Source organism: Cupriavidus sp. FW216-B1 (assembly GCF_058789195.1).
Map to the genome: position 1 here is coordinate 10,276 of NZ_JBYTEL010000009.1, position 115,343 is coordinate 125,618.

At 69.9% G+C, this 115,343-nt stretch carries 88 protein-coding genes, 1 tRNA gene and 1 pseudogene (1 of these 90 running past the window's edge); 67 read left to right on the forward strand and 23 right to left on the reverse strand.

All coding sequences use genetic code 11. The annotated features are described in order from the left end of the window. A pseudogene (locus AC3WXD_RS19395) lies at window positions 1-1,006 on the reverse strand (D-2-hydroxyacid dehydrogenase family protein); the annotation flags it as partial. 657 nt (window positions 1,007-1,663) lie between these two features. On the opposite strand from AC3WXD_RS19395, the gene AC3WXD_RS19400 reads away from it, so the two are divergent. Further along, complete coding sequence (locus tag AC3WXD_RS19400) at window positions 1,664-3,520, forward strand: phosphoenolpyruvate carboxykinase (GTP) (protein ID WP_492324475.1); 1,857 nt, start codon at window positions 1,664-1,666, stop codon at window positions 3,518-3,520. Between the two features lie 48 nt (window positions 3,521-3,568). Here the strand turns inward: AC3WXD_RS19400 and AC3WXD_RS19405 are convergent, their stop codons facing one another. Together AC3WXD_RS19405 and AC3WXD_RS19410 are read right to left on the reverse strand one after the other, a co-directional pair. Continuing rightward, window positions 3,569-4,231: a response regulator gene (locus AC3WXD_RS19405; protein ID WP_020206273.1), complete on the reverse strand. Its 663-nt coding sequence runs from the start codon at window positions 4,229-4,231 to the stop codon at window positions 3,569-3,571. After that, window positions 4,228-5,628 carry a cache domain-containing protein gene (locus AC3WXD_RS19410; RefSeq protein ID WP_492324476.1) on the reverse strand — a complete coding sequence of 467 codons (1,401 nt, stop codon included), beginning with the start codon at window positions 5,626-5,628 and terminating at the stop codon, window positions 4,228-4,230. Before AC3WXD_RS19410 ends, AC3WXD_RS19405 begins: the two co-directional genes overlap by 4 nt. A 454-nt stretch (window positions 5,629-6,082) precedes the next feature. Here AC3WXD_RS19410 and AC3WXD_RS19415 point away from each other — a divergent pair, with 454 nt between their 5' ends. From AC3WXD_RS19415 to AC3WXD_RS19425, 3 genes are all read left to right on the forward strand, one after another. Next, window positions 6,083-8,155 (forward strand): carbon starvation CstA family protein, encoded by a 2,073-nt coding sequence (locus tag AC3WXD_RS19415; RefSeq protein WP_020206271.1) that lies wholly within the window; start codon window positions 6,083-6,085, stop codon window positions 8,153-8,155. Between the two features lie 40 nt (window positions 8,156-8,195). After that, window positions 8,196-8,390, forward strand: coding sequence for a YbdD/YjiX family protein (locus tag AC3WXD_RS19420; RefSeq protein ID WP_020206270.1), 195 nt, complete (start codon window positions 8,196-8,198; stop codon window positions 8,388-8,390). A gap of 218 nt (window positions 8,391-8,608) precedes the next feature. Beyond that, window positions 8,609-9,046 (forward strand): hypothetical protein, encoded by a 438-nt coding sequence (locus AC3WXD_RS19425; protein WP_059410947.1) that lies wholly within the window; start codon window positions 8,609-8,611, stop codon window positions 9,044-9,046. A 345-nt stretch (window positions 9,047-9,391) separates the two neighbouring features. On the opposite strand, the gene AC3WXD_RS19430 is transcribed toward AC3WXD_RS19425, so the two are convergent. Beyond that, a complete protein-coding gene (locus tag AC3WXD_RS19430; protein WP_020206581.1) occupies window positions 9,392-9,652 on the reverse strand; it encodes a hypothetical protein in 261 nt (86 codons plus the stop codon). 192 nt (window positions 9,653-9,844) lie between these two features. Between AC3WXD_RS19430 and AC3WXD_RS19435 the strand changes: the two genes are divergently transcribed. Further along, window positions 9,845-10,750, forward strand: coding sequence for a LysR family transcriptional regulator (locus tag AC3WXD_RS19435; protein WP_454732401.1), 906 nt, complete (start codon window positions 9,845-9,847; stop codon window positions 10,748-10,750). A gap of 117 nt (window positions 10,751-10,867) precedes the next feature. Here the strand turns inward: AC3WXD_RS19435 and AC3WXD_RS19440 are convergent, their stop codons facing one another. From AC3WXD_RS19440 to AC3WXD_RS19455, 4 genes are all read right to left on the reverse strand, one after another. Beyond that, entirely contained in the window at window positions 10,868-13,555 is a 2,688-nt protein-coding gene (locus AC3WXD_RS19440) for a DNA topoisomerase III (protein WP_059410946.1), read from the reverse strand. Between the two features lie 154 nt (window positions 13,556-13,709). Next, a complete protein-coding gene (locus AC3WXD_RS19445) occupies window positions 13,710-14,114 on the reverse strand; it encodes a thioredoxin family protein (protein ID WP_020206584.1) in 405 nt (134 codons plus the stop codon). Window positions 14,115-14,191: 77 nt separating this feature from the next. After that, window positions 14,192-15,280, reverse strand: a complete 1,089-nt coding sequence (gene dprA / locus AC3WXD_RS19450) for a DNA-processing protein DprA (protein WP_492324477.1) — start codon at window positions 15,278-15,280, stop codon at window positions 14,192-14,194. Beyond that, window positions 15,277-16,458, reverse strand: a complete 1,182-nt coding sequence (locus tag AC3WXD_RS19455; protein WP_492324478.1) for a LysM peptidoglycan-binding domain-containing protein — start codon at window positions 16,456-16,458, stop codon at window positions 15,277-15,279. Before AC3WXD_RS19455 ends, dprA begins: the two co-directional genes overlap by 4 nt. Window positions 16,459-16,618: 160 nt before the next feature. On the opposite strand from AC3WXD_RS19455, the gene def reads away from it, so the two are divergent. The 10 genes from def (at window position 16,619) to AC3WXD_RS19505 (ending at window position 28,299) form a co-directional block, all read left to right on the forward strand. Continuing rightward, the gene (gene def, locus AC3WXD_RS19460; RefSeq protein WP_029044370.1) at window positions 16,619-17,125 is read left to right on the forward strand and encodes a peptide deformylase; all 507 of its coding nucleotides are present in this window, start codon (window positions 16,619-16,621) and stop codon (window positions 17,123-17,125) included. Between the two features lie 109 nt (window positions 17,126-17,234). Next, the gene (gene fmt / locus AC3WXD_RS19465; RefSeq protein ID WP_492324479.1) at window positions 17,235-18,263 is read left to right on the forward strand and encodes a methionyl-tRNA formyltransferase; all 1,029 of its coding nucleotides are present in this window, start codon (window positions 17,235-17,237) and stop codon (window positions 18,261-18,263) included. A gap of 421 nt (window positions 18,264-18,684) precedes the next feature. Beyond that, the gene (gene htpX / locus AC3WXD_RS19470; protein ID WP_454732398.1) at window positions 18,685-19,545 is read left to right on the forward strand and encodes a zinc metalloprotease HtpX; all 861 of its coding nucleotides are present in this window, start codon (window positions 18,685-18,687) and stop codon (window positions 19,543-19,545) included. A gap of 278 nt (window positions 19,546-19,823) precedes the next feature. Further along, window positions 19,824-21,185 carry a 16S rRNA (cytosine(967)-C(5))-methyltransferase RsmB gene (gene rsmB / locus AC3WXD_RS19475; protein ID WP_059410943.1) on the forward strand — a complete coding sequence of 454 codons (1,362 nt, stop codon included), beginning with the start codon at window positions 19,824-19,826 and terminating at the stop codon, window positions 21,183-21,185. A 151-nt stretch (window positions 21,186-21,336) separates the two neighbouring features. Continuing rightward, window positions 21,337-22,086, forward strand: a complete 750-nt coding sequence (locus AC3WXD_RS19480; protein ID WP_492324480.1) for a DUF4390 domain-containing protein — start codon at window positions 21,337-21,339, stop codon at window positions 22,084-22,086. After that, window positions 22,083-24,572, forward strand: coding sequence for a sensor histidine kinase (locus AC3WXD_RS19485; protein ID WP_492324481.1), 2,490 nt, complete (start codon window positions 22,083-22,085; stop codon window positions 24,570-24,572). The genes AC3WXD_RS19480 and AC3WXD_RS19485 overlap by 4 nt, the downstream gene beginning before the upstream one ends. Before the next feature lie 55 nt (window positions 24,573-24,627). Further along, a complete protein-coding gene (locus AC3WXD_RS19490; protein WP_059410940.1) occupies window positions 24,628-25,335 on the forward strand; it encodes a response regulator in 708 nt (235 codons plus the stop codon). 59 nt (window positions 25,336-25,394) lie between these two features. Continuing rightward, window positions 25,395-25,470, forward strand: a tRNA-Phe gene (locus tag AC3WXD_RS19495). 195 nt (window positions 25,471-25,665) lie between these two features. Continuing rightward, window positions 25,666-26,670 (forward strand): virulence RhuM family protein/type II toxin-antitoxin system death-on-curing family toxin, encoded by a 1,005-nt coding sequence (locus AC3WXD_RS19500; RefSeq protein WP_231586387.1) that lies wholly within the window; start codon window positions 25,666-25,668, stop codon window positions 26,668-26,670. Between the two features lie 345 nt (window positions 26,671-27,015). Further along, entirely contained in the window at window positions 27,016-28,299 is a 1,284-nt protein-coding gene (locus tag AC3WXD_RS19505) for a sensor domain-containing diguanylate cyclase (RefSeq protein ID WP_492324482.1), read from the forward strand. Between the two features lie 234 nt (window positions 28,300-28,533). On the opposite strand, the gene AC3WXD_RS19510 is transcribed toward AC3WXD_RS19505, so the two are convergent. Then, entirely contained in the window at window positions 28,534-30,270 is a 1,737-nt protein-coding gene (locus AC3WXD_RS19510; RefSeq protein WP_454732379.1) for a carbohydrate porin, read from the reverse strand. A gap of 489 nt (window positions 30,271-30,759) precedes the next feature. Here AC3WXD_RS19510 and AC3WXD_RS19515 point away from each other — a divergent pair, with 489 nt between their 5' ends. Next, window positions 30,760-31,893, forward strand: a complete 1,134-nt coding sequence (locus AC3WXD_RS19515) for a TRAP transporter substrate-binding protein (protein WP_029043066.1) — start codon at window positions 30,760-30,762, stop codon at window positions 31,891-31,893. Between the two features lie 91 nt (window positions 31,894-31,984). Beyond that, window positions 31,985-32,875, forward strand: coding sequence for an EamA family transporter RarD (gene rarD, locus AC3WXD_RS19520; RefSeq protein ID WP_492324483.1), 891 nt, complete (start codon window positions 31,985-31,987; stop codon window positions 32,873-32,875). A gap of 286 nt (window positions 32,876-33,161) precedes the next feature. Here rarD and AC3WXD_RS19525 read toward each other — a convergent pair whose 3' ends face one another. Further along, complete coding sequence (locus AC3WXD_RS19525; protein WP_492324484.1) at window positions 33,162-34,133, reverse strand: DUF2272 domain-containing protein; 972 nt, start codon at window positions 34,131-34,133, stop codon at window positions 33,162-33,164. A 244-nt stretch (window positions 34,134-34,377) separates the two neighbouring features. After that, window positions 34,378-34,656, reverse strand: coding sequence for an HU family DNA-binding protein (locus AC3WXD_RS19530; protein ID WP_017227089.1), 279 nt, complete (start codon window positions 34,654-34,656; stop codon window positions 34,378-34,380). Between the two features lie 1,294 nt (window positions 34,657-35,950). Between AC3WXD_RS19530 and AC3WXD_RS19535 the strand changes: the two genes are divergently transcribed. Then, window positions 35,951-36,508 (forward strand): SET domain-containing protein, encoded by a 558-nt coding sequence (locus AC3WXD_RS19535; protein ID WP_081651275.1) that lies wholly within the window; start codon window positions 35,951-35,953, stop codon window positions 36,506-36,508. A gap of 27 nt (window positions 36,509-36,535) precedes the next feature. Here the strand turns inward: AC3WXD_RS19535 and AC3WXD_RS19540 are convergent, their stop codons facing one another. The 4 genes from AC3WXD_RS19540 to phhA form a co-directional block, all read right to left on the reverse strand. Beyond that, window positions 36,536-38,149 carry a sensor histidine kinase gene (locus tag AC3WXD_RS19540; RefSeq protein WP_020200492.1) on the reverse strand — a complete coding sequence of 538 codons (1,614 nt, stop codon included), beginning with the start codon at window positions 38,147-38,149 and terminating at the stop codon, window positions 36,536-36,538. Window positions 38,150-38,200: 51 nt separating this feature from the next. After that, window positions 38,201-38,905: a response regulator transcription factor gene (locus tag AC3WXD_RS19545; RefSeq protein WP_020200491.1), complete on the reverse strand. Its 705-nt coding sequence runs from the start codon at window positions 38,903-38,905 to the stop codon at window positions 38,201-38,203. 159 nt (window positions 38,906-39,064) lie between these two features. Further along, on the reverse strand, window positions 39,065-39,382 hold the full coding sequence (locus AC3WXD_RS19550; RefSeq protein ID WP_043364969.1) for a 4a-hydroxytetrahydrobiopterin dehydratase: 318 nt from the start codon (window positions 39,380-39,382) through the stop codon (window positions 39,065-39,067). A gap of 147 nt (window positions 39,383-39,529) precedes the next feature. Then, window positions 39,530-40,474: a phenylalanine 4-monooxygenase gene (phhA, locus tag AC3WXD_RS19555; RefSeq protein WP_020200489.1), complete on the reverse strand. Its 945-nt coding sequence runs from the start codon at window positions 40,472-40,474 to the stop codon at window positions 39,530-39,532. 203 nt (window positions 40,475-40,677) lie between these two features. Here phhA and AC3WXD_RS19560 point away from each other — a divergent pair, with 203 nt between their 5' ends. The 7 genes from AC3WXD_RS19560 (at window position 40,678) to AC3WXD_RS19590 (ending at window position 53,450) form a co-directional block, all read left to right on the forward strand. After that, window positions 40,678-41,151 carry an Lrp/AsnC family transcriptional regulator gene (locus AC3WXD_RS19560; protein ID WP_020200488.1) on the forward strand — a complete coding sequence of 158 codons (474 nt, stop codon included), beginning with the start codon at window positions 40,678-40,680 and terminating at the stop codon, window positions 41,149-41,151. A 118-nt stretch (window positions 41,152-41,269) separates the two neighbouring features. Next, complete coding sequence (locus AC3WXD_RS19565) at window positions 41,270-47,305, forward strand: alpha-2-macroglobulin family protein (protein WP_492324485.1); 6,036 nt, start codon at window positions 41,270-41,272, stop codon at window positions 47,303-47,305. Beyond that, complete coding sequence (locus AC3WXD_RS19570; protein ID WP_020423607.1) at window positions 47,302-48,003, forward strand: lysoplasmalogenase; 702 nt, start codon at window positions 47,302-47,304, stop codon at window positions 48,001-48,003. The genes AC3WXD_RS19565 and AC3WXD_RS19570 overlap by 4 nt, the downstream gene beginning before the upstream one ends. Next, on the forward strand, window positions 48,000-50,216 hold the full coding sequence (gene pbpC / locus AC3WXD_RS19575) for a penicillin-binding protein 1C (RefSeq protein WP_492324486.1): 2,217 nt from the start codon (window positions 48,000-48,002) through the stop codon (window positions 50,214-50,216). Before AC3WXD_RS19570 ends, pbpC begins: the two co-directional genes overlap by 4 nt. Before the next feature lie 161 nt (window positions 50,217-50,377). Beyond that, window positions 50,378-51,382 carry an aldo/keto reductase gene (locus tag AC3WXD_RS19580; protein ID WP_492324487.1) on the forward strand — a complete coding sequence of 335 codons (1,005 nt, stop codon included), beginning with the start codon at window positions 50,378-50,380 and terminating at the stop codon, window positions 51,380-51,382. Window positions 51,383-51,452: 70 nt separating this feature from the next. After that, window positions 51,453-52,433, forward strand: coding sequence for a delta(1)-pyrroline-2-carboxylate reductase family protein (locus AC3WXD_RS19585; RefSeq protein WP_020200483.1), 981 nt, complete (start codon window positions 51,453-51,455; stop codon window positions 52,431-52,433). 288 nt (window positions 52,434-52,721) lie between these two features. After that, window positions 52,722-53,450 carry an OmpW/AlkL family protein gene (locus tag AC3WXD_RS19590; protein WP_020200482.1) on the forward strand — a complete coding sequence of 243 codons (729 nt, stop codon included), beginning with the start codon at window positions 52,722-52,724 and terminating at the stop codon, window positions 53,448-53,450. Window positions 53,451-53,535: 85 nt separating this feature from the next. Here the strand turns inward: AC3WXD_RS19590 and AC3WXD_RS19595 are convergent, their stop codons facing one another. Further along, a complete protein-coding gene (locus AC3WXD_RS19595; protein ID WP_059410931.1) occupies window positions 53,536-53,730 on the reverse strand; it encodes a heavy-metal-associated domain-containing protein in 195 nt (64 codons plus the stop codon). A gap of 262 nt (window positions 53,731-53,992) precedes the next feature. Between AC3WXD_RS19595 and AC3WXD_RS19600 the strand changes: the two genes are divergently transcribed. The 15 genes from AC3WXD_RS19600 to AC3WXD_RS19670 all read left to right on the forward strand — a co-directional run bounded on the left by AC3WXD_RS19600 (window position 53,993) and on the right by AC3WXD_RS19670 (window position 72,387). Beyond that, entirely contained in the window at window positions 53,993-56,440 is a 2,448-nt protein-coding gene (locus AC3WXD_RS19600; protein WP_492324488.1) for a heavy metal translocating P-type ATPase, read from the forward strand. After that, window positions 56,437-56,943 (forward strand): Cu(I)-responsive transcriptional regulator, encoded by a 507-nt coding sequence (gene cueR, locus AC3WXD_RS19605; RefSeq protein ID WP_492324489.1) that lies wholly within the window; start codon window positions 56,437-56,439, stop codon window positions 56,941-56,943. Before AC3WXD_RS19600 ends, cueR begins: the two co-directional genes overlap by 4 nt. A 65-nt stretch (window positions 56,944-57,008) precedes the next feature. Further along, entirely contained in the window at window positions 57,009-57,995 is a 987-nt protein-coding gene (locus AC3WXD_RS19610) for an alpha/beta hydrolase (RefSeq protein ID WP_492324490.1), read from the forward strand. A gap of 117 nt (window positions 57,996-58,112) precedes the next feature. Then, window positions 58,113-59,825 carry a GMC family oxidoreductase gene (locus tag AC3WXD_RS19615; RefSeq protein WP_492324491.1) on the forward strand — a complete coding sequence of 571 codons (1,713 nt, stop codon included), beginning with the start codon at window positions 58,113-58,115 and terminating at the stop codon, window positions 59,823-59,825. 381 nt (window positions 59,826-60,206) lie between these two features. Beyond that, a complete protein-coding gene (locus AC3WXD_RS19620; protein ID WP_020200476.1) occupies window positions 60,207-60,983 on the forward strand; it encodes an ABC transporter ATP-binding protein in 777 nt (258 codons plus the stop codon). 9 nt (window positions 60,984-60,992) lie between these two features. Then, window positions 60,993-61,730, forward strand: coding sequence for an ABC transporter ATP-binding protein (locus AC3WXD_RS19625; RefSeq protein ID WP_020200475.1), 738 nt, complete (start codon window positions 60,993-60,995; stop codon window positions 61,728-61,730). 91 nt (window positions 61,731-61,821) lie between these two features. Further along, complete coding sequence (locus tag AC3WXD_RS19630) at window positions 61,822-63,030, forward strand: ABC transporter substrate-binding protein (RefSeq protein WP_020200474.1); 1,209 nt, start codon at window positions 61,822-61,824, stop codon at window positions 63,028-63,030. A 132-nt stretch (window positions 63,031-63,162) separates the two neighbouring features. After that, complete coding sequence (locus AC3WXD_RS19635) at window positions 63,163-64,047, forward strand: branched-chain amino acid ABC transporter permease (RefSeq protein ID WP_020200473.1); 885 nt, start codon at window positions 63,163-63,165, stop codon at window positions 64,045-64,047. Next, window positions 64,047-65,081 carry a branched-chain amino acid ABC transporter permease gene (locus AC3WXD_RS19640; RefSeq protein ID WP_059410927.1) on the forward strand — a complete coding sequence of 345 codons (1,035 nt, stop codon included), beginning with the start codon at window positions 64,047-64,049 and terminating at the stop codon, window positions 65,079-65,081. The genes AC3WXD_RS19635 and AC3WXD_RS19640 overlap by 1 nt, the downstream gene beginning before the upstream one ends. A gap of 396 nt (window positions 65,082-65,477) precedes the next feature. Continuing rightward, window positions 65,478-66,035, forward strand: coding sequence for a hypothetical protein (locus tag AC3WXD_RS19645; protein ID WP_492324492.1), 558 nt, complete (start codon window positions 65,478-65,480; stop codon window positions 66,033-66,035). Between the two features lie 111 nt (window positions 66,036-66,146). After that, complete coding sequence (locus AC3WXD_RS19650; protein WP_020200470.1) at window positions 66,147-66,905, forward strand: sulfite exporter TauE/SafE family protein; 759 nt, start codon at window positions 66,147-66,149, stop codon at window positions 66,903-66,905. 420 nt (window positions 66,906-67,325) lie between these two features. Continuing rightward, entirely contained in the window at window positions 67,326-68,477 is a 1,152-nt protein-coding gene (locus AC3WXD_RS19655) for an ABC transporter substrate-binding protein (protein ID WP_492324493.1), read from the forward strand. A gap of 212 nt (window positions 68,478-68,689) precedes the next feature. Then, a complete protein-coding gene (locus AC3WXD_RS19660; protein WP_492324494.1) occupies window positions 68,690-69,742 on the forward strand; it encodes a branched-chain amino acid ABC transporter permease in 1,053 nt (350 codons plus the stop codon). A 10-nt stretch (window positions 69,743-69,752) separates the two neighbouring features. After that, window positions 69,753-71,633: a branched-chain amino acid ABC transporter ATP-binding protein/permease gene (locus tag AC3WXD_RS19665; protein ID WP_492324495.1), complete on the forward strand. Its 1,881-nt coding sequence runs from the start codon at window positions 69,753-69,755 to the stop codon at window positions 71,631-71,633. Window positions 71,634-71,643: 10 nt separating this feature from the next. Then, the gene (locus AC3WXD_RS19670; RefSeq protein ID WP_020200466.1) at window positions 71,644-72,387 is read left to right on the forward strand and encodes an ABC transporter ATP-binding protein; all 744 of its coding nucleotides are present in this window, start codon (window positions 71,644-71,646) and stop codon (window positions 72,385-72,387) included. A gap of 91 nt (window positions 72,388-72,478) precedes the next feature. Here the strand turns inward: AC3WXD_RS19670 and AC3WXD_RS19675 are convergent, their stop codons facing one another. Next, window positions 72,479-72,892 (reverse strand): hypothetical protein, encoded by a 414-nt coding sequence (locus tag AC3WXD_RS19675; RefSeq protein ID WP_492324496.1) that lies wholly within the window; start codon window positions 72,890-72,892, stop codon window positions 72,479-72,481. A 1,135-nt stretch (window positions 72,893-74,027) separates the two neighbouring features. On the opposite strand from AC3WXD_RS19675, the gene AC3WXD_RS19680 reads away from it, so the two are divergent. From AC3WXD_RS19680 to AC3WXD_RS19810, 27 genes are all read left to right on the forward strand, one after another. Further along, window positions 74,028-74,417, forward strand: a complete 390-nt coding sequence (locus tag AC3WXD_RS19680) for a hypothetical protein (RefSeq protein WP_492324497.1) — start codon at window positions 74,028-74,030, stop codon at window positions 74,415-74,417. 4 nt (window positions 74,418-74,421) lie between these two features. Next, window positions 74,422-74,700: an N-formylglutamate amidohydrolase gene (locus tag AC3WXD_RS19685; RefSeq protein WP_492324558.1), complete on the forward strand. Its 279-nt coding sequence runs from the start codon at window positions 74,422-74,424 to the stop codon at window positions 74,698-74,700. A 206-nt stretch (window positions 74,701-74,906) separates the two neighbouring features. Further along, window positions 74,907-76,847 carry a tRNA uridine-5-carboxymethylaminomethyl(34) synthesis enzyme MnmG gene (gene mnmG / locus AC3WXD_RS19690; RefSeq protein WP_492324498.1) on the forward strand — a complete coding sequence of 647 codons (1,941 nt, stop codon included), beginning with the start codon at window positions 74,907-74,909 and terminating at the stop codon, window positions 76,845-76,847. Beyond that, window positions 76,848-77,555, forward strand: coding sequence for a 16S rRNA (guanine(527)-N(7))-methyltransferase RsmG (rsmG, locus tag AC3WXD_RS19695; RefSeq protein ID WP_492324499.1), 708 nt, complete (start codon window positions 76,848-76,850; stop codon window positions 77,553-77,555). It begins immediately after the preceding gene. 68 nt (window positions 77,556-77,623) lie between these two features. After that, the gene (locus tag AC3WXD_RS19700; RefSeq protein ID WP_020200462.1) at window positions 77,624-78,397 is read left to right on the forward strand and encodes a ParA family protein; all 774 of its coding nucleotides are present in this window, start codon (window positions 77,624-77,626) and stop codon (window positions 78,395-78,397) included. Window positions 78,398-78,501: 104 nt separating this feature from the next. After that, complete coding sequence (locus tag AC3WXD_RS19705) at window positions 78,502-79,404, forward strand: ParB/RepB/Spo0J family partition protein (RefSeq protein ID WP_020200461.1); 903 nt, start codon at window positions 78,502-78,504, stop codon at window positions 79,402-79,404. A gap of 336 nt (window positions 79,405-79,740) precedes the next feature. After that, the gene (locus AC3WXD_RS19710; protein WP_059410917.1) at window positions 79,741-80,274 is read left to right on the forward strand and encodes an ATP synthase subunit I; all 534 of its coding nucleotides are present in this window, start codon (window positions 79,741-79,743) and stop codon (window positions 80,272-80,274) included. A gap of 266 nt (window positions 80,275-80,540) precedes the next feature. Beyond that, window positions 80,541-81,404, forward strand: a complete 864-nt coding sequence (gene atpB / locus AC3WXD_RS19715) for a F0F1 ATP synthase subunit A (protein ID WP_029043061.1) — start codon at window positions 80,541-80,543, stop codon at window positions 81,402-81,404. Window positions 81,405-81,467: 63 nt separating this feature from the next. Continuing rightward, complete coding sequence (atpE, locus tag AC3WXD_RS19720) at window positions 81,468-81,734, forward strand: F0F1 ATP synthase subunit C (RefSeq protein ID WP_006157246.1); 267 nt, start codon at window positions 81,468-81,470, stop codon at window positions 81,732-81,734. 100 nt (window positions 81,735-81,834) lie between these two features. Then, window positions 81,835-82,305, forward strand: coding sequence for a F0F1 ATP synthase subunit B (locus AC3WXD_RS19725; RefSeq protein WP_020200458.1), 471 nt, complete (start codon window positions 81,835-81,837; stop codon window positions 82,303-82,305). 2 nt (window positions 82,306-82,307) lie between these two features. Continuing rightward, a complete protein-coding gene (locus AC3WXD_RS19730) occupies window positions 82,308-82,847 on the forward strand; it encodes a F0F1 ATP synthase subunit delta (protein WP_020200457.1) in 540 nt (179 codons plus the stop codon). 50 nt (window positions 82,848-82,897) lie between these two features. Then, window positions 82,898-84,439, forward strand: a complete 1,542-nt coding sequence (atpA, locus tag AC3WXD_RS19735) for a F0F1 ATP synthase subunit alpha (protein WP_020200456.1) — start codon at window positions 82,898-82,900, stop codon at window positions 84,437-84,439. Window positions 84,440-84,515: 76 nt separating this feature from the next. Further along, entirely contained in the window at window positions 84,516-85,391 is an 876-nt protein-coding gene (gene atpG / locus AC3WXD_RS19740) for a F0F1 ATP synthase subunit gamma (protein WP_020200455.1), read from the forward strand. 33 nt (window positions 85,392-85,424) lie between these two features. Continuing rightward, window positions 85,425-86,828, forward strand: coding sequence for a F0F1 ATP synthase subunit beta (atpD, locus tag AC3WXD_RS19745; protein WP_029043060.1), 1,404 nt, complete (start codon window positions 85,425-85,427; stop codon window positions 86,826-86,828). A 138-nt stretch (window positions 86,829-86,966) separates the two neighbouring features. Beyond that, complete coding sequence (locus AC3WXD_RS19750) at window positions 86,967-87,383, forward strand: F0F1 ATP synthase subunit epsilon (RefSeq protein WP_020200453.1); 417 nt, start codon at window positions 86,967-86,969, stop codon at window positions 87,381-87,383. Window positions 87,384-88,360: 977 nt separating this feature from the next. Further along, window positions 88,361-89,173, forward strand: coding sequence for an RsiV family protein (locus AC3WXD_RS19755; protein WP_492324500.1), 813 nt, complete (start codon window positions 88,361-88,363; stop codon window positions 89,171-89,173). A 5-nt stretch (window positions 89,174-89,178) separates the two neighbouring features. After that, complete coding sequence (locus AC3WXD_RS19760) at window positions 89,179-89,598, forward strand: CoA-binding protein (RefSeq protein WP_043364957.1); 420 nt, start codon at window positions 89,179-89,181, stop codon at window positions 89,596-89,598. Window positions 89,599-89,755: 157 nt separating this feature from the next. Beyond that, window positions 89,756-90,712, forward strand: coding sequence for an alpha/beta hydrolase (locus tag AC3WXD_RS19765; protein WP_020200450.1), 957 nt, complete (start codon window positions 89,756-89,758; stop codon window positions 90,710-90,712). A gap of 95 nt (window positions 90,713-90,807) precedes the next feature. Next, on the forward strand, window positions 90,808-91,905 hold the full coding sequence (hemE, locus tag AC3WXD_RS19770; RefSeq protein WP_059410914.1) for a uroporphyrinogen decarboxylase: 1,098 nt from the start codon (window positions 90,808-90,810) through the stop codon (window positions 91,903-91,905). A 625-nt stretch (window positions 91,906-92,530) separates the two neighbouring features. Continuing rightward, window positions 92,531-94,801 carry a primosomal protein N' gene (locus AC3WXD_RS19775; RefSeq protein ID WP_492324559.1) on the forward strand — a complete coding sequence of 757 codons (2,271 nt, stop codon included), beginning with the start codon at window positions 92,531-92,533 and terminating at the stop codon, window positions 94,799-94,801. A 174-nt stretch (window positions 94,802-94,975) separates the two neighbouring features. Then, a complete protein-coding gene (gene putA, locus AC3WXD_RS19780) occupies window positions 94,976-98,977 on the forward strand; it encodes a trifunctional transcriptional regulator/proline dehydrogenase/L-glutamate gamma-semialdehyde dehydrogenase (RefSeq protein ID WP_492324501.1) in 4,002 nt (1,333 codons plus the stop codon). A gap of 138 nt (window positions 98,978-99,115) precedes the next feature. Beyond that, the gene (locus AC3WXD_RS19785) at window positions 99,116-100,267 is read left to right on the forward strand and encodes a branched-chain amino acid ABC transporter substrate-binding protein (RefSeq protein WP_020200446.1); all 1,152 of its coding nucleotides are present in this window, start codon (window positions 99,116-99,118) and stop codon (window positions 100,265-100,267) included. Window positions 100,268-100,461: 194 nt separating this feature from the next. Beyond that, window positions 100,462-102,213 carry an Hsp70 family protein gene (locus AC3WXD_RS19790; RefSeq protein WP_020200445.1) on the forward strand — a complete coding sequence of 584 codons (1,752 nt, stop codon included), beginning with the start codon at window positions 100,462-100,464 and terminating at the stop codon, window positions 102,211-102,213. A gap of 80 nt (window positions 102,214-102,293) precedes the next feature. After that, window positions 102,294-104,180: a J domain-containing protein gene (locus tag AC3WXD_RS19795; protein WP_492324502.1), complete on the forward strand. Its 1,887-nt coding sequence runs from the start codon at window positions 102,294-102,296 to the stop codon at window positions 104,178-104,180. A gap of 147 nt (window positions 104,181-104,327) precedes the next feature. Then, on the forward strand, window positions 104,328-106,241 hold the full coding sequence (locus AC3WXD_RS19800; protein WP_492324560.1) for a tetratricopeptide repeat protein: 1,914 nt from the start codon (window positions 104,328-104,330) through the stop codon (window positions 106,239-106,241). A 138-nt stretch (window positions 106,242-106,379) separates the two neighbouring features. After that, window positions 106,380-107,603: a cation:proton antiporter gene (locus tag AC3WXD_RS19805; protein WP_454732360.1), complete on the forward strand. Its 1,224-nt coding sequence runs from the start codon at window positions 106,380-106,382 to the stop codon at window positions 107,601-107,603. Next, complete coding sequence (locus AC3WXD_RS19810; RefSeq protein WP_020200440.1) at window positions 107,603-108,718, forward strand: YbdK family carboxylate-amine ligase; 1,116 nt, start codon at window positions 107,603-107,605, stop codon at window positions 108,716-108,718. The genes AC3WXD_RS19805 and AC3WXD_RS19810 overlap by 1 nt, the downstream gene beginning before the upstream one ends. A 74-nt stretch (window positions 108,719-108,792) precedes the next feature. Here the strand turns inward: AC3WXD_RS19810 and AC3WXD_RS19815 are convergent, their stop codons facing one another. The 6 genes from AC3WXD_RS19815 to gcvH all read right to left on the reverse strand — a co-directional run. Further along, window positions 108,793-109,530, reverse strand: a complete 738-nt coding sequence (locus AC3WXD_RS19815) for an MBL fold metallo-hydrolase (protein WP_492324503.1) — start codon at window positions 109,528-109,530, stop codon at window positions 108,793-108,795. A 76-nt stretch (window positions 109,531-109,606) separates the two neighbouring features. Beyond that, complete coding sequence (locus tag AC3WXD_RS19820) at window positions 109,607-109,930, reverse strand: EthD family reductase (RefSeq protein WP_020200438.1); 324 nt, start codon at window positions 109,928-109,930, stop codon at window positions 109,607-109,609. Between the two features lie 101 nt (window positions 109,931-110,031). Then, window positions 110,032-111,408, reverse strand: a complete 1,377-nt coding sequence (locus AC3WXD_RS19825) for an L-serine ammonia-lyase (RefSeq protein ID WP_020200437.1) — start codon at window positions 111,406-111,408, stop codon at window positions 110,032-110,034. Window positions 111,409-111,445: 37 nt separating this feature from the next. Further along, window positions 111,446-111,988, reverse strand: coding sequence for a DUF421 domain-containing protein (locus AC3WXD_RS19830; RefSeq protein WP_059410907.1), 543 nt, complete (start codon window positions 111,986-111,988; stop codon window positions 111,446-111,448). Window positions 111,989-112,096: 108 nt separating this feature from the next. After that, the gene (gene gcvP / locus AC3WXD_RS19835) at window positions 112,097-115,021 is read right to left on the reverse strand and encodes an aminomethyl-transferring glycine dehydrogenase (RefSeq protein WP_492324504.1); all 2,925 of its coding nucleotides are present in this window, start codon (window positions 115,019-115,021) and stop codon (window positions 112,097-112,099) included. A 120-nt stretch (window positions 115,022-115,141) separates the two neighbouring features. After that, on the reverse strand, window positions 115,142-115,343 hold the 3' portion of the coding sequence (gene gcvH, locus AC3WXD_RS19840; protein ID WP_020200434.1) for a glycine cleavage system protein GcvH. It continues 179 nt past the right edge of the window; only the last 202 of its 381 coding nucleotides appear in the window; the start codon falls outside the window, past its right edge; the stop codon is at window positions 115,142-115,144.

Here is a 115,343-nt window from a genome sequence, read left to right on the forward strand (position 1 = left end):
ACAGCGCGTGCTTGAGTGTCTTGGGGTTGGCGATGCTGTCGTGCTGGCCGGCCACCACGTCGAGGATGTTCTGGAAGGCGATGCGGAAATACAGCTCGTAGCTCTCGCGCTCCACGTAGCCCAGGTGCGGCGTGCAGATGCAGTTTTCCATGCGCAGCAGCGCGTGGCCCTGCAGGATCGGCTCGGACTCGAACACGTCGACCGCCGCCATGCCGGGGCGGCCGCGGTTGAGCGCGGTCAGCAGGGCGTTTTCCTCGACCAGCTCGGCGCGGCTGGTGTTGACGAACAGCGCGGTCGGCTTCATGCGGGTCAGATCGGCCAGCTTGACCAGCCCGCGGGTCTCGTCGTTCAGGCGCAGGTGCAGCGACAGCACGTCGCTGTCGGCGAACAGTTGCTCCTGCGACCCGGCGACGGCCAGGCCATCCTCGCGCGCGCTTTTCTGCGAGTTCTCGCGGCCCCACACCAGCACGTTCATGCCGAACGCGCGGCCGTAGCCGGCCAGCAGCTTGCCGATCTTGCCGTAGCCCCAGATGCCCAGGGTCTGCCCGCGCAGCACCTGGCCCAGGCCGAAGTTGGGCGGCATGGTGGTGGACTTGAGCCCGGACTGCTGCCAGGCGCCGTGCTTGAGGCTGGCCACGTACTGGGGAATGCGGCGCTGGGCCGCCATGATCAGCGCCCAGGTGAGCTCGGCCGGCGCCACCGGCGAGCCGGCGCCTTCGAGCACCGCCACGCCGCGCTCGGTGCACGCCTCGATGTCGATGTGCCCGCCGGCGCGCCCGGTCTGGCTGATGATCTTGAGCTTGGGCAGCTTCTCCAGCAGCTGGCGGGTGATGCGCGAGCGCTCGCGGATCAGCACCACGGCCTCCACGTCCGACAGCCGCGCCGCGAGCTGGCCGACGCCCTTGACGGTGTTGTTGAACACCTTGACGTCATGCCCGTCGAGCAGGCTGAAGCAGGACAGCTTGCGAACCGCATCCTGGTAATCGTCGAGTACGGCAATCTTCATCGGCAACTCTATTTTGGCAATGGCTAAGGTGCGCGCGCCCACAGACCGGCGCGCGCATCCACGGTATGGTTTTAGCACCTGCGGCGCGCCGCCGCAGCCGCCCCGGCGTACGGCGCAGCCACTTTGGCGAGCGGCAAATGTGCGCTGCCGGACAGTCCGGCGGCGCGCCGCGGCAAGGCGCCGGCATTGCTGCGGAGCAAAAAACAGCAGCGCGGTGCAATGGTATCCTTGCCGGCTCCGATGCAGTGTGCGGATTGCCGGTCGAGCCCTGCCCCCGCCTTCCGGACCCCGCCGGACAAAGCCTGCCGCGGGCAAAGCGCAACTGTAGCGCAGCCGCGGGGCCTGCCGCGACCTTTCGCGGCCTTTTCCGCGGCCCGGACGGCCGTGGAGTTGTAACGGGATGTGACGGGTGCCGGCGCGCCGCCGATGCCGGCAATGCCGCCGCGGCGCGGAACCCGCGCCCGGACGCGGCGGTCTGCCCTGCATGGGCTGCCGCCGGCCATGTGGCATGGAAGGCGCGAGGAACGCGGAAGACACAGAGGGCGCCGCAAAGAGCGCGAGGAGCGCGGAAGGCGCGGAAGGCGCGAGAGACGCGGAAGGCGCGCAGGCGGGGCCCGGGCTTTGCAAAGAATTCTTTTTTGCCTTGGAGCAAGCTGTATGAACCACCCCACCATGCAGGGCACGCCCGCACTCAACGTCCCGGCCTGGATCCGGCACCAGAAGCTGATCGCCTGGGTCGCCGAGATCGCCGCGCTGACCAAACCCGACCACATCCACTGGTGCGACGGCTCGCAGGAGGAATACGACCGCCTGTGCGAGCAGATGGTCGCCGCCGGCACCATGAAGCGCCTGAACCCCGCCAGGCGCAAGAATTCCTTCCTGGCGCTGTCCGACCCGTCGGACGTGGCGCGCGTGGAGGACCGCACCTTCATCTGCTCGCAGAAGCAGGAAGACGCCGGCGCCACCAACAACTGGACCGCCCCGGCCGAGATGCGCCAGACGCTGGGCGGCCTGTTCGACGGCTGCATGCGCGGGCGCACGCTGTACGTGGTGCCGTTCTCGATGGGCCCGCTGGGCTCGCCGATCGCCCACATCGGCGTGGAGCTGTCTGATTCGCCCTACGTGGTCGCCAACATGCGCATCATGACCCGCATGGGCCGCGCCGTGTACGACGTGCTCGGCGCCGACGGCGCGTTCGTGCCGTGCGTGCACAGCGTGGGCAAGCCGCTGGCCGCCGGCGAGAAGGACGTGCCGTGGCCCTGCAACGCCACCAAGTACATCGTCCATTTCCCGGAAACGCGCGAGATCTGGTCCTATGGCTCGGGCTACGGCGGCAACGCGCTGCTGGGCAAGAAGTGCTTCGCGCTGCGGATCGCCTCGACGATGGGCCGCGACGAAGGCTGGCTGGCCGAGCACATGCTGATCCTCGGCGTGACCTCGCCCGAGGGCAAGAAGTACCACGTCGCGGCGGCGTTCCCGTCGGCCTGCGGCAAGACCAACTTCGCCATGCTGATCCCGCCCAAGGGCTTCGAGGGCTGGAAGGTCACCACCATCGGCGACGACATCGCCTGGATCAAGCCGGGCCAGGACGGCCGCCTGTACGCCATCAACCCGGAAGCCGGCTACTTCGGCGTGGCCCCGGGCACGAGCGAGAAGACCAACTACAACGCGATGGCGACGCTCAAGGAAAACGTCATCTTCACCAACGTGGCGCTGACCGACGACGGCGACGTGTGGTGGGAAGGCATGAGCAAGGAAGCGCCGGCTCACCTGATCGACTGGCAGGGCAAGGACTGGACCCCGGAGATCGCCAGGGCCACCGGCGCCAAGGCGGCGCACCCGAACGCGCGCTTCACCGCGCCGGCCGTGCAGTGCCCGTCGATCGACGAGAACTGGGACAACCCCGCCGGCGTGGCCATCGACGCCTTCATCTTCGGCGGCCGCCGCTCGACCACGGTGCCGCTCGTGACCGAGGCGCGCAACTGGACCGAGGGCGTCTACATGGCCGCCACGATGGGCTCGGAAACCACCGCCGCGGCCGCCGGCCAGCAGGGCGTGGTGCGCCGCGACCCGTTCGCCATGCTGCCGTTCTGCGGCTACAACATGAGCGACTACTTCGGCCACTGGCTGGCGCTGGGCAAGAAGCTCGAGGCCGCCGGCGCCCGCCTGCCGAAGATCTACTGCGTGAACTGGTTCCGCAAGGACGCCGACGGCAACTTCGTGTGGCCGGGCTTCGGCGAGAACATGCGCGTGCTGTCGTGGATGATCGACCGCGTGGAAGGGCGCGGCCAGGGCGCCGAGCACGTGTTCGGCACCTCGCCGCGCTACGGCGACCTGAACTGGAACGGCCTCGCCTTCAGCGAGGCGCAGTTCGAGCAGGTCACGTCGATCGACCATGCCGCGTGGCAGCAGGAGCTGGCGCTGCACGACGCGCTGTTCACGCAACTGCGGCACCACCTGCCGCAGGCGCTGATCGAGGCCAAGGAGGCGCTGGCCAAGCGCCTCGCGGCCTGAGCGACGCAAACGGCAACATGAGCCGGCGGCCGGCACCGCGCCGGTCGTCTACGCCGGGTTGCCGCCGCCGGCGTCGAGCTGCTCCACCGCGTACTTGACCAGCTCGGCGCGGCCTTCGATGCCGAGCTTGCGGCGCAGGTTCAGGCGGTGCGTCTCGATGGTGCGCACCGACACGCCGAGCGCGGCGGCGATGTCCTTGTTGGCCTGCCCGCGGCCGATGCAGTTGAGGATGTCGCGCTCGCGCGGCGTGAGCGCGTCGAGCGGCCCGGCGGACGGCGACTCCTCGGCCATGCGGCGGGCGATGCGGGCGCTGTAGAAGACGCGCCCGGCCAGCACCGCGCCGATGGCCGCCATCAGCTCGTCGGCCGGCGCGTCCTTGAGCACGTAGCCGCGCGCGCCGGCGCGGATGGCCTGGCGCACGTATTCGAGGTTGTCGTGCATCGACACCATCAGCACGGCGATTTCCGGGTAGTCGTCGTGCAGCGCGGCGGCCAGCGCGATGCCGCCCATGCCGCGCATGCCGATGTCGGTGATGACCAGTTCGGGCATCTGCTCGGGTCCGGCCTGCGCCAGCCAGGCCAGCGCGGCCTCGCCGTCGTCGGCCTCGCCGACCACGGTCAGCTCGGGCTGCAGGCCGAGCCGCATGCGCATGCCGTCGCGCACCAGCGCGTGATCGTCGATCAGCAGGATGCGGGCGGGGGCTTGGCTCATGATGCGGTCTTTCCTGGTACGTCCCGGGGTGGCGGGGCCGAGCGTACCACCGGCACGGCGGCGCGCAAACGGGTGGCGCCCGCGCGGGACTCGATCTCGAACTCCCCGCCCAGCGCGGCCACGCGCTCGCCGAGGTTGCGCAGGCCGATGCCGCGCTTGGGGTCGTGCTGCATGCGCGCCACGTCGAAGCCAGCGCCGTCGTCCTGCACCGTGAGGCGAGTGGCGTCGGCGTCGAAGTCCAGCGCCAGCGCCACGTGGCGCGCGTGCGCATGGCGCTCCACATTGGTCAGCGCTTCCTGGGCGATGCGGAACAGCGCGGTGGCCTGCTCGTCGGGCAGCTCGCGCGGCTTGCCGGTGCGCGTGACGGCAATGCGCAGGCCGCTGCCGTCCTGCATCTCGCGCGCGAGGTGCTCCAGCGCGGCATAGAGGCCGAGGTCGTCGAGCAGGGCCGGGCGCAGGTTGCGCGCCACGCGCCGCACTTCGTTGAACACGGTGTCCAGGCGCCCGAGCGCCGTGCCGAGCACGGGCGCCACGGTGGCGCCGTCGCCGGGCGCCAGCCGCAGGCGGTTGGCGGCGGTTTCCAGCAGCAGCTTGACCGACACCAGCAGCTGGCTGATGCCGTCGTGCAGCTCGCGCGACAGCCGCGCGCGCTCGTCTTCCTGCGACTGCACCACGCGCTGCGCGAGCTGGCGCAGCTTGGCGTCGGCCTCGCGGTGCTCGCTCACGTTGAGGGCCAGCCCGCTGGCGGCCACCAGCAGGATGCTGATGCCGGCGATCACGCCGATCCACGCCATCGTTTCGCGGATGTCGGTCTCGGCGCGCGCGTCGAGCTGGCGCAGCGTGCGCTCGACGTCATCCAGGTAGATGCCGGTGCCGAGCATCCAGTTCCACTGCGGCACCCCGACCACGTAGCCGAGCTTGGGCGCCATCTGCTGCGAGGACGGCTTCTTCCACATGTAGCGCACCGAGCCGCCGCCGGCGCGCGCGGCGGCGATCAGCTGCTGGATGGTGGGCTCGCCCTTGGGGTCGCGCAGGCTCCACAGGTCCTGCCCGACCAGCTCGGGCTGGCGCGGGTGCATCAGGTTGCGGCCCTGCATGTCGTAGAGGAAGAAATAGCCGTCGGGGCCGTAGTCCAGGCGCGCCAGCGCCTGCATGGCGGCGTCGCGCGTGACGGCGTCGTTGCGGCCCGAGCGCACCATCGGCGCGATCGCGCTCTGCGCCAGCTCGACGTAGTGGCGCAGCTCGGTTTCCTTGCTCTGCAGGTAGGCGGCCTCGACCAGCGCGCGCTCGTGGCGGGCCAGCTCGGTGGCCTGGTAGCGCACCGCCAGCGCGATGCCGAACATGGCGACGGCCAGCGGCGCGACGGCCAGCAGGAGGATCTTCTGACGGAGTTTCATCGGTGCCGGGGCAATGCTTGGGAGGTGCCTGGACGGCCTCGCGGCCATGTACCGGGGTAAACACGGATGCCGCGCAAGCGGCATCCGGCCGTGGATCTGCGTAGTACCACGCAGCCCCGCTGCGTAGTTCCGCGCTTGTGCCGCCAGTAACGGGTGTCAATACTACACGCCGGACGCGCGACGGCTGCCCCCAGCCCCCACGCATGCGTCCTGCGCAGCGGGTGCGGCGGGCGATCGGAGGATCTGCCGGCGGCATCGCCCGCCTGCGACGACCAGATCCGGAGCTTGCGAGACTTGCCGGGCGCCGACGAAAAACCTGGCAGGAGACAACCGCGCCATCCATCGTCAGCCCGCCGTCCCCGGCGTGCCGTCCACCCGGACGCCTCAGCCGCGCCATGCATGCCGGGCCTGCCGCCGCCGGCATTCCTACAAATGGTCTGAGGAGACCCTCATCATGAATCGCATCGGGCAACACCTGGTGTGGCTGGCCGTCGCCGTGCTCGGCGCCTTCGCCTTCGCCACCGTTGCACTGTCTCGCGGCGAAGCCGTCAGTGCCCTGTGGATCGTGGTCGCCGCGATCTGCATCTACCTGATCGCCTACCGCTACTACAGCAAGTTCATCGCCGACAAGGTCATGCAGCTCGACCCGCGGCGCATGACGCCGGCCTGGCGCCACAACGACGGCCTGGACTACGTGCCGACCAACAAGGCGGTGCTGTTCGGCCACCATTTCGCCGCCATCGCCGGCGCCGGCCCGCTGGTCGGCCCGGTGCTGGCCGCGCAGATGGGCTACATGCCCGGCATGCTGTGGATCCTGGCCGGCGTGGTGTTCGCCGGCGCGGTGCAGGACTTCATGGTGCTGTTCATCTCCACGCGCCGCGACGGCCGCTCGCTGGGCGACCTGATCAAGTCCGAGATGGGCACGGTGCCCGGCATGATCGCGCTGTTCGGCTGCTTCATGATCATGATCATCATCCTGGCGGTGCTGGCGCTGATCGTGGTGAAGGCGCTGGCGGGCTCGCCGTGGGGCACCTTCACCGTGGGCGTGACGATTCCCATCGCCGTCTTCATGGGCCTGTACACGCGCTACATCCGCCCGGGCCGCATCGGCGAGGTGTCGGTGATCGGCTTCGTGCTGCTGATGCTGGCCATCATCGGCGGCCAGTACGTGCATGAAAGCGCCGTGCTCGCGCCGCTGTTCACCTACGACGGCAAGGCGCTGACGTGGATGCTGATCGTCTACGGCTTCATCGCCGCGGTGCTGCCGGTGTGGCTGCTGCTGGCGCCGCGCGACTACCTCTCGACCTTCCTCAAGATCGGCACCATCATCGCGCTGGCCATCGGCATCCTGATCGTGGCGCCGGAGCTGAAGATGCCGGCGTTCACGCAGTTCGCGCAGGGCGGCGGGCCGGTGTGGTCGGGCAACCTGTTCCCGTTCCTGTTCATCACCATCGCCTGCGGCTCGGTGTCGGGCTTCCACGCGCTGATCTCCTCGGGCACCACGCCCAAGCTGCTGGAGAACGAGTCGCACATGCGCTTCATCGGCTACGGCGCGATGCTGGCCGAGTCCTTCGTCGCCATCATGGCGCTGGTGGCCGCCTCGGTGATCGAGCCGGGCGTGTACTTCGCCATGAACAGCCCGGCGGCCGTGATCGGCACCTCGCCGGAAGCGGTGGCGTCGGTGGTGTCGAGCTGGGGCTTCGTCATCACGCCGGACGTGCTGATCCAGACCGCCAAGGACGTCGGCGAGAACTCCATCATCTCGCGCGCCGGCGGCGCGCCCACGCTGGCCGTGGGCATCGCCCACATCCTGCACCAGGTGGTGGGCGGCCAGGCCATGATGGCCTTCTGGTATCACTTCGCCATCCTGTTCGAGGCGCTGTTCATCCTGACCGCGGTGGACGCCGGCACGCGCGCCGGGCGCTTCATGCTGCAGGACCTGCTGGGCAGCTTCGTGCCGGCCTTCCGCCGCACCGACTCGCTGCCGGCCAACCTGATCGCCACCGCGCTGTGCGTGGCGGCGTGGGGCTACTTCCTGTACCAGGGCGTGGTCGATCCGCTCGGCGGCATCAACACGCTGTGGCCGCTGTTCGGCATCTCCAACCAGATGCTGGCCGCGGTGGCGCTGGTGCTGGGCACCTGCGTGCTGGTCAAGATGAAGCGCGGCCAGTACGCCTGGGTCACGCTGGTGCCGACCGTGTGGCTGCTGATCTGCACGCTGACCGCCGGCTGGCAGAAGCTGTTCGACGCCGATCCCAAGGTCAGCTTCCTGACCCACGCCGGCAAGTTCAGCGACGCCATCGCCGCGGGCAAGGTGCTGGCGCCGGCCAAGTCGATGGAGCAGATGCACCGCATCGTGTTCAACGACTACCTCGACGCCGGGCTGTGCGCGCTGTTCATGTTCGTGGTGCTGTCGATCGTGTTCTACGGCTTCAAGACCGCGCTGGCTGCGCGCGCCGCGAGCCGCCCGACCGACCGCGAGACGCCGTTCGAGCCGCTGCCGGCTTCCGCCTCGGCGCAGCACTGAGTACGCCGGCACCGCCCGCGCACCGCAAAGGAGAATCGCCATGCTCGAACAACTCGGCACCGTGGGCCGCTACCTGGGCCAGTCGCTGCGCCTGATGGTGGGGCTGCCGGACTACCAGACCTATGTGGCGCACATGGAAAGCATCCACCCGGACCGCGCGCCCATGAGCTACGAGGAATTCTTCCGCGAGCGCCAGGAAGCGCGCTACGGCGGGGGGCAGGGCAAGTGCTGCTGAAGTGCTGCTGAAGCGCCGCATCGTGCCCGCCGGGGCGGGCGGTGCGGGCCGGCCGAAGTGATGCCTGAGGAGGGCCGCCGCGAGGCGGCCCTTTTGCCTTTCTGCAGCGGTTACAGGGCCTTACACGTGGTTACAGCAAGCGCGGGGCGACCTCTCTACACTTGCGGCAAAGCAGACCGGAACCGGTCAAGAAAACGATCAACTCAAGGAAGAAGAACATGTCTCGGCACACCGTTCGTCATTTCACCCTGGCCATCGCCCTGGCGGCATCCGCGCTGCCGGTATTCGCGGGCGATATGAACAATGCCCTCGGCGGCGCGCTCGGCGGCGTGGCCGGCGCGGCCGTGGGCGGCGCGGTCGGCGGCTCGACCGGCGCGGTGATCGGCGGCGCGGTCGGCGGCGGCGCCGGCGGCGCGGTCACCTCCAACCGCCGCGAGCGCACCGGCGCCATCATCGGCGGCGCGCTGGGCGGCGGCGCCGGCACCGCGGCCGGCAACGCGATGGGCGGGCGCACCGGCGGCCTGCTGGGCGCGGCCGTGGGCGGCGGCGCCGGCGCGGCGCTGGGCGGCAACGTGTCGCGCAGCAACTCCTACGACGACGAGCGCGGCCGCGGCGGCTACAAGCGCAAGCACAACAAGCGCCATCACCACGACTGAGCGGCGGCGCGGCGGCGACAGGACGAAAAACGGGCCCCGATGGGGCCCGTTTTTTCATGGCGTGATCATGGTGCGGAAGCGTCCGATGCCGGGCGCGGAAAAAACCGCCGGCAGGCGACCGCGCGAAGGCTATCATTCATCACTTGGAGGCGGCGCGGCGGCCATTGCGGAACCCGAAAGCAAACATGCCCGTACCGGCGCGGTACGGGCATGTTTACGGGAGAGGCGAGAGAGGCGGGGCCGGCGCGCTGCTGCGCGCCAACCCCGCCGGCCTGTGGAGACCAGCCGGGAACGACAACCGCCGCGGATGCCGCCAGACGCGGCACCGCCGGCGGGCAACCAGCCTCAGATGCCGTCGGTGAAGCTGTCGAACTTGCCGGCCTTGGCACCGTCGGTGAACGGGTCGAACTTGCCGAGCTTGGCGCCATCGGTGAACGGATCGACCTTGCCGACGCGGGCGCCGTCGGTAAAGCTGTCGAACTTGCCGGCCTTGGCGCCGTCGGTGAACGTATCGAACTTGCCGCTCTTGGCAAAGGCGGGGGCGGCCGAGAGAGCGGCGGCAAGCGCGGCGGCGGCAGCAAGCAGGGCGTAGCGTTGGGTTTTCATGACGATTCCTTTCCACAGGCAGGACGCCAAAGCCTCTTTCAGCAGCTTCGCTGCAATGCGGCATCCAATGACTCGATATTAGGCATTTCCCTCATATGAATAAATATCGTTGCGGGCAATGATTAGTTCTAGTTTTCACAATAAATATCCCACTATCCGTAAGAGTTCGCGGGCAAGACTGGAGACTATCTCATGGACCGGCTGCAATCGATGCGCGTCTTTTCCAAAGTGGTCGAGCTGGGCAGTTTTGCTCGTGCAGCGCAGCAACTGGAAATGTCCAATGCGGTGGTGACGCGCTACGTGGCCGACCTGGAAAGCCACCTGGGCACGCGGCTGCTCAACCGCACCACGCGCAGCCTGTCGCTGACCGATGCCGGCGAGACCTATCTCCAGCGCTGCCAGCAGATCCTCGAGGACGTGGAAGAAGCCGAGTCGGTGGTGACGGCGCGCAGCCAGTCGCTGTCCGGCACGCTGCGGCTGGTGACGCCGGTGATGTTCGGCCTGCACCTGCTGCCCGCGGCGATGATGCGTTTCCAGACCATGTACCCGGAGGTGGTGTTCGACGTGCAGCTCTCGGACCGCATCGTCGACATCGTGGAAGAGGGCCGCGACGTGGGCGTGGTGCTGTCGGACCTGGGACTGGGCTCGCACCTGGTGGCGCGGCCGATGCTGTCGGCGGAGATCATCCTGTGCGCGTCGCCGGCCTACCTGCGCCAGCACCCGCCGCTGCGCCACGCGCACGAGCTGACCAACCACCGCTGCATCGCGATGCGGATTCCCACGGTGGAGCACGAGTGGACGCTGTCGGGCCCGGAGGGCGAGGTGACGGTGCCGATCCGGCCCGGCCTGCTGTGCAGCAACGCCGAGCTGGCGCACCAGGCGGCGCTGGCCGACATGGGCGTGGCGATGCTGTCGTCGTACCTGGCGCGGCCCAATATCGAATCGGGGCGGCTGACCCACATCCTGCCGCAGTACCAGTTGCCGCGGCGCGACATCAGCGTGGTCTACCCGAGCCGCAAGTTCCTGCCGACCAAGGTGCGCGCGTTCATCGATTTCCTGCTCGAGGAGGGCATCGAGCGCAGCAAGGAACAGGGCTAGGGCTGACGACAAGGACCGACAACAGGGCTGGCGCCGGCGTGAAGGCGGACCCGGGCGGGCGGCGCGCCGCCGCGCCGCCTGGTCCGCCTGTCGCCGGTCAGCCTGCCGCCGGCGCGCTTACTCCTCGGCGTCGGCCGTAGCCTCGTCGCCGGCACGCGACTTGCCGGTGGCGCGCTTGGCCGCCGGCGCCTTGGCGGCGGCCTTCTTGGCGGCGGGCGCCTTCTTGGCCGGCACCTTGGCGGCCGGCTTGGCGGTCTTCTCCGCGGCCTGCGCCTCGTCGTCGCCGGCGCGCGCGGCCGCGCTCTTCGCGGCGGCGCCCTTGGCGGCCGGCTTGGCCCCGGCCTTGGGCTCGCGCGCCTCGAACTCGAAGCCGATCTTGCCGTCCGGCTGCTTGACCAGGAAGGCCTTGAAGTTGCGCCCGGTGCGCGAGGACTTGAAGCCGGTCAGCAGGTCGGTGCGGCCGGCGCCGAGCAGCTTGCCGATCTGCTCGCGCGAGATCTCCTGCTGCAGGATGATCTTGCCGGTGGTGAAATCGCAGGTCTTCGGGCTGGCCACGGCGTTCTCGCACACGTACTTCATGCCGTGCTCGTACACCGCGCCGGCGCACTTGGGACAGGCGCCGACCGATTCCTGGCCGCTGAAGTCGATCGGCTCGCCGTCGTTGTCGTCGTCGTTCTGTCCGAAGTCGAACTCCATCTTGTAGTGGCCTTCGTCGTCCTTGGACAGCTTGAGGATGGCGGCGAACGGGCGGCCCATCTTGCTGCGGAAACCCTGCAGCGGACCGATCTCCTTCTTGAGCAGCAGCTCTTCCACCTCGTCGATCTCGAACTGGCGCCCGCCCGGGATCTTGCTGATCGAGAAGTCGCACGCGGTGCAGGCAAAGCGGCGGTAGTTCTCCTTGACCTTGCTGCCGCACTGCGGGCACGGCGTGTGCAGCGTGGCGTAGTCGCCCGGGATGGTGTCGCTGTCGTATTCCTTGGCGCGCTTGACGATCTGCTGGGTCATCTGCGCGATCTCGCGCATGAACTCGTCGCGCTTGAGGCCGCCGCGCTCGATCTGCGACAGCTTGTGCTCCCACTCGCCGGTCAGCTCGGCCTGCGTGAGTTCCTGCACGCCCAGGCCGCGCAGCAGCGTCATGAGCTGGAAGGCCTTGGCGGTCGGGATCAGCTCGCGGCCTTCGCGCACCAGGTATTTTTCGGCCAGCAGGCCTTCGATGATGGCCGCGCGCGTGGCCGGCGTGCCCAGGCCCTTGCCGGCCATCGCCTCGCGCAGCGCGTCGTCGTCCACCAGCTTGCCGGCGCCTTCCATCGCGGACAGCAGCGTGGCTTCGTTGTAGCGCGCGGGCGGCTTGGTGGTCAGGCCGACGCTGTCGACCTTGTCGACCTTGACGCGCTCGTCCTTGGCCACCGCCACCAGGTTGGCCTCGGCGCCCTGGGCTTCGCGCCCGTAGACCACCAGCCAGCCCGGGTTGACCAGCACCTTGCCTTCGGTCTTGAAGTGATGGCCGGCGACCTCGGTCACGCGCGTCGTGACCAGGAACTCGGCCGCCGGGAAGAACACCGCCAGGAAGCGGCGCACCACCAGGTCGTACAGCTTCTGCTCGGGCTCCGACAGGTTCTTCGGCGCCTGCAGCGTGGGGATGATGGCGAAGTGGTCGCTGATCTTGCTGTTGTCGAAGATCTTCTTGTTAGGCTTGATCCAGCCGCTGGCCAGCACCTTCTTGGCGTGCGGCAGGTAGTTCGGCGAGCTCTCGGCGAGCATGTCCATGGTCTGCTTGACCGTGTCCATGTAGTCCTCGGGCAGCGCGCGCGCGTCGGTACGCGGATAGGTCAGCACCTTGTGCTTCTCGTACAGCGCCTGCGCCAGGCCGAGCGTGTTCTTGGCCGAGAAGCCGAAGCGCGAGTTGGCCTCGCGCTGCAGCGTGGTCAGGTCGAACAGCGCCGGCGACTGCTGCGTGGAGGGCTTGGATTCCTCGGTGACGGTGCCGGTCTTGTCGCGGCAGGCCGCGACGATACTCTTGGCCTCGGCCTCGCTCCACAGGCGCGAGTCGCGCGCCTCGGGATCGAACTCGTTCTTCTTGAACTTGGGATCGAACCAGCGGCCTTCGTACAGGCCCGCGGCGGCGATGAACTCGGCGCGCACTTCCCAGTAGTCGCGCGGCACGAACTTCTTGATCTTCTCCTCGCGCTCCACCACGATCGACAGCGTCGGCGTCTGCACGCGGCCCACGGTGGTCAGGAAGAAGCCGCCGCCCTTGCTGTTGAAGGCGGTCATGGCGCGCGTGCCGTTGATGCCGACCAGCCAGTCGGCCTCCGAGCGGCAGCGCGCGGCGTCGGCCAGCGGCAGCATGTCGGCGTCGTCGCGCAGGCGGGCGAAGCCGTCGCGGATGGCCTGCGGCGTCATCGACTGCAGCCACAGGCGCTGCACCGGCTGGCGGGCCTTGGCCTGCTGCTGGATCAGGCGGAAGATCAGCTCGCCCTCGCGCCCCGCGTCGCAGGCGTTGACCAGCGCGGTGACGTCCTTGCGCTTGATCAGGCGGTTGAGCACCTTGAGCCGGGACTCGGTCTTGGCGATCGGGCGCAGGTCGAAGTGCGGCGGGATCACCGGCAGGTTGGCGAAGCTCCACTTGCCGCGCTTGACCTCGTATTCGTCCGGGGCGGCGATTTCCACCAGGTGGCCGACGGCCGACGAAAGCACGTAATCGTCACTCTCGAAGTATTCGTCATGCTTGGTAAAGCCCCCGAGGGCACGGGCTATATCGGCCGCAACCGATGGCTTTTCCGCGATGATGAGGGCTTTTGACATGGATCGGTCCTTGCTGGCCGCTCGTCGGCGAGCCTGCGAATTGTTGCCACTGAAGGCTCTGCACTATATGTAAACAGCGAGCCGGGGGCTTTGAGGCGCCAATAATAAGCGCGGTTCCGACGGCGGTGCAAGCCGGCCACCGCCGCCGGCGCCTTCAAACGGTGCCGCCCCCGCCCCGCAGCCATGCCAGCACGTCCGGGATTTCGGCGCCCGCCGGCAGCGTCATGGCCGCGCCACGCGCCAGCATACGCTCGAGCACCTCGATGTGCGGCAGCAGCGTGCCGTAGAACTGCGGCGCGCCGCCGGCCGCCGGCTGCACCAGCACGGTCGGGAAATTCTCGATGTCGAGGTCGCCCAGCCGGTCGGCATGGGTCTCGATGTCGATCCAGACGAAGCAGTCGTCCGGGAAACGCGCCGCCAGCGCCTGCAGCGCCTCCAGGTAGTCCCGGCAGGTGCCGCACCAGGCAGCGCACAGGCAGGCCACCAGGCGGCCCTGCGCACGCGCTGCCAGCGCCTGGGCGAGCTCGCCCGCATTGTGCTCCGGAAAGTAAACGGTCATGGCAGCCTAAACATGAGCCTTTTCAGGCACGGGAATCGCTTGATTGTAGCGGTCGGCGGAAAAAGCGTGCGCCACGCTCAGCCCAGCCGCCGGTAGACATTGCCGGGCAGGCGCTCCGCCGCCCCCTCCAGTTCCAGCGCCAGCAGCGCGGCCGCCACCTGCTCGGGCGGCAGCGCGGCGCGCGCGCACAGGGTGTCGAACGCGACCGGGCCGTGGGTGAGCGCCGCGCCGCGGGCGGCCATGCCGAGCTCCTCCAGCACGTCCTGCGCGGTCTCCACCAGCTTGGCGCCCTGCCGGATCAGCAGGTGGCAGCCCTTGGACAGCGGCGCGTGGATCGAGCCGGGCATGGCGTAGACCTCGCGGCCGAGCTCGGCGGCCAGCCGCGCGGTGATCAGCGAGCCCGAGCGCGCCGCCGCCTCCACCACCAGCACGCCGCGCGCCAGCGCCGCGATGATGCGGTTGCGCTGCGGGAAATGCTGGCTGCGCGGCGCGGTGCCGAGCGGGAATTCGCTGACGATGGCGCCGGCGCCGGCGATGCGGTGCGCCAGCGCGCGGTGGCGCGCGGGATAGACCACGTCGACGCCGGTGCCGATCACCGCCACGGTGCCGCCCGGGCCGGCCAGCGCGCCGTCATGGGCGGCGCCGTCGATGCCCAGCGCCAGGCCCGACACCACCGCCAGCCCGGCCCCCGACAGCGCGCCGGCGAAGCGCCGCGCGTCCTCCGCGCCCTGCACGGTGGCGTTGCGCGCGCCCACCATCGCCACGGCGGCGCGGGCCAGCAGGTCGAGCCGGCCCTTGACGTACAGCAGCGGGGGCGGATCGGCCAGGTCGAGCAGCGCGCGCGGGTAGGCCGCGTCGGCCAGCGTGAGCACGTGGTTGCCGGGTTCGGCCGCCCATGCCGCGGTGCGCCCGGCCAGCGCCAGCGTGGCGGCGTCCGGCGGCGCCAGCAGCGCGCGGACATGGCGGGCGGGCACGACCCGCGACAGGGTGGCGGCATCGAGCGCGAACAGCTGCTGCGGCAGCCCGAACGCGGCCAGCAACTGCCGCACGGCGGCCTTGCCGAGGCCGGGGACGCGCGTGAGCCGCAGCCAGGCCGCGATCTCGGCGGCGTCCGCCGTGGTGGCCGCCGCCGTCGAGGCCGCGCCCGCTGCCGTGCGTGCCGTCAACGCGGGGACGTGATGCGGTCGCCCACCTCGATCGAGTTCGAGGCATCGGTGACCAGGGCGTAGGCCACGCCCGGAAACACCCGGAACACGAAGGCCAGCCCGTAGCGCTCGTCGGGCAGCTGGACCTTGCGGTTGCCGTCGGTGGCGTCGCGCACCACCTGTCCGGCGCGCGACAGCGCCACCACGTGGCCGGGCTCCAGGCCCGCGGCGCCGCCGAGGTTGAGCACGATCACCTGCTTGGCGCCGCCGAACTGCACGCCGCCGTAGACCGCCGCGATGCGGCCGTCGACCAGCATGTCGGGCGCGTGCGGGATGTAGCGCACCGGCTCGCGCGCGGGCTGGGGCATCAGCAGCGTGCCGGTGCCCATTTCCTGCTGCGCCTGCGTGACCTGCACCGTGGTGACGGCCTCGAAGCCTTCGGGCGGGCGCGACACGCGCACGTTGCCCTGGTATTCGGCCTCGAACGCCAGCACGCGGCCGCTGGCCGGGTCGCGGATCGGCTTGACCGGCTTGAAGGCCTGCCAGTCGCTGCCGACCACGGCCTCGGGCGGGGAGATGCCGCGCACGTAGGCGGTGTCGCCCATGCCGAGGTAGACGCGCGGCTCGGGCAGGGCAATGATGCGCGCGGAGGTGGCCAGCGTGCCTTCGTCCACCACCTGCGGGCGGATCAGGAAGGGCTCGATATCCTTGGCGGGAATGCTGGCGATGGCGCCGTCGGGCCCGCCCTCGCCGCGCACCGCGGGCGTGAGGCGGACCGTGTCGCCGTCGGCGGGCGTGGTGGAGAGCCAGGCACGGCCGTCGCGCTGAATCAGGTACAGCACCTGGCCCGGGTAGATCAGGTGCGGGTTGCGGATCTGCTGCCGGTTCATGCCCCACAGCTCGGGCCAGCGCCACGGCTGGCGCAGGAAGCGCCCGGAGATGCCCCACAGCGTGTCGCCGCCGCGCACCACGTACTGGGAAGGCGCGTCCGCGGCCAGGTCGGCGGCGGGAATGCCCTGCTGCGCGGTGGCCTGGGCCTGCGCCTGCTGGGCCGGCGTGACCGGAGTGATCGCGCGCCCGGTGGCCTGCGCCGCCGCGCCCGCGGCGGCAGTGATGCCAGCCGCACACAACATCCAACGGGCAAACGCGTACTGCCTGCGGCGGGGCGCCGCCTGGTGTTCTTTGGTAAGATCGCGCATTTTCTCGAACCGGCTGGCAGAACAGCCGGATTGACCCTGGAGAGCGTGCCTGCTGCGGCGCGCCTTGAATTTTTGTACTTGCGCCCCGATTCTGCATGTAAACACCCGTCGCCGCAACGCGGGCCACATGTGTGAGCAGTGGGCGTTGCGCCCCAGCATCATGGCCAAACTCGACATCCTGACCTACCCCGATCCCCGCCTGCATATCGTGGCAAAACCGGTTGCCGCGGTGGACGACCGCATTCGCCAGCTGGTGCAGGACATGGCCGAGACCATGTACGAAGCGCCCGGCATCGGCCTGGCCGCGACCCAGGTCAACGTGCACGAGCAGGTGGTGGTGATCGACATCTCCGAGACCCGCGACGAGCTGCGCGTGTTCATCAACCCGGAAATCGTCTGGGCCAGCGACAACCGCAAGGTGTGGGAAGAGGGCTGCCTGTCGGTGCCCGAGGTCTACGACCGCGTGGAGCGCCCGGACCGCGTGCGCGTGCGCGCGCTCAACGAGAAGGGCGAGACCTTCGAGCTGGACGCGGACGAGCTGCTGGCGGTGTGCATCCAGCACGAGATGGACCACCTCAAGGGCAAGGTGTTCGTGGAATACCTGTCGCCGCTCAAGATCCAGCGCATCAAGTCCAAGCTGCACAAGCGCGAGCGCGCGCGCATGTAGCTCGCATGCAGCGCCGGCACCGCGTGCCGCTCTGCTATCGTATTGCCTTCCCCATGATTCCCCCGCCGGCCGCTGATGCGGCCGGCGCCGCTTTACGCCGGAGCGCTCCATGACAGACGTGTCCCAACCCGCCAGCCCGTGCGCGGCGCTGCGCGTCGCCTTCGCCGGCACGCCCGAGTTCGCCCGCGTGGCGCTGGCCGCCATCCACGAGGCCGGCTTCCCGGTGGTGGCCGTGCTCAGCCAGCCGGACCGCCCGGCCGGGCGCGGCCTGCAACTGCAGGCCGGCCCGGTCAAGCAGTACGCGCTGGAGCAGGGTCTCGCGCCGGTGCTGCAGCCGCGCTCCCTGCGCCGCCACGGCAAGTACCCGGAAGAAGCCGGCGCCGCCGTCGACACGCTCGCGCGGATCGCGCCGGACGTGATGGTGGTGGCCGCCTACGGCCTGATCCTGCCGGCCGAGGTGCTGGCGCTGCCGCGCCTGGGCTGCCTCAACATCCACGGCTCGCTGCTGCCGCGCTGGCGCGGCGCGGCGCCGATCCACCGCGCCATCGAGGCCGGCGACGCCGAGACCGGCATCACGCTGATGCAGATGGACGAAGGCCTGGATACCGGCGCCATGCTGACCCGCGCAGCGGTGCCCATCGGCCCGCGCGACACCACCGCCACGCTGCACGACACGCTGGCCGCGCTGGGCGGGCGCATGGTGGTGGACGCGCTGCGCCGGCTGGCCGCGGGCGAGCGCCTGCCGGCCACGCCGCAGCCGGCCGCGGGCGTCACCTACGCCGAGAAGATCGGCAAGGACGAAGCTCCGCTGGACCTGCGCCGCGCGGCCACCGCGCTGGCCGCGCAGGTGCGCGCGTTCAATCCCTTCCCGGGCGCCACGCTGCAGGTCGGCCCGACCGTCATCAAGTGCTGGCAGGCCGAGGCGCTGCCGGGCCAGGCCACCGATCATGCCGGCCACGAGCCGGGCACGGTGCTGGCCGCCGATGCCGCCGGCGTGGTGATCGCCTGCGGCGACGGCGCGCTGCGCGTGACCGAGCTGCAGAAGCCGGGCGGGCGCCGCCTGCCGGCCCAGGCGTTCCTGCAGGGCATGCCGCTGCCGCCGGGCACGCGCTGCGCCTTGCCCGAAGCCGGCGCATGATGCCGCCGATGCCGTCCATGCCGCGCCGTCGTTTCGCGCGCGCCGTCGTTTCCGTTCCCGCCTCCGTTCCCGCCGGGAGGCCACGATGCGTCGGCGCGGTGTTCCTGCCCGATGTGACGCCGGCCCCGGATACCGCCTGCATCGTCGGGCGCCGCGCAGAGTGGCCGGCGTGGTCTCGGCGCCGCGTCTGAAGTGCTGGCTGGACCGCTTCGTCGGCGTCGCCTTCACCGGGCCGGGCGCGCGCCCGGCGCTGATGCTGCGCTGGCCCCGCTGCCTGAAAAACAGGCAGCGGGCGGTTGAATTCCGGCCGCGGGATACTATCTAAAGATCACCATGCCGGGTTTGCCGGACATGGCCGGCCCGGCCTTCCGCACCGTGCCGCGGAACCGCTTGCGGAACTGACTTCTTCGGAGCCAAGGCAATGTTCAACTGGGTCAAGACCTTCATGCTGATGGCCGCCATCACGGCGCTGTTCATCGTCATCGGCGGCATGATCGGTGGCCGCAGCGGCATGATGTTCGCGCTGGTCATGGCGCTGGGCATGAATTTCTTCTCATACTGGTTCTCGGACAAGATGGTCCTGCGCATGTACAACGCGCAGGAGGTCGACGCCAGCACCGCGCCGCAGTTCTACCGCATGGTGCAGGAGCTGGCGCAGCGCGCCCAGCTGCCGATGCCGCGCGTGTACCTGATCAACGAGGACGCGCCCAACGCGTTCGCCACCGGCCGCAATCCGGAACATGCCGCGGTGGCGGCCACCACCGGCATCCTGCGCGTGCTGTCCGAGCGCGAGCTGCGCGGCGTGATGGCGCACGAGCTGGCCCACGTGCAGCACCGCGACATCCTGATCTCGACCATCGCCGCCACGATGGCCGGCGCCATCGCCGCGCTGGCCAACTTCGCCATGTTCTTCGGCGGGCGCGACGAGAACGGCAACCGCGCCAACCCGATCGCCAGCATCGCCGTGGCGATCCTGGCGCCGCTGGCGGCCTCGCTGATCCAGATGGCGATCTCGCGCGCGCGCGAATTCGAGGCCGACCGCGGCGGCGCCACCATCAGCGGCGACCCGCAGGCGCTGGCGATGGCGCTCGACAAGATCCACCGCTACGCGCAGGGCATCCCGTTCCAGACCGCGGAGGAACATCCCGCCACGGCGCAGATGATGATCATGAACCCGCTGTCGGGCGGCGGCATCGCCAACCTGTTCTCGACCCATCCGGCCACCGAGGAACGCATCGCGCGGCTGATGCAGATGGCGCAGACCGGCACCTACCCGACTTGAAGCGGCCTGATTCGGCTTGAAGCGGCGCGATGCATCGGAGCCGTCCGATCCATCCGCTCCGTCCGATGGCGATCTGACCCGGCGGCCGGCAAAAAAGCCGGCCGCGGCCATACAAGGTAAACTGCCCGCCGTGCTTCCCCTGGAAACGGCGGGCAGTTCGTTTCCGGCCCCGCCCGGCCTGGCTGGCCCCGCCGCCAGCGCCCGCGGCGCGGCTGCCTGCTTTTTTTCGCGCCACCGCGTCACCGCGCCATCGCCTTACCGCTTCACTGCCCACTGTCATGCGCCTGCCACACGAATCCCTCGCCTTCCAGATGCTCGCCGCCGCGACTGCCGTGCGCGGCGTCAACGAAGGCAGCGCGCTGCCGCTGGCCATCGACAACGCCGCCGCGCAGTTCCGCCTCGACCGCGTGCGCGACGCCGCCACGCGCGGCGCGCTGCAGGACCTGGCCTACCGCACCATGCGCCAGTTCGGCACGGCGCGCGCGCTGGTCACGAAGCTGGTGACGCGCCCGCCCGGCGCGCAGGTGGATTCGCTGCTGGCGGTGGCGCTGGCGCTGCTGGTCGAGGACGAGCAGGGCGAGGGCGGCTATACCGAGTTCACGGTGGTGGACCAGGCCGTCAGCGCCGCCGCGTCCGAGCCGAAGACCGCCCACGCGCGCGGGCTGGTCAATGCGGTGCTGCGCCGTTTCCTGCGCGAGCGCCGCGCGCTGCTCGAGGACGTGCGCCGCGACGACGAGGCGCGCTGGAACCTGCCCGCGTGGTGGCTGAAGATGCTGCGCGACGCCTATCCCGGCGAGTGGGCCGCGCTGGCCGAAAGCGCCAACGTGCGCCCGCCGATGACCCTGCGCGTCAACACCGCACGCGTCCCGGTGCCCGACTACCTCACGCGCGTGGCCAATGCCGGCATGGCGGGCACGGCCATCGGCACGCAGGCGGTGCGGCTGGTGCGCGCGTTCCCGGTGTCGCAGATTCCCGGGTTTGCCCAGGGCGACGTCTCGGTACAGGACGCCGGCGCGCAGCTGGCCGCGCCGCTGCTGGAGCTGGCTGACGGCCAGCGCGTGCTCGACGCGTGCGCCGCGCCCGGCGGCAAGACCGGCCACATCCTGGAGCTGGCGCGCGTCGACGTGACCGCGCTCGAGAGCGATGCCCAGCGCGCCGCGCGCATCGACGAGAACCTCGCGCGCCTGGGCCAGCAGGCCAAGGTGGTGGTGGGCGACGCGAGCCGCCCGCAGGACTGGTGGGACGGCCAGCCGTTCGACCGCATCCTGGCCGACGTGCCATGCTCGGCCTCGGGCATCGTGCGCCGCCATCCGGACATCCGCTGGCTGCGCCGCGAGGTGGACATCGCGCGCCTGGTGACGGAGCAGCGGCGCATCGTTTCGCAGCTCTGGAACCTGCTCAAGCCGGGCGGCATCCTGGTCTACGTCACCTGTTCTATTTTCCCAACGGAGGGCGAGGAGCAGGCGCGCTGGTTTGGTGCACAGCTACCAGATGCGATACGATTGCAGGCGCCCGGCCAGATGCTGCCGGGCAGTAGAGAGCATGGAGCGCAGGCGGCCGGCGGCGGGAGTGCCAGCCGGGACAATCTGCCCTCCGATCACGATGGCTTCTTCTACGCGCGCTTCCAGAAACGACCCTGACCGCTCCCGACCGCTGCCAATGCCGAATCCGCTTCGCTTGTTCGTCCTTCGCGTCCCTGACGACAATGCGTGCGTATGCCTGGCGGCAGGCGGTCCCCGGCATGGTGCGCGCGGCGCGCGCGCCTGGCTCGCGTCGTGGTGGCTCGCCGCCATGTTCGCGCTGGCCGCGCTGCTGGCGCTGGCCGCGCTGCCGGGCACCGCGCGCGCCGACGTCATCGAGGTGACGGAAGCCCGCATCGAATACCAGGACGGCGGCTTCGACCTCGCCGCCAGCTTCGACTTCGACCTGCCGCCGCCGCTCGAGGATGCGCTCAACAAAGGCATCTCGCTCTATTTCGTGGTCGACTTCCAGCTCACACGCCCGCGCTGGTACTGGTTCGACGAAAAGCCCGTCAACGCCAGCCGCAGCGTGCGGCTGTCCTACCATCCGCTCACGCGCCAGTACCGCGTATCCACCGGCGGGCTGCAACTGCCGTTCACGCGCCTGAAAGGCGCGCTGCAGTTCATCCAGCGCGTGCGCGGCTGGCGCGTGTTCGACCGCGGCATGGTCAAGGCCGGCGAGACCTACCAGGCCGAGGCGCGCATGCGCCTGGACCTGACGCAGTTGCCCAAGCCGTTCCAGATCAACGCGGTCAACACGCGCGAGTGGAACCTCGCCTCCGAGTGGCGCCACTTCAGTTTCACGGTGCCGACCGAGTACCCGCCATCGCCGCCACCCGCGCCGCCTGTTGTACCGGTGGTGCCGGTGGTGCCGGTCCCGGTGCCGCCGCCCGCGCCGGCGCCCGCCTCGGCCGCGTCCGCGCCGGTGGCCGGCGAGACCCGCGCGGTGCCGTTCGCGCAGACCGTGTCCACCGTGCTCTCGCCCACCACCCTGGTGCAGCCGGCCGCGAGCCAGCCATGATCGCCAGCACCAGCCTGTGGGACAGCCGCTTCCGGCGCGTGCTCTACCGCGTGGTGGCGGGCATCATCGTGTTCCTCGCGCTGGTGCTGGTGGCGCTGCTGGCCGGCGCCTCGGCCAACACGGAATTCTTCGACCGCTACTTCACGCTGCTGTTCAAGATCAACCTGGTGATCGGCGTGCTGCTGGTGCTGATCATCGGGGCGCTGGCGCTGACCCTGTGGCTGCGCTACCGGCGCGGCAAGTTCGGCACGCGCCTGATGACCAAGCTCGCCGTGTTCTTCGGCGTGGTCGGCGTGCTGCCCGGCGTGCTGATCTACCTGGTATCGCTGCAGTTCGTCTCGCGCAGCATCGAGTCGTGGTTCGACGTGCGCGTGGAGACCGCGCTCGAGGCCGGCCTCAACCTCGGCCGCTCCACCATCGACAGCGCGCTGTCCGACCTGCAGGGCAAGGCGCGCCTGATGGCCGACCAGCTCACCAGTTCGTCGAGCGTGGCCACCTCGCTGCAGCTCAACCGCCTGCGCGAGCAGTACGGCGTGCAGGAAGCCGCCATCTTCACCGGCAGCGGGCGCGTGATCGCCACCGCCTCGAGCAACTACGCGTCGCTGGTGCCGGACCTGCCCTCGGGCGTGCTGGCCGAGCAGGCGCGGCTGGCGGGCGGCTACGCGGCGGTGGAAGGCGGCACCGACCCGGCCGTCGACGGCCGCCAGCCCGAGCGCACCGACGTCAGCCACCTGTACCGCCTGCGCGTGATCGTGCCGCTCGGCCCCGCGCCGGCCGCGCAGGACAGCGCGCAGCATCCCCCCGGCGCCGAGGCCGCCGCCGGCGCCAGCCGGCCCGCGGCGAAGGCGCCGCCGGCCGCGGTGAGCCGCTGGGCGGGCTCGGGCCTGTCCATCGAGCGCCGCCCCGAGGACGCCGCCTCGTCCGGCTTCGGACTGGTCGGGGAAAGCGTGCGCGAGGAGCGCTACCTGCAGGTCGTGCACCCGGTGCCGGCGGCGCTCGCGCGCAATGCCGACGAAGTCCAGCGCGCGTACCAGGAGTACCAGGAAAAGGCGCTCGGCCGCACCGGCCTGCGCAAGATGTACATCGGCACGCTCACGCTCACGCTGTTCCTCGCCGTGTTCATCGCCGTGATGCTGGCGCTGCTGCTCGGCGGCCAGCTCGCGCGGCCGCTGCTGATGCTGCTGCAGGGAACCAAGGAAGTCGCCGAGGGCGACCTCTCGCCCAAGCGCGAGCTCAAGAGCCGCGACGAGCTCGGCATGCTCACGCAGCAGTTCAACATGATGACGCGCCAGCTGTCCGAGGCGCGCATCGCGGTGGAGCAGAACCGCAGCGCGCTGGAGAAATCCACCGCCTACCTGGAAAGCGTGCTGCAGAATCTCACCGCCGGCGTGTTCGTGTTCGACCGCCGCTTCGTGCTCATCACCGCCAACCCCGGCGCCGAGCGCATCTTCCGCCAGCCGTTCGGCGGCGCGCTGGGCCAGCCCATCGAGGCCATCCCGGTGCTGGGCGCCTTCGGCGACATCGTGCGGCAGGCCTTTTCCGAGCAGAGCACCAGCGAGATGCTGGGCGGCTCGCAGCACTGGCAAAAGCAGATCGAGCTGCCGCAGAGCGACGAAGAGCAGGCCCTCACGCTGCTGGTGCGCGGCGCGCGCCTGCCCGGCGGCGGCAGCGGCGAGCGCAGCGAGCGCGACGAGCCCGGCTACGTGGTGGTGTTCGACGACATCTCCGATGTGATTTCGGCTCAACGCTCGGTGGCGTGGGGCGAAGTGGCGCGGCGCCTCGCGCACGAGATCAAGAACCCGCTCACGCCGATCCAGCTCTCGGCCGAGCGCCTGCAGATGAAGCTCTCGCCTAAATTGGAGGGTCCGGACGCGGATGTGCTAAAGCGCGGGGCCACTACGATCGTTAACCAGGTAGCGGCGATGAAGCGCATGGTCGACGACTTCCGCGACTACGCGCGCACGCCGCCGGCGATGTTGCAGTCACTGCAGCTCAACGCGCTGGTGGCCGAGGTGCTGCATCTGTACGGCATCGACGACGCCGGCGTGCACGAGCATGCCGTGATTCATCCGTCGCTGGCGGCGGGCCTGCCCGAGATCAAGGGCGACCCGACGCAGTTGCGCCAGGTGATCCACAACCTGCTGCAGAATGCGCAGGATGCGGTCGCGGACAACGTCGCGGCGGCCCGTCCGGCGCCCCGTATCGCTCTGCACACCGAGACTGTAGAATACAAAGATTCTGCCGGCGAAGACCGGCAGGCCGTCAAGCTCACCATTGCGGATAACGGTCCCGGTTTCGCCCCGCGCATCCTCAGCCGCGCGTTCGAACCCTACGTGACCACCAAGGCCAAGGGGACCGGCCTGGGGCTCGCGATGGTGAAGAAGATCATTGACGAACACGGCGCCCGCATCGAACTGCGCAATCGCATGGAGGGCACCGAGCTCATCGGGGCGCAGATCTCCATCCTGTTCGTTAAACTGGCATAGTCACAATGTAGCGGCCCCGAACCCGGTGAGCCGCGGTGGGGTCAAGAGGGGAAGTATGGCAACCATCCTCGTAGTCGACGACGAAATGGGTATCCGGGAGCTGCTCTCGGAAATCCTCAGCGACGAAGGCCATGTGGTCGAAGTGGCAGAAAACGCGCAGAAGGCGCGCGAGTACCGTGCCGGCAATACGCCCGACCTGGTGCTGCTTGACATCTGGATGCCCGATACCGACGGCGTCACGCTGCTCAAGGAATGGTCGGCGCAAGGCCTGCTCTGCATGCCCGTCATCATGATGTCGGGGCACGCCACCATCGATACCGCGGTGGAAGCGACCAAGATCGGCGCGCTCAATTTCCTCGAGAAACCGATCGCCCTGCAAAAACTGCTGTCGGCGGTCGAGCAGGGCCTGGCGCGCGGCATCGAGCGCCCGCGCGCGGGCGCCGCCGCGACCGGCGCCGCGCTGCCGGCCGCGGGCAACGGCGAGGCCGCCGCGCCGGCCGCCGCCGAAGCCGCCGCCGAGACCGCCAACGGCAGCCCGCAGCGCCTGCCCGAAGCCGAAATGCACTTCTCGTTCGACATGCCGCTGCGCGAGGCGCGCGACCTGTTCGAGCGCGCCTACTTCGAATACCACCTGGTGCGCGAACACGGCAGCATGACGCGCGTGGCCGAGAAAACCGGCCTCGAGCGTACCCACCTCTACCGCAAGCTCAAGCAGCTCGGCGTGGAGCTGGGCCGCAACAAACCCGAGCCCGCGGAGCAGTGAGGAATTTTGCCGGCGGCGCTTGACCGGGTCAAAAAGCGCTGCTATTATTTCGCTTCTTTGGCCCGGTAGCTCAGTCGGTAGAGCAGAGGATTGAAAATCCTTGTGTCGGCGGTTCGATTCCGTCCCAGGCCACCAGAGATTCGATGCCCAGCCCTTGCGCTGGGCATTTTCATTTGTGCCTCAGGGACTTGAACGAGAACCGCACGCATGACGGTCCGCTCGTCCCGCTACATCCCACGTTTCCTTGCCCCCAACCATTCTGAATATTGAGGATGGCACGCGATGGCGCAACCGCACCACCTGGCTCGGGCGCGCGGGGGAGACGGTAAGATGTCCCTCATGCCGCAATCCCAAGTCGCCCTCTACCAGTCCGCCGATGGCCAGATCCAGTTGAACGTGTCGCTGGACGAGGACACGGTATGGCTGACGCAACGGCAGATGGCGGCGCTGTTCGACACCTCGACCGACAACGTCAGCCTGCATCTGAAAAACGTCTATGCCGAGGCGGAATTGGCCGAATCGGCAACTACCGAGGAATTCTCGGTAGTTCAGGAGGAGGGCGCGCGGCGGGTGCGTCGCCACCTGAAACATTACAACCTGGATGTCGTTATCTCGGTCGGCTACCGGGTCAGTTCGGCGCGCGCGACGCAGTTCCGCCAGTGGGCCACGCGCACCCTCAAGCAGCATTTGGTCGATGGCTACACCCTGAACCAGCGCCGCTTGCAGGAACGCGGCATCGAATTCGGGCAGGCGGTCGATCTGCTGTCGCGAACGCTGGCCAACCAGCAATTGGTTACGGGAGACGGCCAGGCCGTACTGGGCGTCATCCAGGAATACGCCCGCAGTTGGAGCCTGCTGCAAGGCTACGACGAGCAAAGCCTGGGCGAACTGACCGGCCGGCAAGACGGGATGCGGGCGCTGGCGCTGAATGAGGTGCTGGCTGCCATCGCCCGGTTGCGCGCCGAGCTGATCGCCAAAGGCGAGGCCACCGAGCTATTCGGCCAGGTGCGCGGCGGCGGCCTGGCATCGAGCATCGCCACCATCGAACAAGGCTTCGGCGAAGAACTGTTCTATCCCAACGTGGCCAGCCGGGCAGCCCACCTGCTGTATTTCGTCATCAAGAACCATCCTCTGGCTGATGGCAACAAGCGCACCGGCGCTTTCCTGTTCCTGTGGTATTTACGCCTGAACCAGCACTTGCTGGCGCGATCGGTCGATCTGCTCATCAACGACAATACGCTGGTCGCCCTCGCGCTGCTGGTGGCCGAAAGCCTGCCCGCGCAGAAGGATCTGATGGTGCGGCTGATCGAGCATCTCGTGCTGCTCAAGGAATGACCCGCCACCAACCGGTAGGCATGCCGTGGCTTTCTGCGCCGAACTCGCAGCGGAGCTACATCAGGACACGGCCACCCCACCAGATTTGAAAGAAAACGGAGACTTCGGTCTCCGTTTTTCGTTTGGGCCTCGTTTGGGGCACCATCTTCCAGCGCCCTGGCGCGCCGCCCACCGCTTTCCCTCCCCTCCAAAATACCGCCATACGCACCCCGCAGCCGTGGCATTCTCCGTCAGACGCGCGCCATCGCCAGCGAACTGCACTACCATCCGGGAATCCGGCACATTGCGGGGCGTTGCGGGCGTCAGGGACGTGACAACGGCGCGGCATTTCCAGCGGGGGACAAGATGGCTGACTCGTGCAACACGATCCAGGAATTCGTCGACGGCATCGCCGCCAGCGTGGCGGTCATCGGCCACGACGAGTCGGGGCGGCTGATGGTGCCGGCCTGCAACGACGGCTTCATCCAGATGACGGGCGGCAAGCGCGTGGGCATGCGGGCGTTCCCGGTCCCGTTCGATACCCTGATCCCGAACTACGCCCGGCACGAGTTTCGCCAGAAGCTGCAGGAGTGCTTCACTTCGGGCATCGCGCAGGAGCTGGAGCAGGCCTACGACCTGCGCGACGGAACCCACTGGTGGCGGCTGTCGCTCAAGCCGTTCCGCCATGCCAACGGCGGCGCCACCGTGCTGGAGATCCTCGTCACCGGGCTGGACATCACCTCGCGCATGCAGCTCACGCGCGACCTGGAGGCGACGACGTCGCGCTTCCGCTCGGTCGTCGACGCGGCCTACGACGCGATCATCACGATCGACCAGCAGCACAACATCACGCTGTTCAACCGGGCCGCCGAGAACCTGTTCGGCTATTCGTCGGCCGAGATGGTCGGCCAGCCCATCGAGTGCCTGCTGCCGGACAAATACCGGACGCACCATGCGCAGTACGTGCAGCAGTTCGCGCGCTCCCCGGTGCGCTCGCGGCAGATGGACGAGCGCAACCGCGTCTACGGGCTGCACCGCGACGGCTCGATGCTGCCGGTGGAAATCGCGATCTCGAAGATCAACGTCGAAGGACTGATCGAATTCACCGCGGTGATCCGCGACATCACCGACCGCGTCCGCCTGATCGACCTGCTGCAGAAGCAGGCCGTGACGGACGAGCTCACGGGTCTGCCCAATCGCCGTGAATTCCTCGACGTCGTCACCAATATCCTGGACACCGAGGAAGACCTCGCGGTGTTCATGCTCGACGTGGATTTCTTCAAGAAGATCAACGACGCCTACGGACACGACGTCGGCGACGAGGTCCTGCGCATCGTGGCCAAGGTGGGCATGGGGTCCAGCCGGAAGGTCGACGTGTTCGCCAGATGGGGCGGCGAGGAGTTCGTGGCCGCGTTGCCGGGGCTGGACGCCGAACAGGCGAGGGCGGCCGCGGAGGCGCTGAAATCGACGTTCGAGCAGCAGGACTTCACGCACAACTGGCGCATCGGCATCCCGATCCCGTTTACCGTCAGCATCGGCGTGGCGTCGCGCAAACCCGGCGAGCGCGATGCCCAGGCCATCCTCAAGCGCGCCGACCTGGCGCTGTACAAGGCCAAGGAAACGGGCAGGAACAAGGTCGAGGTCGGATAGCGGCGCGTGCGGGCCCGCGCGCCCGGCCGCCGGCGCGGGGACGGGCCCGACCGCTTCGCCTGCCTTGCGCCGGCCGCGTTCACCGCCTACTCTTCAACAGATCCGCCCTCGTCTTTCATGCCGTCGCGCCCGCGATTATCGGCATTGCCTGAAATTCCCCCGAAATCCGCATGCCGAATCTGCCCGGGATGCACCTGCGCGCGTCGCGAGCATCGCCGCAAACCACCTCGGCGCCTACCAGCGCCGATTCAGCTGCACGCCGAAGATCGAGCCCGAATTCTGCGACGCCCAGGTATCGGCCGGCGCGGTGAAGGCGATGCCGTCCACGTCGGTGGCGCGGCTGTAGGTGTAGAAGGCGCGCAGGTTGGCGTTGCCCGCGGCCTTGCCGAGCGTGAAGGTCGGCGCCACCGTCACCGCGGTGCGCTGGCCGCTGGTGCCGAAGCCGGAGGTGATCTGGTCGCGCGCGACTTCGAAGGTGAGCTTGAACTGGTCGCTGGCGATATAGGCCGGGCGCACGCGCGTGGTGGTCCATTGCAGCGTGCCGACCGGCGAGCGGTCGAACTGCATGCTCGATTCGACCGAGCCGGCCAGGCCCAGGCCGGAGGCCCGCTTCCATTCCATCGATTCGGCCACGCGCACGCGCGACAGCGACGGCCCCATGCCGGTGTAGCCGGTCAGCGCGTTGCGGCTGCCTTCGCCGAACTGCATGCCCAGGCGGTTGGTGCCGGCCAGCACGCCTTTTTGCTCGTGCATCGCGGAGACCCACCACGCGCTGCCGGTCTGCTGGATCAGCGGCTCGGCCTCCACGCGCGTGTAGCCCAGTTGCACCGAGCCTTTGTCGTTGGTCGAGATGGGCGCGGTGCGCAGCGAGTGGTAGCTCGGCAGGTTGGCGCCGTTGAGATCGTTGCGCGCGGTGTACTGGTAGTTGAGCGCGATGTCGCCGAAGCGCGCATTGTCCACACCGACGCGCATGGCCGGCGAGTTCGGCGGCAGCAGGCCGGACGACATCAGGAAGGACGAATCCTCGCGCCGGCCGGCCCACATGGTGGCGCCGTCGAGCACCGGCAGGCCGCTCACGGCGGTGTAGAACTGCGGCAGCAGCGCGTATTGGTCGACGGCGGCGGGGCGGCCGTTGACCGAAGTGGCGTCCGTGCCCTTGGCCTGCGCCACCAGTTGCACCTGCGTGCCGCCGTCGAGCGAGAACAGCGATTCCTTGACCTTGACCTCGCCGCTGCTGCGGCAGGCCACGCCGGAGAGGCCGGCGGACAGCGTGCCGCCACCGGGGCAGGCCTGCGCGGCGAGGGTGCGGTCGTCGTAGGCGGCACGCCCGCTGTAGCCGAGGCGCAGGATCTGGTCCCCGGCGGGATCGTCGGGCGGCAGTTGCGAGGTGAGCGAGAAACCTTCGGCGGCGGGCGCCTCGGGGGCGTCGCTGGCCGGCAGCGGCGGCGCGTTCGCCACGAACTGGCCGAGGCGCGCGGGAAACAGCACCACCGGCGGCGGCGGGGCGACGTAGGGCTCGAGCGGGTATTCGGGATCGGGCGGGCCGGCCAGCTCGCTGCCGTCGTCGGCCAGCCCGGCGTTGACCCAGGTGGCGGGCGCGGGCGGCGGCGGCATGACGTAGGCTTCGGGCGCGGGCGCGTCGGGCGCCGCCTGGGCCTGTGCCGCCTCGGGCGCGGCCTGGGGTGTGGCCTCGGGCGGCGCTTGGGGTGGCGCCTCGGGTGCCGTGGACGCGGCGGCGCGGCCTGCATCCTGCGTGCCCGAGATCAGCGCGCCGAGCGGATCGTCGCCAGCCTGCTGCGCAGGCTGCGCCACCGCGTGCGGCGCGGCCTGCACTGCCGGCGGGACCAGCTCCGTGCCGGCGGGCGCCTGCGCGCACGCGTCGAGACCCCAGGCGGCCAGGATGGCCAGGACGAGGCAGTGCGGGCGGCGGGCCGGCGGACGGCCGGAAACGGGCGGGACAGCGGACAGCATAGGCTAGGCAGGCAAGGCGTGATTTTTTAACAGTCGAGCGATTGGACAGCAAGCGGGGTTACAAAATCCGCGGCAAAGCGGCCTTTCCACCATACGGAAAACGCGGCGGCGGCAAGCCGAAAAGCGCCGTGCGCGCCGCCTGCGGCATGCCCGCGCCGGCCTCGCCGCGGCGTCGCGCCAAGCCTTGCCGCGCGGCCTCTCCTAGCGAAAACCCGGACCTTGCCGGCCCCCCGTGGCGAAAGGGCCACCGCTATAATCATCTGGCCAGCCCGACGGGTACGGGCCGGCCTTTCGAGCCTGTTGCGAAGGCATGCCAGCATACGTCATCACCGTGGCATGCCTTCGCAACAGGCTCATTGCTGCGCCCACGGCCGCATCGCCCGTATCCGGCTCCACGCGCGTCTCGGCACAAGAGCGGCGTTCCGCGCAAGACGCGGCCGCCGCGCCTGCTGCCGCATTACAAGAACCGATAAAAGAGGAGAACAAGTCATGGAACGTCGTTCCTTTCTGTTGAAGGCATCGGCCGTGGCGGCCACCGGCGCGCTGGCCGCTTGCGGCAAGGACGAAAAACCCGCGGCGCCTGCCGCGGCCGCCGCCAGCGCGCCCGCGGTGGTGGGCAGCAACCCGGCGGTGGAATGGCGCCTGGCTTCGAGCTTCCCGAAATCGCTCGACACCATCTACGGCGGCGGCGAGCTGCTGGCCACGCGCGTCAGGGAACTGACCGACGGCAAGTTCAACATCAAGGTCTTCGCCGCCGGCGAAATCGTGCCGGGCCTGCAGGTGCTGGACGCGGTGCAGAACAACACCGTGCAGATCGGCCACACCGCGGGCTACTACTACTTCGGCAAGAACCCGACGCTGTGCTTCGACACCACCGTGCCGTTCGGCCTGACCTCGCGCCAGCAGAACGCCTGGATGATGCAGGGCAACGGCATGAAGCTGATGCGCGAATTCTTCAAGGAATACAACGTCGTCAACTTCCTCGGCGGCAACACCAACGCCCAGATGGGCGGCTGGTTCCGCCGGGAGATCAAGACCGTGGCGGACCTGCAGGGCCTGAAGTACCGCATCGCCGGTTTTGCCGGCGTGGTGCTGTCGCGCCTAGGCGTGGTGCCGCAGCAGATCGCCGGCGGCGACATCTACCCGGCGCTGGAAAAGGGCACCATCGACGCGGCCGAATGGGTCGGCCCCTATGACGACGAGAAGCTCGGCTTCTACAAGGTGGCGCCGTACTACTACTACCCGGGCTGGTGGGAAGGCAGCGCGCAGTTGTCGTTCTACGCCTCGGCCACCGAATACGAGAAGCTGCCGTCGCAGTACAAGCGCGCGCTGGAGACCGCCACCATCGAGGCCCACACCAACATGATGGCCAAGTACGACGCGCTCAACCCGCAGGCGCTGGCCCGCCTGCTCGAGAACGGCGTCAAGCTGCGCCCGTTCTCCAAGGAAATCATGGAAGCCTGCTTCAAGGCCACCCAGGAAGCCTACGCCGACGAAACCGCCAAGAACCCGTCGTTCAAGAAGATCTACGACGACTGGCGCGTGTTCCGCAACAACGAGGCGGCCTGGTTCAACGTGGCCGAGCAGGCCTTCTCGCAATTCAGCTTCGCGCGCAAGCTGTAAGCGCCCCCCAGACCGAGCGCCCCCGCCGGAGCCCGTGCCCTGCACGGGCTTTTTTGCGCCGGTAAGATGCCCGATTCCTCCTGGACTTCTCATGCAAATCGGCATTCTCTACGCGCTGCTGGCCTACGTCATCTGGGGCCTGCTGCCGCTTTACATCAAATCCCTGCACGGCATCGCGCCGACCGAGATCCTGCTGCACCGGATGGTGTGGTCGCTGGTATTCCTCGGCCTGGTGCTGGCATGGCGCCGCCACTGGGGCTGGCTGCGCGCGGTGTGGTCGAACCCGCGCCTGCTGGCCGGCTTCGTGGCCAGCGCGCTGCTGCTGAGCGGCAACTGGTTCCTGTACATCTGGTCGGTCTCCAACGGGCGGGTGGTGGACGCCAGCCTGGGCTACTTCATCAACCCGCTGTTCAACGTGCTGCTGGGCGTGGTGTTCCTGCACGAGCGGCTGCGGCCCGGGCAATGGCTGTCGATCGCCATCGCCGCGGCCGGCGTGCTGTGGCTGACGGTGGCCGCGGGCCAGTTGCCGTGGATCGCGCTGGCGCTGGCCAGCAGCTTCGGCGGCTACGGCCTGCTGCGCAAGACCGCCACGCTGGGCGCGCTGGAGGGACTGTCGCTGGAAACGCTGCTGCTGTTCCCGCTGGCGGCCGCCTCGCTGGCCTACCTGTTCGCCAGCGGCCAGGCCGGCTTCAGCCAGGCCGAAGGCGGCGTGCAGTTGCTGGCGCTGCTGGCCGGGCCGGTGACGGCGGTGCCGCTGCTGCTGTTCGCCGCCGGCGCGCGGCGCATCCCGCTGTCGCTGCTCGGGCTGCTGCAATACACCGGGCCGACGCTGCAACTGCTGCTGGGCGTGTGGCTGTGGCACGAGCCGTTCCCGGCCAGCAAGCAGGCCGGTTATGCGCTGATCTGGATCTCGCTGGCGATCTATGCCGTGGAAGGGCTGCTGGCGGGGCGCCGGCGCGCGGGAGCGTCGGCTGGAAGCTGATGGCACAGGCTCGGGATGGGCGCCGTTGAATTCACGTCATTTATGAATCAATTCACAGCGATGACGATGGCATCCATACCATCGATCAAAATCACCAACATGTGGCGGAGCAGGCTGGATGAGCGGGACTGCCCAGCCTGCTTTTCGGGTCAAAAAATTCACCGCATCTATTGATACCGACTCGCGAACCCAACGAAACATTCGTCGCCAGAATTATTCCACCGATATTCTGACCGAAGGCACCGCGGCATCCCGCGTACCCAGTGCTGCGGCACGGCCCGCCGGCCTACGGCAGGGTGTTGCGCATGATCAGCAGCCACGGCATATGCGAATTGGTCACGCCGTCGATCATGCCGGAGTCGCCCAGCTCGATCTCCTCCATCGACACCGACTGCTGCACGTTGCCGCCGATGGCCTTGACCAGGCGCGCGGCCGGGTCCACCTCGACCACGATGTCGCAATGCATGGGCGTGGTGCCGAAGCCGATCTCCGCCGCGCTGGCCAGGTATTTGTCGCGCCCGCGGCCGGCGCAGACCATGTCGCCCGGGCGCGGCAGGGCGGGCAGCGGCTCGACGCGGAAGGCCGGCGCCGGCAGGATGCCGTCGCGCGCGTCCACCACGTACATCGAATGCGAGTCGCCGGTGAGGAACTGCCGCTCGTCCAGTCCGGCCTTGCGCATCACCCACGAGATGAAGACCGCCGACCAGGCCCAGTTGCCCTGCGTGATCTGGCGGCAGGTCACGGCCTTGCCGACGATGGCCCAGTAGCGCTGGGCCAGCTTGCAGCCTTCGGCGGTGGCTTCCATGCCGGTGCCGTCCGGGAAATGCAGGCAGTCCGCCGCCGCGCCCTCGTTATCCTCGCGGTCGGCGGTGCGGTCGGTGGCATCGGTCGGCTCGGCGTCGGCGGTGTCGGATGGCGGCGCGCCCGGCAGCAGCGGCGCCGGCAGCGGGCTGTCCGTCACGCAGGCAGTGTCGTCGCGGCCCAGGCGCACGGTCTGGCCACCCCAGCGCTGCCACTCCTGCCAGGCGATCTCGACGATGCGCTGGCGCGGGCTGGCGCCGGGCGTGGTGACGGGCCTTTCGGTGTCGGGCAGCGGCGCGGCTTCCGGACGCGCCGGCTGCGACGGCGTGGTGCAGCCGCACAGCAGCGCGAGCGCCGTCAGCAGGCTCAGCCCGACCAGGCGCGCCTGTGGAAAATTTTGTGGGAAACGCTGTGAATAAGACTGTGGAAATCTGCGACGCGGAGATCTGAGGTCCATGCTGGTCCGACTCGGCAGGACGCCGTAGACCCTTGTATTTATTGAGGGAAGGCGCCGACAAGGCTCAATCTTACCCGGCTGGCGGAGGGTGCCGCGTATACCGCGTGGCGTCAGGATAACCACCGCGCCGGCATTGTGGATAACGCTCCCCGCCTGGCGCTCGCCCGCGCCAGGCGGCTGGCGGCGACACGGCGGGGTTGTTCCTGCAAGGCTGGCGCGAAGGCCGCCCGCGGGACGTTGCTGCTTACTGGTTCACTGCGTCCTTGAACTTCTGGCCGGCCTTGAACTTGACGGTCTTGGCCGCTTCCACCTTGATTTCCTCGCCGGTGCGCGGATTGCGCGCCATGCGTTCGCCGCGCTCGCCCTGGCTGAACGTGCCAAAGCCGATCAGGCTCAGCGTGTCGCCCTTGGCGACGGCGTCCATGATGGCGCCCAGCGTCACGTTCAACGCTTGTTCAGCCTTGGCCTTGGTCAGGCCGTCCACGCCGGCCGCGATGGCGTCGATCAGTTCGGTTTTCGTCATGCTTCACTCCGTCTCGAGTTGATAAAACAGGGACGCCTGCCCTGGCCGCCGCGCTGGGCACCGGCCTCGGCAAAGGCGCCGCGGGCCACATCATACCGTGTCGGGCAAGACCGACCGGGAACAGATTGTTACAGCGTATGGCGCGCCAGGCCGCGCCGGCTGGGGCTTTGAGGGAAAAAAGCGGGCCGGCTCGGGATCGCGAAGCGGCCTCGGACGACCCGCGCGGTCCAGGAAAGCGCTCCAGGCGAAACGGGACCGCAGGTGTCCTCCCGGGCACGAAGCGGCAAAAAAACGCGCCTGGGCCCTCCTGGACGCTTCTGGACGCCTTGCGAGGCGCCTGGCGCCTTCCGGAGCCGCGTATACGCGCCGAAGCGCCGGGCGAGCCTTCCCGCGGGGTGTCAACCGGCCTCGGGACCGGCTGCCTGCGCAACGCCACAAACCTGCCGGCAGAGGATGCAACCCGCAGCGTACCCATTGCAGCGTTGCCGGGAAGGGCGGACCGGCCTGAAAAGCAGTGCGGCTGCACTATCGTGCAGGGGCGTGCCGGCGCTATTCGCGGCGCGAATGCGCGTCCAGGCAAGGCATTGCGCGGCGGTGCGTGGCGTATACGGCAGGAAGTCGATGCGCGTATACCGCCCGTCGCCGCGTATACGCCAGCGCCGTATACGCACGATTTCCCCTGCCTAAAAAAGTAGCCGCGCCAAAAAGCCGTTCCACCGCTCTGTTTTTCCTGCCTGCCGCGCTTTTCGACCGATGGCGGGCGTAGTCCTTTCGGTTTACTTCTTTCTTTCATGTATACAGATAGTAGTAGTAGGTAAACGCCGCTCCTTTCTGTGGATAACTGCATTTACTCCATATGAATCAATGGCTTGTGCGGCATGAAAGTCCCGGGACCCGGTGTTGGCCGGCGTGGATGACTCGGTCGTTTGGCCGAGGAAGGTAAACCGGGGCCTCCGACTTATGCCCGAGGCATCCCCATGCCAACCCCAGGCGGCCCACATGATTCGCGCGTCCTTATCCACAGATTTTTGCGGGTTTATCCACATGCGCGGCAGTTGGGTCCTGTGCGCCGTATACACGCCGTATACGTTTACGTAGGGGCCTCCTGCTGCGCTTTTGCGTATACGGCCACCTGCGGCCGTGCGTATACCGGACAAGGGGGATGCCGCCGCGATGGCGCGCGGGTATCATCGCCAGCGCGCAGCCACACTGGGTGGCAGGCCGGCGGATCACGACGGGATGGCAAATGGCGGAACAGGCAGGGCGCAGCGGCGCGGAACAGGAAACCAGCGACATGAAGAACGGCACGGGCGCCGCGGCTGACGCGGCGGCAGGCGAGAAGCAGGGCAAGCAGGAAGGCAGGCAGAAGGCGAAGGACGGCAAGCGCAAGACCGCGTCCGACCGCATCGAGGTGCGCCGCTCGGGCGTGCACGGCAAGGGCGTCTACGCGATCGCGCCGATCGCCGAAGGCGAGCGCATCATCGAGTACAAGGGCGAGCATATTTCCTGGAAGGAAGCGCTCAAGCGCCACCCGCACGATCCCGCCGATCCCAACCACACCTTCTATTTCAGCCTGGAAGACGGCGACGTGATCGACGCCAAGTTCGGTGGCAACCGCGCGCGCTGGATCAACCATGCCTGCGAGCCCAACTGCGAGGCGCGCGAGAAGAAGGGCCGCGTGTTCATCCACGCGCTGCGCGACATCGCCGGCGGCGAGGAGCTGTTCTACGACTATGGCCTCGTGATCGACGCGCGCTACACCAAGAAGCTCAAGAAGGAATTCGAGTGCCGCTGCGGCAACCCGCAGTGCCGCGGCACCATGCTGGCGCCGAAGGAAAAGAAGCAGCGCTGAACGCGCCTGAATGCGCGCCCGGCAGGCTCAGGCAGTGCCGGGCGCCTCGCACGGGATGCGGATCACGAAGCGCATGCCGCGCGCCTCGGTGCCGGGCGCGGGTGGCGGCACGTCCTCGATGCGGATGGAGCCCTGGTGCAGGCCGATGATCTCGTGCACGATGGCCAGCCCCAGGCCGGCGCCGCCGGGCGGCTGGGCCGGCGCGTTGCCGCCGGGCCCGCTCGGCGTGTGGTCGCCGCGGAAGAAGCGCTTGAAGACTTCCTCGCGGCGCGCCGGCGCGATGCCGGGGCCGTTGTCTTCCACCATCACCACCGCCATGCCACGATGGCCGAGCGTCTCGCCGCCGGCGCGCACCGTGATGCGCCCGCCCGAGGGCACGTACTTCACCGCGTTGTCGATCAGGTTGCTGAGCGCCTCGCGCATCAGCAGCCGGTTGCCGCGCACCGTGGACGGCGCCGCGCCGGTGAAGGTGGGGCCGGGCAGGGTCTCGAAGCCCAGGTCGATGTGGCGCGCCAGCGCCTGCGGCACCCACTCGGCGCCGGTCTCGAAGGCCAGCGTGGCCAGGTCGAAATGCTCGATCGGCCCGAGCCGCTCCAGCGACAGCCCCGGTTCGGCGCGCGCCAGCGACAGCAGTTGGTTGGACAGCCGCACCGCGCGGTCGGCGGCCGACTGCAGCTCGCGCAGCGCGTGCCCGGTCACTTGCGGGTCGTCCGACTGCACCGCGCGGTCGGCGTGCAGCTTGACCGCGGTCAGCGGCGTGCGCAACTGGTGCGCGGCGTCGGCGATGAACTTGCGCTGCGCGTCGAGCGCGTCGCGCAGCCGCGCCAGCAGCGCGTTGAGCGCGCGGATCAGCGGCTCCACCTCGGCCGGCACCTGGGTCTCGTCGAGCGGCGCCAGCGAGCGCGCGGTCTGGCGGTTGAGCTTGTCGGTCAGGATCTGCAGCGGCACCAGCTCTTCCTTGAGCACGTGCGAGAGGATCAGGCTGCCCACCACCAGCAGCAGGATCAGCGGCACCGACACCGACAGCAGGATCTCGTTGGCGGCGGTCTCGCGCCGGTCCAGCAGCTCCGCCACTTCCACCACCACCGGCCCGCGCGGCGCGCGCCCGGCCTCGCTGGTGGCCAGCTCGTCCGATGCCGGGCTGGGCAGGTTGACCGGCAGGCGCACCGCGCGCACCTGGCGCCCGCTGAACCACGCGTAGAACAGCCGCGCGTCATGCAGCGAGGTCTGGCCGGTGCCGTAGCCCAGCCACGTGTCCATGCCGCCGATCAGCCCGTCGGGGCCGTGGATGCGCCAGTAGATGCGGTCGGTGCCCTCGGCCTCGACCAGCGTCTGCGCGATCATCGGGATGTCTTGCTCCAGGCGCGGGCCGGCGATGCGGATCTGCTGCGCGATGTTGTTGGCCACGCCGTACAGCGCGCGGTCGAACACCTGGGTGGTGTAGTGGGCCGCGAGCCAGTAGGACAGCGAGCCGCTGGTCAGCACCAGCGCGAACAGCGGCGTGGCCAGCGCGCGCAGCAGGTGCACGCGCAGGCTCTGCGTGGAAGCGGGGCGCACGGCCTGGGCGGCGGGGCGGTCGGGGGCCGCGGCGGGGCTGGCGATGGCCTGCGAAACCTTCGGGGGGCGGGGGCGCGGCCACATGGCGGGCTGGGCTGGACTGGGGCGGGCGGCTGGCTGGCCGGGCGCGCGGCGTCAGGCGCCGGCGCGGATCTGCAGCAGGTAGCCGAAGCCGCGCACGGTGACGATCTCCACGTCGCTTTCCTCGAGCTTCTTGCGCACGCGGTGCACGTAGACCTCGATGGCGGTGTCGCCCACGGTGTCGCCGCCTTCGCCGGCCGGATGCGCGAAGGTGGCGAGGTGGTCCTGCAGCTGCGCCTTGCTGACCACGCGGCCCTGGCGCTGCAGCAGCAGCTCCAGCACGGCGAACTCGCGCGGCGACAGCTCCAGCGGCTTGCCGTCGATGAACATGCGGCGGTCGTTGCCCGACAGCCGCAGCCGGCCCAGGCGCACGTCGCGTTCGGGCGCGGCCTCGCCGTGCTGGCTGCGGCGCAGCAGCACGCGCACGCGCGCTTCCAGCTCGGGCAGCGCGAAGGGCTTGACCAGGTAGTCGTCGGCGCCGGCGTTCAGGCCGGAGAGCTTGTCTTCGAGCTCGTCGCGCGCGGTGAGGATGATGACCGGCGTGGTGCGGTTGCGGGCGCGGTAGCGCGCCAGCAGCGTCATGCCGTCGATGCCGGGCAGGCCCAGGTCGAGTATCACCAGGTCGTGCTGTTCGCGCAGCAGGTGCTCGGTGGCGTAGACGCCATCGTGCACCACGCGCACCTGGTGGCCGGCCTGCGACAGGCCGGCTTCGACGCCACTGGCGATCTGGCGATCGTCCTCGATCAGAAGGATACGCATGGCAGCAGGGGGAATCCGGGAAAGAAACGGGTCAAGGGCGGATCAGGGCAGGAACGCGGAACGCGGCCGCCGCAATGGCGGCGGCGGGCGCTCAGGCGCCAATTGTACAGGCCGGCGCCTTTGCGGACCTTTCGGTTTCCCTACAGCGGGCGCCGGGCCTTACGGCCTGGCCAGCGTTGCGGCCGCGCGCTCGATGAACCCGGCCAGGTCGATGTCGCGCCGGGTCAGGCCGTTGGCGTCGTGCGTGGACAGGGTGATGTCGACGCGGTTGTAGACGTTGAACCACTCGGGATGGTGGTCGGCTTTCTCGGCGGCCAGCGCCACGCGCGTCATGAAGGCGAACGCGGCGTTGAAGTCGGCGAAGGTGAAGCGCTTGCGGATCGCGTCGCGGTCCTCGACGGGTTGCCAGCCGGGCAGGCCGGCCAGCAGCGGCGCGCGTTCTTCCGGCGAAAGTGGCACGAGGGGCGCAGGGGACATGATGGGCTCGATGGTGTGGATGGGAACGGGACGGGCGCAATGCCGGCCGCTGCCGCCACGGCGCCCGGTGGCGAGCGCTGCTGCGGGGCATGCGGGCATTGTTTCACAAAGCGCCCGGGGCGGGCGCGGGCGTGAGTGGCGGCGCGCTCAGATGTCGTCGCTGTCGGCCCAGCCTTCGCGGCTGCCGCGGTTGAGCACGAGGTCGCCGGGCGCCACGTCGCCGGCGCCGAGCGTGGGCAGCCCGCGCAGCGCCGCGTAGAGCGGCGCGAAATCCGGGCGCGTGCCGTCGAACAGCTGCGCGAAGTCGTCGATCACGAAGTAGGTCTTCTGGAAGGTGTCGATGCGGTAGCGCGTGCGCATGATGCGGCGCACGTCGAAGCCAATGCGGTTGGGGCTGGCCGAGTCCAGGCTGTAGACCGACTCGCCCTGGCTCGACAGGATGCCCGCGCCGTAGATGCGCAGCCCGGCCGGCGTGCGGATCAGGCCGAACTCCACCGTGTACCAGTACAGCCGCGCGAGCATGTCCAGCGCGCCCAGCGAGGCGGCCTTGAGCCCGCCCTTGCCGTAGGCTTCCATGTAGTTGGCGAAGACCGGGTTGATCAGCAGCGGCACGTGGCCGAACACGTCGTGGAAGCAGTCGGGCTCCTGCAGGTAGTCGAGCTGCTCGGGCTTGCGCATCCACCAGCTCGCGGGGAAGCGCCGGTTGGCCAGGTGCTCGAAGAAGACTTCGTCGGGCACCAGCCCGGGCACGGCCACCACCTGCCAGCCGGTGGCGCGCATCAGCGTTTCGTTGAGGCGGGCGAAGCTGGGCACGCGGTCGTGCGCCATGCCGAGCGCGGACAGGCCTGCGAGGAATTCGTCGCAGACGCGCCCGCGCAGCATCGAGGACTGGCGCTCGTAGAGCTGGCGCCACACCGCGTGGTCGGTCTCGGTATAGCGCTCCAGCGGCTGCTCGATGGTGAAGTCGTCGCGCAGCGCCTGGCCCGACAGCAGGCCGGCGTCGAACTGTTCCCTGAGCTTGTCGGTCAGCGTGCCGGCAAAGGCGGGCGGCGCGGCGGCATCTTCGGGCTGGCGGATCGCGGTGGCTTCCATGTGCGGTATCTCCTGCAGATTTACCGCACAGTTTAGCGAGCAGACGCTGCAAGCGGCCCGCGAAAACGGCCTGTTTTGGTTTTGTAATGCACATAAACCGCAGGAATTTGTTATTGTCTGCGGAAAACATGCGCGCGTGGCCGGACCGCCCCCCATGCCCCCCGATACGCTGCCCGCGACACGATTCCCAAGGCGAACCCACCATGCTCAATCTCGATCCATTCGATCTCGCGCTGCTGGCGGCGCTGCAGACCGACGGCCGCTCCACCCACCAGCAACTGGCCGAGCGCATCCACCTGTCGCCCAGCCAGATCGGCCGGCGGCTGGCGCGGCTGGAGGCCGACGGCGTCATCACCGGCTACCGCGTGGTGCTGTCGCCGCCGCTGCTCGGCCTCGGCGTGCTGGTCTTCACCAGCGTCAAGCTGGCCCACCACGGCGACACCATCGTCGAGCGCTTCCGCGAGGACATCCTGCTGCTCGAGGAAGTGCAGGAGTGCTACTCGGTGGCCGGCGAGGCCGACTACCTGCTGCGCATCATGGTGCCGGACCTGCCCACGCTGGCCGAGTTCACCATGAAGAAGCTGATGCGCGTGCCCGGCGTGGAGAGCGTGCGCTCCAACATCGTGCTGACCGCGCTCAAGCGCGACGGGCCGCTGCCGCTGTCGCACCTGCGCTAGCGCGCGGGCTGCCGCTGTCGCGTCAATGCAGCGCCAATGCCGCGCCGACGTGCGTCTACTTGCACTTGCCATCGGCGCATGTCACCCTCGCCCGGTGCCGCAAACGGAAGGGGACAGGATGACGCAGATCGTCGCTCGGATTGGCAGGCGCGCGCAGCGCGGGCGCTGGCAGGCTGCCGCGCTGGCATTGGCGGGTGCCCTGGCGGCGCTGCTGCCGGGCGTGGCGCAGGCCGCGCAGGTGGTCCGCTTCTCGCCCGAGGGCGAGGCCGCGCGCGCGCGGCAGGTGGCGATCCGCTTCGACGAGGCGATGGTGCCGCTCGGCGACGCGCAGGCCGCCGCGCCCGCCGCCGTGTCGTGCAGCGGCGCGGCCGTCGAGGGCCACGCGCGCTGGGTCGATGCGCGCAACTGGGTGTTCGATTTCACGCGCGACCTGCCGCCCGGCGTCAAATGCGCGGTGCGCATCGCGGCCGGCCTCCGGAGCGAGGCCGGCAAGGCCTACGCCGGCAAGCCGGAATACCGTTTCGAGACTGGCGGACCGGCGGTGGTGTCGGCGCGCCCGGCCGGCGGCGAGATCGAGGAAGAGCAGGTCTTCGCACTGCGCTTCAACGGCGCGGCCACGCCCGATTCGGTGCGCGCGGCCGCGTGGTGCCAGGCGCAGGGCCTGGGCGAGCGCATCCCGGTGCGGCTGCTCGGCGGCCAGGAGCGCGAGGCCGTGCTGGCCGCGCTGCGCTGGAAGCTCAAGGCGGAGCAGGCCGATACCGTGCACCTGCTGGCGTGCCAGCAGCGCCTGCCCGCCGGCGCGCGCATGCAACTGGTGCTGGGCGGCGGCATCGCCGCGCCGTCCGGCGTGGCCGCGCGCGACGAGCGCCGCTTCGACTACACCGTGCGCGAGCCCTTCACCGCCAGCTTCTCGTGCGAGCGCGAGCGCGCGCAGTCGCCGTGCACGCCGCTGCGGCCGGTGTCGCTGTCGTTCTCGGCGCCGATCTCGCGCAAGGACGCCGAGCACATCGTGCTGAACACCCCCAAGGGCCCGCGCGCGCCGCAGTTCGAGTCCGGCGCCGCGCGCGACGCGCCGGTCGGCAGCGTCACCTTCGCGCCGCCGTTTGCCGAGAAGACCGAATTCACGCTGTCGGTGCCCGCGGGCCTGAAGGACGACAGCGGCCGCGCGCTGGCCAACGCGGACCTGTTCCCGCTCAAGTTCGCCACCGCCGCCATGCCGCCGCTGGCGAAGTTTCCGGCCGCGCCGTTCGGCGTGCTGGAGCGCTTCGGCGAACTGCCCAAGGGCCGCGCGCCGGCCGACTATCCGGCGCTGCTGCCGGTCACGCTGCGCAACGTCGAGGCCGACCTGCCCGCGCTCGGCGTGCGCGCCCAGGCCGGCACCGTGCGCCGGCTCAAGGTGGACGACGACGGCGCGGTGCTGCGCTGGTACGCGCTGGTGCGCCGCCTGCACGAAAGCGCCTGGACCCGCGGCGAGCTCGACGCCATCCTGGCCGGCCGCGCGCCCGGCGACGTCGTCAACCCGCGCAACGCGCCCGCCATCGAAACGCGCTCGGTGTCGCTGCTCGAGGGCGTGCCCGGCGCGCGCAAGCTCGCCATCCCGCAGTTGTCCGACCCCGGCGGCAAGGCGCCGCGCCCGTTCGAGGTGGTCGGCATCCCGCTGCCCGAGGCCGGCTTCCACGTGGTGGAGATCGCCTCGCCGATGCTGGGCGAGGCGCTGCTCGGCCGGCAGGCGCCGATGTACGTGCGCACCGCCGCGCTGGTGACCAACCTCGGCGTGCATTTCAAGCTCGCGCGCGGCCCCGGCAAGATGACCGCGCTGGCCTGGGTCACGACGCTCGACGACGGCAAGCCGGTGGCCAACGCCGCGGTGGCGCTGCGCGACTGCGGCGGCCGCCTGCTGGCCTCGGCGCGCACCGACGCCGCCGGGCTGGCCAGCTTCGGCGCGGTCGAGGACGCGCGCGAGCGCGACTGCGGCGACACCGGCCTGTCCGGCTATTTCGTCTCCGCGCGTATCGGCGCCGACCACCCGCAGGCGCGCGGCCAGGCCGACATGGCCTTCGTCATGTCCGGCTGGAACCAGGGCATCGAAAGCTGGCGCTTCAACGTGCCCACCGACACCAGCGCCACGCCCGACGTGCGCATCGCCACCGTGTTCGACCGCACGCTGCTGCGCGCCGGCGAGACCGTGTCGATGAAGCACCTGATCCGCACCGAGACCGCGAACGGTTTCGCGCTGCCGTCGGGCGACGAGGCCATGCCCGGCAAGATGGTGATCCGCCACGAAGGCAGTGGGCAGACCTACGAGCAGCCGGTGCGGTGGCGGACCACCGCCACCGGCGGGCGCAGCGCCGAGAGCGCCTTCGCGGTGCCGGCGGCGGCCAAGCTGGGCGTCTACACGGTGTCGTTCAGCGATGCGCGCGAGCGCACGTTCGACAGCGGCAGCTTCCGCGTCGAGGCGTTCCGCCTGCCGGTGCTGGCCGGCACGCTCAAGGCCGGCGGCGGCGGCGCGCTGGTGGCGCCGGCCGAGGTGCCGCTCGACCTGGAAGTGCACTACGTGTCGGGCGGTGGCGCGGCGGGCCTGCCGGTGCAGGTGTCGGCGCTGCTGCGCGGCAAGTCCGTGAGCTTTGCCGACTACGGCGACTACGCCTTCGCGCCGCCGCGCCCGCAGCGCAAGGGCGGCGAGCCGTCCTCCGGCGACGAGGACGAGAGCGAGGACGGCGCCGCGCGCGACGACGGCCAGAAGCTGGTCGCCGACAAGCTGCCGCTCAGGCTCGACAAGAACGGCGGCGGCGCGCTCACGCTCAAGAACCTGCCGCGCGTGGACGCACCCAGGGACCTCGTGGTGGAAACCGGCTTCGCCGATCCCAACGGCGAGATCCAGACGCTGCGCCAGACCGTGCCGCTGTGGCCGGCGGCGGTGGTGGCGGGCATCCGCACCGAGAACTGGGTGTCGGTCAGGCAGAAGCTCAAGGTCAACGGCCTCGTGCTCGACACCCAGGGCCGCCCGCAGGCCGACGCGCCGGTCGCGGTGCGCGCGCTGCTGCGCACCACCACCTCGGTGCGCAAGCGCGTGGTGGGCGGCTTCTACCGCTACGACAACAGCAGCCAGACGCGCGACCTCGGCAGCGTCTGCGAAGGCCGCACCGACGCGCGGGGCCGCATGCAGTGCGAGGTGGCGCTGCCCGAGGCCGGCGAGGTCGAGCTGGTGGCGCAGGCGCGCGACAACGCCGGGCGCATGTCGCAGGCCGCCACCAGCGTGTGGGTCACGCGCCAGGGCGAGCTGTGGTTCGGCGGCGAGAACAACGACCGCATCGACCTGCTGCCCGAGAAGAAGGCCTACGCGCCGGGCGAGACCGCCGTGTTCCAGGTGCGCATGCCGTTCCGCCATGCCACCGCGCTGGTGTCGGTGGAGCGCGAGGGCGTGCTGGAAGCCAGCGTGGTCGAGCTCGACGGGCGCGACCCGACCGTGCGCGTCAAGGTCAGGCCAGAGTGGGGGCCGAACGTGTACGTTTCGGTGCTGGCGCTGCGCGGGCGGCTGCGCGAGGTGCCGTGGTATTCGTTCTTCACCTGGGGCTGGCGCCAGCCGCTCGCATGGTGGCAGGCCTTCCGCAGCGAGGGCCGCGAATACGCCGCGCCGAGCGCGCTGGTCGACCTGTCCAAGCCGGCCTTCCGCCTCGGCCTGGCGGAGATCCGCGTCGGCGACGAAGGCTACCGCCTGGACGTGAAGGTGACGCCCGACAAGGCCAGCTATCCGGTGCGCGGCAAGGCCCAGGTGGCGGTGCAGGTCACGCTGCCCGACGGCAAGCCCGCGGCCAACGGCGAAGTCGCGCTGGCCGCGGTGGACGAGGCCCTGCTCGAGCTGATGCCCAACACCAGCTGGGACCTGCTCGGCGCCATGCTGCGGCGGCGCGCCTACGGCGTGGAGACCGCCACCGCGCAGATGGAGATCGTCGGCCGCCGGCACTATGGCCGCAAGGCGGTGCCGGCTGGCGGGGGCGGCGGCAAGAGCCCCACGCGCGAGCTGTTCGACACGCTGCTGCTGTGGAACCCGCGCGTGCCGCTCGACGGCGCCGGGCGCGCCACGCTGACGGTGCCGCTCAACGATTCGCTCACGCGCTTTCGCATCGTCGCCGTGGCCGACCTCGGCGTGAGCCGCTTCGGCAGCGGCAGCGCCACGGTGGCCGCCACGCAGGACCTGCAGCTGATCTCCGGCCTGCCGCCGCTGGTGCGCGAGGAAGACCGCTACCGCGCCATGTTCACGCTGCGCAATACCACGCAGCGGGCGATGACGGTGCAGGCGGTGGCGCGCATGGGCGGGCCTTCGCAGCCTGCGCAACAGGCGGCGCCGGCATTGCCGGCGCAGACGGTGGAGATCCCGGCCGGCGCGTCGCGCGAGATCGGCTGGGACGTGAGCGCGCCGCTGCTGCCCGCGGGCGCGTTCGCGCAGGAAGGCACCGTGCAGTGGGAAGTGGAGGCCGGCGAGCAGGGCAAGGGCGGCGCGGCCGACCGCGTCAGGCTCGCGCAGCAACTGGTGCCGGCGGTGCCGCTCGCGGTGCAGCAGGCCACGCTGGCGCAGCTCGCGCCCGCGCTGGCGGTGCCGGTGCGCGCGCCGCAGGGCGCGCTGGCCGACGCCGCGGGCCGGCCGCGCGGCGGCCTGCAGGTCGACCTGCAGGCGTCGCTCGCGGGCGGCATGCCCGGCGTGCGCGCGTGGTTCCGCGACTATCCGTTCTCGTGCCTGGAGCAGCGCGCCTCGCGCGCGGTGGGCCTCGGCGACGCCGCGCAGTGGAGCGCGCTCACGGCGCAGCTGCCGGGCTATCTCGACGATGACGGACTGGCGGCGTATTTCCCGCTGCAGAACGACGCCGCCGGCAGCGAGGTGCTCACCGCCTACCTGCTGGCGCTGTCGGACGAGGCGGTGCGCGCGGGCCTGCCGCTGCGCCTGCCCGACGAGACCCGCGCGCGCATGGAGAGCGGCCTCGCGGCCTTCGTCGAGGGTCGCATCAAGCGCGAGCGCTGGGCGCCCACGCAGGACCTGGAAGTGCGCAAGCTGGCCGCGCTCGAGGCGCTCTCGCGCAGCGGCCACGCGCAGGCGCGCATGCTCGGCGCGATCCAGATCCTGCCGCAGCAGTGGCCCACCTCCGCCTTGCTCGACTGGATCGCGCTGCTGAGCCGCGTGCACGACATCCCGCAGCGCGAGGCGCGCCTCGCGCAGGCGCAGCAGATCCTGCGCGCGCGCCTGACCGTGCAGGGCACGCGCCTGGCGTTCTCCACCGAGCGCGAGGACAACTGGTGGTGGCTGATGAGCGGCGCCGATCTCAACGCCGCGCGGCTGCTGGCGCTGTCGCTCGACTTGCCCGGCTGGAAGGACGAGGCCGCGCAGCTTGCCGCCGGCCTGCTGGGCCGGCAGGTGCGCGGCGCGTGGGGCACCACCACCGCCAACGCGTGGGGCGCGCTGGCGGTGGCGCGCTTCGCGCAGGCCTTCGAGAAGACGCCGGTGGCCGGCGCCACGCGCGTGGCGCTGGAAGGCGTGGCGGGCGTGCCGGACGCCACGCGCGCGTTCGAGTGGGCGCGCGCGGCCAGCCGCGACGGCGTGGCCGCGGGCAGCGTGAGCCTGCCGTGGCCGCAGGACGGCACCGCCACCTTGCGCGCCGACCAGCAGGGCGCCGGGCGGCCGTGGGCCACGGTGCGCGCGCTGGCGGCGGTGCCGCTGGCCGCGCCGCTCGCGGCCGGCTACCGCATCACGCGCAGCGTGACGCCGGTGGAGCAGGCGGTGGCGGGCAAGTGGTCGCGCGGCGATACCTACCGCGTGACGCTGCAGGTCGACGCGCAGGCCGACATGACCTGGGTGGTGGTGAGCGACCCCGTTCCCGCCGGCGCCACCATTCTCGGCAGCGGCCTCGGGCGCGACTCGGACATCGCCACGCGCGGCCAGCGGCGCACAGGCGCGTGGCCGGCCTTCACCGAGCGCACGCAGCAGGCCTACCGCGAGTACTACGCCTACCTGCCGCGCGGCAGCGCCACCGTCGAATACACGGTGCGCCTGAACAACGCCGGCGAGTTCGCGCTGCCGCCCACGCGTGTGGAAGCGATGTACGCGCCGGACGTGTTCGGCGCCCAACCCAATGCAAGGCTGACCGTAGGAGCGCGCCCTTGAGCTGGCTTGCGATGATGATGCCCGCGCGCGTGCGCGAATGGTGGCTGGCCGGCACGCTGGCCGGCCTGGTCTACGGCGGCATGCTGGTCACGGTGGCGATGGACGCGCAGCCCGGCGCGCAGCTGAGCGGCCAGATCGCCTTCCAGCCGGTGTGGAAGACGGCGATGGCGCTGATGCTGGCGCGCGCGGCGCGCTACCACCCGGTGCCGCGCGAGCGGCGCTGGCTGATGGCGGCGCTGCTGTGCTCGGCGGTGGGCGACTTCCTGCTGGCGATGCCGTGGCTGTCGGTGTCGTTCATCGGCGGCCTGGGCGCGTTCCTGCTCGCGCACCTGGCCTACCTCGGCCTGTTCGTGCCGATGGCCGGCGACTGGCGGCCGCACCGCCTGGTCGGCTGCGGCGTGGTGATGGGCGCGGCGGGCGCCATGCTCGGGCGCTTCTGGCCCAACCTCGGGGCGCTGGCCGCGCCCGTCACCGTCTACGTGATCGCGCTCGCGGCAATGGCGTGCGCGGCGCTGGCGGCGAGGCTGCCCACGCCGCTGGCGGCCATCGGCGCGCTGTGCTTCGCGGTGTCCGACGCGCTGATCGGCAGCGCGCGCTTCCTGGTGCCGTTCGAGACCTTCGCGCTGGGCATCTGGTGGACCTACGCTGCGGCGCAGGTGCTGCTGGTGGCCGGCGTGGTGGCGGGGCGCGGGGAATGAGCCGCGCGGCGCGCGCCACGTTGGCCGCCGCCTGCATGGCGGCAAGCGCGGCAGCACACGCGCTGCCCTCGTACGACAGCGTGCGCGCCGGCTGGCGCAGCGCCGACGTGATCGTGCTCGACCGCCACGGCGCGCCGCTGTCGCGCGTGCGCGAGGATTTCGGCGCGCGCCGCGGGGACTGGGTCACGCTGGCGGAGATCTCGCCGGCGGTGCGCACCGCCATCGTGCTGTCGGAGGACCGGCGCTTCTATGCGCACAGCGGCGTGGACTGGCAGGGCGTGGCGGCGGCGGCGTGGGCCAACCTGTGGAACACGCGCACGCGCGGCGCCTCCACGCTGACCATGCAGCTTGCCGGCCTGCTCGACGACGACCTGCGCCGCGCGGGCGGGCGCAGCGTGGGGCAGAAGATGGCGCAGGCGCTGCGCGCCGCCGCGCTCGAGCGCGACTGGAGCAAGGACCAGATCCTCGAGGCCTATCTCAACCTGGTGCCGTTCCGGGGCGAGCTGGTGGGCCTGTCGGCGCTGTCGCAGGCGCTGTTCGGCAAGTATCCGAGCGGGCTCGACGCGCGCGAGGCGGCGCTGGCGGTGGCGCTGGTGCGCGCGCCCAACGCGCGCGCGGCGCAGGTCGCGCAGCGCGCCTGCGGCATCCTGCGCGAGCAGGGCCTGCCGAAAGCCTGTGAAGGGCTGGACGGCTTCGCGCAACTGACGCTGCCGCGCGGCGGCGCCGCGGCGGGCACGCCGGTTGCGGCAGCCGCGGTGTCCGGCCCCGACCTCGCGCCGCACCTGGCGCGCCTGCTGGTGGCGCAGGCGCGCGCGGCCGGCGCGGTGCCGGCATCGATCACCTCCACGCTCGACGCCGGCCTGCAGCGCCTCGCCGCCGACAGCCTCGGGCGGCACCTGCGCGAGCTGGCCGGGCGCAACGTCGAGGACGGCGCGGTGGTGGTGCTCGACAACGCCAGCGGCGAGGTGCTGGCCTACGTGGGCTCGTCCGGCGCGCTGTCCGGCGCGGCGCAGGTGGACCACGCCGCGGCGCCGCGCCAGGCCGGCTCCACGCTCAAGCCCTTCCTCTACGCGCAGGCGCTGGAGGCGCGGCGCCTGACGCCGGCCTCGCTGCTCGACGACCGCCCCGTCAACCTGCCCGCCGGCGGCGCGGGCGGGCTCTACGTGCCGCAGAACTACGACCATCGCTATGCCGGCTGGGTCAGCATGCGCGCGGCGCTGGCGTCGTCGCTCAACGTGCCGGCGGTGCGCACGCTGGTGATGGTCACGCCGCACCGCTTCCACCAGCGCCTGGTCGCGCTCGGGCTGCCGCTGCCGCAGGCCGGCGACTACTACGGCTACAGTCTCGCGCTGGGCAGCGCCGACGTGCCGCTGCTGGCGCTGGCCAATGCGTACCGCGCGTTCGCCAACGGCGGCGCCTATGCGCCGGTGCGCATGCGCGCGGGGGCCGCCGCGCCGGCGGCGCGCGCGGTGATGTCGCCGGCGGCCAGCTACCTGATCGCCGACGTGCTGTCGGACCGCCACGCGCGGGCGCGCACCTTCGGCCTGGACAGCCCGCTCACCACGCGCTTCTGGACCGCGGTGAAGACCGGCACCTCGAAGGACATGCGCGACAACTGGTGCATCGGCTGGTCGCAGCGCTACACCGTGGGCGTGTGGGTCGGCAACGCCAGCGGCGCGAGCATGCACGAGGTGTCCGGCGTGGCGGGCGCCGCGCCGGTGTGGCACGACGTCATGGAAGCGCTGCACCGCGCGGTGCCGAGCGCGGCGCCGGCCATGCCGGCCGGCGTGGAGCGCGTGGCGCTGCGCTTTGCCGGCGACCTGGAGCCGGCGCGCGAGGAAGTGTTCCTCGCGGGCACGGCCATGCGCGTGGTCGATGGGGTCGATGGGGTCGACGTGGCCGGCGTGGCGCCGGCACAGGATGGCGTGCCCGCCATCGGCAGTCCCGCCGACGGCACCGTGTTCGCGCTCGACCCGGACATCCCGCCGGCGGCGCAGCGGGTCTGGTTCCGCGCCGAGGGCGCGGGCGGGCGGGCGGCGCAGGGCGTGCGCTGGCGCGTCGACGGCAAGCCGCTCGGGCGCGGCGCGCAGATGGCGTGGTTTCCGTGGCCGGGGCGGCACCGGGTGGAGCTGCTCGACGCCGGCGGCAAGGTGGTGGACCGCATCGGCATCGAGGTGCGCGGCGCGGTGGCGAAGGGCGCGCCGCGCGGCTGAGGCGCTTGAGCGGCACGGGGGCGGCCCGCCGGCAGGCCGGCACGCGGCGCCGATCCGGCCTATGCTGCCAGGGTTGCGCGCTCCCGCTGCCGTGCGGGCGCGCCATGCGCGGGCGGGCCGCCGCCCGCCGGTGTTCCGCCAACGTCTTTCCAGGAGTGGGCATGACCGCATTACGCAAGCTGGGCCGCCACGGCCCCGAAGTCTTTCCGCTCGGCCTCGGCTGCATGGGCATGAGCGAGTTCTACGGCGCGCACGACGACGCCGAATCGATCCGCACCATCCACCATGCGCTGGCGCGCGGGGTCAACCTGATCGACACCGCCGACATCTACGGCCCGCACACCAACGAGCGCCTGGTCGGCCGCGCCATCGCCGACCGCCGCGACGGCGTGGTGCTGGCCACCAAGTTCGGCATCGTGCGCGATCCGGCCAACCCGGTGGCGCGCGGCGTCGACGGCCGCCCCGAGTACGTGCGCGCCGCCTGCGACGCCAGCCTGAAGCGGCTCGGCCTGGACCACATCGACCTGTACTACCAGCACCGCGTGGACCCGCAGGTGCCGATCGAGGAAACCGTGGGCGCGATGGCGGAGCTGGTGCGCGCGGGCAAGGTGCGCTGGCTGGGCCTGTCGGAGGCCGGCGCCGGCACGCTCGAGCGCGCGCACGCGGTGCACCCGATCGCCGCGCTGCAGAGCGAGTATTCGCTGTGGACGCGCGACGTGGAAGCGGGCGGCGCGCAGGGCATCCTGGCCACCTGCCGGCGGCTCGGCGTGGCCTTCGTGCCGTACAGCCCGCTCGGGCGCGGCTTTCTCACCGGCGCGATCCGCAGCCCGGACGATTTCGCCGCCGACGACTACCGCCGCGCCAGCCCGCGCTTCGTCGGCGAGAACTTCGCGCGCAACCTGGCGCTGGCCGACAAGGTCAGGGACATCGCGCGCGGCAAGGGCTGCACGCCGGCGCAACTGGCGCTGGCCTGGGTGCTGGCGCGCGGCGAGGACGTGGTGCCGATTCCCGGCACGCGGCGCGTGGCCAACCTCGACGACAACCTCGGCGCGCTGGACGTGACGCTGGACGCAGCCGACCTGGCGGCGATCGACGCCGTGTTCCCGCCCGACGCAGCGGCGGGTACGCGCTATCCGGAACAGGTCATGCCGCTGCTGGCGCGCTGAACGGGCGAGCGGGGAAGGGCGGCAATCGCGGATAATCCCGCATCGCAAACCGCTTCCGGAGCCACCCGCCGTGTCCCTCGCCCCGCTCGACGCCGACCAGACCGCCGCCCGCCTGCCGTACCCGGAACTGGCGCGCGCCATCGCCGACATGCTGGCCGAGCTGCGCGCCGGCACCGCCACGGCGCCGCCGCGCATCGCCCTGCCGGTGGGCGACGCCGGGGGCGGCGCGGGCACGCTGCTGGTGATGCCGGCCTGCAACCGCGAGCTGGTGATGACCAAGAACATCACCGTGCACCCGGACAACCCGCGCCGCGGCCTGCCCAGCATCCTCGGCGAAGTGGTGGTGGCCGACGCCCACACCGGCCGGCGGCTGGCGCTGCTGGACGGGCCCACCGTGACCGGGCGGCGCACCGCGGCGGTCTCGCTGCTGGCCGCGCAGCGGTTCGCGCCGCGCCCGGACGGCGAGCTGCTGATCGTCGGCGCCGGGGTGCAGGCGCTGACCCATCTCGAAGCTTTCATCGCCGGGCTGGCGCCGCGCCGCGTGTGGCTGCATTCGCGCACCGCCGCCAAGGCCGGGGCGCTGGCCGCGCACGCGCGCGCGCTCGGCACCGAGGCGCAGGCGGTGGACGACGTGCGCGCGGTACTGCCGCGGGTGTCGATGGTGGTCACGGTGACTTCCAGCCTGGCGCCGGTGCTGCCCGACCTCGACAGCGGCCTGTGGCGCGACGACCACTTCATCGCCGCGGTGGGCGCCTTCCGCCCCGAGATGTGCGAGCTGCCGCCGGCGCTGTGCCGGGCCGCGTCGGCCAGCGGCCGGCTGCTGGCCGACACCCTGTTCGGCATCGAGGACGAGGCCGGCGACCTGCTGCAGGCCGGCATCGACTGGGCCACCGTGCAGCCGTTCGAGCAGGCCATCCTCGCGGCCGACGCGCTGCGCGCGCGCGGCGGCAGCCCGCTGGTGTTCAAGAGCGTGGGCTACGCCTTGTGGGACCTGGCGGCCTGCGTGCTGGCCAGCGCCGCGCTTGCGCCGGGCGCGGCGGGTGCCGCCTGAGGCATCCCGAAGCGGCGGCCGGCGGGCGCCCGCCGCCGCCGCGCCCGCCTGAATTCCCTTGTCCCCAGTAGGCCTTTACCGCGGAGTAGGTTTCGCGGCGGGCAGGCGTCGCAAATTCGGTACAGTTTTCGCGCGGTTTTCTGGCGTACTCCCCATTTTCTTAGTGGTTAACCCGCTCTTTAGGGGCCTCGCTCTATGAAAGCGTTGCACGTTTGAAACAGGCGGCACACCCCAGACGGGATAATGCACCCCTCAACTCGAGGAAGAGAGAAACGACAAGGAGCAGGCATGACCCATAAAAAGATCCTGGTGGCCAGCGTTGCCATGCTGATCGCAGGCGCCGCGCAGGCGCAGAGCGCCGGCAGCAACGTCGTCAGCCTGGGCTGGTTCCGGCTGATGCCGAACAGCTCGGCGGACCCGCTCACCGTGGACAGCATCAACGGCTTCCCGGTCGGCGTGCCCAAGGCCGGCACGGGTGCCGAGGTCAAGACGGCGGACACGGTGGGCATCTCGCTGGAGCACTATTTCACCGACAACATCGGCGTCGAGTTCGTGGTCGGCCTCCCGCCCAAGCATGACGTCGCGGGCGAGGGCGCCTTCGCCAAGTACGGCATGCTGGGCAACGTGAAGCAGTGGAGCCCGGCGATGCTGGTGAAGTACCATTTCCTGGAAGCCAAGTCCCGGTTCCGCCCGTATGTCGGCATCGGCGTGAACTACACGTGGTTTACCGACGAAACCATCAGCAACCAGACCTTCGTGAAATCCGAGTTCGGCCCGGGCGCGACCATGACGGCCAGCGCCAAGAGCTCGTGGAACCCGGTGTTCAACGTCGGCGCCAACTACGCCGTGACCGACAACTGGTTCGTCGGCCTCTCGGTGTCCTACCTGCCGCTGTCGACCACCGCCAGCTTCACGGCGCGCAACGCCGGCGCGGGCGCCAACCAGACCGTGCAGTCGCATACCAAGATCAAGATCGACCCGGTGGTGACGTTCCTGAGCGTGGGCTACCGCTTCTGAGCGCACGCCGCGCCACGCAAAAGGGCTTCCGTTTCCGGAAGCCCTTTTTTCTTCGCGGGGCGGGCGCAGGCGCGCGGTGCGCGCTTCAGCCCTTGACCGGATAACCGGCTTCCTCGATGGCCGCGCGCAGCGCCTCGGTGCTGGCCGTGGCTTCCACGGTCACGGCCTGCGCGGGGATGTCGGCCGAGACCTTGGCGGCCGGGTCGACGGCCTGCACGGCGCGGGTGATGGCGCCCACGCAGTGGCCGCACGACATGCCTTCAACCTGGAACTGGATCATCTGGGTTCTCCTGTTGGAACGGAAACGGGCGTAAACAAAAGCGCAATCGCCGGAGCGTACCAACCGCTGCGCGCGGCGGCCGGCCCTGCGATACGGTGTGAAGTGTGCACCTTCCCACTGTGGGAAGCGCAAGCGCTTTTCCGGCGAAACGCCGGGTGCGGCAAAGTGACCTGGGCATGGCTTGATTCCGGCCTTGACCTTCCCAACATGGTAAGGTCCATGATGCGCTTGTCGTCACCGTGGAATCCTCTCCCTTCAAGCCATGTCCGCTTCATCCCAGACTCTTCCCCTGTCCGGCGCGCCGGATGCCGAATGGCGCCTGCCCATCGGCGGCATGACCTGCGCCTCGTGCGTGCGGCGCGTCGAGAACGCGCTGGCCAAGGTGCCCGGCGTGCGCCAGGTCGCCGTGAATCTCGCCACCGAGGAAGCCACGCTGCAGGCCGACAGCGCCGCCGTGCTGCCGGCCGCGGCGGCGGCGGTGAAGGCCGCCGGCTACGAAGTGCCGTACCAGGCCGTCGAGCTGTCGATCAGCGACATGACCTGCGCGTCCTGCGTGGCGCGCGTGGAGCGCGCGCTCAAGGCCGTGCCGGGCGTGGTCGACGCCCAGGTCAACCTGGCGACCGAGCGCGCGGCCGTGACCGTGCCGCGCGGCGCGGTGGACGCCGCCGCGCTGGTCGCCGCGGTGGCGCGCGCCGGTTATGGCGCAGTGCCGGTGAGCGAGGAGCAGCCGGCGGGCGCGGCGCCGCGCGAGAGCTTCTGGTCCGGGCCGTGGCCGGTGGCGCTCGCGGCCGCGTTGTCGCTGCCGCTGGTGGCGCCGATGGTGGCCGGGTGGTTCGGCGTGCACTGGATGCTGCCGGCGTGGGTGCAGTGGCTGCTGGCCACGCCGGTGCAGTTCGTGTTCGGCTGGCGCTTCTACAAGGCGGGCTGGAAGGCCGCGCGCGCCGGCGCCGGCAACATGGACCTGCTGGTCGCGCTCGGCACCTCGGCGGCCTACGGCCTGTCGCTGTGGCTGATGTGGCGCGGCGCGGACGGCATGCCGCACCTGTATTTCGAGAGCGCGGCGGTGGTCATCACGCTGGTGCGCCTGGGCAAGTGGATGGAGACGCGCGCCAAGCGCCAGACCGCGGAGGCGATCCGCGCGCTGGCGGCGCTGCGCCCGGACAGCGCCATCGTGCGCCGCGCCGGCGTGGAGGCCACGGTGCCGCTGGCGTCGGTGCGGGTGGGCGACGAGATCGTGGTGCTGCCGGGCGCGCGCGTGCCGGTGGACGCCGAAGTGATCGAGGGCACCAGCCACGCCGACGAATCGATGCTCACCGGCGAGAGCCTGCCGGTGCCCAAGGCGCCCGGCGACCGCCTCACCGGCGGCGCCATCAACTACGAAGGCCGGCTGGTGGCGCGCACCGTGGCGGTGGGCGCGGAAACGGTGCTGGCGCGCATCATCCGCATGGTGGAGCACGCGCAGGCGGCCAAGGCGCCGATCCAGCGCATGGTCGACAGCGTCAGCGCGGTGTTCGTGCCGGTGGTGCTGGGCATCGCGCTGCTCACGCTGCTGGGCTGGGGCGTGCTCGGCGGCGACTGGGAAGCGGCGCTGCTCAACGCGGTGGCGGTGCTGGTGATCGCCTGCCCGTGCGCGCTGGGGCTGGCCACGCCGACCGCCATCATGGCCGGCACCGGCGCCGGCGCGCGCGCCGGCATCCTGATCAAGGACGCCGAGGCGCTCGAAGTGGCACACCGCGTCAAGGTGGTGGCCTTCGACAAGACCGGCACGCTCACGGTCGGCAAGCCGGAAGTGGTGGCGCTGGCGGTGCCGGAGGGCGCGGGCGAAGGCGAGGCACTGCGCGTGCTGGCGCTGCTGGCCGCGCTGCAGGCCGGCAGCGAGCATCCGCTCGCGCACGCGGTGTTGGCCGCGGCACGCGCGCGCGGCGTGACGGCGCCGGCCGCCGCCGAGGTGCGCGCGCTGCCGGGCGTGGGCCTGGCCGGCACGGTCGGGGGCATGGCGCTGCAGCTCGGCAGCGAGCGGCTGCGCGCCTCGCTGGGCGCGGCGGCGGGTACGCTGCAGGCGCGCGCGCAGGCGCTGCAGGACGAGGGCCGCACGGTGTCGTGGCTGATCGATGTCGGCGTGGCCGGCGCGCCGCGCGTGCTGGGGCTGGTGGCCTTCGGCGACGCCATCAAGCCCGGCGCGCGCCGGGCCATCGAGCGGCTGCGCGCGGCCGGCGTGCGCACCGTGATGCTGTCGGGCGACAACCGCGGCGCCGCCGCGCGCGTGGCCGAGGCGCTCGGCATCGACGAAGTGCAGGCCGAGGTGCTGCCCGCCGACAAGGCCGAGCGCGTGCTGGCGCTCAAGGCCGGCGGCGCGGTGGTGGCGATGGTCGGCGACGGCATCAACGACGCGCCGGCGCTGGCCGCGGCCGACGTGGGCATCGCCATGTCGACCGGCACCGACGTGGCCATGCATGCCGCCGGCATCACGCTGATGCGCGGCGACCCGGCGCTGGTGGCCGACGCGCTGGGCATCTCGCACCGCACCGTGCGCAAGATCCGCGAGAACCTGTTCTGGGCCTTCTTCTACAATGTGATCGGCATCCCGCTGGCGGCGGCCGGCCTGCTCAACCCGGTGGTGGCGGGCGCGGCGATGGCGTTCTCCAGCGTGAGCGTGGTCGGCAACGCGCTGCTGCTGCGGCGCTGGAAACCGGCGGGAGAACAAGCATGAATATCGGCGATGCGGCACAGGCCTCGGGCGTGTCCGCCAAGATGATCCGGCACTACGAAGCGATCGGCCTGGTGGCGCCGCCGCCGCGCAGCGAGGGCGGCTACCGCCGCTACGACGAGCGCGCGGTGCACACCTTGCGCTTCGTGCGGCGGGCCCGTAATCTCGGGTTCTCGCTGGACGAGATCCGCGGCCTGCTGTCGCTGTGGCACGACCGCGCGCGCGCCAGCGCCGACGTCAAGGCGCTGACCCTGCGCCACGTGGCGGACCTGGAGCAGCGCATCGCCGAGCTGGCCGCCATGCGCGACACGCTGCGCCAACTGGCCGAGGCGTGCAGCGGCGACCACCGGCCGGATTGCCCGATCCTGGCCGACATGGCGCGGCTCGGCGACGGCGAAGTCGACGGAAAAGCGGGCAGAGAAGCGGACAGAGACGCGGATGGCGGCGGCGATGGCGATGGCGACATGGCGCTGCCATCCTGCCACCGCCACGGCGCGGCGGCCTAGCCGCGCCCCGGCACAGGCGCGCCGGCGGGCGCAACGCGAGCGGAACGGATATGGAGACCAACCGGATGGACCAACCGAGTACCGCTGTCCCCGCTGTCCCCGCTGTCCCCGCCGAGCCCGGCGGCGCGCCGCGGCCCGCGCCGGGCGCGGGTGGGTACGCCGGCCCGGATGAGGACCAGGGCGCGCCCGCGCGGCCGCTGGTGCCCGCCGAGAGCCGCCAGCGCATGCGCGACGGCACCGAGCTGCTGCTGCGCACCTGGCAGCCCGATCCCGCCCTGTTCCCCGAAGCCACCGGCTCGCTGCTGCTGGTGCACGGCCTGGCCGAGCACTGCGGGCGCTACCAGCACGTGGCCGAATTGCTGTGCGGCCTGGGCCTGCGCGTGCGCGCCTACGACCAGCGCGGCCACGGCGCCAGCGGCGGCGCGCGCATGGTGGCGCCGCATCCCGACATCTACGTCGAAGACCTTGCCGAGATCCATGACGCCGCCGTGGGCCAATGGCAGGAACTGCCGTTCCTGCTGGGCCACAGCATGGGCGGGCTGGTGGCGGCGCGCTTCGCCACCGCGCGCGTGCGGCCGGTGCGCGCGCTGGTGCTGTCGTCGCCGGCGCTGGCGCTGCGCCTGTCCGGCGCGATGCTGATGCTGCACCGCGTGCTGCTGACGCTGGCGCCGAACCTGCGCGTGCCCAATCCGATCGAGGCGCGCTACCTGTCGCACGACGCGGCGGTGGTGGCGCAGTACCGCGCCGACCCGCTGGTGCAGGGCACCATCAGCGCCGGCGTGCTGGAGACCTTCGTGCGCGGCATGGCGCAGGCGCAGGCCGACGCGCCGCTGCTCGAAGCCCCCGCGCTGCTGCTGGTGGCCGGCGCCGACCGCATCGTCGACGCGGCCGGCAGCCGCCGCTTCTTCGACGCCGCGCCGCCGGACCTGCGCGAGATGCGCTGGTTCGACGGCGGCTACCATGAGATCTTCAACGAAGCGCAGCCGCTGCGCGGCGAGGTGTTCGCCGCGCTGGCCGGCTGGCTGCGCCAGCACCTGCAACCGCAGGCATGACCGCGGGCGCGTGAACCATCGCGCGCCACGACGGCCCAAGACCGGCAGGCCGCGCCCCGGCGCAGGCCCATCTTCAACCATTGCAACCGCGGCGCAAGGCCAGATAAAGACAAAAGCATGGAGACTTACGACTACATCATCGTCGGCGCGGGATCGGCCGGCTGCGTGCTGGCCAACCGCCTGACCCAGGACCCCGACGTGAGCGTGCTGCTGCTCGAGGCGGGCGGGCGCGACGACTATCACTGGATTCACATCCCGGTGGGCTACCTGTACTGCATCGGCAACCCGCGCACCGACTGGATGTACCGCACCACCGCGCAGGCCGGGCTCAACGGCCGCGCGCTCGGTTATCCGCGCGGGCGCGTGCTGGGCGGCTCGTCGTCGATCAACGGCATGATCTACATGCGCGGCCAGCGCGAGGACTACGACGACTGGGCGCGCCTGACCGGCGACGACGGCTGGCGCTGGGACAACGTGCTGCCGCTGTTCAAGCGCAGCGAGGACCATCACCGCGGCGCCAGCGCGTTCCACGGCGCCGGCGGCGAGTGGCGCGTGGAGGGCCAGCGGCTGCGCTGGGACATCCTGGAGCGCTTCATCGACGCGGCCGGGCAGGCCGGCATTCCGCGCACCGACGACTTCAACCGCGGCGACAACTTCGGCGTGGGCTACTTCGAGGTCAACCAGCGCCGCGGCATCCGCTGGAACACCGCCAAGGCCTTCCTGCGGCGCGCGGCCGAGCGGCCCAACCTGACCATCATCACCGGCGCGCAGGTCAGCGCGCTGAACTTCGACGCCCGCCGCTGCAGCGGCGTGGCCTATCTGGGCGGCGGCGCCGCGCATGCGGCCGCGGCGCGCGAGGAAGTCATCCTCGCGGCCGGCGCGGTCAATTCGCCGCAGCTGCTGGAGCTGTCCGGCATCGGCCAGCCCGAGCGCCTGGGCGCGCTCGGCATCGCGGTGCGCCATGCGCTGCCGGGCGTGGGCGAGAACCTGCAGGACCACCTGCAGCTGCGCACCGTGGTCAAGGTGGAGGGCGTGCGCACGCTCAACACGCGCGCGGCAAGCTGGTGGGGCAAGCTCGGCATCGGCCTGCAGTACGCGATCAACCAGAGCGGGCCGATGAGCATGGCGCCGTCGCAGCTGGGCGCGTTCGCGCGCTCGGACGCCACGCAGGCGCGCGCCAACCTGGAGTACCACGTGCAGCCGCTGTCGCTCGACAAGTTCGGCGATCCGCTGCACCGCTTCAACGCGTTCACCGCGAGCGTGTGCAATCTGCGCCCGACCTCGCGCGGCAGCGTGCACATCGGCGACGCCGATTTCCGCAAGGCGCCGCTGATCGAGCCCAACTACCTCGCCACCGAAGAAGACCGCAAGGTGGCCGCGGACTCGCTGCGGCTGACGCGGCGCATCGTGGCCGCGCCGGCGCTGGCGCCGTACAAGCCGCAGGAATGGCTGCCGGGCCCGGCCTTCGAGACCGACGCGCAGCTGGCGCAGGCCGCCGGCGAGATCGGCACCACCATCTTCCACCCGGTCGGCACCTGCCGCATGGGGCGCGCGGACGATCCGGACGCGGTGGTGGACCAGCGCCTGCGCGTGATCGGCGTCGACGGGCTGCGCGTGGTGGATGCGTCGGTGATGCCGCTGATCACGTCGGGCAACACCAACTCGCCGACCATCATGATCGCCGAGCGCGCCAGCGACATGATCCGCGAGGACCGCCGCCGGCGCATCGGCGGCACGGCGGTGACGGGCGCGGCTGCTGCCGGCACCGTTGCCGCGGCCGGCGTGCCCGACGCGCTCCATGCGAAGGGCGGCGCGGCGGCACGGACCTGAGCCCCGGACCTGACTGCCGGACCTGACATCTGGTTCATGTTTCATGATCAGTGCAAACCCGGATGTTTTGCGACGCAGCAGACGCACACAATAGACGCCCAGATGCCGTGCAGCAGCGCTCACATTGGCGCGCCCTACCCAGGGCGCGTCGCGCGTTGAAGGCCCGGCGCACGGCGCGGGTGCATGACCGCATCGGCGGCAACAAAAAAAGACAAGCGGCGCATAAGCGGCAGACAAGCCGCAGCAAGCCGCGACAGCCACGGGGAGCGCGACTGGATTGGCGTGACTCGTGCGGTGGTGGCGCAAACAGCGCCACGGTTCTGACCATTTGGCGGTGCCGACCAGAAGCCGGCGCCGCGACAAGAGGGCGGGCAGGAGACCATGAGCGAGCAAGACACGATCCTCGAGACGCGGAACCTCACGAAGGAATTCAAGGGGTTCACCGCGGTGAGCGACGTCAACCTGAAGGTGCGGCGCGGCTCCATCCATGCCTTGATCGGCCCCAACGGCGCCGGCAAGACGACATGCTTCAACCTGCTGACGAAGTTCCTCGAGCCGACCACGGGGACCATTCTCTTCAACGGCATCGACATCACGCGCGAAGCGCCCGCGCAGATCGCGCGGCGCGGCGTGATCCGCTCGTTCCAGATCTCGGCGGTGTTCCCGCACCTGACGGTGCTGGAGAACGTGCGCATCGGCCTGCAGCGCCAGCTCGGCACGTCCTACCATTTCTGGCGCAGCGAGCGCACGCTCGACGTGCTCAACGAGCGCAGCATGGACCTGCTCGAGCAGGTCGGCCTGGCCGACGCCGCGCAGATCGTCACCGTCAACCTGCCGTACGGCCGCAAGCGCGCGCTCGAGATCGCCACCACGCTGGCGATGGAGCCGGAGCTGATGCTGCTGGACGAGCCCACGCAGGGCATGGGCCACGAGGACGTGGCGCGCGTCACCGAGCTGATCCGCCAGGTGGCGGCCGGGCGCACCATCCTGATGGTCGAGCACAACATGAACGTGGTGTCGTCGATCGCCGACAAGATCACCGTATTGCAGCGCGGCGCGATTCTCGCCGAGGGGCCCTACGCGGAGGTGTCGAAGGACCCGCGCGTGATGGAAGCCTACATGGGCACCGTCGAGGCCGAGCTGCAGGGCGCGCACTGAGGAATCCGCATGAGCACAACATCGGCGACGCCCGCACTCGAAATCAAGGACCTGCACGCCTGGTACGGCGAATCGCACATCCTGCACGGCGTGGACCTGACCGTGAACCGCGGCGAGGTGGTCACGCTGCTGGGCCGCAACGGCGCCGGTCGCACCACCACGCTGCGCGCCATCATGGGCCTGACCGGCCAGCGCAAGGGCTCGATCCGCGTCAACGGCACCGAGACCATCGGCATGCCCACGCACAAGATCGCGCATTGCGGCATCGGCTACTGCCCGGAGGAGCGCGGCATCTTCGCCAGCCTGTCGTGCGAGGAGAACCTGATGCTGCCGCCGCTGCTCAAGGGCAAGGGCGGCGGCAATGGCGGCGCCGGCATGAGCGAGGCCGAGATCTACGAGATGTTCCCCAACCTCAAGGAGCGCCGCCAGAGCCAGGGCACGCGCCTGTCGGGCGGCGAGCAGCAGATGCTGGCGGTGGGGCGCATCCTGCGCACCGGCGCCAACCTGCTGCTGCTCGACGAGATATCCGAGGGCCTCGCGCCGGTGATCGTGCAGGCGCTGGCGCGCATGATCCTGATGCTCAAGAAGAAGGGCTACACGGTGGTGATGGTGGAGCAGAACTTCCGCTTCGCCGCGCCGCTGGCCGACCGCTTTTACGTGATGGAGCACGGCACCATCGTCGAGCGTTTCGCCGCGGCGGAACTGCAGGCCAAGATGCCGGTGCTCAACGAGCTGCTCGGGGTCTGATGCGGCGCGCGCCGCGCGCGGGCATCGCGGGCATTTGTTTCAGGGCAGGAACGGGTGGCGACAAGTGCCGCCGAAACTAAGGAGACAGGTAATGAAAATGACTCGGCTGGCGGCTGCTCTGGCGGCCATCGTAACGGGCGTGGCAACGGGCTCGGCCTCGGCACAGGTTTCGGGCGATACGGTCAAGATCGGCTACATCACCGACATGTCGGGCCTGTATGCCGACATCGACGGCCCGGCCGGCCTCGAAGCCATCAAGATGGCGATCGAGGACGCGGGCGGCAAGGCGCTGGGCAAGCCGATCGAGCTGGTCTCGGCCGATCACCAGAACAAGGCCGACATCGCCGCCTCGAAGGCGCGCGAATGGATGGACCAGCAGGGCCTGGACATGCTGCTCGGCGGCACCAACTCCGCCACCGGCCTGGCGATGGCCAAGGTGGCGGCGGAGAAGAAGAAGGTCTACTTCAACATCGGCGCCGGCTCGGCGCGCCTGACCAACGAGGAGTGCTCGCCGTACACGGTGCACTACGCATACGACACGGTGGCGCTGGCCAAGGGCACCGGCAGCGCGGTGGTCAAGCAGGGCGGCAAGTCGTGGTTCTTCCTGACCGCCGACTACGCGTTCGGTCACTCGCTCGAGCAGGACACCGCGGCGGTGGTGAAGGCCAACGGCGGCACCGTGGTGGGCCAGGTGCGCCATCCGCTCAACGCATCCGACTTCTCCTCGTTCCTGCTGCAGGCGCAGTCGTCCAAGGCGCAGATCCTGGGCCTGGCCAATGCCGGCGGCGACACCATCAACGCGATCAAGGCGGCCAAGGAATTCGGCATCACCAAGTCGATGAAGATCGCCGGGCTGCTGATGTTCATCAACGACGTGCACAGCCTGGGGCTGAAGAACACCGAAGGCCTGCTGATGACCGACAGCTGGTACTGGGACATGAACGACGAGACGCGCAAGTTCGCCACGCGTTTCTTCGGCAAGACCAAGAAGATGCCGAGCAGCCTGCAGGCCGCCGACTACTCCGCCATCCGCACCTACCTGAGGGCGGTGGAGACGGCCAAGACGGACGATCCGGACAAGGTCATGGCCGAGCTGAAGAAGGCCAAGATCGACGACTTCTACACCAAGGGCTACATCCGCCAGGACGGCCGCGCCATCCACGACATGTACCTGATGCAGGTGAAGTCGCCGGCGGAGTCGAAGAAGCCGTGGGACTACCTGAAGGTGGCCGCCACCATCCCGGGCGACCAGGCCTTCACCACGGTGGCGGAATCGAAGTGCGCGCTGCTGAAGAAGTGAGCGCCTGAGCTGCGAGTGCTGTCCCCGCCGCGGCGGCCCGGGTTGCGGGCGCCGCGGCTTCGCTTCATCTGACTGCGCCCGCGCGGGAGGCCATCGCGCCTCCCGGCCGGCGCGCGAACGGTAACGCCCGCGATGGACATCTTCGGTATTCCCTTGCCCGCCATGCTGTCCCAGTTGCTGCTGGGGCTGGTCAACGGTGCTTTCTACGCGATGCTGAGCCTTGGCCTGGCGGTGATCTTCGGCCTGCTCAACGTCATCAATTTCGCCCACGGGGCGCTGTTCATGCTGGGCGCGGTGCTGGCCTGGATGGGCATGAACTACTTCGAGCTCAACTACTGGGTGATGCTGGTGCTGTCGCCGCTGGTGGTGGCGCTGCTCGGGGTGGTGATCGAGCGCACCATGCTGCGCTGGATCTACAAGCTCGACCACATCTACGGCCTGCTGCTCACGCTGGGCATCACGCTAGTGATCGAAGGCATCTTCCGCTCGATCTACGGCGTGTCCGGCCTGCCGTACTCGACGCCGGAACTGCTCTCCGGCGCCACCGACCTCGGCTTCATGATCCTGCCCAACTACCGCGCCTGGGTGGTGGTGGCGTCGCTGGCGGTGTGCTTCGCCACGTGGTTCCTGATCGAGAAGACCAAGCTCGGCGCCTACCTGCGCGCCGGCACCGAAAACCCCAAGCTGGTGGAGGCGTTCGGCGTCAACGTGCCGCTGATGGTGACGCTGACCTACGGCTTCGGCGTGGCGCTGGCGGCGTTCGCGGGCGTGCTGGCCGCGCCGGTGATCCAGATCTCGCCGCTGATGGGGCAGAACCTGATCATCATCGTGTTCGCCGTGGTGGTGATCGGCGGCATGGGCTCGATCATGGGCTCGATCCTCACCGGCCTGGGGCTGGGCGTGATCGAGGGGCTGACCAAGGTGTTCTACCCCGAAGCGTCGTCCACGGTGGTGTTCTTCATCATGGTGATCGTGCTGATGCTGCGCCCGGCCGGGCTGTTCGGGAGGGAGAAGTGATGAGCCAGACATCGGGCGCGGCCGCGGCCGCCGGGCAGACAAGACAGGGGCGGGGCGTGCAGAAGAAACTGTGGCTGGGGTATGGATTGCTGCTGGTGGCGCTGCTGGTGGCGCCGATGGCCGGGGCGTATCCGGTGTTCGTGCTCAAGGTGCTGTGCTTCGCGCTGTTCGCGTGCGCGTTCAACCTGCTGATCGGCTACACCGGGCTGCTGTCGTTCGGGCACGCGGCCTTCTTCGGCGGCGCCGCCTACATGGCCGGCCATGCCATGAAGGTGTGGGGCGTGACGCCGGAGGTGGGGCTGGTGCTGGGCACGCTGACCGGCGCGGTGATCGGCTACGTGGTGGGCTGGATCGCGATCCGCCGCCAGGGCATCTATTTCTCCATGATCACGCTGGCGCTGGCGCAGATGCTGTTCTTCTTCTGCCTGCAGGTGCCCTACACCGGCGGCGAGGACGGCCTGCAGGGCATTCCGCGCGGCAAGCTGTTCGGCGTGCTGCCGCTGGACAGCGACCTGACGCTGTACTACGTGGCGCTGCTGATCATCGTGCTGGCCTTCGCGCTGATCGTGCGCACCGTGCATTCGCCGTTCGGGCAGATCCTCAAGGCGATCAAGGAGAACGAGCCGCGCACCATCTCGCTGGGCTACGGCACCGACCGCTTCAAGCTGATGGTGTTCGTGCTGTCGGCGGCGCTGTCCGGGCTGGCCGGCTCGATCAAGGCGCTGGTGCTGGGCTTCGCCACGCTGACCGACGTGCACTGGTCGATGTCGGGCTCGGTGATCCTGATGACGCTGGTGGGCGGCCTGGGCACGCTGTCGGGCCCGCTGGTGGGCGCCTTCGTGGTGGTGGCGCTGGAGAACAAGCTCGGCGACATCGGCAATTTCCTGGCCTCGGCCACCGGCATCGAGTGGTTCGGCTCGCTGGGCGAGTCGGTGACGATGGTCACCGGCGTGATCTTCGTGATCTGCGTGCTGACCTTCCGGCGCGGCATCATGGGTGAGCTGCTGGCCCGCTTGGGCAGGGCCCGCGAGTGATCACGGGGAGACATGCCCGATTTTGGGGCTAGGGTTTCTTCTAGCTTGTCCAAAACGCACCGCTTCGTTACATTGCATATACGGTTTTCGCAGGTTAGATGGAGGCGGAAGCGAGGAGACGACAGGCGCGCGGTCACTAGGCTGCAGTGTCAATATAAGACGAGGGCGTTGCCGGGTGATCCCTGGCAACGCCTTTTTTCATGTCCGCGCGCACCGCTTTCGTGCCCGCTTTTGGTGCGCCGGAGCGCGCCATGCAGAATCTGCATAAGGACGGCCAGGGCCACATGAGACAATCCGTCTCCACCTTCCGTGCCCGCCATGTCTTCCGATTCTTCCCCTTTGCCGCCTCATGCGTCTCATGCATCTCATGAGCGGCAGGATGCGCCTGTTCCGTCGATGCCCGCCGTATCGCCCCGCGTGCGCCTCGCGGTTGCGGCCGATGCCGGGCGGCTGGACGCCTGGCTCCAGGCCGCGCAGCCGTTGCCAGTGGCCGCCGCGCGCGCGCGGCAGGCGCTGGTGGAGGGCTTGCTGGCGCGGCCCGAGCGCGGCGCCTGCGTAGTGGCCGAGGCTGCGGCCGAAGGTGCTGCCGACACGGTGGCTTCCGATGTGGCCGCGGCGGGCGAGGGCGGGGCGGCGCTGCTGGGCTGCCTGCCGGCCACGCTGGTGCCGCATCTCGGCCTTGGCGGCCTGGCGGCGTTCGCCGCGGAATGGTGGATGCCGCGGGCAGCCGGAGACGATGCCGAATCCGCTACACAATTCGCCGCGCGGGATGCGGCGCTGCTGCTGGCCTGCTGCGGCCTGCTGGCCGACTGGTGCCGGGCGCACGGCGTGCGCCACCTGCTGCTCGCGCCCGCGCTGCTGACGGCGCCGCAGGCGGCGGCCGCGGGTTTCGGGCCACATGCGGGCGGCTTGTGGCATCGCGGCCTGGCGCCGGCGCACAAGCATCTTGGCTGAGGCGGCGCCATCGGCGCGCCGTTTTCCGCGGCCGTCGCCATCGTCGCCATCACCGCTTCCGCTTTCGCCTTCGCCTTCCTCCTTCATCCCTTCTCCGTTTCCCGAGCGTTCATGGAATTCGCGTTTCTCGCTGTCGCCGCCTTTCTTGCCGGCCTGATCGATGCTGTCGCCGGCGGCGGCGGGCTGGTGCAGATCCCGGCCCTGTTCTCGGCCTATCCCGGCATGCCGCCGGCCACGCTGATCGGCACCAACAAGATCGCTTCGCTCTCGGGCACCGCCAACGCGGCGGTGCGCTACGGGCGCAGCGTGCGCATCTACTGGGGCGCGACCCTGCCGGCGATGCTGTCGGCGTTCGCCTTCTCGATGGCGGGCGCCTATGCGCTGACGCTGATTCCGGCCGGACCGCTGCGCAAGTCGCTGCCGTTCGTGCTGGTGATCCTGCTGGTCTACACGGTGGCCAAGAAAAACCTGGGCACCGAGCACGCGCCCACGCTCTCGGGCGGCCGGGAGCGCGCGGCGGCACTGCTGGCCGGCGCGGCGATCGGCTTCTACGACGGCGTGTTCGGTCCCGGCACCGGCAGCTTCCTGATGATCGTGTTCGTGCGCGTGTTCGGCTACGACTTCCTGCACGCCTCGGCCTCGACCAAGGTGGTCAACCTCGCCACCAACCTCGCGGCCCTGCTGCTGCTGGCGGCCAAGGGGCACGTGTGGTGGCAGCTCGGCCTGGTGATGGCGGTGGCCAACGTGGCGGGCAGCCAGGTGGGCAGCCGGCTGGCGCTCAAGCACGGCAGCGGCTTCGTGCGGCGCGTGTTCATCGTGGTGGTGGCGGCGCTGATCGTGAAGACCGCGTGGGATGCGTTCGGGCATTGAGCGCGGCATCTGCGCGGCGGCGCGCGGTGTGTCGCGCGGGCGGCGCTCCGGGTTAATCCTGCTTTGCGCGTCATATCGCTGTTGCTAGACTCGCTACGCATTCCCGACCGTGCGGTCGGCGAATCAGCGGCATCGGCGGCATCAGTGGCAACGTGCCGACGGGGTGGACGCGCAGGACGGGAGATAGGCGGTGCGCGGCGGACGGGTTCGGCGCGCGCCGGGCAGCAGGCAGGCGCCGGCGTTGCGCCTGGACACGGGTCCGCGAGGACGCCGGAACAAGACCAAGGCCAAGACAGGCAGGCACAAGGGCAGGCAGGAGAGCAGGCACGAGATCGGGCCCAAGAAGACCAGACCGGGGCATCCGACCGGCCGCAAGCCGGCGCGGATGCCCTTTTCGTTTGCCGCAACGGAGGAGACACGATGACATTCAAGCGCGCCAGCCTGCTGGCTTTCGCCGCCGCCGCCCTGTGCGCGGGCACCGCCAGCGCACAGGTCAAGGTAGGGGTGACGGTTTCGGCCACGGGCCCCGCGGCTTCGCTGGGCATCCCCGAGAAGAACACCATCTCGCTGCTGCCGAAGGAGATCGCCGGCAAGAAGATCGAGTACATCGTGCTCGACGACGCTTCCGACACCACCACCGCGGTCAAGAACACGCGCAAGCTGATCAGCGAGGACAAGGTCGACGTGGTGATCGGCTCCACCGTCACGCCGAACTCGCTGGCGATGGTCGACGTGGCGGCCGAGAACGAGACGCCGATGATCACGCTGGCCGCCTCGGCGCGCATCATCGAACCGATGGACGCCAAGCGCGCATGGGTCTTCAAGACGCCGCAGAACGACTCGCACATGGCGACCGCCATCGCCGAGCACATGACTGACCACAACGTGAAGACGGTGGCGTTCATCGGCTTCGCGGACGCCTACGGCGACAGTTGGGCGCAGGAGTTCGCCAAGGTCGGCGAGATGCGCAAGATCAAGGTGGTGGCCAACGAGCGCTTCGCGCGCACCGACACCTCGGTCACGGGCCAGGTGCTGAAGATGATGGCCGCCAACCCGGACGCGGTGCTGATCGCCGGCTCGGGCACGCCCGCCGCGCTGCCGGCCAAGGCGCTCAAGGAGCGCGGCTGGAAGGGCAGGATCTACCAGACGCACGGCGTGGCCAACGCGGACTTCCTGCGCGTCTGCGCCAAGGATTGCGAAGGCACCTTCCTGCCGGCCGGCCCGCTGCTGGTGGCCGAGCAACTGCCCGACGGCAACCCGGTGAAGAAGCCCGCGCTGGCCTACAAGACGGCCTACGAGAAAGCCTTCGGCGGACAGGTCTCCACGTTCGGCGGCCATGCCTGGGACGCGGGCCTGCTGCTGCAGCGCGCGATCCCGGAAGCGCTGAAGAAGGGCCAGCCCGGCACCAGGGAATTCCGCAAGGGACTGCGCGACGCGATCGAGCAGACCAGGGAGCTGCCGATCTCGCACGGCATCATGAACATGACGGCGAACGACCATCTCGGCCTCGACCAGCGCGCGCGCGTGATGGTGCTGATCGCCGACGGCAAGTGGAAGCTGCAGACCAAGTAGGCCGGCTTCGGGGCTGAAGCCAGGGCAGGGCGCATGGTCAGCCATGCGCCCTTTTTGTTTGTCTCGCCGTGCTGTCGCGGCGGCTCGTGCCGCGCAAGCTAGGGTTGGTCGGGATTTGCGCTATGCGTAACTTGTTTACTATTTCGTAATCCGTAATGCCAGCCCGCCGGCGCCCCCGCCGGCCGGGCATATCAAACAAATACGGGGAGACAATGGACCTCTCGATTGCCGCCATCCTGGCGCAGGACGGGATCACCTCGGGTGCCATCTACGCGCTGCTGGCGCTGGCTCTGGTGCTGGTGTTCTCGGTGACGCGCGTCATCTTCATTCCGCAAGGGGAGTTCGTCGCCTACGGCGCGCTCACGCTGGCGGCGATCCAGGCCGGCCACGCGCCGCAGAGCAGCTGGCTGCTGCTGGGCATGGGCGCGCTGACCTTCGTCTACGACACCGCGACGGTGCTGCGCAACGCCGAACTGCGCCGCACCGCGGGCACGCGGCTGGCGGTGCTGGCGGGCAAGTACCTCGCGTTTCCGCTCGCGGTGCACCTGCTGGCGCAGCAATACGGCGCGCAGACGATGCCGATGGCCGCGCAGATCGCGCTCACGCTGCTGATCGTGATTCCGCTGGGGCCGATGCTGTACCGCCTGGCCTACCAGCCGCTGGCCGAGGCCAGCACGCTGGTGCTGCTGATCGTCTCGGTCGGCGTGCACTTCGCGCTGGTGGGGCTGGGGCTGGTGATGTTCGGCGCGGAGGGCTCGCGCACCACGGCGTTCTCCGAGGCGCGCTTCGAGGTGGGCAGCCTGACAGTGTCGGGGCAGAGCCTGTGGGTGGTGGGCGTGTCGGGCCTGCTGATCGCCGCGCTGTACTTTTACTTCGAGCGCACGCTCACCGGCAAGGCGCTGCGCGCCACCGCCGTCAACCGGCTCGGCGCGCGCCTGGTGGGCATCGGCACCACGCAGGCCGGGCGCCTGTCGTTCACGCTGGCCGCGGCGATGGGCGCGCTGTGCGGCATCCTGATCGCGCCGCTGACCACGGTCTATTACGAGTCCGGTTTCCTGATCGGCCTCAAGGGCTTCGTCGGCGCCATCGTCGGCGGGCTGGTGAGCTATCCGGTGGCGGCCGCGGGCGCCGTCCTCGTCGGGCTGCTCGAATCGTATTCGTCCTTCTGGGCCAGCGCGTTCAAGGAGGTCATCGTGTTCACCCTGATCCTGCCCGTGCTGCTGTGGCGCTCGCTCAACGGCAAGCACGTGGAAGACGAGGAATAAGGAGCAGGCCATGAGCAATGCAAACGTCAAGAACGCGGACGGCAAGGGCGCCGTGGCCGGCGGCGCGGACAAGGTGGACAGGGCGCACAAGGCGCACAAGCCGGGCAGCGCGGCGGGCCGCAACCGCCTCTGCCTGCTGGCCTTCGCCGTGGTGCTGGCGCTGCTGCCGGTGCTGCCCACGCCGGAGTTCTGGATCACGCTGGGCAATTACATCGGTCTGTACGGCATCGTCGCCATCGGGCTGGTGCTGCTCACCGGCGTGGGCGGCATGACCTCGTTCGGCCAGGCCGCGTTCGTTGGGCTGGGCGCCTACAGCACGGCGTACCTCACCACGCAGTTCGGGCTGTCGCCGTGGTTCGGCCTGCTGGTGGGGCTGGTCATTACGATGGCCTCGGCCTACGTGATCGGGCTCATCACCATGCGCATGTCCGGGCACTACCTGCCGCTGGCCACCATCGCGTGGGGCCTGTCGCTGTTCTTCCTGTTCGGCAACCTGGAGTTCCTCGGCAAGTACGACGGCCTCAACGGCATTCCGGTGCTGCGCGTGCTCGGCATCGAGCTGGCTTCGGGGCGCGCGATGTTCTACCTGATCTGGGCCGTGGTGCTGCTGGCGGCCATCGCCATGCACAACCTGCTCGACTCGCGCCCGGGCCGCGCCATCCGCGCGCTCAAGGGCGGCGGCACGATGGCCGAGGCGATGGGCGTGAACACGGCGTGGATGAAGGTGGTGGTGTTCGTGGTGGCGGCGGTGCTGGCCTGCATCTCGGGCTTTCTCTACGCGCACCTGCAGCGCGCGGTGAACCCGACGCCGTTCGGCCTGAACTACGGCATCGAGTACCTGTTCATGGCGGTGGTGGGCGGCGTCGGGCATGTGTGGGGCGCGGTGCTCGGCGCCGGCATCCTCACCATCCTCAAGGACGTGCTGCAGGGCGTGCTGCCGAAGCTGCTCGGCGCCAACGGCAACTTCGAGACCATCGTGTTCGGCGTGCTGATGGTGCTGCTGCTGCAGCATGCGCGCGACGGCATCTGGCCGTTCGTCCGCAAGCTGTTCCCGGGCGGCCCGCCGGCGCTCGCGCCACGGCACGCCGAGCCGCTGCCGCAGCGCGAGAAGCCGCGGGCCGGCGAGCTGATCCTCGACGTGCGCGCCGCGCGCAAGGAGTTCGGCGGGCTGGTGGCGGTCAACGATGTCAGCTTCCAGGTGCATGCCGGCGAGATCGTCGGGCTGATCGGCCCCAACGGCGCGGGCAAGTCCACTACCTTCAATCTCGTCACCGGCGTGCTGCCGGTCACGCGCGGCGAGGTGCGCTACCGCGGCGAGCCGGTCTCGGGGCTGCCGTCGCGCGAGATCGTCAAGCGCGGCATCGGCCGCACCTTCCAGCACGTGCATCTGCTGCCGGCCATGACGGTGCTCGAGAACGTGGCGATCGGCGCGCACCTGCGTGGCGACTTCGCGGCGCAGGGCGGCGTGGCCGCGGCGATCCTGCGCATGAACCGGGCCGAGGAAGACAAGCTGCTGTTCGAGGCCGCGCGCCAGCTCGAGCGCGTGGGCCTGGCCGACTGCATGTACATGGAAGCGGGCAGCCTCGCGCTGGGCCAGCAGCGCATCCTGGAGATCGCGCGCGCGTTGTGCTGCGACCCCGCGCTGCTGCTGCTCGACGAACCCGCGGCGGGCCTGCGCTACAAGGAAAAGCAGGCGCTGGCCGAACTGCTCGGGAAGCTCAAGGGCGAAGGCATGAGCGTGCTGCTGGTCGAGCACGACATGGACTTCGTCATGAACCTCACCGACCGCCTGGTGGTGATGGAATTCGGCACGCGCATCGCGGAAGGCGTGCCGGAGGACGTGCAGAGGAACCCGGCGGTGCTGGAAGCCTATCTTGGCGGCGTGGAGTAAGGAGACAGCCATGAGCCTCGTCCTCGAAGTGAAGGACCTCCACGTGCGCTACGGCAAGGTCGAAGCCGTGCATGGCGCCAGCCTCAAGGTGGAGGCCGGCCGGATCGTCACCGTGATCGGTCCCAACGGCGCCGGCAAGTCCACCATGCTCAACGCCATCATGGGCGCGCTGCCGGCCGGCGGCTCGGCGTCGGGCACGGTCAGCTACCTCGGCCACGACATGGCCGGCCTGCCGGTGGAGGGGAGAGTCGCGCGCGGCATGTGCCTGGTGCCCGAGAAGCGCGAACTGTTCGCCTCGATGAGCGTGGCCGACAACCTCGTGCTCGGCGCCTACCGCCGCAAGCGTGCCGGCGAGAAGCACTTCCTCGACCAGATGGAGGTGGTCTACGGCCTGTTCCCCCGCCTCAAGGAGCGCGCCCGCCAGGACGCCGGCACGCTCTCCGGCGGCGAGCGCCAGATGCTGGCGGTCGGCCGCGCGCTGATGGCCAAGCCGCAACTGCTGATGCTGGACGAACCCAGCCTCGGCCTCGCGCCGCTGATCGTGAAGGAGATCTTCCACATCATCAGCGACCTGCGCCGGACTGGCGTGGCCACGCTGCTGATCGAGCAGAACGCGCGCGCCGCGCTGCAGGTGGCCGACTACGGCTACGTGATCGAGACCGGCGACATGGCGATGGAAGGGCCGGCGGCGGAACTGGCGGCGAATCCCAAGGTGATCGAGACGTATTTGGGGTTGGTGAGGAAGGCGGCTTGAGGGTGGAGGGCACATCGATATTCTGGACGAATAAGTACGGTCGCTATCGTTCTCGCTGCATGCATCCACTGAATGATGACCTCATCGCCGTTCAGCAGATCGCCCCGCCCATACTCTTGCCCGAGGTCAGATCGAAGCCGAAGTGGCAGAAGTACTGGCCCTCGCGGTTTCGCAGGCAGGCGAACCTGCCATCGTCCAGATAGCGGCTTCTCGTGGCGGCGTCGGCGATGCAGGCGTCGCGCCGGTCGGGACCGATGGCATCGAAGATGTCCCGCGCGGCCTTGCCCGATACCTCGAAGGCGATTTTCCTGTCGCCACGGGCAGGGGCGATGGTGTCGCCGAGATGACCGCCATAGATGGAGTACAGAACCCTGGCCGCGCGATATTCGTTGAGCCATTCCGCGCCTGCCGCCGCGCCGCAGATGAGGAGGCCAGCCAACAACAAGGCTCTCTTTTTCGCATCTCTTTTCCGTGCTGCCTCATTCCCGGAGTCCGGATTCAACATTGCCTGCCTCGGATCGCTGTGGTGAAAACCACGATGATGTGATCGCGGGCGGATCATGCGCAAACATGGCGCTGGCCGCTGTTTATGCATGAAATGGATGTGGAGGTGATTGCCAGGCCGGTGTCTTGGCTGGTTGGTGGCTAGTTTTATTTTTATGATGAATATAGATCTATTTGGTGTGGCAATAATATCTATCTCTGGAATGATTGGCGCTATAGTGATTTTCATGTATCCATGACATAGATAAATTGGATAATTCTTAGGATGGTTCTATTTATCCAGCCGATTTTTCCACGCCAACCAGATCCAGATCCGGAGCCGCCGTTTCCAGCAGCTATGCCCGACGCAGGACGCAGCGAAAATGCCGGATGGGTGCGCCGCTCACGCGGTATGTACGGGAGATCGCCGCGCGGGGTGGATCGGCAGGTCGAGCGGTGCCACCAAGCGGTCGGCGGTGATCTCATTGCGTACCCGGCAGCGCCGTGGCACGGCTACGTCCATGTCGGACTCGAAGCGCCTGCATCAAGATCGAGATCTGGCCGAAGCCGGTGGCGATTGCGGGCGCAGCACTGGGTACGCTTGCCGTCCACGGCCAGTGCTGCCCGTTGGTGGCCGCGAAGGTGTGGAACCACAGTGGTTCGGCCGTTGGTTCTCGCGGTGCGGTTCGTGGTGGCGTTCGGCGGGTGCAAGGCGTGGCAGCTGATCGTGGTGCATAACAAGGGAGACGCGGGCAGCTCGGCGGGCATGGAGCCCGTTGCGCGAGCGGTGCCGGACAGTCACACCATCGGCATGGATCGACCTGCTGCGTGGGTCGTACAAGAGTGCCGGGCTGTCACTCAATCAACGATGCGGCGGCAGGGCAGGGGACAACCTTTCGTCTGCGCTGCCTTACGTGAAATGCGGCTGCCTGCGCGTGCTGGCGGTGCTGGGTACGAGTTGCCCGAGTTGCTTGAGGCATAGGCAACGATTTCGAGACATCCCGGCATCGCCGGTGTTCTCACTTTCCGGGCTGTGGTAGCGGCGTTGCCGCTGGTATGCGAATCGCCGCATGGCGGCACGCGATATCCGGTCGACCTCCGCGCGGCGCTGTCCGGGCCGAGGCTGTGCGGCGGCGAGGATAACCAGGCGAGGCGCTGTGGGATGTCGTGCCTCCGGCCGGCGGCACGCTGGTCGCCGGGTTTATATCGATTCGGATCGCCTGCCCGACGATCTCGATCCGGCGCTGCTCGACGGCATTTGGCCGGAGCCGCTGACATCGGACGAGAAGACTCGCCTCGGCTACGGGCTGATCTGGCGCGACCTCGATGCGGCCACGCCGCTCCATGATCGCAAGCCCTCGCTGCAAGAGGTACGCAACCGGATCGACAGCGACTACCGCCCGGTCGGCCACGGTGAAGGTAACGCATGCCCACGCCTGGGGGCGATTTGGCGCGGGAGCCCCTACATTCGATGCCGAACGATGCCTACGAGCGTCTCCAGATTCGAGCGGCAGGCCACTGGCCGACTTCCTGTTCGGCGACAGTGAAGACATCACCTGCGAACCAACCTTCGTGGCGCTGGTGGCGGACGAACTGCGATCGATGGGCTATACGGTGGCCCGCGATGATCTATACAAGGGCGTGCGACTGATCGCGCGAATCGGGCAGTCGGTCGTGCATCGCCACAGCCCGCGGATCGAGATCCGCCGTCCGCTGTACATGGAAGCGGCGACGTGCGAACGCAATGCCGGGTTCGGCCGGCGGCAAGCCAACCTCGGCAAGCGGGTCGGGCGGGATTGCCGCGTATCTGCGGGAGCAGGGGGGCGGTGACATTAGCCGGCAAAGCTGGAAAACGGAAAGCCGCGTCATGCCCCCAACGCTGCACCCAACGCTTTTGTTTCACGTGGAACACAGCCAAGTTGTCGAAACAGCATGTTTCACGTGAAACATGCCGCTGCGCAAAAAAGCAGCAGCGATTGCCGCTATAATTCGGCATCCCGAATGATTCCCGCCAGCCTCCCGGAGGAGGTTCGTCCATGCTTTACCCAAAAGAATTCGATGTCATTGTCGTCGGTGGTGGTCACGCCGGCACTGAAGCTGCACTCGCCGCTGCGCGCATGGGCTGTCAGACGCTGCTGCTGAGCCACAACATCGAGACGCTCGGCCAGATGAGCTGCAATCCGTCCATCGGCGGCATCGGCAAGGGCCATCTCGTCAAGGAGGTGGATGCGATGGGTGGTGCGATGGCGGCGGCCACGGACGAATCTGGTATCCAGTTCCGCATCCTCAATTCGAGCAAGGGGCCGGCCGTGCGCGCCACGCGCGCGCAGGCGGACCGGGTGCTGTACCGCAAGGCCATCCGCACGCGGCTCGAGAACCAGCCGAACCTGATGCTGTTCCAGCAGGCGGTGGACGACCTGATGGTGGAGGGCGACCGCGTGGTCGGTGCCGTTACCCAGGTCGGCATCGCGTTCCGCGCGCGCGCGGTGGTGCTGACCGCCGGTACGTTCCTGGACGGCAAGATCCACGTGGGGCTGGACAACTACACCGGTGGCCGCGCCGGCGATCCGGCTTCGGTCTCGCTGTCGGTGCGCCTGAAGGAACTGAAGCTGCCGCAGGGCCGCCTCAAGACCGGTACGCCGCCGCGCATCGACGGCCGCACCATCGACTTCTCGGTGATGGAGGAACAGCCGGGCGACCTGGACCCGGTGCCGGTGTTCTCGTTCCTCGGCCGCGCCGAGCAGCACCCGCAGCAACTGCCGTGCTGGATCACCCATACCAATACGCGCACGCATGACATCATCCGCGGCGGGCTCGACCGCTCGCCGATGTACACCGGCGTGATCGAGGGAGTGGGGCCGCGCTATTGCCCGAGCATCGAGGACAAGATCCATCGCTTTGCCAGCAAGGACAGCCACCAGATCTTCCTCGAACCCGAAGGGCTGACCACCAACGAATTTTATCCCAACGGCATCTCGACCAGCCTGCCGTTCGACGTGCAGCTCGCGCTCGTGCATTCGATCCGCGGCATGGAGAACGCGCACATCCTGCGGCCCGGCTACGCCATCGAGTACGACTACTTCGATCCGCGCGCGCTGAAGGCCTCGCTGGAGTCCAAGGCGATCCAGGGTCTGTTCTTCGCCGGCCAGATCAACGGCACCACGGGCTACGAGGAGGCGGCGGCCCAGGGCCTGCTGGCCGGTATCAACGCCGGCTGCTTCGTGCGCGAGCGCGATGCCTGGACACCGCGCCGGGACCAGGCCTATCTTGGGGTTCTGGTCGATGACCTGATCACCCGCGGGGTGTCGGAACCGTACCGGATGTTCACCAGTCGCGCGGAATTCCGTTTGAGCCTGCGCGAAGATAATGCCGATATGCGCTTGACCGAGGTCGGCCGCGAGCTTGGCGTGGTGGACGATGTGCGCTGGGATGCATTCAATCGCAAGCGCGACGCGGTTTCACGTGAAACAGAGCGTCTGAAGAGCACCTGGGTCAATCCGGCGCTGCTGCCGGAGGCCGATGCCGTGCCGCTGCTGGGCAAGGCCATCGAGCGCGAGTACAACCTCGCCGACCTGCTGCGCCGCCCGGCGGTCGCCTACGACGCGCTGATGGCGCTCCAGGGCGGCAAGTACGCGCCCGCGCAGCCGCTCGACGCGGATCCGCTGCTGGCCGCGCAGATCCGCGAGCAGATCGAGATCGGCATCAAGTACCACGGTTATATCGCGCGCCAGGCCGCCGAGGTCGACAAGCTGGAAGCGAACGAGACCACGCGCCTACCCGAGGGTTTCGACTACACCGAAGTGCGCGGCCTCGGTTTCGAGGTCAGCCAGAAGCTGAACCAGCATCGCCCGGAAACGCTCGGACAGGCTTCGCGCATTTCGGGCGTGACGCCGGCCGCGATCTCGCTGCTGCTGGTGCACCTGAAGAAGAAGGGCATGGGCCGCACCAAGCCCGGCACCACGCAAGAGGCGGCCTGAGTGCGGGGCCAACGCTACCCCGCGGTGGACGACGCCGACCAGCGCCGCCGGCTGGAAGCCGGTCTGTCCGCCATCGGCCTCGCGCTGACGGCGGCGCAGATCGGCCAGCTTTTCGCCTACCTGGCGCTGCTGCGCAAGTGGAACGCCATCTACAACCTGACCGCCATCCGTCATCCCGACGAGATGCTGACGCACCATCTGCTCGATTCGCTGGCCGCCGTCCCGGCGCTGGCCGAGGCGGCGCGCAGCGTGGCGGTGGAAGAGGGCGCGCGCGGCCGGGTGCTCGACGTGGGCTCGGGCGGCGGCATGCCCGGCCTGCCGCTGGCGATCGCGTGCCCGGACCTGTCGGTGCTGATGGTCGACATCGTGCAGAAGAAGACCGCGTTCCTGACGCAGTGCCGCGCGCAACTCGGCCTGTCGAACGCCGCCGCCCACTGGGGTCCGGTGGAGAAGCTCGAAGACGACAAGGGCTACGCGGTCATCACCTCGCGCGCGTTCGCCGAGCTGAGCGATTTCGTCTCGCTCGCCGGCCACCTGCTCGCGCCGCGCGGCAAGCTGATCGCGATGAAGGGCGTGTATCCGCAGCCCGAGCTCGACCGCATGGAGGCGGCCGGCCTGATGGCCGCATGGCAGGTCGAGGCGGTGCCGCGCCTGATCGTGCCCGAACTGGACGCAGAACGTCACCTGGTGGTGCTGTCGCGCCGCTGACCCGGCCGGTGGTTGTCGCCGGTGTCCACCCCGGCAGGTTGAAATCAAGCAGGAGCAGCTAAGAGCTTATGGCCAAGGTATTCGTGATCGCCAACCAGAAGGGCGGCGTCGGCAAGACCACCACCACGGTGAACCTCGCCGCCGGACTGGCGGCGCAGGCGCAGCGCGTGCTGCTGATCGACCTCGATCCGCAGGGCAATGCCTCGATGGGCTCCGGCATCGACAAGCAGTCGCTCGAGCACAGCGTCTACCAGGTGCTGGTCGGCCTGTCGACGATCGCCCAGGCGCGCCAGCATTCCGAGTCGGGCAAGTACGATGTGCTGCCCGCCAACCGCGAACTGGCCGGCGCCGAGGTGGAGCTGGTCGAGCTCGACCAGCGCGAGCGCCGCCTGAAGAACGCCATCGCCGAGGTCGACGGCGAATACGACTTCGTGCTGATCGACTGCCCGCCGTCGCTGTCGCTGCTGACGCTCAACGGCCTGTGCGCCGCCAACGGCGTGATCGTGCCGATGCAGTGCGAGTACTTCGCGCTGGAAGGGTTGTCCGACCTCGTCAACACGATCAAGCAGGTGCACGCCAACCTCAACCGCGACCTGAAGGTGATCGGCCTGCTGCGTGTGATGTTTGATCCACGTGTGACCTTGCAGCAGCAGGTCTCGGCGCAGCTCGAATCGCACTTCGGCGAGAAGGTCTTCAAGACCGTGATCCCGCGCAACGTGCGGCTGGCGGAGGCGCCTTCCTATGGCGTGCCGGGCGTGGCCTTCGATCCGTCCTCCAAGGGGGCGCGCGCCTACCTGGACTTCGGCGCGGAAATGATCGCGCGGGTCAAGCTGCTCGACTGAGCGCCGCCCGCCACGCTACGCCGCGCCGCGTGCGCGGGAAGGATGCCGGGAGCCGGCAGGCAGCAACCGGCGGCGACGAGCCGCCACCAAGTCAGGATAACGAGATGAGCACCGCAAAGAAGAAAGGCCTGGGCCGCGGACTGGAAGCCTTGCTGGGCAGCCCGGCGGAGATCGTCGATGCCGTGAAGCAGGAGGGCGCGCCGTCGGTGCTGCGCCTGGACCAGTTGCAGCCCGGCAAGTACCAGCCGCGCACGCGCATGGACGAGGGCGCGCTGCAGGAGCTGGCCGCGAGCATCCGCGCGCAGGGCCTGATGCAGCCGATCCTGGTGCGCCGCGTGGCGGAACCGGGCCGCTACGAGATCATCGCCGGCGAGCGGCGCTTCCGCGCCTCGCGCATCGCCGGGCTCGAAGAAGTGCCGGTGCTGGTCAAGGACGTGGCGGACGACGCCGCGGCCGCGATGGCGCTGATCGAGAACATCCAGCGCGAGGACCTCAATCCGCTCGAGGAGGCGCAGGGCATCATGCGCCTGGTGCGCGAGTTCGATTTCACGCACGAGCAGGCGGCCGAGTCGGTGGGGCGCTCGCGCAGCGCGGTGTCCAACCTGCTGCGCCTGCTCAACCTGGCCCAGCCGGTGCAGACCATGCTGATGGCCGGCGATCTCGACATGGGGCACGCGCGCGCGCTGCTCGCCGTGGACGGCGCCAACCAGATCACGCTGGCCAACCAGATCGTCAACAAGCGCCTGTCGGTGCGCGAAACCGAGAAACTGGTCGCATCCACGCTCAAGCCGCACGATCTGCGCTCGGTGCGCCAGAACGGCGCCGCGCCGGCGCGCGACGTGGCCCGGCTCGAAGAGGAGCTGTCGGACGCGCTCGGCCTGCCGGTGCAGATCAAGCTCGGCGTGCGCGGCAAGGGCCAGCTCACCATCCACTTCACCAGCAACGACGCGCTTGACGGTGTGCTCACGCGGCTGCGCGAGCAGGGCGAGAGCCAGCCGACGACCTGAGCCGGCCTGAGTTGGCCTGAGCGGCCATCGCCGCGTTTTCCCGAAAATAGTGCGCGATTAGCGCACGCGACCACGGCCGCGGTGCGGCGCGCGCGGCCGCGCGGCGATGCTGCGTAAGGTTTGCGCAAGCGCGATCAACGATGATGATGCGCCGCCCGCGCCGATCGCCTCAATTACCTGCCGCGTCATTGGCTGGCGCTGGCCGCGCGGCCAGTATCGGCATGTGGGCGCGAGGTTGCGCACCGTTGCAAGGAGTCTGTAAGCAGATTGACTCGGATGGTGCATTCCTCGTAAAATCGTGCGGTTTGAAATCTGGCCGGTTCGGAAAAGTTCCGGATGGAGTCAACAACCAGCAGAGGCAATAAGCAGGTGGTTTCAGATCGTCGAGATGCCCGTCAGGAAAAGGACGGGCAGCCGCGCGATGCCTGGGATGACGAGGCGCAGCGCGAAGAAGAGGCGGTCGAACCGCTGTCACGCGCGGACGCGGAAACGCTGTTCGGCGCGCGTGCGCTGCGCCCTTCGCGCATGACGCCGGGCAGGGTCGTGCTGGCGCAGGTGGCGGTGACGATCTTGTCGGCCCTTGCCTGGCGGCTGTTTGCCGGCGGCAATGCCGCGGCGGCAGGCTGGTCCGCGCTGTTTGGCGGCGTCGTGTGTTTCGTGCCGAGCGGCTTCTTCGCGCTGCGCCTGTGGATGTCGCGCGAGCGCACCTCGGTCGGCGGGCTGGTCGTCGGCGAGGCCATCAAGGTGTTTGCCACCGTCGCCCTGTTCGTGCTGGTGGTGGTGCTGTATCGCGAGTTGCGCTGGGTGCCGATGCTGGTCACGTTTCTGCTGACGCTCAAGGCCTACTGGGTGGCGCTGGCGATTCGCTGAGGCGCGCAGGCGCCGCGGGCCAGTCCGCGGGAGCGGCGAGGCGGCGTGGCGCGGAGGTTCGTAGGTAGTGCATTCCATCGAGGTGGGGCACGAAAACGGAATATCAAGAGTGTTTTGGCGTGGCGCGTCACAGCGGTGAAGCGCGGCGCAGATAAGGTTAAGGCGTCCTTGCCCGCGGTGACCAGCGACTCACGCTGAAGGCGGTGCAAGAAGCGTACCGGCAGCATGCCGGCAACTGGTTTCGCAATATTACGGTTCGTTTCGACATGTCAGCTGCTCAAGGCGCCGAACAGGCGCTCACTCCCTCCGGCTATATCGCCGAACACTTGCAGAACTTGAATTCCGTCGGCGGCAAGCAAGCCTCGGTGGTCGACTTCAGCGTGCTCAACTACGACACCGTGTTCTGGGCGGTGCTGTGCGGCCTGATCGCCGTGGTGTTCCTGTACGCCGCCGCGCGCCGCGTCACCGCCGGCGTGCCGGGCCGCTTCCAGGCCTTCGTCGAGATGATCGTCGAGATGGTCGACGACCAGGCCAAGGGCATCATCCACGGCGACCGCTCCTTCATCGCGCCGCTGGCGCTGATGGTGTTCTGCTGGATCACCGTGATGAACGCGGTCGACCTGATCCCGGTCGACTGGGTCACCGGCCTGAACCAGTTCCTGGGCATCTTCCACATCCACCTGCCGCACCACCGCGCCGTCGCCACGGCCGACCTGAACGGCACGCTGGGCATGTCGTGCTCGGTGCTGGTGCTGATGATCTACTACAGCTTCAAGATCAAGGGCGTCGGCGGCTTCGCGCACGAACTGCTCTCGGCCCCGTTCGGCGCCAAGTGGTACCTGGCCCCGTTCAACCTGATCCTGAACGTCATCGAATTCCTGGCCAAGGCCGTTTCGCTCGGCATGCGGCTGTTCGGCAACATGTACGCCGGCGAGCTCGTGTTCCTGCTGATCGCGCTGCTGGGCTCCATCTGGACGTTCGGCGCGGACCTGTCCGCGCTGGGCTTCGTCGGTCACGTGCTGGCCGGTGCCGTCTGGGCGATCTTCCACATCCTGATCGTCCTGCTGCAGGCCTTCATTTTCATGATGCTGACGCTGGTGTACATCGGCCAGGCACACGACCACCACTGATTTTCCGGTTTTTTGGTTTTTGGTTTTTTGGTTCTAAGTCTCTTCTCAATTTAAGGAGTCGTCATGCAAGCATATCTCGCCAACATCCAGGGTCTGACCGCCATCGGTATCGGCATCATCATCGGTCTGGGCGCAATCGGCGCCTGCCTGGGTATCGCCCTGATGGGCGGCAAGTACATCGAAGCATGCGCACGTCAGCCCGAGCTGATGAACCCGCTGCAAACCAAGATGTTCCTGCTGGCTGGCCTGATCGACGCGGCATTCCTGATCGGCGTGGGCGTTGCAATGCTGTTCGCATTCGCCAATCCGCTGCTGGCTGTCATCAAGTAATTTCTTTTCGGTCTGCATGATGCTGACGGGCGGCGCGGGCCACTTAGCCTGGCCGCCCTTGCGCATTTATCTGTAGTTTGATTACCGAAAGGAACACACCATGAATCTGAACGCAACGTTTCTTGCGCAGATGGTCGTGTTCTTCATCCTGTGGTGGGTTGTTGCCAAATTCATTTGGCCGCCGCTGGTGAAGGCGCTCGACGAACGCGCAAAGAAGATCGCCGATGGCCTCGCCGCTGCCGAAAAGGGCAAGGCTGAGCTCGAACTGGCCAACAAGCGCGTGGACCAGGCCCTGGCCGAAGCCCGCACCGAAGGCGCGCAGCGCGTCGCCGACGCCGAGAAGCGCGCCCAGTTGACGGCCGACGAGATCAAGCACAACGCCCAGGCGGAAGCCGCACGCATCATCGCCCAGGCCAAGGCCGAAGCCGAACAGCAGGTCACCCGCGCGCGCGAGCAGCTGCGCGACCAGGTTGCCGTGCTGGCCGTCAAGGGTGCCGAGCAGATCCTCAAGCGCGAAGTGAACGCGCAGGTCCACGCCGACCTGCTCAATCAACTCAAGGCTGAGCTCTAATCATGGCTGAAACCGCAACCATTGCCCGTCCCTACGCCGAGGCGCTGTTCCGCGTCGCGACCGAGTCGAGCGGCAATCTGGATGCATGGTCCGAGCTGGTGTCGGAGATGGGGCAGGTTGCCGCCAATCCCGACATGAAGGCGGTGGCTGGCGATCCGAACGTGCCCGGCGACAAGCTGGCCGCACTGTTCCTGTCGGCCCTGAAGTCTCCGGTCAACGACGAGGCCAAGCGCTTCGTCGGCCTGCTGGTGGAAAACCACCGCCTGGCAGTCCTGCCGGAGATCGCCGAGCAGTTCCATGCGCTCAAGAACGCCCGCGAAGGGTCGGCCGATGTCGAGATCACGAGTGCCTTCCCGATCGAAGGCGCGACCCTGACCGACCTCGTCGGCGCGCTCGAACGCAAGTTCGGCCGCAAGCTGCAGCCCACGGTTGCGGTAGACCCGTCGCTGATCGGCGGCGTGCGCGTCAAGGTTGGCGACGAAGTCCTCGACACCTCCGTGCGTGCCCGCCTGGCTGCGATGCAAGTCGCGCTGACCGCCTGAGGCGCGCAAGCGCCCAGCGGCCGACGGATTGAAGAATTAGGAGCATTGTGATGCAACTGAACCCCTCAGAAATCAGCGAGCTGATCAAGTCCCGCATCTCGGGTCTTGGCGCCGACGCTGAAGTGCGCAACACCGGCACGGTGATTTCCGTGACCGATGGTATCTGCCGCGTGCACGGCCTGTCCGGCGTGATGCAGGGCGAGATGCTGGAATTCCCCGGCAACACCTTCGGCCTCGCGCTGAACCTCGAGCGCGACTCCGTCGGCGCCGTGGTGCTGGGCGACTACGAACACATTTCGGAAGGCGACCCGGTCAAGTGCACCGGCCGCATTCTGGAAGTGCCGGTCGGCCGCGAACTGCTCGGCCGCGTGGTCAACACGCTCGGCCAGCCGATCGACGGCAAGGGCCCGATCAACGCCAAGGAAACGGACGTGATCGAGAAGGTCGCCCCTGGCGTGATCGCGCGCCAGTCGGTGAGCCAGCCGGTGCAGACCGGCCTGAAGTCGATCGACGCGATGGTGCCGATCGGCCGCGGCCAGCGCGAGCTGATCATCGGCGACCGCCAGACCGGCAAGACCGCCGTGGCCGTCGACGCCATCATCAACCAGAAGGGCAAGGGCGTCTTCTGCGTGTACGTGGCGATCGGCCAGAAGGCTTCGACGATCAACAACGTGGTGCGCAAGCTCGAGGAACTGGGCGCGATGGAATACACCATCGTGGTCGCCGCCTCGGCTTCGGATTCGGCCGCCATGCAGTACCTGGCCGCCTACGCCGGCTGCACGATGGGCGAATACTTCCGCGACCGCGGCGAAGACGCGCTGATCGTCTATGACGACCTGACCAAGCAGGCCTGGGCCTACCGCCAGGTGTCGCTGCTGCTGCGCCGCCCGCCGGGCCGCGAAGCCTACCCCGGCGACGTGTTCTACCTGCACTCGCGCCTGCTCGAGCGCGCCGCCCGCGTGAACGCCGACTACGTCGAGAAGTTCACCAAGGGCGCAGTGACCGGCAAGACCGGCTCGCTGACCGCGCTGCCCGTGATCGAAACGCAGGCCGGCGACGTGTCCGCGTTCGTGCCGACCAACGTGATCTCGATCACCGACGGCCAGATATTCCTGGAAACCGACCTGTTCAACGCCGGTATCCGCCCCGCCATCAACGCCGGCATCTCGGTGTCGCGCGTCGGCGGTGCCGCCCAGACCAAGGTCGTCAAGAAGCTGTCCGGCGGTATCCGTACCGACCTGGCCCAGTACCGTGAGCTGGCCGCGTTCGCGCAGTTCGCCTCCGACCTGGACGACGCCACCCGCAAGCAGCTCGAGCGCGGCCGCCGCGTGACCGAACTGCTCAAGCAGCCGCAGTACCTGCCGCTGCAGGTGTGGCAGCTGGCCGCGTCGCTGTACGCAGCCAACAACGGCTTCCTCGACAACGTGGACGTGAAGGACATTCTCCCCTTCGAGAAGGGCCTGCACGACCATCTGAAGACCAAGTACGCCGACCTCGTCAACCGCATCGAAGAGACCAAGGATCTGTCGAAGGAAGACGAAGCCGCGCTGCGTGCCGCGATCGAGGATTTCAAGAAGTCCGCCGCGTTCTAACCGCGTAATTCCACGAATCTGCGCCGGGCCGCCGTTGCCATGACGGCCCCGGCGCGGCACGAATGGAGAGGAAGATATGGCCGGAACGAAAGAAATTCGAACCAAGATCAAGAGCGTGCAGAACACGCGCAAGATCACCAAGGCGATGGAGATGGTCGCCGCGTCCAAGATGCGCAAGGCGCAGGAACGGATGCGCAATGCCCGTCCCTACGCCGAGAAGGTGCGCAACATCGCGGCGCACCTGGCTGCGGCCAATCCCGAGTTCAAGCACCCCTTCATGGTGGCGCGCGAAGTCAAGCGCGCCGGCCTGATCGTGGTGACGACCGACAAGGGCCTGTGCGGCGGCCTGAACACGAACGTGCTGCGCGCGGTGACCAACGAACTGCGCGAGCTGCAGGCGCGCGGCGTGACGGTGCAGAGCACCGCCATCGGTTCCAAGGGCATGCAGTTCCTGGGCCGCATCGGCGGCAAGGTGGTTTCGCACGTGGTGCACCTCGGTGACACCCCGCATCTGGAAAAACTGATCGGCGCGATCAAGGTCCAGCTCGACGCTTTCACCAATGGTGAAGTCGATGCCGTGTACCTGGCTTACACCAAGTTCATCAACACGATGAAACAGGAGCCGATGGTGGAGCAGCTGCTGCCGCTCCCCGCCGACAAGTTTGCCCAGACCGAAGATGAAAAGCGCGCCTACTCGTGGGATTACATCTACGAGCCCGACGCCCAGACCGTGGTGGAAGAATTGCTGGTCCGCTACGTCGAGGCGCTGGTGTACCAGGCCGTGGCCGAGAACATGGCGTCCGAGCAGTCGGCGCGCATGGTGGCCATGAAGGCGGCATCCGACAACGCCAAGAACGTGATCGGCGAACTGCAACTGGTCTACAACAAGACCCGTCAGGCAGCGATCACCAAGGAACTGTCGGAAATCGTCAGCGGTGCCGCTGCCGTCTAAGGCGTCAAGTATTCAAGCTATCGGAGATACGAAATGAGTATCGGAAATATTGTGCAGTGCATTGGCGCCGTGGTGGACATCGAGTTCCCCCGCGACGCGCTGCCGAAGGTGTACGAGGCGCTCGTGCTGGAAGACAGCAACGAAGCCTCGTTCGCCGAGAAGGGCCTGACCTTCGAAGTGCAGCAACAGCTCGGTGACGGCGTGGTCCGTACCATCGCCCTGGGTTCGTCGGACGGCCTGCGCCGCGGCATGTCGGTCAAGAGCACCGGCGCCCCGATCTCGGTGCCGGTCGGCCACGGCACGCTGGGCCGCATCATGGACGTGCTCGGCCGCCCCATCGACGAAGCCGGCCCGATCGCTTCGGACGAGAAGCGCTCGATCCACCAGAAGGCGCCGAAGTTCGACGAGCTGTCGCCTTCCGTGGACCTGCTCGAAACCGGCATCAAGGTGATCGACCTGGTGTGCCCGTTCGCCAAGGGCGGCAAGGTGGGCCTGTTCGGTGGCGCCGGCGTCGGCAAGACCGTGAACATGATGGAGCTCATCAACAACATCGCCAAGCAGCACAGCGGTCTGTCGGTGTTCGCCGGCGTGGGCGAGCGTACCCGTGAAGGGAACGACTTCTACCACGAAATGAAGGACTCGAACGTGCTCGACAAGGTGGCCATGGTGTTCGGCCAGATGAACGAGCCGCCGGGCAACCGTCTGCGCGTGGCGCTCTCCGGCCTGACCATGGCCGAGAAGTTCCGCGACGAAGGCCGCGACATCCTGTTCTTCGTCGACAACATCTACCGCTACACGCTGGCCGGTACCGAAGTGTCGGCACTGCTGGGCCGCATGCCTTCCGCCGTGGGCTACCAGCCGACGCTGGCCGAGGAAATGGGCAAGCTGCAGGAGCGCATCACCTCGACCAAGACCGGCTCGATCACCTCGATCCAGGCCGTGTACGTCCCTGCGGACGACTTGACCGACCCGTCGCCTGCCACCACCTTCCTGCACCTGGACTCGACCGTCGTGCTGTCGCGTGACATCGCCGCGCTGGGTATCTACCCCGCCGTCGACCCGCTCGACTCGACCTCGCGCCAGCTCGACCCGCAGGTCGTCGGCCAGGAACACTACGACGTGGCCCGCCGCGTGCAGCAGACGCTGCAGCGCTACAAGGAACTGCGCGACATCATCGCGATTCTGGGCATGGACGAACTGTCGCCGGAAGACAAGCAGTCGGTGTCGCGCGCGCGGAAGATCCAGCGTTTCCTGTCGCAGCCCTTCCACGTCGCGGAAGTGTTCACGGGTTCGCCGGGCAAGTACGTGCCGCTCAAGGAAACCATCCGTGGTTTCAAGATGCTGGTGGACGGCGAATGCGATCACCTGCCCGAGCAGGCGTTCTACATGGTCGGTTCGATCGACGAAGCCTTCGAGAAGGCCAAGAAGCTCCAGTAAGCGGGGTCTTTCGCCTTCGCGCGGGCCCGCGCGCATGCCGTGGACGGGGATTGTCCGCGGCGCGCGCGCCGGCCGGAAGGTGGGAAACCTGCTTCCTGGCAACGGGAAGCCAACGCTTTCTGGAACAAAGGAATTCACATGGCAACCATTCTTGTAGACGTCGTCAGCGCCGAAGCGTCGATCTTCTCCGGCCAGGCGAAGTTCGTGGCGCTGCCGGGCGAGTCGGGCGAGCTGGGTATCCTGCCGGGCCATACGCCGCTGATCACGCGTATCCAGCCGGGCGCGGTGCGCATCGAGAAGGAAGACGGTAGCGAAGAGTTCGTGTTCGTGGCCGGCGGCATTCTCGAAGTGCAGCCCAAGCACGTGACCGTGCTGGCGGACACCGCCATTCGCGGCAGCGATCTCGACGAAGCCAAGGCGCAGGAAGCCAAGCGCGCGGCCGAGGAGCTGATGCAGAACCAGAGCAGCGACCTCGACCTGGCACGTGCCCAGAGCGAGCTGGCTGTTGCGGCCGCGCAACTGGCCGCCATCGCGCGCCTGCGCCGCAAGCGCTGAGCAACGCGGCACCGGGCGCAGTCCGCGACGGCTGTTGTTTTTTGGCTGTGGCGACAAAAAAAGGCAGCCGCGAGGCTGCCTTTTTCACGATGCTGCGACTATTCTGACGGCTCAGCACAAAAAAAAGCGCGCGGGCCGGGGAGGCACCGCGCGGACGGGAAAATCCCTTCGAGGGGTCAATTCGAAGGAACGGGTAAGGTCCAGGTCATTCAACAGGCGCCGGCCACTTTCCAGTCGGATCATCGCATCCGGCAAGGTGGTTCAGCATCCGGTCAGGCGGCACCGATCGCAATCAGACGATCCAGCCAGCCGGAACCGAAACGCGCCAACAATCTTCACAACCTGGTACACCGACCGCGGGCATGGCTCGCGATCCGGTCAAACTGGGTGGGAATTGCTTCCAAAGGCTTTCTTCACGACGCCCTCCCTTTCTGTTTGGGGGAGGGAACGCCTTTCACAAAAACTGATTGTGTTAAAGCATTGTGGGGGAAACTTTTGGCAATGGCAGTAACAAAATGTATCGGTTTGCAATAAGTTGAAAGCGCCGTAACCGAAACGTCGTTCAAATAGGCTTCATCGTCCGCATATTTCCGCCTTTGCCGCAAGGCGGCGGGAACACCACCGGGCGCCGCCGGTCCCATAGCTTTCGCTTGCCAGCCATCCGCGCCGCGGTCTGGCCGCCGACCGCCATGCCGCTTCCTTCCGCCATTCCCCCGCTTCGCCGTGAATGCGTACAAGTCCGAAATGGCCTTGTCCAGCTTGGCCTCGCCGCTGTTCTCGGCGCCGCGCCGCCGGCCTGCGCGCTGGCGCTTGCGGACGGGCCGCCGGCCATCGCCGGCACCTTCTGGCAGGGCGAGCCCGGCGAGTCCGGGCAGGTTTCGCTGACGCTATTTCCGTGTCCCGGCACCGAGATGGTCGAAGGAACCCTTCGTTACGATTCAAGGCTCGCGGCCACCCCGCGTCAACTGGATGGCCAATTGACAGCCGACGGCCGCCTGAGCCTGCGCGAGCGCGACGCGCCGCCGACCGCCGCCAGCGATGCGCAGGCATCCGGCAACGTCCGCTTCGAGGGGGCCGTCGCCGCCGACGGGCACACCGCCACCGGCGTGTGGACCGGCGCGGACGGCAGCGCCAGGCAGTTGATGCTCACGCGCACGGCGGTCTATCGCGAGCGGGTGGCGGAGGTGGGCGGCGCGCGCTTCGCCGAGCGCTACCCGGAAACCGGCAGCGCGGCCGTCGACGCGCTGATCGCCTCGCTGCGCGCCGGCGGCTGCGGCGAGGGCGGGCTCGAATGCCGCAGCGCCGTCGAGCTGGCGACGCTGGACGCCGGCGTGGTCAGCCTGCTGCGCACCACCTGGCGCTACAGCGGCGGCGCCCACGGCAGCCTGGACTACGCCGGCGGCACGTGGCGCCGCGACGACGCCGCGGCGGCCTCCGCCGCCGCCGCCGAGGCCGCCTACGTGCCGGTGCGGCTCGCCGACCTGCTGGCGCCCGGCAAGGCCTGCCTGCAGAAGCTCAACGCGGAACTGGAGGCGTCGCTGCGGCAGCAGGGCGCCGCCGACCCGGAGCGCGGCCTGCTCGACGAGGCGGCCCTGCACGACGCGCGCACGCCCTTCACCCTGTACCGCGGCGGCGTGGTGCTGCACTATGCGCCCTATGCCGTGGGCCCGTTCGCCAAGGGCGCCTACCGGGCCGCGGTGCCGTTCGCGCGGCTGGGCGCCTGCGCCCGCCCGTCCGGCGAGAGCCGCGGCAGAATCCCCGAACCCGAACAGAAGGAAGCACGCACGTGAGCGAGATGCAGACCGCCATCCAGGGCATGCTGGCGATGAAGACCGTCGCCGTGGCAGGCCTGTCCGACAATCCCGGCCGCGCCAGCCACGAGGTGGCGGCTTTCATGCAGGCGCGCGGCTACCGCATCGTGCCGGTCAATCCGCGCCACGCCGGCACGCTGATCCTGGGCCAGCCCTGCCACGCCAGCCTGGCCGACGCGGCGCGCGCGCTGGCCGCCGAAGGGCAGCGCATCGACTGGGTCGACATCTTCCGCCGCGCCGAGGACGTGCCGCCGGTGGTCGCGGACGCCATCGCCATCGGCGCGCGCGGCGTCTGGCTGCAGCTCGGCATCGTCAACGACGAAGCGTTCGACCGCGCCCGCGCCGCCGGCCTGCTGGCGGTGCAGGACCGCTGCGTCAAGATCGAGCTGATGCGATCGAGCTGACGCGCGCGCCCGCCTGAACACCCCGGACACCCCGGACACCCCGGACACCCCGAGCGCCCCGGACACCCGAACCCGCGAACGCCGCTACACTGCGGGATTGCGCAGCGCCGCCGCGGCATGCGCAGTTCCGACCCGACCGAACCCGTCTCATCCCGACATGGCCATCGACCCCCAGATCCTCGACTACTACCGCCGCCTCGCCGAACGCTATGCCGGGCAGCCCGCGCCGGCCGACGCCGCCGCGCGCCGCGCGCGCTTCGCCGAGATCGCGGCGCTCTCGCTCGCGCCGGAGCCCGAGGGCATCGTCGCCACCGACCTCGCCATCCCGCTGGACGGGCGCACGCTGGCGGCCCGCCTGTTCCGGCCCGAGGGCGTGGCCGAGCCGCGCCTGATCGTCTACTTCCACGGCGGCGGCTGGGTGGTCGGCTCGCACGACACCCATCACAGCGTGGCCGCGCTGCTGGCCGCCGACACCGGCTGCGCCGTGGCCAGCGTCGACTACCGCCTCGCGCCCGAGCATCCGTTCCCCGCGCCGTGCGACGACGCGCTGCATTCCGTGCTGTGGTTCGCCGAGCAGCGCGCCCGCCTGCGCCTCGACACCCGCTTCCTGGCCGTGGCCGGCGACAGCGCCGGCGGCCACCTCGCGGCGCAGGCCGCGCGCTGGGCCAACGCGCACGGCCATCCCGGGCTGGTCAACGCGCAACTGCTGATCTACCCCGTCACCGCGCCCGCGCTCACCACCGAAAGCTATCGCGCGTTCGCCGACGGCCCGGGCCTCACGCGCGACGAGATGGCGTGGTTCTGGACCCAGTTCATCGGCGAGCAGCAGCTCGCCGCCGGCGCGGCCATCGAGGACACGCGCATCCACCTGATGGGCGCCGCGCCGCGCCACCTGCCGCCGGCCAGCGTGGTCCTGGTGGCCGCCCACGACGTGCTGCGCGACGACGGCCTGGCCTACGCCGACTACCTGGTGCGCTACGGCGCGCCGGTCATCACGCTCGAAGCCAGCGGCATGACGCACGGCTTCGCGCGGCTGCAGCCCGAGGCGCCGCGCGCGCGCGAATGGATGCGCCGCGCCGCGCAGGCGTTCAGGGAACTGGCCGACGACATTTGACGGCACCGCGCCGACGGCACCGTGTTGACGCCGCCGCCTTGACGGCAGCGCGCCGGCGCCACCCGGCCATCCCTTAGAATGGCGGTCTTACGAGGATGACCATGACCGCACTGCAGAACGACACCTTCCTGCGCGCACTGCGCCGGCAGCCTACCGAGTACACCCCGCTGTGGCTGATGCGCCAGGCCGGCCGCTACCTGCCCGAGTACAACGCCACGCGCGCGCGCGCCGGCAGCTTCCTGGGCCTGGCCAAGAACCCGGCCTACGCCACCGAGGTCACTCTGCAGCCGCTCGAGCGCTACCCGCTCGACGCGGCCATCCTCTTCTCCGACATCCTCACCGTGCCCGACGCGATGGGCCTGGGCCTGTCGTTCGCGCAGGGCGAGGGCCCGCGCTTCGCCCATCCGCTGCGCACCGAGGGCGACGTGATGAAGCTGGCGGTGCCCGACATGGCCTCGCTGCGCTACGTGTTCGACGCGGTCGGCGAGATCCGCCGCGCGCTGGTGCAGGACGGCCGCCAGCGCGTGCCGCTGATCGGCTTCTCGGGCAGCCCCTGGACGCTGGCCTGCTACATGGTCGAAGGCGCCGGCTCGGCGGATTTCCGCACCGTCAAGAGCATGATGTACGGCCGCCCGGACCTGATGCACCGCATCCTCGGCATCAACGCGCAGGCGGTGTCCGCCTATCTGAACGCGCAGATCGAGGCCGGCGCGCAGGCCGTGATGCTGTTCGACACCTGGGGCGGCACGCTCGCCGACGGCATGTACCAGGCCTTCTCGCTGGCCTACATGCGCCAGGTGGTGGCCGGCCTGAAGCGCGAGCACGACGGGCAGCAGGTGCCGGTGATCGTGTTCACCAAGGGCGGCGGTCTGTGGCTGGAAGAACTGGCCGGCATCGGCGCCGACGCGCTCGGCCTGGACTGGACCGTCAACCTGCAGCAGGCGCGCCGCCGCACCGGCGGGCAGGTCGCCCTGCAGGGCAACATCGATCCCAATGTGCTGTTCGCGCCGGAAGCCGCCATCCGCGCGCAGGTGCGCGGCGTGCTCGACAGCTACGCCGCCGGCGGCGGCAGCGACGGCCACGTGTTCAACCTGGGCCACGGCATTTCGCAGTTCACGCCGCCGGAGAACGTGACGGTGCTGGTGGACGAGGTGCATCGCTACAGCCGCCACCTGCGCAGCGCCGCCAAGTGACGGGCCAGGTGGCACGCGGCGCATGCGCCCGCGCTGGCCGGCGCGCGCGGGCTGTGCGGCGCAGCGAGCGTGGCGGCTGCGCCGCACTGGTGAATCCGGGTGGCGCGGGAGGCTGGCACGAAGCGCTGTCAAGTAAACTATTTTGCAATATTTCGCCCTTTCGGTGCCGCTTCGCGCTTGTCAAGGCTTGACTTATGCACATCAATGGGTTTTCCGCAGTGCAAGAGGGGGTTAGTCCCTAACTCATCTGAGGGAGGTCCGCAAGTCCTTGATTTACAAGGCTTTGCATCTGGTCAAGTGCGCGGCCGAATGCCCGTGGGAGCCTTGATTTACGGGGCTTGGCGGGAACGCCGGACGAGTTTTCAACAAAGTTATCCACAGGCACTGTGCGCAAGCGGGAAAAGCGGCCATCTATCATCGACTTAGGGGCACATTTGAAGCGTTACTTTAAGTTGATGTTGCGCCGCACACTTAATTTGTCCGGCATGCGGCCCGGCCCCGTCCTGCACTTGCATTGGGCCAGCCCGTCCGCGCCGCTGCCCCATTCTGGGCCGTACCCAGTGCTGCGCGCCGGAGCGGCATCGTGAACGCGCCCGCGCATCCCGGCGCCGCCGCGCCGACGCCGGTGCCGGAGGACGCGGACGCCGCGCCGCTGGCCGTCGTGCGAGTGGCGCTAGATACACCCGCCGACGACGTCTTCGACTATCTCGCCCCGCCCGAGGTGCAGCCGGGCGACCTCGTCACCGTGCCGTTCGGCCGCCGCCTGCTGGTCGGCGTGGCCGTCATGCGCGCCACCCGGTCGGACGTGCCGCCGGAGCGCCTGCGCCCGGTCGCGCAGCGGCTGGACTGGCTGCCGCCGCTGGGCGCGCACTGGATCGCGCTGGCCCGCTTCGCCGCGCTCTACTACCACCGCTGCCTCGGCGAAGTCATGCTGCCGGCGCTGCCGCCGGGCCTGCGCGAGGCCGAGAGCTGGCCGCGCCTGGCGCTGCGCGCGCGCAGCGAGCATTACCGCGTGGTGCCGGGCCAGGCGGCGGCGCTGCTGGCCGCGGTGCCGGCGCGCGCGCGCACGGTGCTGGCGCTGGCCCAGGCGCTGGCGGCGGCCGGTGAGCAGGGCGGGGCGGTTTCCGCCGCCGCGGCGCGTACCCTTTGCAGCGCCGCGCCGGCCCGCCTGGCCGAGTGGCTGGCGGCCGGCTGGGTCGGCGCGGAGGCTGCCGACCAGCCGCTGCTGGAGGTCGCGCCGGATGCCGCGCCCTCGGCCGCGCCGCCGCTGCACGAGGAGCAGCGCGCCGCCGTGGAGGCCATCGGCCAGGCGCGGGGTTTTGCCCCGTTCCTGCTGCACGGCGTGACCGGCAGCGGCAAGACCGAAGTCTATCTGCACGCGATGGCCGAGGTGCTGGCGCGCGACCCGCGCGCCCAGGTGCTGATGCTGGTGCCCGAAATCAACCTGACGCCGCAGCTGCAGGGCCGCATCGCCGCGCGCTTCCCGCACCTGCCGCTGGCGGTGCTGCACAGCGGCCTGGCCGACCAGGAACGCACGCTGCAATGGCTGGCCGCCCACCGCGGCGAGGCGCGCATCGTGCTCGGCACGCGCATGGCGGTGATGGCCTCGCTGCCGCACCTCGCGCTGGTGGTGGTCGACGAGGAGCACGACACCTCCTACAAGCAGCAGGAAGGCCTGCGCTACTCCGCGCGCGACCTGTCGGTGTGGCGCGCCAAGCAGCTCGGCATCCCGGTGGTGCTGGGCTCGGCCACGCCGTCGATGGAATCGTGGTGGCGCGCCGAGCAGGGCGCCTACCGCAAGCTGGTGCTGCGCGAGCGCGCCCAGGCCGACGCGGCGCTGCCCACCGTGCGCCTGGTCGACCTGAACCAGGAGCGCCAGCGCCAGCGCGCGCTCTACGAAGGGCTCTCGGTGCCGCTGCTGAGCGCCATCGAGGCGCGCCTGGCGCGCGGCGAGCAGAGCCTGCTGTTCCTCAACCGGCGCGGCTACGCCCCGGTGCTGGCGTGCGGCAGCTGCGGCTGGCTGTCGGGCTGCCCGCGCTGCTCGGCCTACCTGGTGCTGCACCGGCCCGAGCGCCGGCTGCGCTGCCACCACTGCGGGCTGGAGGCGCCGGTGCCCCATCACTGCCCGGACTGCGGCGACGTGGACATCGCGCCGCTCGGACGCGGCACGCAGCGCATCGAGGAAGCGCTGGCGGCGCGCTTCCCGCAGGCCCGCATCGCTCGCATCGACGCCGACTCCACGCGCCGCAAGGGCAGCGCGCAGGCCATGTTCGACGAGGTCCACGCCGGCGAGGTCGACATCCTGGTCGGTACGCAGATGGTGGCCAAGGGCCACGACTTCCAGCGCGTCACGCTGGTCGGCATCGTCCACCCGGACGCCGCCATGTTCAGCCACGACTTCCGCGCCGCCGAGCACCTGTTCGCCTCGCTGATGCAGGTCGCCGGGCGCGCCGGGCGCGCCGGGCTGGCCGGCGAGGTGCTGATCCAGACCCGCTACCCGGACGCTTCGGCATTGCAGGCGCTGGTGCGCCATGACTATGATGGATTCGCGGCCGCGCAGCTGCGCGAGCGGCGCCAGGCCGGGTTGCCCCCGTTCGCCTACCAGGTGCTGGTCACGGCGGAACACGCCCAGCTGGAGCGCGCGCTGGCCTTCCTGCAGAGCGCGCGCGACCGCGCCGACGCCGGCCGCATGGCGCCCGAGGTGCAACTCCACGACCCGGTGCCGATGTCGATGGTGCGCGTGGCCAACCGCGAGCGCGCGCAGATGCTGGTGGAAAGCACCTCGCGCGCGGCGCTGCAACGGTTTGTCAGCGAGTGGGTACGGACTTTCGGCGACGCGCTGGCCGACGCCAAGGGCGTGAGGTGGCAACTGGAGATCGACCCGCTGCGGATCTGAACGGCACCGCGGCGGCGCTTGCGGCACGGGGTTGGTGCAACCCATGACCCGGTTTATGACTGGTGGTTGTACCTAGTTGCACCTTTGCTTTCCCCGGGAGTATGATCGCGCCAACCCGCGGGCGTTCCGGGAGTCTCGGCGCCTTGCATCCGCATCCTTCGGAGAATCAAGCGCATGGCCACCACCACCCTCGGCGTCAAGCTCGACGACGCCGCCCGCGAGCGCCTCAAGCGCGTCGCCCAGTCGATCGACCGCACGCCGCACTGGCTCATCAAGCAAGCCATCTTCACCTACCTGGAGCAGGTCGAGCGTGGCCAGCAGCCCGCCGAAGCCGGCGCCGCCAGCAGCCCCGCCGAGGGCGCGGCCGACGGCGCGGACGGCTTCGACGCCGCCGCCACCGAAGGCGCGCCGCAGCCCTTCCTCGAGTTCGCCCAGAGCGTGCAGCCGCAGTCCGTGCTGCGCGCGGCCATCACCGCCGCCTACCGCCGCCCCGAGACCGAGTGCGTGCCGGTGCTGCTGGAGCAGGCCCGGCTGCCGCAGGCGCAGGCCGGGGCCGCGCTGGACATGGCCCGCACGCTGGCCACCCGGCTGCGCGAGCGCAAGGTCGGCACCGGCCGCGAAGGGCTGGTGCAGGGCCTGATCCAGGAGTTCTCGCTGTCGTCGCAGGAAGGCGTGGCGCTGATGTGCCTGGCCGAGGCGCTGCTGCGCATCCCGGACAAGGCCACGCGCGACGCGCTGATCCGCGACAAGATCAGCGGCGCCAACTGGCAGTCGCACCTGGGCCAGAGCCCGTCGCTGTTCGTCAACGCCGCCACCTGGGGCCTGCTGCTGACCGGCCGGCTGGTCGCCACCCACACCGAGGCGGGCCTCTCCAAGGCCCTGACCCGCATCATCGGCAAGGGCGGCGAGCCGCTCATCCGCAAGGGCGTGGACATGGCCATGCGCCTGATGGGCGAGCAGTTCGTCACCGGCGAGACCATCTCCGAGGCGCTCGCCAACGCGCGCAAGTACGAGGCCGAAGGCTTCCGCTACTCCTACGACATGCTCGGCGAAGCCGCCATGACCGAGGAAGATGCCGTGCGTTACCTGGCCTCCTACGAGCAGGCCATCCACGCCATCGGCCAGGCCTCGCGCGGGCGCGGCATCTACGAAGGCCCCGGCATCTCGATCAAGCTCTCGGCGCTGCACCCGCGCTACAGCCGCGCCCAGCACGAGCGCGTGGTCGGCGAGCTGTACGGCCGCCTCAAGTCGCTCACGCTGCTGGCGCGCCGCTACGACATCGGCATCAACCTCGACGCCGAGGAAGCCGACCGCCTCGAGATCTCGCTGGACCTGCTCGAGCGCCTGTGCTTCGAGCCCGAGCTGGCCGGCTGGAACGGCGTCGGCTTCGTGGTGCAGGGCTACCAGAAGCGCTGCCCGTTCGTGATCGACTACCTGATCGACCTGGCCCGCCGCAGCCGCCACCGCCTGATGATCCGCCTGGTCAAGGGCGCCTACTGGGACAGCGAGATCAAGCGCGCCCAGGTCGACGGCCTGGAGGGCTATCCGGTCTACACGCGCAAGGTCTACACCGACGTGTCCTACGTGGCCTGCGCGCGCAAGCTGCTGTCGGTGCCGGACGCGATCTACCCGCAGTTCGCCACCCACAACGCGCACACGCTGGCGGCCATCTACCAGATCGCCGGCCACAACTACTATCCCGGCCAGTACGAGTTCCAGTGTCTGCACGGCATGGGCGAGCCGCTCTACGACCAGGTGGTCGGGCCGCTGGCCGACGGCAAGTACAACCGCCCGTGCCGCATCTACGCGCCGGTCGGCACGCACGAGACGCTGCTGGCCTACCTGGTGCGCCGCCTGCTGGAAAACGGCGCCAACACCTCGTTCGTCAACCGCATCGCCGACGACACCATCTCGCTCGACGAACTGGTGGCCGACCCGGTCGCCGTGGTCGAGCGCATGAACGCCGAGGAAGGCGCGCTGGGCCTGCCGCACCCGCGCATCCCGCAGCCGCGCACGCTGTACGGCGAGTCGCGCGCCAATTCCGCCGGCATCGACCTGTCCAACGAGCATCGCCTGGCCTCGCTGTCGTCGGCGCTGCTGGCCGGCACCAGCGAGAGCGTCGCCGCCGTGCCGCTGCTCGGCGCCGAGGTGGCGCCGGGCACGCCGGCGAACCCGCCGGCGCCGGTGCGCAACCCGGCCGACCTGCGCGACATCGTCGGCTACGTCACCGAGGCCGGCATGGCCGAGGTGGAAGCCGCGCTGCAGGCCGCCGTCAACGCCGCGCCGATCTGGCAGGCCACGCCGGCCGACGTGCGCGCCGCCGCGCTCGAGCGCGCCGCCGAGCTGATGGAAGCGCAGATGCAGTCGCTGATGGGCATCATCGTGCGCGAAGCCGGCAAGACCTTCGCCAACGCCATCGCCGAGGTGCGCGAGGCGGTGGACTTCCTGCGCTACTACGCCGCCCAGGTGCGCGCGACCTTCTCCGGCGACACCCACCGCCCGCTCGGGCCGGTGGTCTGCATCAGCCCGTGGAATTTCCCGCTGGCCATCTTCACCGGCCAGGTCGCGGCCGCGCTGGCCGCCGGCAACACCGTGCTGGCCAAGCCCGCCGAGCAGACCCCGCTGATCGCCGCGCAGGCCGTGCGCCTGCTGCGCGAGGCCGGCGTGCCGGCCGGCGCGCTGCAACTGCTGCCGGGCCGCGGCGAGACCGTGGGCGCGGCGCTGGTCGGCGACGCCCGCGTCAAGGGCGTGATGTTCACCGGCTCCACCGAGGTGGCGCGCCTGCTGCAACGCAGCGTGGCCGGGCGCCTCGACGCCGCCGGCCGGCTGGTGCCGCTGATCGCCGAGACCGGCGGCCAGAACGCCATGATCGTCGACTCCTCGGCGCTGGCCGAGCAGGTGGTCGGCGACGTGGTCGGCTCCGCCTTCGACTCGGCCGGCCAGCGCTGCTCCGCGCTGCGCGTGCTGTGCCTGCAGGAAGACGTGGCCGACCGCGTGCTGGCCATGCTCAAGGGCGCCATGAACGAGCTCGGCATGGGCAACCCGGACCGCCTGTCCACCGACGTCGGCCCGGTCATCGACGAGGAAGCGCGCGGCAACATCGTGCGCCACATCGAAGCCATGCGCGCCAAGGGCCGCCGCATCCACCAGGCCGCGCGCGGCGAGGCCGGGGACGCCGCCACGCGCCACGGCACCTTCGTGCCGCCCACGCTGATCGAGCTCGACAGCATCGAGGAGCTGCAGCGCGAGGTGTTCGGCCCGGTGCTGCACGTAGTGCGCTACCAGCGCACCGCCCTGGGCGCGCTGCTGGACCAGATCAACGCCACCGGCTACGGCCTCACGATGGGCATTCACACGCGCATCGACGAGACCATCGCCGCCATCGTCGAGCGCGCCCACGTGGGCAACCTGTACGTCAACCGCAATATCGTCGGCGCGGTGGTCGGCGTGCAGCCGTTCGGCGGCGAGGGCCTGTCCGGCACCGGCCCCAAGGCCGGCGGCCCGCTCTACCTGCACCGCCTGCTGTCGGTCTGCCCGCAGGACGCGGTGACGCGCGTGGTGCGCGCCGCCGACGTGGCGGGCGGCACGGGCGAGGCCGGCCCGACGCGCGCCGCGGTGAGCGACGCGCTGGCGGCGCTGGGCGAATGGGCCGGGCGCGAAAGCGCCGCGCTGCCCGGCCTGGCCGCCGTGTGCGAGCGCTTCGCCGCGGCGTCGCCGGCGGGCCTGTCGGTGACGCTGCCGGGTCCCACCGGCGAGCGCAACACCTACACGCTGCTGCCGCGCGCCGCGGTGCTGTGCCTGGCCCGGCACGAGGCCGACCTGGCGGTGCAGCTGGCGGCCGTGCTGGCCGCCGGCAGCCAGGCGGTGTGGCCGGACGAGCCGCACGCGCGCGCGCTGTCGGCGCGGCTGCCGAAGGCAGTACAATCGCGCGTCCGCCTGGTGCCCGACTGGGCCGCCGGCGACGCCGCGTTCGATGCCGTGCTGCACCACGGCGATTCCGACCAGCTGCGCGCGGTCAGCGAGCAGCTGGCCTCGCGCCCCGGCCCGATCGTCTCGGTCCAGGGCCTGGCGCACGGTGAGCCGAATGTGGCCATCGAGCGTTTGCTGATCGAGCGTTCGCTGTCCGTCAATACGGCGGCGGCGGGCGGCAATGCCAGTTTGATGACGATCGGCTGACCGGCCGGACGTCGTTCGAAGGGACGCGAGGCAGCGGTGATCCCGCAGGTCTCGCGTATGACAATAGGGGAGCGTTTCGCGCCGCACCCGGACGCATCCAGAAACGCTGCAAAAGGCTGAAGCCACCAAGGAGAACTGATGAACTCGACTTTCCACAAGACGGCCCTGACCGTTGCCCTGTCCATCGCCGGCGTCTGCGCCAGCTCGGCCGCCTTCGCCCAGGCCCAGGAAATCAAGCTCGGCTTCGCCGCGCCGATGACCGGCGGGCAGGCGCAATACGGCAAGGACATGCAGAACGGCGTGGTCCTCGCGATCGAGGAAATGAACGCCACCAAGCCGAAGATCGGCGGCAAGGAGGTCAAGTTCGTACTGCTTTCCGAGGACGACCAGGCCGATCCCAAGACCGGCTCGGTGGTGGCGCAGAAGCTGGTCGACGGCGGCATCCAGGGCATGCTCGGCCACTTCAACTCCGGCACCAGCATCCCGGCGTCGACGGTCTACAACCGCGCCGGCATCCCGCAGATCGCGATGGCGACGGCGCCCGAATACACCCGCCAGGGCTTCAAGACCACCTTCCGCATGATGACCTCCGACACCCAGCAGGGTTCGGTGATCGGTGCCTTCGTGGTGAAGAAGCTCGGCGCCAAGAACATCGCCATCGTCGACGACCGCACCGCCTACGGCCAGGGCCTGGCCGACGAGTTCGAGAAGGCCGCGCGCGCCGCCGGCGGCAAGATCGTGCGCCGCGAGTACACCAACGACAAGGCGGTGGACTTCAAGGCCGTGCTGACCAACATCAAGCGCAGCAGCCCGGACGTGATCTTCTACGGCGGCGCCGAGACCCAGTCCGCGCCGATGGCCAAGCAGGTCAAGGAACTCGGCATGAAGTCGCCGCTGGTGTCGGGCGAAATGTCGAAGACCGACAACTTCCTCAAGCTGGCCGGCCCGGCTGCCGAAGGCACCGTGGTGTCGCTGGCCGGCCTGCCGCTGGAGCAGATGCCCGGCGGCACCGCCTACGAGCAGAAGTACGAGAAGCGCTTCGGCGGCAAGGTGCAGACCTACTCGCCCTACGCCTACGACGGCGCCACCGCGATGATGACCGCCATGATCAAGGCCGGCTCGGCCGATCCGGCGCGCTACCTGCCGGTGCTGGCCGCCACCAGCATGCAGGGCGTCACCACCAAGACCCTGGCCTACGACGCGCGCGGCGACCTCAAGGACGGCGGCATCACCGTCTACAAGGTGGTCGGCGGCAAGTGGACCGTGCTGGAGACGGTCGGCGGCAAGTAAGCCAGCCTGCCCCGCCCGGCACGCAAGGCGCCACCTTCGGGTGGCGCTTTTTCTTGCGCGCCCGGCTCTTGCGCGCCCGCCACAATGTCTCGCAGGCACAACATGGCGTGCCGCCACCATTTCCATCCTGCCGGATTGCCGCTTAATGTTGCGTTTGCTGCGCACAGGAGCGCCGCCACCAGCAAGACCGGAACATGGAACCCAAGCACACCATCATCGGCATCGACCTCGGCACCACCAACAGCCTGGCCGCGGTCTGGCGCGACGGACACGCGCAGATCATTCCCAATTCGCTCGGCAAGCGCCTCACGCCGTCCTGCGTGAGCGTGCTCGAGGACGGCGCCATCGTGGTCGGCGAGCCCGCGCGCGACCGCCTGCTGACCCATCCCGCGCACAGCGCCGCGCTGTTCAAGCGCCACATGGGCACCGCGCGCGCCACCGCGCTGGGCGAGCGGCGCTACCGGCCGGAGGAACTGTCGTCGTTCCTGCTGCGCGCGCTCAAGGCCGACGCCGAGGCCTGGCTCGGCACGCCGGTGGACGAGGCGGTGATCACCGTGCCGGCCTATTTCAGCGACGCCCAGCGCCGCGCCACGCGCGTGGCCGGCGAGCTGGCCGGCCTGCGCGTGGAGCGCCTGCTCAACGAGCCGACCGCCGCGGCGCTGGCCTACGGCCTGCAGCAGAAGCAGGAAAGCCGCTTCCTGGTGTTCGACCTGGGCGGCGGCACCTTCGACGTCTCGGTGCTGGAACTGTTCGACAACGTGATGGAGGTGCGCGCCTCGGCCGGCGACAACTTCCTCGGCGGCGAGGACTTCGTCGGCGCGCTGATGCGCGCGTTCAGCCGCGACAGCGGCCTCGACGCCCACCTCGCGGCGCGCGGCGCCTTCGCCGGCGACGAGCAGCCCGAGCGCTGGCCCGCGGCACTGCGCGAGCGCGTGCGCAACGCCGCCGAGAGCGCCAAGCGGGCGCTCGGCGAGGCCGCCAGCGTGGCCATGTCGGTGGAGTGGGACGAGCGCGCGTTCGCCGCCGCCGTGACCCAGGAAGGCTTCGCCGAGCTCAGCGCGCCGCTGCTCGAGCGCCTGCGCAAGCCCATCGAGCAGGCCATGCGCGACGCGCGCATCCGCCCGGCCGAGCTCGACAGCGTGGTGCTGGCCGGCGGCGCCACCCGCATGCCGCTGGTGCGCCGGCTGGTGAGCCGCATGTTCGGCCGCTTTCCCGTCACCGAGCTGCATCCCGACGAAGTGGTGGCGCTCGGCGCGGCCGTGCAGGCTGGCCTGAAGGCGCGCGACGCGGCGCTCGACGAAGTCGTCATGACCGACGTCGCGCCGTACTCGCTGGGCATCGAGACCAGCCGGCGGGTCGGCCCGGAGGGGTTCACGCACGGCCATTACCAGCCCGTGATCGACCGCAACTCGGTGGTGCCGGTGAGCCGCGTCGAGCGCATCCACCCGCTTGCCGACAAGCAGGAAGTGCTGGCCCTGCGCGTGTTCCAGGGCGAGGGGCGGATGGTGGCCGAGAACGTCTTCCTCGGCGAGATCGCCGTGCCGCTGCCGCGCCTGAGCGCGGCCGAGTCCGGCGTGGACGTGCGCTTCACCTACGACGTCAACGGCATCCTCGAAGTGCAGGCCACCGTGGTGGCCACCAACACCGCGCACCGCATCGTGATCCAGGAAAACCCCGGCGTGCTGAGCGACGAGGAAGTGGCCGGGCGCCTGGCCGCGCTCGCCGAGATCAAGATCCACCCGCGCGACCAGGCCGAGAACGCGCAGCTGGTGGCGCGCGCCGACCGCCTCTACCAGCAGTGCCTGGGCCACGAGCGCGAGCAGATCAGCGGCGCGCTGGCGCAGTTCCAGGCCGCGCTGGAAGCGCAGGACGGCGAGCGCATCCGCGCGCTGCGCGCGCCCATCCGGCGCCTGCTCGACTCGCTCGACACCCAGCTCTGGGACTGACCGGCCCGCACATCCGTCCGCATATCCGTCCGCACATTCGCCCGCACATTCGCCCGCGTACCTTCTCCGCTCTCCGCTCCATGCACTGGCAAGTCCTGCAACTGGCGCCGACCACCGATGCGCGCCGCATCCGCTCCGCCTACGCCGCCCGCCTCAAGGTCACGCGCCCCGACGACGACGCCGAGGCCTTCCAGGCGCTGCGCGCCGCCTACGAGTTCGCGCTGGAATGGGCGCGCCATCACGCGCAGGACGAAGCAGCCGCGGGCGCCGCCGGCATGCCCGATGCCGCCGGTCCGGCGCCGGACGGCACGCCGGAGTCGCACCCGCCGCAGGCCGGGGCCGCGCCGCCGTCGCCATCATCGCCACCGTCGCCGCTGGTCAAGGCCGCCTCGCCGGTGCGCGGCAGCCTGCCGGCCATCGCTTTGCCGCCGCTGCTGGCGCCGCCGTCCGCGCTGCCCGACCCCGCCGAACTCGCGCAGGCGATGTGGGCGCGCCTGGCCGCCAGCTTCCCGCCGCCGCCGGACGCGCCCGCCGGCAGCCACGCCGGCCCCGACCGCGGCGAGCTGGCCGCGCAGTCGCTGCCGGTGGCCGAGGCGCTGCAACACTGCCTGCGGGACGACGCCTTCGTCAGCATCGAGGCGCGCGACCGCTTCGAGTGGCTGGCGCTGCGCTACTGCGCGCGCGACGACGCCAGCCCGGCGGCGCGCGCGGCGCTGTTCGAGGGTTTCGGCTGGGAAGCGGAGTCGGCCCATCTGGCGCGGCGCGACGGCGCGCTGACCCGGCACGTCATCGCCCGCGCGCTGGCCGACCGGCAGTTCAGCTTCTTCCGCACCTACGCCAGGGGCTCAGCGGCGGCGCGGGCGCTGCTGGCGCCGCCGCCGGCCCGCGCCGGCTGGCGCATGCTGATGAGCGGCGCCTTCGTCAGGGACATGCGCGCGCTGCTGGCGCAGTTGCGCTGGAAGACGCCCGAGACGCGCCATTTCCATTTCGACGGCGCGGTGCTGGCGGCGTGGGAGGCGGCGGTGTCGCGTCCGCTGCTGTCGTGGGGCCAGTTGTTCCACGCGCTGTGGATCGGCGCCATCGCGGCCAGCGTGGCGCTGATGATCCTGGTCATGCACGAGGAGCGCGCCGGGCGCGGCGCGGTGTCGCCGTGGCTGGCGCTGGGCACCTGCGGCGCCGTGCTGGCGGCGCCGATGCTGCTGTGGATCTGGTACGTGCGGTGCTGGCAGCAGGCCGTCACGCAGCGGCTGGCGCGCTGGCGCGCGCGGCCCGGCGTGCAGTGGAGCTGGTTCGGCCTCCATGCCGTGATCGGCGCGTTCGCCATGTTCGCGGGCACGCTGCCGCGGCTCTACGGCTGGTTCGTCGGCGCCGAGCTGTATGCGCTGCTGCTGGCCTTCGCGCTGCTCTACCTGCCGGCGCTGCAGCGCATCGGCGTGGGCGGCGCGCTGACTATCGGCGGCATGTACGTGGTGCTGGCGGTGCTGCTGTTCGCGCCGTTCGCGCACGCGCTGGCGTTTCCGCTCGGTCTGCTGCTGGCCTGCGCCAACCTGTCGCTGGTGCTGCCCACGCGCGCGTGGCTGCGCCAGCGCCACCGCGCGCGCCTGCTGCAGGGTCAGTGCGCGGCGCTGGCCGCGGGCGCCGCGCTGCTGGCCGCGCAGATGCGGTGGGACCTGTCGGCCGAGCCGTGGCTGGCGGCGGTCGCCTGGCTGTGGTTCAACGCCGCCGTGTTCGGCGCCGATCCCATTCTCGACGGCCGCCTCAAGGGCTGGTGGTTGGCGCTGCTGCTGGTCCTGTGCAGCGTGGCCGGCGCGCTGCCGGTGCACGCGGAAACCACGCCGCTGTTCCGCGCCGAGGCGGTGGCCTGCGTCTACCTGCTGCTGGCCTGCCTGTTCGACTGGTCGGACCTGCGCGGCGCCGGCCGGCCCATCAAGTCGGTCAAGTCGGCCAAGCCGGCCCGGCGCACCTGAATGGGGCAGGCGGCCGCGCCGGGCTTCCCGCGCCGGCCTGGCCGCCGCGAAAACAGGCCGGGAAGGCCCCCTTCCACTGCGGACCGGGAAACCCGCGCATGGCGCATAATCCCGCACTCGCCCATGCCACCCCAGAAGGAGCTGTCCGTGTCCGTGCAGGAAGTCAGTTACGACCACGCCATCGAGCTAGCCAATGCCGAGCGCTACGACGAGGCGCTGGTCATTCTCGACCAGCTCTCGCAGGCGCAGCCGCAGGTGGTGGATTTCGACTGCCTGCGGGCGCGCCTGCACTTCGACCGCGGCGACGCCCCGCAGGCCTTCGCCGTGCTCGACGCGGCGCTGGCCAGGCTGCCCGGGCTGGACCTGCATCCCGCGCACCGCTGGTCCTCGCGCGGCATGATCGCGCACCGCTACGGCATGCTGCTGATGAGCATGGAGCGCTTCCAGGAAGCGCAGCCGTGGCTGGACGAGGCCGCGCTGCGCAACGGCCTGTCCTCGGGCGAGTGGAGCGCGCGGCTGCATGCGGGGCTGGCGCATTACCGGCTCGGCGACTTCGCCGGCGCCGGCGCCTACTGGTACGACCTGTTGTACCGCGCGCCGGACCTTGGCGCCGAGGAAATCCTGGCGCAGGCCGCGGCCCACGTGAACGCCGCCGGCGAGCGGGCCGAGCCGATGCTGCGCCTGTGCCTGGCGCGCATCGGGCTGGACAACCCCGACCTGCTCGAGCTCGACGAAGCCGCCGGCGACGCGTTCGCCGCCGAGCAGGCCGGCATCGTGCTGGCCGCCCGCCCGGACCACCCGCACGCGCGCCGCATCCGTGCGCCGCTGCGCTACCGCGCCGGCGAGCTCGACGGCGCATGGGATGACCTCGCCACCTACCAGCGCCAGGCGCCGGACCCCAAGGCCCAGGTGCGCGAGCTGGAATGGCGCCACCAGGCCGGCGAGGACCAGCCGTGGACGCGCTTCGCCTTCGCGCAGAACGCCACCGACGCGGCCGGCTATTACCACGCCGGCGTGGCGCTGGCCGAGTTCATCGACGCCGTGCCGGCCGCCGAGACGGCGCTGGCGCCGCACGTGGTCAATGCCTACCGGCTCGGCCTGGCGCGCTTCGAGCGGTATTTCGCCAGCGGCGAGGGCGGCTACGACGACGCCGACCCGCACCTGTACTCGATGCTGTGCCACAACCTCGCGCAGCGGCTCGACGGCGCCGACCAGCGCGCCGAGCGCATCGCGCTGCACGAGAAAGGCATCGCGGCGAGCGAGTTCATCGAGCACTGGATCGACCTGCTCGACGGCCTGGTGGCCGGCGGCCAGCACGCCAAGGCGGTGGAAGTGGCCGGCGACGTGCTCAACCGCTACCCGCTCGAGCGCGACCCGGCCAACGTGGGCTGGGTGTTCAGCCGCCTGATGGATGCCTGGAAGGGCATCGGCGGCTTCGAGGTGACGTCGGCGGCGCGCGACGCGCTGGCCCACATGGACGCCCGCGCCGACGCGCTGCCGGTGGAAGAGCGCAGCCAGGCCGCCCACGCGCTGGCCCACGCGCGCGCGCATTTCGCCGGCCTGCTGCGCAACGGCACCGCCAGCATGGACCAGCACGACCGCACCGACGCGCTGGCCGAGATCGAAGCCCTGCAGCGGCGCGCGCTGCTGATCGAGGACGCCTGGCTGTACAACGCGTTCGGCCTGGTGTGGCGCGACCTCGGCACGCCCGAGCGCGCGCTGCCGCTGTTCGAGCAGGCCATCGTGCTGACCGAGGGCGATCCGTGGGACCAGGCCCTGCCGCGCGTGCAGCGCGCGCTGATCCGCAACGGCGACAAGCTGCACGCCGAGGCGCTGGCGGACTTCGAGGCGGCCTTCGCCGCGCGCGACCGCTGGGACGGCGAGGCCTGGCTCGGCGCGGTCGAGGCCGCGCTCGGGCTGGCGCAGCGCGAGACCGCGCTGGCCTATTTCGACAAGGCCCGCGCGGCCGGCGCGGCGCAGGGCCGCACGCGCGCGCAGTACGCGCGCATGGAAACCGGCCTGCGCGCCACGCGGCCGGCGTGGAAGTTCTGGGGGGTGTAGCGGGCTGCCCGCAGGACGCTCCAAAAAACGCCATCCCGCCAGATGGCGTTTTTTTATGCATGAACGCATCACGTTCCCTGCAACTTACGTGCCCTGTCGGACAAACTCTGACACGGAATGTCATGGCGCTCCGTTACCATGTCACCCATGAATGGACTGAGCCAATTGTTTCCAAGCCTGCCGCTGGCACCGGGCGGACTGTTCTGGGTCGGGCTGGCGCTGGTCGGGGCGGGCCTGGCGGGCGAGGTGTGCCGCGGCTACCTGCGGCTGCCGCGCATCGTCGGTTATGCCGCCACCGGGCTGCTCGCGGGCATGCTCGGGCGCGGCATCGTCACCGACGACATGATCGCCCAGACGCGCATCCTGATCGACATGGCGCTCGCGCTGGCGCTGTTCGAGCTGGGCCACCGCCTGTCGCTGACGTGGCTGCGCGCCAACCGCTGGCTGCTGTTTACCAGCGCCTTCGAGAGCCTGCTGACCTGGGGGCTGGTGGCGGCCGTGCTGCAATGGATGGGCGTGACGCCGGCGGTGGCCATCCTGGCCGGCGGCATCGCGGTCAGCACCTCGCCGACCATCGTGCTGCAGTTGAAGAACGAACTGCGCGCCGACGGGCAAGTGACCGAGCGGCTGCTGGCGATGGCCGCGCTCAACAGCATCTATGCCGCGGCCATCGTGCAGGTCGCCACCGGCTGGCTGCATTCGGAGTACGGCAACCTGGGGGCCGCGCTGCTGCATCCGCTCTACCTGCTGGTGGGCTCGTGCCTGCTGGCCTGGGCGGTGGGCAAGCTCGGCCACGCCATCTACGCGCGCATGGCCTCGGACGACCACTACAGCTTCCTGGTGCTGGTGGGGCTGGTGCTGTTCACGCTGGCGCTCACGCGCGTGCTCAAGCTGTCGATGCCGCTCACGCTGATGCTGGCCGGCGTGGTGTTCAAACACCAGGACAGCCAGCCGCGCGTGTGGCCGGCGCACTTCGGCAGCGCTGGCAGCCTGCTCATCATCGTCATGGTGGTGTCGCTGGGCCTGCCGCTGACCGCGCACGACTGGGCCATCGGCGGCGGCGCCGCGGTGGCGCTGGTGCTGCTGCGCCACCTCGCCAAGCTGGCCGGCGTGGCCTCGCTGGGGTCGTTCTCGGGCCTGAGCCTGCGCCAGTGCGTGGCGCTGGGCCTGGCGCTGGCGCCGATGTCGGGCCTGGCCTACCTGCTGATGAGCGACGTGGCGCGGCTCTATCCCGCCACCGGCGAGCCGCTGGCCGCCATCATCCTGTGCACGCTGGCGATCGAGCAGTTGCTGGGGCCCGCCGTGGCCGCCTGGGCACTTCGCTATGCGGGCGAGGTCAGAGGCAATGGAGGAGGGCGCTGATGTCACTCGAACCGTTCAAGCACTCCGAGGCGCTGACCTTCGGCGTGGAGCTGGAGCTGCAACTGGTCAACCGCCACGACTATGACCTGGCGCCGTTCGCGCCGGACCTGCTGCGCGCGCTCAAGGGCGCCCAGCACGCCGGCGACATCAAGCCCGAGATCAGCCCGTCGATGATCGAGATCAGCACCGGCATCTGCCACAGCTACGCCCAGGCGCTGGACGAGCTCGGCACCATGCGCGACCTGATGGTGGACGCCTCGCGCTCGCTCAACCTCGGCATCTGCGGCGGCGGCACGCACCCGTTCCAGCAGTGGGCCGACCGCACCATCTCCGACTCGCCGCGCTACCAGTACATCTCCGAGCTGTACGGCTACCTCGCCAAGCAGTTCACCGTGTTCGGCCAGCACGTGCACATCGGCTGCCCGAGCGCCGACGAGTCGCTGTTCCTGCTGCACGCCATCGGCCGCTACGTGCCGCACTTCATCGCGCTGGCCGCGTCGTCGCCGTTCGTGCAGGGCGTGGACACCGGCTTCGCCTCGGCGCGGCTGAACTCGGTCGCGGCCTTCCCCATGAGCGGGCGCGCGCCGCACCTGCTGACCTGGGATGCGTTCACCGCCTACTTCGAGAAGATGCGCAAGACCGGCGTGATCGAAAGCATGAAGGACTTCTACTGGGACATCCGCCCCAAGCCGGAATTCGGCACCATCGAGGTCCGCGTGATGGACACGCCGCTGACCGTGCAGCGCGCCTGCGACGTGGCCGCCTACATCCAGGCGCTGGCGCGCTACCTGCTGCTGTCGCGCCCGTTCATGCCGCAGGAAGACGATTACCTGGTCTACACCTTCAACCGCTTCCAGGCGTGCCGCTTCGGCCTCGAAGGCGAGTACGTGCATCCCAACGAGCTCACGCGCATGCCCATCGCCGATCACATCGTGTCGATCTGCGACGCGCTGGTGCCGCACGCCGAGGCGCTCGGCTCGCTCGACGCGCTGGCCAATATCCGCGCGCTGGCGCGCAGCCGCGACGGCGACGCCGAGCGCGTGCGCCAGATCGACGCCGACACGCGCAGCCTGCGCGAGACCGTGCGCCAGACCTGCGACAGCTGGGCGGGCTGAGCCGCCGCGCTTTCTGCCCTCCGCCTTCCTCCTTCCGCCTTCCGCCTTCCGGGCCTGGCCCGCGCCGCCCGCCGCTAGGCCCCGTGCGGCACCTGCTCGCCGTCGCGCAGCCCGAGCCGCTGGTTGGCGGGCACGGCCACGTCCATCAGCCTGGGCCTGGGCAGCATGAGCTGGCCCATGATCTCGATGAACTGGGCGCGCGTGCGGCCGGCCACGCGGCTGTTGTGCGCGCGCTCGTGGCCGATGGTGGATTCGGTGCGGCCCTTGTAGTCGTGGGCGGGATAGACCAGGGTGTCGTCCGGCAGCGTGAAGAGCTTGCGCGTAAGGCTGTCGTACAGCGTGCCGGCGTCGCCGGACTGGAAGTCGGTGCGGCCGCAGCCGTCGATCAGCAGCGCGTCGCCGGTGAAGACGCGGCGCACGGTGCCCGCCGGCGTGGGTTCTTCCCACAGGTAGCTCATGCTGCCGGCGGTGTGCCCGGGCGTGTGGAGCGCGCGCAGCACCTGGGTGCCGAACCGCAGCGTGTCGCCGTCGATCAGCTGCATCTGCGCGGGGCGGATGTCGCAGCCCGAGGGCGCCGCGGTGCGCGCGCCGGTCTGCTGCGCGAGGTGGCCGGCCGAGGTGATGTGGTCGGCATGCGCATGGGTTTCCACCACCCATTCCAGCCTGGCGCCGCTGGCCTGCAGGCAGGCCAGGTCGCGCTCGAGCTGGCGGTCGACCGGGTCGATCAGCAGCGCCTCGCGCGTGGTGGCGTCGATCAGCAGGTAGGTGTAGGTCGACGAGGTCTCGTCGAACAACTGGTGGAAAGTCTGCATGGCGGCCCGCCCGGTCGGTGGTTTGCTCGCATGATAGCGCCGCGACACGCGCGCGCGGCGCCATTCTTGCCGGTCGTCAGCCGATCTCCACCACTTCGCTGACCTGCACCACCGGCACCGCGTCGGTGTAGTTGGGGATGTCCTGCTGCAGTTCCTTGCCCGCCGCCCTGGAGGCCGCCGCGAACTCGGGCAGCGAATCGAACAGGATGTGGCACATCGCCGTGTAGGCCGGGTCGGAGCCCGGCGCGCCGCCACCCAGGCCGCGCTCCACCGCCACGCCGCGGTAGCCGGGCTGGGCGCCGTACAGCTCGGCCACGCGCGGCATGTGGCGCGCGCGGTAGTAGTCGAAATCGAACCTGCCGTCCTTGCGGTACGGATAAAGGATGCTGATCTTGATCATGCCGGGTCTCCGTTGTGGCGCGCGTGGCGCGTCGTGATGGCGTAGCCGGGCTAGCGTAGCAGAAAGCGCCGGTTCGGCTTGCCACGGGCGACGCGCGCGCCTCAGCACTCCACGATGTTCACCGCCAGCCCGCCGCGCGCCGTTTCCTTGTACTTGGTCTTCATGTCGGCGCCGGTCTCGCGCATGGTCTTGATGACCGAGTCGAGCGACACGTAGTGCTCGCCGTCGCCGCGCAGCGCCATGCGCGCGGCGTTGACGGCCTTGACCGAGGCCATCGCGTTGCGCTCGATGCACGGGATCTGCACCAGCCCGCCGACCGGGTCGCAGGTCAGCCCGAGGTTGTGCTCCATGCCGATCTCGGCGGCGTTCTCCACCTGCCCGGGCGTGCCGCCCATCACTGCGGCCAGCGCCCCGGCGGCCATCGAGCAGGCCACGCCGACCTCGCCCTGGCAGCCGACCTCGGCGCCGGAAATGGAAGCGTTGAGCTTGTACAGCATGCCGATCGCGCCGGCGGTCAGCAGGAAATCGATCACGCCCTGCGGGCTGGCGCCCGGCACGAAGCGGTCGTAGTAGTGCAGCACCGCCGGGATGATGCCGGCCGCGCCGTTGGTGGGCGCCGTCACCACGCGCCCGCCGGCGGCGTTTTCCTCGTTGACGGCGATCGCGTACAGGTTGACCCAGTCCATCACCGAGAGCGGATCGGCCAGCGCGCGCTCGGCGTGCTCGGTCAGGTTGCGGAACAGCTCGGGCGCGCGCCGCCGGACCCTGAACGGGCCGGGCAGCTCGCCGTCGGTGCGGCAGCCGCGCGCCACGCACGCCTGCATCACCGCCCAGATGCGCAGCAGCCCGGCGTTGACCTCGGCTTCGCTGCGCCACGCGCATTCGTTCTCCATCATCAGGCGCGCGATGCTCTTGCCGCTGGCGGCGGCCATCTCCAGCATGGCGCGCCCGCTGCGAAACGGGTGCGGCAACTGCCGGTCGGCGTCGAGGATGTGCGTGTTGGCGGCGCCGGCCGTGACCACGAAGCCGCCGCCCACCGACAGGTAGCGCCCCTCGCGCAGCGGCTGCCCGGCCGCGTCGAAGGCATGGAACTTCATGCCGTTGGGATGCTCGGCCAGCGCCTCGCGCCGGTAGAAGACGATGTGCTCCTTCTCCACGAACGGCACCGGGTGCGTGCCCAGCAGCGCCAGCGTGCGCGCCGCGCGCAGCGCGGCCAGGCGCTGCTCGATGGTGTCGGGATCGACCCCGTCGGGCGTCTCGCCCAGCAGGCCGAGGATGACGCCGCGGTCGGTGCCGTGGCCGCGCCCGGTGGCGCCGAGCGAGCCGTACAGCTCGACGCGCACGCTGGCCACGCGCGGCAGCAGGCCGTCGCGCGCCAGCCCCTGGGCGAACATCAGCGCCGCGCGCATCGGGCCGACGGTGTGCGAACTGGACGGGCCGATGCCCACCTTGAACAGATCGAAGACGCTGACTGCCACGGCATGGCTCCTGGGGGCGGGACTGCTGGCGCCGGCTTCAGATCGGCGCGTCGCTATCGTTGTTGATGGGGGCGCGCCACAGCGAGGTGGCCGCGTCGCGCGGCGTGGCGGGCGCGTCCTTCCTCACCATCACGCTGATGGTGCCGTCGTTCTCGAGAATGGCGAAATGCACATCCGCCACGCGCTCGCAGCCGGCATGGCGCAGCGCCTTGTGCAGGTCGTCGCGGCTGATGAGGGCGTTCTTCATCACGTCGGGATAGATCTGCCCTTCGTGGATCAGCACCTGCGGGCGCCCCTCCACCACGTTCTCGAAGCGCCGGCTGCGCCAGCTCAGCCAGGCCAGCAGGAGGTTGGCGCCGATCAGCGTCACCGCCAGGATCAGGCCGGCGGTGACGGAGTTGTCGCCGGCGTTCATCGAATTCTGCACTGCGTTGGACAGCACCAGCAGCAGCACCAGGTCGAGCGAGGTCAGCTGCCCGATCTGGCGCTTGCCCGAGAGCCGCAGCAGCACCAGCAGGCTGCCGTAGACGATCAGTCCGCGCAGGACGAATTCCCACCAGGGGGCGCTGAGATTCCACATCGGCCAGACCTCCGCTCAGGCGCGCCGGCACGTGCCGGCGCCTGCCTGCCGCAGCATAGCGCGGCGGCGGCGTCCGCGTCTGTCGGACGCCGCCCGACCAGCCCGCGTTCAGTCCTGCTGCGCGTATTCGCTCATCGGCACGCACGAGCAGAACAGGTTGCGGTCGCCGTACACGTTGTCGGCGCGGCCCACCGGCGGCCAGTACTTCTGCGTGCGCAGCGAGGCCACCGGGTAGGCGGCTTCCTGGCGCGTGTACTTGTGCTCCCAGGCGTCGGCGGTGATGACCGCGGCGGTGTGCGGCGCGTGCTTCAGCGGGTTGTCCTCGCGGTCGAAGCTGCCGTCCTCCACGCGCGCGATCTCGCCGCGGATGGCGATCATGGCGTCGATGAAGCGGTCCAGCTCGTGCAGCGACTCGCTCTCGGTCGGCTCGATCATCAGCGTGCCCGGCACCGGGAAGCTCATGGTCGGCGCGTGGAAGCCGTAGTCCATCAGGCGCTTGGCCACGTCCTCGTTGGAGATGCCCGTGGCCTTCTGCAGCGGGCGCAGGTCGAGGATGCACTCGTGCGCGACCAGGCCGTGCTGGCCCGTGTACAGCACCGGGAAGTGCGGCGACAGGCGGCGCGCGACGTAGTTGGCGGCCAGGATGGCGTTCTCGGTGGCGGCGGTGAGGCCGGCCGAGCCCATCATGGCGATGTACATCCACGAGATCGGCAGGATGCTGGCCGAGCCGAACGGCGCGGCCGCGACGCCGCCGATGCCGTTGTCGTCGCGGCGGTAGCCCACGCTGTCCTGGTTGGGCAGGAAGTCCGCCAGGTGCGCGCCGACCGCCACCGGGCCCACGCCCGGTCCGCCGCCGCCGTGCGGGATGCAGAAGGTCTTGTGCAGGTTCAGGTGCGAGACGTCGCCGCCGAACTGGCCCGGCGCGGCGGTGCCGACCATCGCGTTCATGTTGGCGCCGTCGACGTAGACCTGGCCGCCGTGCCTGTGCACGATCTCGCAGATCTGCTGCACGCCCTGCTCGAACACGCCGTGCGTGGACGGGTAGGTGATCATCACGGCGGCGAGGTTCTGGCTGTGCTGCTCGGCCTTCTTCGCCAGGTCGGCGAGGTCGACGTTGCCGTGCTCGTCGCAGGCCACCACCACCACCTTCATGCCGGCCATCTGCGCCGAGGCCGGGTTGGTGCCGTGCGCGGACGACGGGATCAGGCAGATGTCGCGGTGGCTTTCGCCGCGGCTGGCATGGTAGGCGTGGATGATGAGCAGGCCCGAGTACTCGCCCTGCGAGCCGGCGTTGGGCTGCAGGCTCACGGCGGCGTAGCCGGTGGCCGCGCACAGCATGGCTTCGAGCTGGTCGATCATTTCGCGGTAGCCCACGGTCTGGTCGAGCGGCGCGAACGGGTGGATGTTGCTGAACTCGGGCCACGTCACCGGGATCATCTCGCTGGTGGCGTTGAGCTTCATGGTGCACGAGCCGAGCGGGATCATGGTGCGGTCCAGCGCGAGGTCCTTGTCGGCCAGCGCGCGCAGGTAGCGCAGCATCTCGTGCTCGGCGTGGTGCGTGTTGAACACCGGGTGCGTCAGGTAGGCGCTCTGGCGCGCCAGCGCGGCCGGGAAGGCGTCCTGCACGGTGGCTTCGAGCGCGTCGAACACGGGCACCGGCTTGCCCTGCGCGAAGATCTCCCACAGCGCGACCACGTCCGCGCGCGAGGCGGTCTCGTCCAGCGAGATGCCGATGCGGTTGGCGCCGGCATGGCGCAGGTTGATGCCGCGCGCGGTGGCGGCCGCGTGGATGGCCTCGGTGTGGAAGCCGCTCACCAGCGTGAGGGTGTCGAAGAAGGCCGCGTTGGCGCGGGTGTAGCCGAGCGCCTCCAGGCCGGCGGCCAGCGTGGCGGTCAGGCGGTGCACGCGCTGCGCGATGCGCTTGAGGCCGTGCGGGCCGTGGTACACCGCGTACATCGACGCCATCACCGCCAGCAGCACCTGCGCGGTGCAGATGTTGGAGGTGGCCTTCTCGCGGCGGATGTGCTGCTCGCGCGTCTGCAGGGCCAGGCGGTAGGCCTGGTTGCCCTGCGCGTCGATGGTCACGCCGACCAGCCGGCCCGGCATCGAGCGCTTGAACGCATCCTTGACCGCCATGTAGCCGGCGTGCGGGCCGCCGAAGCCCAGCGGCACGCCGAAGCGCTGCGAGTTGCCGATGGCCACGTCGGCGCCCCATTCGCCGGGCGCGGCGATCAGGGTCAGCGCCAGCAGGTCGGCGGCGGCCACCACCAGGCCGCCGGCGGCGTGCACGGCCTCGGCGATGGCGCGGTAGTCGGCCACGTCGCCGTTTACGCCCGGGTATTGCAGCAGCACGCCGAACGCATGCGCGCCGGCGGCGTCGGCCGCGGGCCCGACCTTGACCTCGATGCCCAGCGGCAGCGCGCGCGTGCGTACCACTTCCAGCGTCTGCGGCAGCACGTCGTCGGCGACGTAGAAGGTATTGCTGGCGTGCTTGTTGACCCGCTGCAGCAGCGTCATGGCCTCGGCCGCGGCGGTGCCTTCGTCGAGCATGGAGGCGTTGGCGATGTCCAGGCCGGTCAGGTCGGTCACCATCTGCTGGAAGTTCAGCATGGCTTCCAGGCGGCCCTGCGAGATCTCCGGCTGGTACGGCGTGTAGGCGGTGTACCAGGCCGGGTTCTCGAAGATGTTGCGCAGGATGACGCCCGGCGTGAGCGTGTTGTAGTAGCCCTGGCCGATGAAGCTCCTGAGCACCTGGTTCTTGCCGGCCAGCCCGCGCAGTTTCGCCAGCGCGGCTTCCTCGGTCAGCGGCTCGGTGAACTCGCCCAGCGGCATGCCGTCGCGGCGGCGGATGGCGGCGGGGATGACGGCGTCGATCAGCGCGGCGCGGCTGCCGTAGCCGAGCACCTCGAGCATGTGCTGCTGCTCGGCGGCGTCGGGGCCGATATGACGGGAAGCGAAGGCGTCGCGCGCCTCCAGTTCGGCCAGCGTGGGCCGGGCACCTTGGGCGGCGGTGGTGGGAAGCGGGGCGTTCATGGCAAGAACCTCGTTGGGCGCGCGGCGGCAGGTGGTCGGCCTGGCCGCCGCGCATCGGTATTCAGTCGCCGTTCCCGCGGCATGGCGGCCGCGCGGGAACGGCGGGAGTGTGGCGGGGCGTCAGGCGCCGACGCTGGCCTTGTAGGCGTCGGCCGACATCAGGCCGTTGACGTCGTCGCTGTTGGCCGGCTTGAGCTTGAACAGCCAGGCATCGAAGGCGTCGGCATTGACGCTTTCCGGCGCGGCCACGGCGGCGTCGTTGATGGCGATCACTTCGCCGGCCACCGGGGCGTAGATGTCGGACGCGGCCTTGACCGATTCC

What these genes read in the sequence shown, in the direction of transcription:
- AC3WXD_RS19400 (WP_492324475.1), top strand. Translation starts at nt 1,664, where the DNA reads ATGAACCACCCCACCATGCAGGGCACGCCCGCACTCAACGTCCCGGCC.
- AC3WXD_RS19405 (WP_020206273.1), bottom strand. Translation starts at nt 4,231, where the DNA reads ATGAGCCAAGCCCCCGCCCGCATCCTGCTGATCGACGATCACGCGCTG.
- AC3WXD_RS19410 (WP_492324476.1), bottom strand. Translation starts at nt 5,628, where the DNA reads ATGAAACTCCGTCAGAAGATCCTCCTGCTGGCCGTCGCGCCGCTGGCC.
- AC3WXD_RS19415 (WP_020206271.1), top strand. Translation starts at nt 6,083, where the DNA reads ATGAATCGCATCGGGCAACACCTGGTGTGGCTGGCCGTCGCCGTGCTC.
- AC3WXD_RS19420 (WP_020206270.1), top strand. Translation starts at nt 8,196, where the DNA reads ATGCTCGAACAACTCGGCACCGTGGGCCGCTACCTGGGCCAGTCGCTG.
- AC3WXD_RS19425 (WP_059410947.1), top strand. Translation starts at nt 8,609, where the DNA reads ATGTCTCGGCACACCGTTCGTCATTTCACCCTGGCCATCGCCCTGGCG.
- AC3WXD_RS19430 (WP_020206581.1), bottom strand. Translation starts at nt 9,652, where the DNA reads ATGAAAACCCAACGCTACGCCCTGCTTGCTGCCGCCGCCGCGCTTGCC.
- AC3WXD_RS19435 (WP_454732401.1), top strand. Translation starts at nt 9,845, where the DNA reads ATGGACCGGCTGCAATCGATGCGCGTCTTTTCCAAAGTGGTCGAGCTG.
- AC3WXD_RS19440 (WP_059410946.1), bottom strand. Translation starts at nt 13,555, where the DNA reads ATGTCAAAAGCCCTCATCATCGCGGAAAAGCCATCGGTTGCGGCCGAT.
- AC3WXD_RS19445 (WP_020206584.1), bottom strand. Translation starts at nt 14,114, where the DNA reads ATGACCGTTTACTTTCCGGAGCACAATGCGGGCGAGCTCGCCCAGGCG.
- AC3WXD_RS19455 (WP_492324478.1), bottom strand. Translation starts at nt 16,458, where the DNA reads ATGCGCGATCTTACCAAAGAACACCAGGCGGCGCCCCGCCGCAGGCAG.
- def (WP_029044370.1), top strand. Translation starts at nt 16,619, where the DNA reads ATGGCCAAACTCGACATCCTGACCTACCCCGATCCCCGCCTGCATATC.
- fmt (WP_492324479.1), top strand. Translation starts at nt 17,235, where the DNA reads ATGACAGACGTGTCCCAACCCGCCAGCCCGTGCGCGGCGCTGCGCGTC.
- htpX (WP_454732398.1), top strand. Translation starts at nt 18,685, where the DNA reads ATGTTCAACTGGGTCAAGACCTTCATGCTGATGGCCGCCATCACGGCG.
- rsmB (WP_059410943.1), top strand. Translation starts at nt 19,824, where the DNA reads ATGCGCCTGCCACACGAATCCCTCGCCTTCCAGATGCTCGCCGCCGCG.
- AC3WXD_RS19480 (WP_492324480.1), top strand. Translation starts at nt 21,337, where the DNA reads ATGTTCGCGCTGGCCGCGCTGCTGGCGCTGGCCGCGCTGCCGGGCACC.
- AC3WXD_RS19485 (WP_492324481.1), top strand. Translation starts at nt 22,083, where the DNA reads ATGATCGCCAGCACCAGCCTGTGGGACAGCCGCTTCCGGCGCGTGCTC.
- AC3WXD_RS19490 (WP_059410940.1), top strand. Translation starts at nt 24,628, where the DNA reads ATGGCAACCATCCTCGTAGTCGACGACGAAATGGGTATCCGGGAGCTG.
- AC3WXD_RS19500 (WP_231586387.1), top strand. Translation starts at nt 25,666, where the DNA reads ATGTCCCTCATGCCGCAATCCCAAGTCGCCCTCTACCAGTCCGCCGAT.
- AC3WXD_RS19505 (WP_492324482.1), top strand. Translation starts at nt 27,016, where the DNA reads ATGGCTGACTCGTGCAACACGATCCAGGAATTCGTCGACGGCATCGCC.
- AC3WXD_RS19510 (WP_454732379.1), bottom strand. Translation starts at nt 30,270, where the DNA reads ATGCTGTCCGCTGTCCCGCCCGTTTCCGGCCGTCCGCCGGCCCGCCGC.
- AC3WXD_RS19515 (WP_029043066.1), top strand. Translation starts at nt 30,760, where the DNA reads ATGGAACGTCGTTCCTTTCTGTTGAAGGCATCGGCCGTGGCGGCCACC.
- rarD (WP_492324483.1), top strand. Translation starts at nt 31,985, where the DNA reads ATGCAAATCGGCATTCTCTACGCGCTGCTGGCCTACGTCATCTGGGGC.
- AC3WXD_RS19525 (WP_492324484.1), bottom strand. Translation starts at nt 34,133, where the DNA reads ATGGACCTCAGATCTCCGCGTCGCAGATTTCCACAGTCTTATTCACAG.
- AC3WXD_RS19530 (WP_017227089.1), bottom strand. Translation starts at nt 34,656, where the DNA reads ATGACGAAAACCGAACTGATCGACGCCATCGCGGCCGGCGTGGACGGC.
- AC3WXD_RS19535 (WP_081651275.1), top strand. Translation starts at nt 35,951, where the DNA reads ATGAAGAACGGCACGGGCGCCGCGGCTGACGCGGCGGCAGGCGAGAAG.
- AC3WXD_RS19540 (WP_020200492.1), bottom strand. Translation starts at nt 38,149, where the DNA reads ATGTGGCCGCGCCCCCGCCCCCCGAAGGTTTCGCAGGCCATCGCCAGC.
- AC3WXD_RS19545 (WP_020200491.1), bottom strand. Translation starts at nt 38,905, where the DNA reads ATGCGTATCCTTCTGATCGAGGACGATCGCCAGATCGCCAGTGGCGTC.
- AC3WXD_RS19550 (WP_043364969.1), bottom strand. Translation starts at nt 39,382, where the DNA reads ATGTCCCCTGCGCCCCTCGTGCCACTTTCGCCGGAAGAACGCGCGCCG.
- phhA (WP_020200489.1), bottom strand. Translation starts at nt 40,474, where the DNA reads ATGGAAGCCACCGCGATCCGCCAGCCCGAAGATGCCGCCGCGCCGCCC.
- AC3WXD_RS19560 (WP_020200488.1), top strand. Translation starts at nt 40,678, where the DNA reads ATGCTCAATCTCGATCCATTCGATCTCGCGCTGCTGGCGGCGCTGCAG.
- AC3WXD_RS19565 (WP_492324485.1), top strand. Translation starts at nt 41,270, where the DNA reads ATGACGCAGATCGTCGCTCGGATTGGCAGGCGCGCGCAGCGCGGGCGC.
- pbpC (WP_492324486.1), top strand. Translation starts at nt 48,000, where the DNA reads ATGAGCCGCGCGGCGCGCGCCACGTTGGCCGCCGCCTGCATGGCGGCA.
- AC3WXD_RS19580 (WP_492324487.1), top strand. Translation starts at nt 50,378, where the DNA reads ATGACCGCATTACGCAAGCTGGGCCGCCACGGCCCCGAAGTCTTTCCG.
- AC3WXD_RS19590 (WP_020200482.1), top strand. Translation starts at nt 52,722, where the DNA reads ATGACCCATAAAAAGATCCTGGTGGCCAGCGTTGCCATGCTGATCGCA.
- AC3WXD_RS19595 (WP_059410931.1), bottom strand. Translation starts at nt 53,730, where the DNA reads ATGATCCAGTTCCAGGTTGAAGGCATGTCGTGCGGCCACTGCGTGGGC.
- AC3WXD_RS19600 (WP_492324488.1), top strand. Translation starts at nt 53,993, where the DNA reads ATGTCCGCTTCATCCCAGACTCTTCCCCTGTCCGGCGCGCCGGATGCC.
- cueR (WP_492324489.1), top strand. Translation starts at nt 56,437, where the DNA reads ATGAATATCGGCGATGCGGCACAGGCCTCGGGCGTGTCCGCCAAGATG.
- AC3WXD_RS19610 (WP_492324490.1), top strand. Translation starts at nt 57,009, where the DNA reads ATGGACCAACCGAGTACCGCTGTCCCCGCTGTCCCCGCTGTCCCCGCC.
- AC3WXD_RS19615 (WP_492324491.1), top strand. Translation starts at nt 58,113, where the DNA reads ATGGAGACTTACGACTACATCATCGTCGGCGCGGGATCGGCCGGCTGC.
- AC3WXD_RS19620 (WP_020200476.1), top strand. Translation starts at nt 60,207, where the DNA reads ATGAGCGAGCAAGACACGATCCTCGAGACGCGGAACCTCACGAAGGAA.
- AC3WXD_RS19625 (WP_020200475.1), top strand. Translation starts at nt 60,993, where the DNA reads ATGAGCACAACATCGGCGACGCCCGCACTCGAAATCAAGGACCTGCAC.
- AC3WXD_RS19630 (WP_020200474.1), top strand. Translation starts at nt 61,822, where the DNA reads ATGAAAATGACTCGGCTGGCGGCTGCTCTGGCGGCCATCGTAACGGGC.
- AC3WXD_RS19635 (WP_020200473.1), top strand. Translation starts at nt 63,163, where the DNA reads ATGGACATCTTCGGTATTCCCTTGCCCGCCATGCTGTCCCAGTTGCTG.
- AC3WXD_RS19640 (WP_059410927.1), top strand. Translation starts at nt 64,047, where the DNA reads ATGAGCCAGACATCGGGCGCGGCCGCGGCCGCCGGGCAGACAAGACAG.
- AC3WXD_RS19645 (WP_492324492.1), top strand. Translation starts at nt 65,478, where the DNA reads ATGCCCGCCGTATCGCCCCGCGTGCGCCTCGCGGTTGCGGCCGATGCC.
- AC3WXD_RS19650 (WP_020200470.1), top strand. Translation starts at nt 66,147, where the DNA reads ATGGAATTCGCGTTTCTCGCTGTCGCCGCCTTTCTTGCCGGCCTGATC.
- AC3WXD_RS19655 (WP_492324493.1), top strand. Translation starts at nt 67,326, where the DNA reads ATGACATTCAAGCGCGCCAGCCTGCTGGCTTTCGCCGCCGCCGCCCTG.
- AC3WXD_RS19660 (WP_492324494.1), top strand. Translation starts at nt 68,690, where the DNA reads ATGGACCTCTCGATTGCCGCCATCCTGGCGCAGGACGGGATCACCTCG.
- AC3WXD_RS19665 (WP_492324495.1), top strand. Translation starts at nt 69,753, where the DNA reads ATGAGCAATGCAAACGTCAAGAACGCGGACGGCAAGGGCGCCGTGGCC.
- AC3WXD_RS19670 (WP_020200466.1), top strand. Translation starts at nt 71,644, where the DNA reads ATGAGCCTCGTCCTCGAAGTGAAGGACCTCCACGTGCGCTACGGCAAG.
- AC3WXD_RS19675 (WP_492324496.1), bottom strand. Translation starts at nt 72,892, where the DNA reads ATGTTGAATCCGGACTCCGGGAATGAGGCAGCACGGAAAAGAGATGCG.
- mnmG (WP_492324498.1), top strand. Translation starts at nt 74,907, where the DNA reads ATGCTTTACCCAAAAGAATTCGATGTCATTGTCGTCGGTGGTGGTCAC.
- AC3WXD_RS19700 (WP_020200462.1), top strand. Translation starts at nt 77,624, where the DNA reads ATGGCCAAGGTATTCGTGATCGCCAACCAGAAGGGCGGCGTCGGCAAG.
- AC3WXD_RS19705 (WP_020200461.1), top strand. Translation starts at nt 78,502, where the DNA reads ATGAGCACCGCAAAGAAGAAAGGCCTGGGCCGCGGACTGGAAGCCTTG.
- AC3WXD_RS19710 (WP_059410917.1), top strand. Translation starts at nt 79,741, where the DNA reads ATGGAGTCAACAACCAGCAGAGGCAATAAGCAGGTGGTTTCAGATCGT.
- atpB (WP_029043061.1), top strand. Translation starts at nt 80,541, where the DNA reads ATGTCAGCTGCTCAAGGCGCCGAACAGGCGCTCACTCCCTCCGGCTAT.
- atpE (WP_006157246.1), top strand. Translation starts at nt 81,468, where the DNA reads ATGCAAGCATATCTCGCCAACATCCAGGGTCTGACCGCCATCGGTATC.
- AC3WXD_RS19725 (WP_020200458.1), top strand. Translation starts at nt 81,835, where the DNA reads ATGAATCTGAACGCAACGTTTCTTGCGCAGATGGTCGTGTTCTTCATC.
- AC3WXD_RS19730 (WP_020200457.1), top strand. Translation starts at nt 82,308, where the DNA reads ATGGCTGAAACCGCAACCATTGCCCGTCCCTACGCCGAGGCGCTGTTC.
- atpA (WP_020200456.1), top strand. Translation starts at nt 82,898, where the DNA reads ATGCAACTGAACCCCTCAGAAATCAGCGAGCTGATCAAGTCCCGCATC.
- atpG (WP_020200455.1), top strand. Translation starts at nt 84,516, where the DNA reads ATGGCCGGAACGAAAGAAATTCGAACCAAGATCAAGAGCGTGCAGAAC.
- atpD (WP_029043060.1), top strand. Translation starts at nt 85,425, where the DNA reads ATGAGTATCGGAAATATTGTGCAGTGCATTGGCGCCGTGGTGGACATC.
- AC3WXD_RS19750 (WP_020200453.1), top strand. Translation starts at nt 86,967, where the DNA reads ATGGCAACCATTCTTGTAGACGTCGTCAGCGCCGAAGCGTCGATCTTC.
- AC3WXD_RS19760 (WP_043364957.1), top strand. Translation starts at nt 89,179, where the DNA reads ATGCAGACCGCCATCCAGGGCATGCTGGCGATGAAGACCGTCGCCGTG.
- AC3WXD_RS19765 (WP_020200450.1), top strand. Translation starts at nt 89,756, where the DNA reads ATGGCCATCGACCCCCAGATCCTCGACTACTACCGCCGCCTCGCCGAA.
- hemE (WP_059410914.1), top strand. Translation starts at nt 90,808, where the DNA reads ATGACCATGACCGCACTGCAGAACGACACCTTCCTGCGCGCACTGCGC.
- putA (WP_492324501.1), top strand. Translation starts at nt 94,976, where the DNA reads ATGGCCACCACCACCCTCGGCGTCAAGCTCGACGACGCCGCCCGCGAG.
- AC3WXD_RS19785 (WP_020200446.1), top strand. Translation starts at nt 99,116, where the DNA reads ATGAACTCGACTTTCCACAAGACGGCCCTGACCGTTGCCCTGTCCATC.
- AC3WXD_RS19790 (WP_020200445.1), top strand. Translation starts at nt 100,462, where the DNA reads ATGGAACCCAAGCACACCATCATCGGCATCGACCTCGGCACCACCAAC.
- AC3WXD_RS19795 (WP_492324502.1), top strand. Translation starts at nt 102,294, where the DNA reads ATGCACTGGCAAGTCCTGCAACTGGCGCCGACCACCGATGCGCGCCGC.
- AC3WXD_RS19805 (WP_454732360.1), top strand. Translation starts at nt 106,380, where the DNA reads ATGTCACCCATGAATGGACTGAGCCAATTGTTTCCAAGCCTGCCGCTG.
- AC3WXD_RS19810 (WP_020200440.1), top strand. Translation starts at nt 107,603, where the DNA reads ATGTCACTCGAACCGTTCAAGCACTCCGAGGCGCTGACCTTCGGCGTG.
- AC3WXD_RS19815 (WP_492324503.1), bottom strand. Translation starts at nt 109,530, where the DNA reads ATGCAGACTTTCCACCAGTTGTTCGACGAGACCTCGTCGACCTACACC.
- AC3WXD_RS19820 (WP_020200438.1), bottom strand. Translation starts at nt 109,930, where the DNA reads ATGATCAAGATCAGCATCCTTTATCCGTACCGCAAGGACGGCAGGTTC.
- AC3WXD_RS19830 (WP_059410907.1), bottom strand. Translation starts at nt 111,988, where the DNA reads ATGTGGAATCTCAGCGCCCCCTGGTGGGAATTCGTCCTGCGCGGACTG.
- gcvP (WP_492324504.1), bottom strand. Translation starts at nt 115,021, where the DNA reads ATGAACGCCCCGCTTCCCACCACCGCCGCCCAAGGTGCCCGGCCCACG.